At 66.2% G+C, this 113,470-nt stretch carries 103 protein-coding genes and 1 tRNA gene (2 of these 104 only partly in view); 57 read left to right on the top strand and 47 right to left on the bottom strand.

The features are described from left to right. From DACI_RS26265 to DACI_RS32860, 12 genes are all read right to left on the bottom strand, one after another. On the bottom strand, window positions 1-1,884 hold the 5' portion of the coding sequence (locus DACI_RS26265; protein WP_012206996.1) for a pilus assembly protein. Its footprint begins 1,665 nt before the window's first position; only the first 1,884 of its 3,549 coding nucleotides appear in the window; the start codon lies at window positions 1,882-1,884; its stop codon lies beyond the left edge, outside the window. Window positions 1,885-1,956: 72 nt separating this feature from the next. Then, window positions 1,957-2,691: a pilus assembly PilX family protein gene (locus DACI_RS26260; protein WP_012206995.1), complete on the bottom strand. Its 735-nt coding sequence runs from the start codon at window positions 2,689-2,691 to the stop codon at window positions 1,957-1,959. A 19-nt stretch (window positions 2,692-2,710) separates the two neighbouring features. Then, a complete protein-coding gene (locus tag DACI_RS26255) occupies window positions 2,711-3,625 on the bottom strand; it encodes a PilW family protein (protein WP_050771897.1) in 915 nt (304 codons plus the stop codon). Between the two features lie 20 nt (window positions 3,626-3,645). After that, window positions 3,646-4,335, bottom strand: coding sequence for a type IV pilus modification protein PilV (gene pilV / locus DACI_RS26250; RefSeq protein WP_043782677.1), 690 nt, complete (start codon window positions 4,333-4,335; stop codon window positions 3,646-3,648). Window positions 4,336-4,355: 20 nt separating this feature from the next. Then, a complete protein-coding gene (locus DACI_RS26245; protein WP_012206992.1) occupies window positions 4,356-4,922 on the bottom strand; it encodes a GspH/FimT family pseudopilin in 567 nt (188 codons plus the stop codon). Window positions 4,923-5,038: 116 nt separating this feature from the next. Next, window positions 5,039-5,458, bottom strand: a complete 420-nt coding sequence (locus tag DACI_RS26240) for a type IV pilin protein (RefSeq protein ID WP_080518225.1) — start codon at window positions 5,456-5,458, stop codon at window positions 5,039-5,041. Window positions 5,459-5,466: 8 nt separating this feature from the next. Next, the gene (locus tag DACI_RS26235; protein WP_225971003.1) at window positions 5,467-7,617 is read right to left on the bottom strand and encodes a pilus assembly protein; all 2,151 of its coding nucleotides are present in this window, start codon (window positions 7,615-7,617) and stop codon (window positions 5,467-5,469) included. A gap of 261 nt (window positions 7,618-7,878) precedes the next feature. Continuing rightward, window positions 7,879-8,643 (bottom strand): pilus assembly PilX family protein, encoded by a 765-nt coding sequence (locus DACI_RS26230; protein WP_012206989.1) that lies wholly within the window; start codon window positions 8,641-8,643, stop codon window positions 7,879-7,881. Continuing rightward, on the bottom strand, window positions 8,640-9,515 hold the full coding sequence (locus DACI_RS26225) for a PilW family protein (RefSeq protein WP_012206988.1): 876 nt from the start codon (window positions 9,513-9,515) through the stop codon (window positions 8,640-8,642). Before DACI_RS26225 ends, DACI_RS26230 begins: the two co-directional genes overlap by 4 nt. Continuing rightward, a complete protein-coding gene (gene pilV, locus DACI_RS26220; protein WP_012206987.1) occupies window positions 9,512-10,132 on the bottom strand; it encodes a type IV pilus modification protein PilV in 621 nt (206 codons plus the stop codon). Before pilV (DACI_RS26220) ends, DACI_RS26225 begins: the two co-directional genes overlap by 4 nt. Next, a complete protein-coding gene (locus DACI_RS26215; protein ID WP_012206986.1) occupies window positions 10,123-10,686 on the bottom strand; it encodes a GspH/FimT family pseudopilin in 564 nt (187 codons plus the stop codon). The genes pilV (DACI_RS26220) and DACI_RS26215 overlap by 10 nt, the downstream gene beginning before the upstream one ends. Window positions 10,687-10,935: 249 nt before the next feature. Then, the gene (locus DACI_RS32860; RefSeq protein WP_012206985.1) at window positions 10,936-11,250 is read right to left on the bottom strand and encodes a hypothetical protein; all 315 of its coding nucleotides are present in this window, start codon (window positions 11,248-11,250) and stop codon (window positions 10,936-10,938) included. Window positions 11,251-11,489: 239 nt separating this feature from the next. Between DACI_RS32860 and rpsO the strand changes: the two genes are divergently transcribed. The 27 genes from rpsO to DACI_RS26080 all read left to right on the top strand — a co-directional run bounded on the left by rpsO (window position 11,490) and on the right by DACI_RS26080 (window position 37,521). Next, window positions 11,490-11,756: a 30S ribosomal protein S15 gene (rpsO, locus tag DACI_RS26210; protein WP_012206984.1), complete on the top strand. Its 267-nt coding sequence runs from the start codon at window positions 11,490-11,492 to the stop codon at window positions 11,754-11,756. 207 nt (window positions 11,757-11,963) lie between these two features. Then, window positions 11,964-14,225 (top strand): polyribonucleotide nucleotidyltransferase, encoded by a 2,262-nt coding sequence (gene pnp / locus DACI_RS26205; protein ID WP_012206983.1) that lies wholly within the window; start codon window positions 11,964-11,966, stop codon window positions 14,223-14,225. A gap of 119 nt (window positions 14,226-14,344) precedes the next feature. Further along, complete coding sequence (locus DACI_RS26200) at window positions 14,345-15,346, top strand: NAD(P)H-quinone oxidoreductase (RefSeq protein ID WP_012206982.1); 1,002 nt, start codon at window positions 14,345-14,347, stop codon at window positions 15,344-15,346. A 2-nt stretch (window positions 15,347-15,348) separates the two neighbouring features. Continuing rightward, window positions 15,349-16,095, top strand: a complete 747-nt coding sequence (gene tpiA, locus DACI_RS26195; protein WP_012206981.1) for a triose-phosphate isomerase — start codon at window positions 15,349-15,351, stop codon at window positions 16,093-16,095. A gap of 58 nt (window positions 16,096-16,153) precedes the next feature. After that, window positions 16,154-16,546 carry a preprotein translocase subunit SecG gene (secG, locus tag DACI_RS26190; protein WP_012206980.1) on the top strand — a complete coding sequence of 131 codons (393 nt, stop codon included), beginning with the start codon at window positions 16,154-16,156 and terminating at the stop codon, window positions 16,544-16,546. A 117-nt stretch (window positions 16,547-16,663) separates the two neighbouring features. Beyond that, a tRNA-Leu gene (locus tag DACI_RS26185) sits at window positions 16,664-16,748 on the top strand. 73 nt (window positions 16,749-16,821) lie between these two features. Then, window positions 16,822-17,181: an NADH-quinone oxidoreductase subunit A gene (locus DACI_RS26180; RefSeq protein ID WP_012206979.1), complete on the top strand. Its 360-nt coding sequence runs from the start codon at window positions 16,822-16,824 to the stop codon at window positions 17,179-17,181. A gap of 23 nt (window positions 17,182-17,204) precedes the next feature. Next, window positions 17,205-17,684, top strand: coding sequence for a NuoB/complex I 20 kDa subunit family protein (locus DACI_RS26175; RefSeq protein WP_012206978.1), 480 nt, complete (start codon window positions 17,205-17,207; stop codon window positions 17,682-17,684). Between the two features lie 10 nt (window positions 17,685-17,694). Then, entirely contained in the window at window positions 17,695-18,303 is a 609-nt protein-coding gene (locus DACI_RS26170; protein WP_043783660.1) for an NADH-quinone oxidoreductase subunit C, read from the top strand. Between the two features lie 32 nt (window positions 18,304-18,335). Then, a complete protein-coding gene (locus DACI_RS26165; RefSeq protein ID WP_012206976.1) occupies window positions 18,336-19,589 on the top strand; it encodes an NADH-quinone oxidoreductase subunit D in 1,254 nt (417 codons plus the stop codon). Further along, a complete protein-coding gene (gene nuoE / locus DACI_RS26160; protein WP_012206975.1) occupies window positions 19,586-20,077 on the top strand; it encodes an NADH-quinone oxidoreductase subunit NuoE in 492 nt (163 codons plus the stop codon). Before DACI_RS26165 ends, nuoE begins: the two co-directional genes overlap by 4 nt. Beyond that, entirely contained in the window at window positions 20,074-21,432 is a 1,359-nt protein-coding gene (gene nuoF / locus DACI_RS26155; RefSeq protein WP_012206974.1) for an NADH-quinone oxidoreductase subunit NuoF, read from the top strand. Before nuoE ends, nuoF begins: the two co-directional genes overlap by 4 nt. Window positions 21,433-21,447: 15 nt before the next feature. Continuing rightward, entirely contained in the window at window positions 21,448-23,571 is a 2,124-nt protein-coding gene (gene nuoG / locus DACI_RS26150) for an NADH-quinone oxidoreductase subunit NuoG (protein WP_012206973.1), read from the top strand. After that, the gene (gene nuoH, locus DACI_RS26145) at window positions 23,568-24,644 is read left to right on the top strand and encodes an NADH-quinone oxidoreductase subunit NuoH (RefSeq protein ID WP_012206972.1); all 1,077 of its coding nucleotides are present in this window, start codon (window positions 23,568-23,570) and stop codon (window positions 24,642-24,644) included. Before nuoG ends, nuoH begins: the two co-directional genes overlap by 4 nt. An 11-nt stretch (window positions 24,645-24,655) precedes the next feature. Next, the gene (gene nuoI / locus DACI_RS26140; protein WP_012206971.1) at window positions 24,656-25,165 is read left to right on the top strand and encodes an NADH-quinone oxidoreductase subunit NuoI; all 510 of its coding nucleotides are present in this window, start codon (window positions 24,656-24,658) and stop codon (window positions 25,163-25,165) included. A gap of 34 nt (window positions 25,166-25,199) precedes the next feature. Next, a complete protein-coding gene (locus DACI_RS26135; RefSeq protein ID WP_012206970.1) occupies window positions 25,200-25,868 on the top strand; it encodes an NADH-quinone oxidoreductase subunit J in 669 nt (222 codons plus the stop codon). Continuing rightward, window positions 25,865-26,173, top strand: a complete 309-nt coding sequence (nuoK, locus tag DACI_RS26130; RefSeq protein WP_012206969.1) for an NADH-quinone oxidoreductase subunit NuoK — start codon at window positions 25,865-25,867, stop codon at window positions 26,171-26,173. Before DACI_RS26135 ends, nuoK begins: the two co-directional genes overlap by 4 nt. Window positions 26,174-26,202: 29 nt before the next feature. Beyond that, the gene (nuoL, locus tag DACI_RS26125; protein ID WP_012206968.1) at window positions 26,203-28,242 is read left to right on the top strand and encodes an NADH-quinone oxidoreductase subunit L; all 2,040 of its coding nucleotides are present in this window, start codon (window positions 26,203-26,205) and stop codon (window positions 28,240-28,242) included. Window positions 28,243-28,258: 16 nt separating this feature from the next. After that, entirely contained in the window at window positions 28,259-29,734 is a 1,476-nt protein-coding gene (locus DACI_RS26120) for an NADH-quinone oxidoreductase subunit M (RefSeq protein ID WP_012206967.1), read from the top strand. A 24-nt stretch (window positions 29,735-29,758) separates the two neighbouring features. Then, window positions 29,759-31,252 (top strand): NADH-quinone oxidoreductase subunit NuoN, encoded by a 1,494-nt coding sequence (nuoN, locus tag DACI_RS26115; RefSeq protein WP_012206966.1) that lies wholly within the window; start codon window positions 29,759-29,761, stop codon window positions 31,250-31,252. 55 nt (window positions 31,253-31,307) lie between these two features. After that, window positions 31,308-31,613 (top strand): DUF2818 family protein, encoded by a 306-nt coding sequence (locus tag DACI_RS26110; protein ID WP_012206965.1) that lies wholly within the window; start codon window positions 31,308-31,310, stop codon window positions 31,611-31,613. A 38-nt stretch (window positions 31,614-31,651) separates the two neighbouring features. After that, window positions 31,652-32,161, top strand: coding sequence for a DUF1178 family protein (locus DACI_RS26105; protein WP_012206964.1), 510 nt, complete (start codon window positions 31,652-31,654; stop codon window positions 32,159-32,161). A 613-nt stretch (window positions 32,162-32,774) separates the two neighbouring features. After that, window positions 32,775-33,545, top strand: a complete 771-nt coding sequence (locus DACI_RS26100; protein ID WP_012206963.1) for an ABC transporter ATP-binding protein — start codon at window positions 32,775-32,777, stop codon at window positions 33,543-33,545. A 1-nt stretch (window position 33,546) separates the two neighbouring features. Next, window positions 33,547-34,257, top strand: a complete 711-nt coding sequence (locus tag DACI_RS26095) for an ABC transporter ATP-binding protein (protein ID WP_012206962.1) — start codon at window positions 33,547-33,549, stop codon at window positions 34,255-34,257. Between the two features lie 99 nt (window positions 34,258-34,356). After that, window positions 34,357-35,553: an ABC transporter substrate-binding protein gene (locus DACI_RS26090; protein ID WP_012206961.1), complete on the top strand. Its 1,197-nt coding sequence runs from the start codon at window positions 34,357-34,359 to the stop codon at window positions 35,551-35,553. A 57-nt stretch (window positions 35,554-35,610) separates the two neighbouring features. Then, on the top strand, window positions 35,611-36,495 hold the full coding sequence (locus tag DACI_RS26085; protein WP_012206960.1) for a branched-chain amino acid ABC transporter permease: 885 nt from the start codon (window positions 35,611-35,613) through the stop codon (window positions 36,493-36,495). A gap of 27 nt (window positions 36,496-36,522) precedes the next feature. Next, entirely contained in the window at window positions 36,523-37,521 is a 999-nt protein-coding gene (locus tag DACI_RS26080) for a branched-chain amino acid ABC transporter permease (RefSeq protein WP_012206959.1), read from the top strand. A 72-nt stretch (window positions 37,522-37,593) separates the two neighbouring features. Here DACI_RS26080 and DACI_RS26075 read toward each other — a convergent pair whose 3' ends face one another. The 8 genes from DACI_RS26075 to DACI_RS26040 form a co-directional block, all read right to left on the bottom strand. Beyond that, entirely contained in the window at window positions 37,594-37,923 is a 330-nt protein-coding gene (locus DACI_RS26075) for a type II toxin-antitoxin system RelE/ParE family toxin (RefSeq protein WP_012206958.1), read from the bottom strand. Continuing rightward, window positions 37,920-38,153 (bottom strand): type II toxin-antitoxin system ParD family antitoxin, encoded by a 234-nt coding sequence (locus DACI_RS26070; RefSeq protein WP_012206957.1) that lies wholly within the window; start codon window positions 38,151-38,153, stop codon window positions 37,920-37,922. The genes DACI_RS26075 and DACI_RS26070 overlap by 4 nt, the downstream gene beginning before the upstream one ends. A 70-nt stretch (window positions 38,154-38,223) precedes the next feature. Further along, entirely contained in the window at window positions 38,224-39,348 is a 1,125-nt protein-coding gene (locus tag DACI_RS26065) for a lipocalin-like domain-containing protein (protein WP_012206956.1), read from the bottom strand. A 3-nt stretch (window positions 39,349-39,351) separates the two neighbouring features. Further along, window positions 39,352-40,419, bottom strand: coding sequence for a PLP-dependent cysteine synthase family protein (locus DACI_RS26060; RefSeq protein ID WP_012206955.1), 1,068 nt, complete (start codon window positions 40,417-40,419; stop codon window positions 39,352-39,354). Between the two features lie 16 nt (window positions 40,420-40,435). Beyond that, window positions 40,436-43,003 (bottom strand): FtsX-like permease family protein, encoded by a 2,568-nt coding sequence (locus tag DACI_RS26055; RefSeq protein ID WP_012206954.1) that lies wholly within the window; start codon window positions 43,001-43,003, stop codon window positions 40,436-40,438. Window positions 43,004-43,022: 19 nt separating this feature from the next. Then, window positions 43,023-43,739 (bottom strand): ABC transporter ATP-binding protein, encoded by a 717-nt coding sequence (locus DACI_RS26050; protein ID WP_012206953.1) that lies wholly within the window; start codon window positions 43,737-43,739, stop codon window positions 43,023-43,025. Window positions 43,740-43,755: 16 nt separating this feature from the next. Beyond that, the gene (gene miaA / locus DACI_RS26045) at window positions 43,756-44,745 is read right to left on the bottom strand and encodes a tRNA (adenosine(37)-N6)-dimethylallyltransferase MiaA (RefSeq protein WP_012206952.1); all 990 of its coding nucleotides are present in this window, start codon (window positions 44,743-44,745) and stop codon (window positions 43,756-43,758) included. A gap of 29 nt (window positions 44,746-44,774) precedes the next feature. After that, window positions 44,775-45,971, bottom strand: a complete 1,197-nt coding sequence (locus DACI_RS26040) for a multidrug effflux MFS transporter (RefSeq protein ID WP_043782666.1) — start codon at window positions 45,969-45,971, stop codon at window positions 44,775-44,777. A gap of 204 nt (window positions 45,972-46,175) precedes the next feature. Between DACI_RS26040 and DACI_RS26035 the strand changes: the two genes are divergently transcribed. Beyond that, a complete protein-coding gene (locus DACI_RS26035) occupies window positions 46,176-47,141 on the top strand; it encodes a sulfurtransferase (protein ID WP_012206950.1) in 966 nt (321 codons plus the stop codon). Window positions 47,142-47,315: 174 nt separating this feature from the next. Then, window positions 47,316-48,566 carry a YeeE/YedE family protein gene (locus DACI_RS26030; protein ID WP_012206949.1) on the top strand — a complete coding sequence of 417 codons (1,251 nt, stop codon included), beginning with the start codon at window positions 47,316-47,318 and terminating at the stop codon, window positions 48,564-48,566. 6 nt (window positions 48,567-48,572) lie between these two features. On the opposite strand, the gene DACI_RS26025 is transcribed toward DACI_RS26030, so the two are convergent. Further along, entirely contained in the window at window positions 48,573-50,243 is a 1,671-nt protein-coding gene (locus tag DACI_RS26025) for an ankyrin repeat domain-containing protein (protein ID WP_043782663.1), read from the bottom strand. Between the two features lie 311 nt (window positions 50,244-50,554). Between DACI_RS26025 and DACI_RS26020 the strand changes: the two genes are divergently transcribed. Then, window positions 50,555-51,994, top strand: a complete 1,440-nt coding sequence (locus DACI_RS26020) for an alpha/beta hydrolase family protein (protein WP_012206947.1) — start codon at window positions 50,555-50,557, stop codon at window positions 51,992-51,994. A gap of 27 nt (window positions 51,995-52,021) precedes the next feature. Here the strand turns inward: DACI_RS26020 and DACI_RS26015 are convergent, their stop codons facing one another. Beyond that, complete coding sequence (locus DACI_RS26015) at window positions 52,022-52,924, bottom strand: alpha/beta hydrolase (RefSeq protein WP_043782661.1); 903 nt, start codon at window positions 52,922-52,924, stop codon at window positions 52,022-52,024. Window positions 52,925-53,073: 149 nt separating this feature from the next. On the opposite strand from DACI_RS26015, the gene DACI_RS26010 reads away from it, so the two are divergent. Together DACI_RS26010 and DACI_RS26005 are read left to right on the top strand one after the other, a co-directional pair. Beyond that, window positions 53,074-53,946, top strand: coding sequence for a methylglyoxal synthase (locus tag DACI_RS26010; RefSeq protein WP_012206945.1), 873 nt, complete (start codon window positions 53,074-53,076; stop codon window positions 53,944-53,946). 109 nt (window positions 53,947-54,055) lie between these two features. Continuing rightward, window positions 54,056-55,384 carry a serine hydrolase domain-containing protein gene (locus DACI_RS26005; protein ID WP_012206944.1) on the top strand — a complete coding sequence of 443 codons (1,329 nt, stop codon included), beginning with the start codon at window positions 54,056-54,058 and terminating at the stop codon, window positions 55,382-55,384. Between the two features lie 196 nt (window positions 55,385-55,580). Here the strand turns inward: DACI_RS26005 and DACI_RS26000 are convergent, their stop codons facing one another. Continuing rightward, window positions 55,581-56,300, bottom strand: a complete 720-nt coding sequence (locus tag DACI_RS26000; protein WP_012206943.1) for a phospholipase D family protein — start codon at window positions 56,298-56,300, stop codon at window positions 55,581-55,583. A 335-nt stretch (window positions 56,301-56,635) separates the two neighbouring features. Between DACI_RS26000 and DACI_RS25995 the strand changes: the two genes are divergently transcribed. From DACI_RS25995 to DACI_RS25985, 3 genes are read left to right on the top strand one after another with little or no spacing between them, the layout of a single operon-like run. Then, window positions 56,636-59,080 (top strand): tellurite resistance TerB family protein, encoded by a 2,445-nt coding sequence (locus DACI_RS25995; protein ID WP_225971002.1) that lies wholly within the window; start codon window positions 56,636-56,638, stop codon window positions 59,078-59,080. Next, window positions 59,077-60,381, top strand: a complete 1,305-nt coding sequence (locus tag DACI_RS25990) for an ATP-binding protein (protein ID WP_012206941.1) — start codon at window positions 59,077-59,079, stop codon at window positions 60,379-60,381. The genes DACI_RS25995 and DACI_RS25990 overlap by 4 nt, the downstream gene beginning before the upstream one ends. A gap of 18 nt (window positions 60,382-60,399) precedes the next feature. Beyond that, entirely contained in the window at window positions 60,400-62,622 is a 2,223-nt protein-coding gene (locus DACI_RS25985) for a DEAD/DEAH box helicase (protein WP_012206940.1), read from the top strand. Window positions 62,623-62,698: 76 nt separating this feature from the next. Here the strand turns inward: DACI_RS25985 and gdhA are convergent, their stop codons facing one another. After that, window positions 62,699-64,042, bottom strand: coding sequence for an NADP-specific glutamate dehydrogenase (gdhA, locus tag DACI_RS25980; protein ID WP_012206939.1), 1,344 nt, complete (start codon window positions 64,040-64,042; stop codon window positions 62,699-62,701). Between the two features lie 352 nt (window positions 64,043-64,394). Next, window positions 64,395-65,309 (bottom strand): LysR family transcriptional regulator, encoded by a 915-nt coding sequence (locus tag DACI_RS25975; RefSeq protein ID WP_012206938.1) that lies wholly within the window; start codon window positions 65,307-65,309, stop codon window positions 64,395-64,397. A gap of 175 nt (window positions 65,310-65,484) precedes the next feature. Here DACI_RS25975 and DACI_RS25970 point away from each other — a divergent pair, with 175 nt between their 5' ends. The 4 genes from DACI_RS25970 (at window position 65,485) to DACI_RS25955 (ending at window position 72,591) form a co-directional block, all read left to right on the top strand. Beyond that, complete coding sequence (locus DACI_RS25970; protein WP_012206937.1) at window positions 65,485-66,345, top strand: alpha/beta hydrolase; 861 nt, start codon at window positions 65,485-65,487, stop codon at window positions 66,343-66,345. A 114-nt stretch (window positions 66,346-66,459) separates the two neighbouring features. Further along, window positions 66,460-67,743 carry an efflux RND transporter periplasmic adaptor subunit gene (locus DACI_RS25965; protein ID WP_012206936.1) on the top strand — a complete coding sequence of 428 codons (1,284 nt, stop codon included), beginning with the start codon at window positions 66,460-66,462 and terminating at the stop codon, window positions 67,741-67,743. 86 nt (window positions 67,744-67,829) lie between these two features. Continuing rightward, entirely contained in the window at window positions 67,830-71,081 is a 3,252-nt protein-coding gene (locus DACI_RS25960; protein ID WP_043782659.1) for an efflux RND transporter permease subunit, read from the top strand. A gap of 28 nt (window positions 71,082-71,109) precedes the next feature. Further along, complete coding sequence (locus tag DACI_RS25955) at window positions 71,110-72,591, top strand: efflux transporter outer membrane subunit (RefSeq protein ID WP_012206934.1); 1,482 nt, start codon at window positions 71,110-71,112, stop codon at window positions 72,589-72,591. A gap of 7 nt (window positions 72,592-72,598) precedes the next feature. Here DACI_RS25955 and DACI_RS25950 read toward each other — a convergent pair whose 3' ends face one another. Beyond that, the gene (locus DACI_RS25950; protein WP_043782653.1) at window positions 72,599-73,618 is read right to left on the bottom strand and encodes a LysR family transcriptional regulator; all 1,020 of its coding nucleotides are present in this window, start codon (window positions 73,616-73,618) and stop codon (window positions 72,599-72,601) included. Window positions 73,619-73,732: 114 nt separating this feature from the next. On the opposite strand from DACI_RS25950, the gene DACI_RS25945 reads away from it, so the two are divergent. Further along, the gene (locus DACI_RS25945) at window positions 73,733-74,956 is read left to right on the top strand and encodes a M20 aminoacylase family protein (RefSeq protein WP_012206932.1); all 1,224 of its coding nucleotides are present in this window, start codon (window positions 73,733-73,735) and stop codon (window positions 74,954-74,956) included. A 52-nt stretch (window positions 74,957-75,008) separates the two neighbouring features. Next, window positions 75,009-76,013 carry a Bug family tripartite tricarboxylate transporter substrate binding protein gene (locus DACI_RS25940; RefSeq protein ID WP_012206931.1) on the top strand — a complete coding sequence of 335 codons (1,005 nt, stop codon included), beginning with the start codon at window positions 75,009-75,011 and terminating at the stop codon, window positions 76,011-76,013. A gap of 25 nt (window positions 76,014-76,038) precedes the next feature. On the opposite strand, the gene mutL is transcribed toward DACI_RS25940, so the two are convergent. Both mutL and DACI_RS25930 read right to left on the bottom strand, forming a co-directional pair. Further along, window positions 76,039-78,063: a DNA mismatch repair endonuclease MutL gene (gene mutL / locus DACI_RS25935; RefSeq protein WP_012206930.1), complete on the bottom strand. Its 2,025-nt coding sequence runs from the start codon at window positions 78,061-78,063 to the stop codon at window positions 76,039-76,041. Between the two features lie 164 nt (window positions 78,064-78,227). Further along, window positions 78,228-78,518, bottom strand: coding sequence for a glycine zipper 2TM domain-containing protein (locus DACI_RS25930; RefSeq protein WP_013801089.1), 291 nt, complete (start codon window positions 78,516-78,518; stop codon window positions 78,228-78,230). Window positions 78,519-78,791: 273 nt separating this feature from the next. On the opposite strand from DACI_RS25930, the gene DACI_RS25925 reads away from it, so the two are divergent. Further along, entirely contained in the window at window positions 78,792-79,442 is a 651-nt protein-coding gene (locus DACI_RS25925) for a DedA family protein (protein ID WP_043782650.1), read from the top strand. Window positions 79,443-79,515: 73 nt separating this feature from the next. Here the strand turns inward: DACI_RS25925 and DACI_RS25920 are convergent, their stop codons facing one another. The 3 genes from DACI_RS25920 to tsaE all read right to left on the bottom strand — a co-directional run bounded on the left by DACI_RS25920 (window position 79,516) and on the right by tsaE (window position 81,971). Next, window positions 79,516-79,740 carry a glycine zipper domain-containing protein gene (locus DACI_RS25920; RefSeq protein WP_012206927.1) on the bottom strand — a complete coding sequence of 75 codons (225 nt, stop codon included), beginning with the start codon at window positions 79,738-79,740 and terminating at the stop codon, window positions 79,516-79,518. Window positions 79,741-79,956: 216 nt separating this feature from the next. After that, window positions 79,957-81,447, bottom strand: coding sequence for an N-acetylmuramoyl-L-alanine amidase (locus DACI_RS25915; RefSeq protein ID WP_012206926.1), 1,491 nt, complete (start codon window positions 81,445-81,447; stop codon window positions 79,957-79,959). Continuing rightward, entirely contained in the window at window positions 81,444-81,971 is a 528-nt protein-coding gene (gene tsaE / locus DACI_RS25910) for a tRNA (adenosine(37)-N6)-threonylcarbamoyltransferase complex ATPase subunit type 1 TsaE (protein WP_012206925.1), read from the bottom strand. The genes DACI_RS25915 and tsaE overlap by 4 nt, the downstream gene beginning before the upstream one ends. Window positions 81,972-81,983: 12 nt before the next feature. Here tsaE and queG point away from each other — a divergent pair, with 12 nt between their 5' ends. From queG to DACI_RS25895, 3 genes are all read left to right on the top strand, one after another. After that, window positions 81,984-83,039: a tRNA epoxyqueuosine(34) reductase QueG gene (gene queG, locus DACI_RS25905; protein ID WP_012206924.1), complete on the top strand. Its 1,056-nt coding sequence runs from the start codon at window positions 81,984-81,986 to the stop codon at window positions 83,037-83,039. A gap of 114 nt (window positions 83,040-83,153) precedes the next feature. Continuing rightward, a complete protein-coding gene (locus DACI_RS25900) occupies window positions 83,154-86,201 on the top strand; it encodes a diguanylate cyclase (RefSeq protein ID WP_012206923.1) in 3,048 nt (1,015 codons plus the stop codon). Between the two features lie 215 nt (window positions 86,202-86,416). Further along, window positions 86,417-87,463, top strand: a complete 1,047-nt coding sequence (locus tag DACI_RS25895) for a helix-turn-helix transcriptional regulator (protein ID WP_012206922.1) — start codon at window positions 86,417-86,419, stop codon at window positions 87,461-87,463. Here DACI_RS25895 and speB read toward each other — a convergent pair. Together speB and DACI_RS25885 are read right to left on the bottom strand one after the other, a co-directional pair. Further along, complete coding sequence (gene speB / locus DACI_RS25890) at window positions 87,460-88,530, bottom strand: agmatinase (RefSeq protein WP_012206921.1); 1,071 nt, start codon at window positions 88,528-88,530, stop codon at window positions 87,460-87,462. The two genes, DACI_RS25895 and speB, sit on opposite strands and share 4 nt — an antisense overlap. 24 nt (window positions 88,531-88,554) lie before the next feature. After that, complete coding sequence (locus DACI_RS25885; protein WP_012206920.1) at window positions 88,555-89,943, bottom strand: sodium:solute symporter; 1,389 nt, start codon at window positions 89,941-89,943, stop codon at window positions 88,555-88,557. 230 nt (window positions 89,944-90,173) lie between these two features. On the opposite strand from DACI_RS25885, the gene DACI_RS25880 reads away from it, so the two are divergent. Continuing rightward, entirely contained in the window at window positions 90,174-91,067 is an 894-nt protein-coding gene (locus DACI_RS25880; RefSeq protein ID WP_012206919.1) for a LysR family transcriptional regulator, read from the top strand. 29 nt (window positions 91,068-91,096) lie between these two features. On the opposite strand, the gene DACI_RS25875 is transcribed toward DACI_RS25880, so the two are convergent. Continuing rightward, a complete protein-coding gene (locus DACI_RS25875; protein WP_043782648.1) occupies window positions 91,097-92,005 on the bottom strand; it encodes an AEC family transporter in 909 nt (302 codons plus the stop codon). Between the two features lie 327 nt (window positions 92,006-92,332). Here DACI_RS25875 and DACI_RS25870 point away from each other — a divergent pair, with 327 nt between their 5' ends. The 3 genes from DACI_RS25870 (at window position 92,333) to DACI_RS25860 (ending at window position 95,485) form a co-directional block, all read left to right on the top strand. Then, a complete protein-coding gene (locus DACI_RS25870) occupies window positions 92,333-93,295 on the top strand; it encodes a tripartite tricarboxylate transporter substrate binding protein BugE (RefSeq protein ID WP_012206917.1) in 963 nt (320 codons plus the stop codon). Window positions 93,296-93,371: 76 nt separating this feature from the next. Beyond that, a complete protein-coding gene (gene xerD, locus DACI_RS25865) occupies window positions 93,372-94,355 on the top strand; it encodes a site-specific tyrosine recombinase XerD (RefSeq protein WP_012206916.1) in 984 nt (327 codons plus the stop codon). 131 nt (window positions 94,356-94,486) lie between these two features. Continuing rightward, window positions 94,487-95,485 (top strand): Bug family tripartite tricarboxylate transporter substrate binding protein, encoded by a 999-nt coding sequence (locus DACI_RS25860; protein WP_012206915.1) that lies wholly within the window; start codon window positions 94,487-94,489, stop codon window positions 95,483-95,485. Window positions 95,486-95,563: 78 nt separating this feature from the next. On the opposite strand, the gene DACI_RS25855 is transcribed toward DACI_RS25860, so the two are convergent. From DACI_RS25855 to DACI_RS25845, 3 genes are all read right to left on the bottom strand, one after another. Then, a complete protein-coding gene (locus DACI_RS25855) occupies window positions 95,564-96,853 on the bottom strand; it encodes an EAL and HDOD domain-containing protein (protein WP_012206914.1) in 1,290 nt (429 codons plus the stop codon). A gap of 58 nt (window positions 96,854-96,911) precedes the next feature. Further along, a complete protein-coding gene (locus tag DACI_RS25850) occupies window positions 96,912-98,189 on the bottom strand; it encodes an EAL and HDOD domain-containing protein (RefSeq protein ID WP_034396453.1) in 1,278 nt (425 codons plus the stop codon). A 188-nt stretch (window positions 98,190-98,377) separates the two neighbouring features. Then, window positions 98,378-99,184: a ferritin-like domain-containing protein gene (locus DACI_RS25845; RefSeq protein WP_012206912.1), complete on the bottom strand. Its 807-nt coding sequence runs from the start codon at window positions 99,182-99,184 to the stop codon at window positions 98,378-98,380. A 54-nt stretch (window positions 99,185-99,238) separates the two neighbouring features. Here DACI_RS25845 and DACI_RS25840 point away from each other — a divergent pair, with 54 nt between their 5' ends. Beyond that, on the top strand, window positions 99,239-99,763 hold the full coding sequence (locus tag DACI_RS25840; protein WP_012206911.1) for a gamma carbonic anhydrase family protein: 525 nt from the start codon (window positions 99,239-99,241) through the stop codon (window positions 99,761-99,763). Window positions 99,764-99,798: 35 nt separating this feature from the next. Beyond that, window positions 99,799-100,791, top strand: coding sequence for an Hsp33 family molecular chaperone HslO (gene hslO / locus DACI_RS25835; RefSeq protein WP_012206910.1), 993 nt, complete (start codon window positions 99,799-99,801; stop codon window positions 100,789-100,791). 12 nt (window positions 100,792-100,803) lie between these two features. Here the strand turns inward: hslO and DACI_RS25830 are convergent, their stop codons facing one another. The 6 genes from DACI_RS25830 to DACI_RS25805 all read right to left on the bottom strand — a co-directional run bounded on the left by DACI_RS25830 (window position 100,804) and on the right by DACI_RS25805 (window position 106,122). Beyond that, the gene (locus tag DACI_RS25830; RefSeq protein WP_012206909.1) at window positions 100,804-101,232 is read right to left on the bottom strand and encodes a hypothetical protein; all 429 of its coding nucleotides are present in this window, start codon (window positions 101,230-101,232) and stop codon (window positions 100,804-100,806) included. Window positions 101,233-101,407: 175 nt separating this feature from the next. Next, window positions 101,408-101,686 (bottom strand): cell division protein FtsB, encoded by a 279-nt coding sequence (gene ftsB, locus DACI_RS25825; RefSeq protein WP_012206908.1) that lies wholly within the window; start codon window positions 101,684-101,686, stop codon window positions 101,408-101,410. A 64-nt stretch (window positions 101,687-101,750) separates the two neighbouring features. Continuing rightward, on the bottom strand, window positions 101,751-103,037 hold the full coding sequence (gene eno / locus DACI_RS25820; protein ID WP_012206907.1) for a phosphopyruvate hydratase: 1,287 nt from the start codon (window positions 103,035-103,037) through the stop codon (window positions 101,751-101,753). A 234-nt stretch (window positions 103,038-103,271) separates the two neighbouring features. Next, window positions 103,272-103,562 (bottom strand): DUF1330 domain-containing protein, encoded by a 291-nt coding sequence (locus tag DACI_RS25815; protein ID WP_012206906.1) that lies wholly within the window; start codon window positions 103,560-103,562, stop codon window positions 103,272-103,274. A 3-nt stretch (window positions 103,563-103,565) separates the two neighbouring features. Then, window positions 103,566-104,423: a 3-deoxy-8-phosphooctulonate synthase gene (kdsA, locus tag DACI_RS25810; protein WP_012206905.1), complete on the bottom strand. Its 858-nt coding sequence runs from the start codon at window positions 104,421-104,423 to the stop codon at window positions 103,566-103,568. 40 nt (window positions 104,424-104,463) lie between these two features. Continuing rightward, on the bottom strand, window positions 104,464-106,122 hold the full coding sequence (locus DACI_RS25805; protein ID WP_012206904.1) for a CTP synthase: 1,659 nt from the start codon (window positions 106,120-106,122) through the stop codon (window positions 104,464-104,466). Between the two features lie 102 nt (window positions 106,123-106,224). Between DACI_RS25805 and coaBC the strand changes: the two genes are divergently transcribed. From coaBC to DACI_RS25785, 4 genes are all read left to right on the top strand, one after another. Next, window positions 106,225-107,448, top strand: coding sequence for a bifunctional phosphopantothenoylcysteine decarboxylase/phosphopantothenate--cysteine ligase CoaBC (gene coaBC, locus DACI_RS25800; protein WP_043782641.1), 1,224 nt, complete (start codon window positions 106,225-106,227; stop codon window positions 107,446-107,448). A 17-nt stretch (window positions 107,449-107,465) separates the two neighbouring features. Then, window positions 107,466-108,011: a hypothetical protein gene (locus DACI_RS25795; protein WP_012206902.1), complete on the top strand. Its 546-nt coding sequence runs from the start codon at window positions 107,466-107,468 to the stop codon at window positions 108,009-108,011. 70 nt (window positions 108,012-108,081) lie between these two features. Next, the gene (gene dut / locus DACI_RS25790) at window positions 108,082-108,531 is read left to right on the top strand and encodes a dUTP diphosphatase (protein ID WP_012206901.1); all 450 of its coding nucleotides are present in this window, start codon (window positions 108,082-108,084) and stop codon (window positions 108,529-108,531) included. A gap of 63 nt (window positions 108,532-108,594) precedes the next feature. After that, window positions 108,595-109,419, top strand: a complete 825-nt coding sequence (locus DACI_RS25785; RefSeq protein WP_012206900.1) for a hypothetical protein — start codon at window positions 108,595-108,597, stop codon at window positions 109,417-109,419. A gap of 46 nt (window positions 109,420-109,465) precedes the next feature. Here DACI_RS25785 and DACI_RS25780 read toward each other — a convergent pair whose 3' ends face one another. From DACI_RS25780 to DACI_RS25770, 3 genes are read right to left on the bottom strand one after another with little or no spacing between them, the layout of a single operon-like run. Beyond that, the gene (locus DACI_RS25780) at window positions 109,466-110,914 is read right to left on the bottom strand and encodes an ATP-binding protein (protein WP_012206899.1); all 1,449 of its coding nucleotides are present in this window, start codon (window positions 110,912-110,914) and stop codon (window positions 109,466-109,468) included. Further along, a complete protein-coding gene (locus tag DACI_RS25775; RefSeq protein WP_012206898.1) occupies window positions 110,911-111,582 on the bottom strand; it encodes a response regulator transcription factor in 672 nt (223 codons plus the stop codon). Before DACI_RS25775 ends, DACI_RS25780 begins: the two co-directional genes overlap by 4 nt. A 6-nt stretch (window positions 111,583-111,588) precedes the next feature. Beyond that, a complete protein-coding gene (locus tag DACI_RS25770; protein WP_012206897.1) occupies window positions 111,589-111,894 on the bottom strand; it encodes a PepSY domain-containing protein in 306 nt (101 codons plus the stop codon). A 256-nt stretch (window positions 111,895-112,150) separates the two neighbouring features. Here DACI_RS25770 and DACI_RS25765 point away from each other — a divergent pair, with 256 nt between their 5' ends. Together DACI_RS25765 and DACI_RS25760 are read left to right on the top strand one after the other, a co-directional pair. Next, window positions 112,151-112,531 carry a PepSY domain-containing protein gene (locus DACI_RS25765; RefSeq protein WP_043782637.1) on the top strand — a complete coding sequence of 127 codons (381 nt, stop codon included), beginning with the start codon at window positions 112,151-112,153 and terminating at the stop codon, window positions 112,529-112,531. A 145-nt stretch (window positions 112,532-112,676) separates the two neighbouring features. After that, window positions 112,677-113,249 carry a glycine zipper 2TM domain-containing protein gene (locus DACI_RS25760; protein WP_012206895.1) on the top strand — a complete coding sequence of 191 codons (573 nt, stop codon included), beginning with the start codon at window positions 112,677-112,679 and terminating at the stop codon, window positions 113,247-113,249. Between the two features lie 67 nt (window positions 113,250-113,316). On the opposite strand, the gene DACI_RS25755 is transcribed toward DACI_RS25760, so the two are convergent. Then, on the bottom strand, window positions 113,317-113,470 hold the end of the coding sequence (locus tag DACI_RS25755) for an FKBP-type peptidyl-prolyl cis-trans isomerase (RefSeq protein ID WP_012206894.1). 368 nt of this gene lie beyond the right edge of the window; the window shows 154 of its 522 coding nt (coding positions 369-522); the start codon falls outside the window, past its right edge; it ends in the stop codon at window positions 113,317-113,319.

Below are 113,470 nucleotides of genomic sequence, written 5' to 3'. Positions count from 1 at the left end.
ATCGTTGCCTCCGACATAGATCACGGCCGGACGGGAGCTTCCGCTCACGAAGCTCAGATAGCCCGGAAGGGCATAGTTGCTGGACGGCGTTCCGGTAAACCAGACGACAGAGTTGATGATGTCGCCCTGGCGGCTTTTGCGCTCGCGAAAAGGGCTGCTCGTCGTGTAGCCGCTGGTTTCAGAGCCCTCGTAGCGCCGATCACCACGGACATAGTTGAGAATATTCTCGCCTTTGGTCCCCGTCTTGGCGGTGACATCGTTGGAGTTCAGGCCGAGTGATGCCTTTTGCGCACTGCTGAGAAGGGAATCATCGGTGGCCCACTTGAATGGCACGCCACCCCTATATCTGTTGGAGTCCCATTTGTTGCTCCATGTGAGAATGAGGCGGGTATTGATATCTGAGATGGCATCGAGCTTGTCGGCCGTATTCTTTCCTCCCCAGCTTGCGGTCGAGACGGTCGTGCCGTCTTTCTGCACGGTTTCCGCCGTGACGAAGCCTTTCCAGTAATTCTGCGGCTCATAGGCGCCGGTGAACTTGCCGACGTCGTTGCGCGACGCATTGGAGCCGCTGGTGGCCGTGGATGTCAGGTCGGGGTCTGTCTGCGTGTTGATCTGACCGAAGATTTCTCGGAAGGCCTTTTCCAGGTCTTCCCCTTTCTCCACCGCATAGAAACGGCCGCGGCCGTTCAGGGCAGCGTGCCAGAGGTCCAGAGCATTGCGCGACTCTGTGCTGGCTGTCAGATTGGGCCAGGTGGTGCTCCCCTTGGCCAGATCCGGAAAACTGCCGTCATAGCCGAATGGCACCATCTGCGTCGGGCGTGTAATGGATGGATAGCTCCAATCGAACGCCATTTTGCTGAAGCCAATGGTGTAGGTGACCATGTGCGGCCAGGTGGCCGGGTTGTAGCGGGGGTTCCAGTAGCGATCCAGCGTGACGGAACTGCCGCTGTCGTTGGTGAATGTTTCCACGGACGGAGCCTTGCGGTAGTCCGCGGTCGGCTGCATGGTGCCCGTCAATCCCGTGGTCTGCATCGGGGTGGCCCAGCTATAGAAGGCCCAGTCGGCCAGGGTGGTGCCCGTGGATGTGTCGCGGTAAAGGGCGGACTTTTTCTGGTCGGCCGCGCCACTGCCGCCGTACACCATGTTGTCGCTGAGCGTCAGGTTGGTGGCATTGTCCCGTCGAGTGCTATCGGGGACACCCGTGGCGGTTCCGTTCCAGCGTCCGTCGGTCATCATGATGTGGTAATTGCGGCGGCAGGCAAGATAGGGAGCTCCCGTATTGCCTGGATCGCTGGCCCACGGGCTGTTCTTGCTGAGTCCGCGTCGCATGTAGCTGTCGGCCTGGCTGAACATCAGATGCGATGGAGTGCCACCGCCAGGATTCAGGTTGCTGATGAAGGAGATGAAGTTCGCACGATGCGTGCTTTGCAGCGGGCGCATGGAGTTCGTATTCATCTGGGCACTGTCCACATTGTCGGCATTGGACGAGTTGCCGTTGTTCCACATGCCTTGCCATGCCAGCCGGATTTTCTTGTCGGGCAGCAGCGTCGTATCACGGAAGATGCCGCCGGATCCGTTCTTTCCGACGAGTGCATACTTGAGGACGTTGACACGGCGGCTAGTCATCGGCCAGGTGCCATCCGAATTGGGCTCGGTCTGGCTGCTGGCGCCACTGGCGCTTTCCATATCGAGCCGAAAGTTCATGCTCCCTGAATCATCGATGGAAATGATGACGTTGGGAGCCACATACGGCTCCTTGGTGCCGGGGGGCGACTGTGCCAGGTCCAGGGCCCAAGCGCCTTGCGGAAGCAGGGCTGCCGCAGCGGCACAGGACAGCAGGGTGCGGGAGAACAGCTGATGAGGGATAGGGGGCTTGCGTTTCATGTCTGCGCCTCTTGATGTTTGTGCCGAGTGGTCGGATTCGCTTGCGGGTGCGGTGACTGGGCCGTGGGCCACCTAGTTCTTGCGCTTTTGCTGTGCATAGGTCTGCTGCAGAACCACCATGGTGTTGGGCTTGCGGCCATAGGCCAGGGCCGTGATGCGGTACACCACGTAGGGCTTCAGGTTGAGCGACAGCAGGTTGGTCGGGGTGTCTGCGATAAGTCCCATGTTCTTGGTGTTCAGGTAGGGCAGCACCTCGATCCAGTACCAGCCGCCGCGATCGGCCGCGCTGGTGTCGGCCAGGATGGGATTGGCGGGCTTGCTGGTGGAGCCCAGCGAGGCGCCTGTGTACTGGCCATATCGGGCCCCCACTCCTGCCGTGGTCAGCTGCGCCAGTGTGAGTCCCAGCCTTTCGTCGCTGTTATTCCAGAAGTCCTGTTTGTCGCCGCGCTTGCCGCAAAGGCCCTGTGAACAACCGGTACCCAAAGAGGACAATAGAGGGGCGATCTCCTGGGTTTCCAGCGGAATCTTGGCCGTGGTGCTGGTGCGGCACACATTGTCCTGACCCGTGCAGACAGTGCCGTCGGCCTTTTCGCCGCGAATGTCGAGTTCCGCATCCTGCAGCAGCGCCTGAGCGGCCTCATAGGCGCGCTGGTAGTCGGCATCATTTCCGACGACAAGCTCGTTGAACAGCGATGTGCGTGACGCCCAGAGCGCCAGCAGCATGGACAGCATGACGAAAATGATGACGACGAACAGCGCGACACCCCGCTGCTGCCGAGAGGCATGGTTGGCAGTCTTGCGATGCATTGCTGGCTTTCTCGTGAATTCAGAGCACGGAGCCGATCAGGCCCTGGCTGCGCAGTTGGAAGACATTGCGATAGGCAATGTGCATGCGCCGGTTGCGCTGGCCGGTGAGCGTGGTCATGTTGACGGATGTGCCGTCACAGCCGACATAGCTGCTGCCCGCCGGCAGATCGATGGGCTCATTGCCATAGAGGACCAGGCAGACTTCCACGCCCCGTACCTTGCTCCACTCCACTGTCGTCCAGGCATCGACGTTGGCCGATGGAACATACTGGATGCCCGGCGAGCCAGGCTTGGTGTTGTCCTGGATGAGATAGCGGACCTGGAAATCGGCCACGTTCTGTACCAAGGTCTGCGCGGCCGCGCCATTGCCACTGCATTGCAACTGGCTGCCGCTCAGCTGAAAGACGTTGTCTATGCGCTGGTCTGCACTGCTGTTGGCTGGCCCGCCCACGCAGTTGCGCGCCTGGGACTGCTCTGCGGCATCTGTGTAGACAAGTTCCTTGTAGCGGCGATAGCCGACGGTCAGGGTGGTGGGCGTGGCCGTTCCACTGACCGTATTGAGCGACGGGTCAAACTCCAGGCCGGAGTCGCTTTTAGCCGTTGTCTCGAACGCCACGGGTGTCGAGGTCACCAGGGCAGCCGCGGGCTTCTGGTTTCTGGGATCGAGGTTCAGGTACAGGGAGCCCGCCTGGCGCAGCTGAAGGCCGATGACGCGCATGGCATAGGCCGCTTGCTGCTGGATGCCGCTGGCGTCGCTGACCGTGCCGGACACGCCACGGGACACCATGAGCGCGGCCGTGGCCACGGCGACGACCAGCAGGCCGATGGCCACGCCCACCATCAGCTCAAGCAGGGTGAAGCCTTTCTGAGCCAGGGGACGGGCAAAGGCATGCCGGCGAGGCCGTATCGGCAGGTGCGGCAGGTTTGGTTTCATGATGCGGGGCGCTGCCATGATCAGAATCCTGGGCAGAAGTATTGGGGAATCGCTTCACCGCTGCCGAAGTAGGGCGCGCAACGTGCAGCCAGCGGAAGGTATTGGAGATGGCAGGTGTAGCCATCGGGGCAGGAGGTCGCTGTCGTGCCGCCTCCGCCTGAACTCAGCGTGCCATCGGCAGCCCGGACTTGCGTGGCATCGATGTTGTCCCTGTAGGCCTTTTGATTGGCCTGACTGCTGTCGGACAGGTCACGCTCGTTCTCGCGCCAGGCGACCATCACGCCGATCTGCCGGCGGTTGGCGCCGACTTCTTCACCCGGAGCAAGAAAGATGCTGGCCTGGCCCAGGGGCAGTGTGTTCTTGACCGTCTGCTTCCATACACCCAGGTCGTAGGCTGCCAAAAGCGTGCGGTTGCACGAGGCCGCCTGGCAATCGCCAGGGGCGGGCGTGGTGTTGAAATCGGCGACATAGGCGTCGGCATCCCTCAGCACGCTGGGGTTGACCTTCATGCGCTCGCCCAGATCCTCGATCAGGCGGATGGCTTGTGCGCGCCGGACCGTGGTCTGGGTATCCGTCAGCGTACGCATCTGCGTGCCCAGAATGCCCAGGATGCCCAGCGCCGCCACGACGATGGCGACCAGGGATTCGATCATCGTGAGGCCTCGTTGGTTGCGGCGCTCTGCCGGCTTGCTGCGTTGGAGTCTGTGCATGTTGCTTTCTCTAGAACGGTTCAGGAGCAGGATTCGCTGCCCTTCATCTGCACGATCCTTCCGCCCGTGCCTGTGCAAAGACGGACGGCGCTTCGGTCGCTGGCGATCTTGCCTTCGGGAACGAGCAGGAGATCCATGGCCGCTGCCGCGGTAACTCCTCCATGCGACAGCATGCCCCAGCGGTCCACGGCAATGGAGCCCGTGCTGTCGGCGAGGGTGATCTGGACGCGGCTCGGGGGCGCAGTCTGCTGCAGCACCGTGTTGCCGCTGGCCACTTGCCAGCCACACCCCCACTGGGTGTTTCCGGTGGCATTGGCGCAGCCATTGCCATTTGCGGCCTTGGCGATAGTGACGTTGCCGCCGCGCTTGAGGGCCTCGGAGCGGGCAAAATAAATCGTTGCCTGGAGATCCTCGGCAACCTGTCGCACGCGCCAGCGCTCCATCAATGGGGTGAAGCTGGGCGCTGCAAGGGCGGTGAGTATGGCCAGGATGGCGACCACCACCATCAGCTCAAGGGTGGTGAACCCTTTGCGGCGTCGGGCGGGTGCCTTGGCGTGTGTCAGCCGTTGTAGGTGCAATGCGTGCATGCGCAGATGCTAGGCATTGCACTCGCGGGCAGGTGAGCGAACCGGATGAATGGATGCGGCCGCTGGATGGATGGCGGGCCAGGGTTGTCGCAGGGGATTGTGGCTGGCCTGCGGCGCTATCGCGACCAGCATTCCGCCGCGCTGGTGCCGGTTGCGAGGTTCAGTGTCTCCCGCACACCCGTATGTGTCAGCGCGAAATCTCCACAGCGGTCCCCTATCTGTGAGCCTCGGCGCGTGGCGATCAGGGTATAGGCCTCGGTGGTGTTTCCTGAATCCAGGCTGATGGTGTAGCGCTTGCTGGAGTCGCGGGTCCAGGTCAGATCGACGGGGAGCGTGGTGGGGTAGACCCCGTTGGCCGTGGCTGCGCGCTCCAGCCATTGCTGGGCCTGCAGCAGGCCGGCGCGGGCATCGGCGCGGTGGACTCCGCGGATGTATTCGTTGTAGCTGGGCACGGCGACGGTGCCGAGGATGACTATGACGGCCACGACGATCATGAGTTCTATGAGTGTGAAGCCCGGGGGAGGAGGGTGGCGCATTGTGCGGCTCATTTCATTTGGCGCCAGCTGGGGCGCAGGGATTGCTCGGGCATGCGGGCGAGGACGTTGCGGCGGCCATCGGTGTCGTAGCCAATGGCGTGATGGCCTTTGTTGAGCAACGTCTGGGATCCCCCGGAGACGGTTGCGCGCGAGGCTTCCTGATCCGCCGTGTCGTAGACGCCGTCGCCGTTGCTGTCCATCAATGGAACACTGGGCCGCTTGCCATCCATGATGTTCATGAGCGTCAGAAATTGGCTTTCCTCGCTCACATTGCAGGCATCAGCGGGGCGGCTTATGGCTTCACCAGGACGCTTGGAGGATCTGGCGGGTATCTGGCTGTAGATCGCGAGGAGGTTGCTGCCGTCGTAGAAGCTCATCGGCTTGAGCAGGCGCTCACCTGACAGGGGAAGGTCCATGTACCAGCCTTTGTGCCGCGTCCAGTCGAGGTCGGTGGTGGAGTCCACTCGCCAGGTGCCATGGTCAATGGCCCCTTGCGTCTGATGGCTCACCGAGCGTTTGGCCAGCTCACCGATGCCGGATACGGGGGCTGGACGCTGCCCTGCAGGCAGCTTGCACTCAGAGTCCGGGTCCCCCGTGCAAGGCTGTATGCGGCCGTCCGCGAGCAGCTTGTAGCGGGTGTTGTCGAGGATGGAGTAGATGCTCTGAACCGCCGTGTTGCCAGTGTCCTGCTGGGTGATGTTGCGTCCTGTGCCGAATGCCACCAGCATGCCGCCCACAGTCACGCGTTCATTGCTTCCCGAGGGTTCTGTGGTGACGCTGTACCGGTCATTGGCGCGTACGGACACAGGGGCGGTAATGGGCTGGCGCAGTGCGCGAGAGTCCGTTGGCGAACTGCCACCCTTGGCGGTGTACAGCGGCCGGCCGTTGAAGGCCACGCCCCAAGCGGAGGAGGCATCGCTGGCGATGATGAATTTCCACAGATTGCCCTGGAGGTCGCCCGCATAGACCACATCGGGCCGGCCATCGCCATTGATGTCCACGAGGCGTGGTGCGGAGAGCCCATTGCTGGTGGTCTCCGGTGTGGTGCCGGTGGGGATGTCGCCTGTGGCCACGATGCGCAGCAGCTCCTGGTTGCCATCGAGGTACTGGATCAGCAGCACGGGCCGTTGGTTGGTGCTGTGGTAGCCGTTGCCCGTCACCAGAGCCCAGCGGTTGTTGTTCAACTGCGTGATCTGGATGCTGCGTTGCGGGTTGGCATCGTCCCGCACGGGGGCCGCAAGGATATGGCCCAGGTCCTTGTCTTCCTGGCAAGTGGTGCGCTGCCAGAGGTCGGCGGAGATGGCGCAGTCACCGGGATCGCTGTTGCGGGTCTGGGTGCGGTCCAGCAGGACCAGCGTGCCGGCGCCGTGTTCGTTGAAAGCCTCTGGGTGCGTGATGTCCAGCACAAAGTAGCCTTTGGCACCGGCGCCCGGCATGCCTGCCAGCACGGTGCGCCACTGCGGGGATGCATGGCTGCCTGAGTTGATGTCGCCGCTCATGGCAGAGCCGTCCACGAAGTAGCGGTGCCGGGTGTCGTAGTCGAGGTCGGAAAGGCGTGCCAGCCCCGAAATCACGCCACGGGGGATGTAGGCGATCTTCTCGCTGCCGTCAGTGGCAGAAAAGCCGTGCAGCATGCCGTCGTTGCCGCCCACGTAAATCATGGGCTGGCGCTTCTGCTGGGCGAGCGCATAGGCCGCGTAGCCCGGCAAAGGCGAGTTGTCCACGGGGCGGCCGGTGTGCCAGATCTGGGAGTTGACGATATCGCCCTGGCGCGAGCCGCGTTGGCGAAAAGGGTGGGCTGGGTCAGGGCGCAGCGGTTGTCCCGCAGCTTCCATGCGGCGGTCGCCACGTATGAAGTTGAACCTGTGCTTGCCCAGTTTGTCGGCCCTGCCTTCGGCATCGACGCCGAAAGACGCCTTCTGGGGGCGGTCCAGCTCATGCCATTGGAAAGACACGCCCCTTTGCAGTCTGTCACTCCAGGTCAGGATCAGGCGCTCATTGAGTACCTGTTGATCACTGAGTGCATCCAGGTGGTCAGCCGTGCTTTTGCCTTGCCAGCCGGCTGCTGCGGTGATGCTCCTGTCGGCTTGGACCGTTTCTGCGTTGATCCAGCCGCTCCAGGCGGCTTTGGCGCTGTAGCGGGCCGTGAATATGTCCACGCCTGCCTGTGCAATCACGCTGCCGTTGGAAGTGGCGGAGCTGCTGCGGCCCTTGGCATCGGCTGGCTGGCCTGTCGGGCAGTCTTCAATGGGCGTGGCAAATTCTTTGTCTTCTCTCTGTGCCAGGGAAACTGGCGTGCCTGCCTCAGAGAAACGTTGGGCCTGGCTGTTTTGCGCGGCCAGGAGTGCGGCGATCACTGCTGGCAGCAGGAGGGGGCGGAACCCAGGGTGAAAGAGGTAAGGCATGTCAGACGTTCTGAATCAGTCGCGGCGCTTCTGGCGGACATAGGTCTGTTGCAGCACTACCTGGGTGCCGCTCTTGCGGCCGTGAGCGATGGCTGTGATGCGATAGATCACCTGGGGCTGCATGTAGAGGGCCAGACGTGGAGAGTCGTTGGCTATGAGACCTGAGTTCCCTGCGCTGGCGTCATAGGGCAGGATCTCTATCCAGTACCAACCCCCTTTTCCTGTCTCACGGCTTGCCAGGATGGGATTGCTTTTGCCCTCAGAAATGGCGCCCGTGAACTGGCCGTAGCGTGCGGCTACATCGGGGGCGGTCATCTGGCTCAGCGTGATCCCTTTGGTCTCGTCCACGTTGTTCCAGAAGTCCTGAGGCCCTGTGCGCTTGGTGCACAGGGCGTCTCGGCAGCTTGTGGGGGTGGCTCGGTTCAGGTTGGCCAGCAGCAGACCTACCTGCTGGGTTTCCTGGGGAAACTGGGTGATGGTTGCAGCGTTGCGGCAGACGGATGGCTGGCTGCTGTTGGTGATGCAGGCGGCGCCGTTGGCCTGTTCGCCTCGAATGTCCAGTTCGGCATCCTGCAGCAATGCCTGTGCAGCTTCGAGGGCGCGTTGGTAGTCGGCATCGTTGCCCACGAACATTTCGTTGAACAGGGCGCTGCGCGATGCCCAAAGTGCCAGCAGCATGGAAAGCATGACCAGGGTGATCACGATGAACAGTGCGACGCCTTTCTGGCGCCGCGCGGCACAGGTGTGGGCATGCCGCATGCCTGCTGCTTTGGCGGTCATCCAGCCATCCCCTGGCTGCGCAACTGGTACACGCTGCGAAAGACCATGTGCAGGCGCCGGGTCCTGGGCGCCGGCAGCGTGATCATGTCGATGGATTCAGCTGTGCCGTCACTGCTTGCGCAATCGGTGTAGCGGCTGTCGGCGGGCATGTTGATGACTTCGATCCCGAAAAGCACCAGACAGACCTCCGCAGCAACTACGCGTGACCAGTCCTGGCCCACGGCGGCTGCGTTGACGTACTGCAGGCGTGCATCACCTTTCGGCAACTGGATCAGATAGCGCACCTGGAAGTTGGCGACGTTCTGGGCCAGTGGCTGGGCTCCCGCAGAGGGTGTTCCGGTGCAGCGCAGGGTGTTTTTGCGGGCGTCCAGCGCAAAGCGGCTCAGGATCAGGTTGTGGCTGTTGGCCTGGCCCAGGCAATTGCGCTGCAGTGAAGTTTCGATGGCCGAGCCGTGCAGCGGTTGCGTGTAGTTGCTGTAGCCCACGGTGAGCTTGTATTGAGCGCGGCCTGGCGCATCAAGGCCCAGGATGGTGTCGCGCGCAGGGTCGAAATCTTGTGCGCTCGCCTCGAATGCAACGGGGTCCGCCACGTCAACGGTGTCTGTTCCCTTTTTTGCAGACGAGAGAAGCAGCCGAAGAGACCCCGCCTGCCGGATCTGCCGGCCCATGACGCGGAAGAGATGGGATGCCTGCTGCTGCAGATGGCTGGCATCGCTGACGGTGCCGGAGACGGCGCGTGATGCCATGAGTGCGCCCAGGGCCACTGCGATGATCAACAGTCCCAGGAGAAGGCCCACCAGCAGTTCGACCAGACTCAGGCCGCGTTGACCAGGCTGCACCAGGGTTGCGTCGGCGATGCGGGTGTGCTTCATGGGCTTGCGCAGAAGAACTGGACTGCGTTGTTGGCAAGATATGGCGCGCAACGAGCGCTGAGCGCTATGTATTGCAGGTGGCAGGCTCTGCCGGTGGGGCAGGCCATGGCTTCGTCGCCGTGTGTGCCATCGCTATGGAGTCCGAGGGGTTTTTTGTCGCCGGCTTTGCTGGATTTCTCGTTTTCACGCCAGCTGATCACGATGCCCAGGTGGCGTCCGTTGCTGGTGTCGTCTGTTGCAGGGAAGACCTTGGCGGCTCCGCTTGGCAGCAGTTGATGAACGGAAGCCTTCCACAGCGCGAGGTTGTAGCTGGCCAGCGTTTCCGGGTCGCATGGTGTGGCGCTGCAGTCGGCGGTGGATTCAGGGGTGTGATCCCAATCGGATTCGTAGTTGCTCATCTGCCCGAGAGAATTGGGGTTGGCGTGGGTGCGCTCGCTGAAGTCTTCGATCAACCGGATGGCCTGAGCGCGGCGCACGCCGCTTTGGGTGTCGGCCAGGGTGCGCATCTGCAGGCTCAGGATTCCCAGAACACCCAGGGCCGTGACGACGGTGGCAACCAGGGTTTCGATCAGGGTGAAGCCTTTGGCGTGCCGAGCGTGGGTGCTTGTCAGGCGCATGGAATGCCCTCCCGGCCGACCACCCGGATACGTCCGCCGGACGAAACGCAGATGCCTTTCGCTGCAGCAGAGACGAGGCCGGCGGAAGACGGGGCGACGGCGAAGCCCATGGCGGTGAATCCACCCATTTGTCCCCATCGGTCCACACTGATGATGGCGGCGGATCTGGAGCGGATGACAAGGGTGCGTGCGGGAGTGTCGAAGCGCTGTAGTTCTTCCCGGGGATCCCAGCGCTTATTGCCATTGCGGTCAACGAACACCACCCAGCCGCAGCCCCAATCCGCGTGACGTGCAGCCAGAGTGCAGCCGTTGGTGCCTTGGGGTAGCTTCTGGATGAAGACGCCGCCCCCGCGCCGGACGGCTTCGGAGCGCGCGTATTGCAGCGTCGACTGCAGGCCCTCCACGGTCTGGCGAACGCGCCATCGCTCGATGATGAGGTGGAAGCTGGGGGCTGCCAGCGTGGTGAGCACGGCGAGGATGGCGACGACCACCATCAGCTCGATGGCCGTGAAGCCTTTTGCGCCCGGGTGGGCCTGAGACCAGGTCGATGACATGTCTTGAATCCCTCCCCGTCGATCTGCTTGCGAAGCGCTGGTTGTGTTTGCGTGCCGCTCAATCTATTGGGGTTGTTCGTACATGTCTTTCAGACAAATCTGTTTCTGTCCTCAACAATTAGGAGTCGTGCCGTTGGTGCAGGGTCATCCAGCATGACGATGCGTCAAAAAATCCAATGGTGACAAGGTATTGCCGGCTTTGCCGCTATCGAACTCCGGGGTAGGACTGTTTTTTGTTGGGGGGAACGCTCAGCGCCGCTGTCTGCCGGGTGGCGGCCGGGTATATCCGGCGCATGCCCCGGCGTTGTGCCGGCCCTGGCATTCGCGGTACAGCCGCTTGTCGCGTTGTTCGGGTGATTCCTCAGAACTGCTGCGCTGGGGTGGAACACGGACCCGCTGTCCGCCTTTTTTGCGCTTGGCGCCTTGCGCGGCCGATGTGTCGGAGCGGTGAGGGCTCGCCTGGGCCGGCAGGGCCAGGCATAGGGCTGCGACCAGGCTCAGCAGGGCGCATTGCTGCCGATGTGCGCGCCAGGTTGCAGCAGTGAATGTAAAACGCGTTGCCATGGTGTTGCCCTCCCGTGATGTATGAATGTCTGCAGGCTTCGCGGCATTCTGGGTGGGCTGTCGGCCTGCGCGGTGTGGGGCCACAAAGCATGTGTGGATGCTGGACAGGGCGCGCTTGTTATAATCCCAGGGTTTTGCATGGTGCAAGACGCACGTCGGGGCCTTTCCAGTCCCGGCGCAAGTAACCAAGGCTGCCTCCCTGCTTTTGTCTGTGAGGGGCCAATTTCAAAGGAAAAAAAATGATCGCATCTTCCGTGAAGGCTGAAGTCGTCAAGTCCAACGCACGCTCTGCCAACGATACTGGCAGCCCAGAAGTGCAAGTGGCCCTGCTGACCGCACGCATCAACGAGCTGACCCCTCACTTCAAGCAACACGCCAAGGACCACCACGGTCGTCGCGGCCTGCTGCGCATGGTGAGCCGTCGTCGCAAGCTGCTGGACTACCTCAAGTCCAAGGACGCTGATCGCTACACCGCACTGATCGCCAAGCTGGGCCTGCGCAAGTAAGCACGGTGGGAGATCAAAACGCCTGAGTTAGCCTGTCTAGCTCAGGCGTTTTTTACTTCGGAGAATGCAAGACAGAGCGAAGCTGTGTCATTCCAGTGCTGCTGATTTGATAGCAGTGAATCCAGCACTGGAATGGCATCGTGTTCTGAATTGCTCTCCATCATGGCCCGATGAGTGCATCGGTCCACCCATTCCAAAGGAGCAACAATGTCCATCTTCAACAAAGTCACCAAGACCTTCCAGTGGGGCCAGCACACGGTCACCATGGAAACCGGCGAGATCGCCCGCCAGGCTTCCGGCGCCGTGCTGGTCAACATCGATGACACCGTGGTGCTGGCCACCGTTGTGGCGTCCAAGCAGGCAAAGTCCGGCCAGGACTTCTTCCCGCTGACCGTCGATTACATCGAGAAGACCTACGCCGCAGGCAAGATCCCCGGCAGCTTCTTCAAGCGCGAAGCCAAGCCCAGCGAACTCGAAACCCTGACCAGCCGCCTGATCGACCGCCCGATCCGCCCGCTGTTCCCCGAAGGTTTCTACAACGACGTGCACGTGGTCATCCACACCGTGTCGCTGAACCCCGAAGTCGATGCCGACATCGCCGCCCTGATCGCCACCTCGGCTGCCCTGTCCGTGTCGGGCATTCCCTTCAATGGCCCCATCGGTGCCGCCCGCGTGGGCTTCATCAATGGCGAGTACGTGCTCAACCCCGGTCAGACCCAGCGCAAGGATTCGCAGATGGATCTGGTCGTGGCCGGTACCGAAGCCGCCGTGCTGATGGTGGAGTCCGAGGCGCAGCAACTGCCTGAAGACGTGATGCTGGGCGCCGTGGTCTTTGGCCACGAGCAAGGCCGCATCGCCATCGACGCCATCCACGAGCTGGTGCGCGAAGCCGGCAAGCCCGTCTGGGACTGGGTCGCTCCAGCCAAGGATGAAGAGCTGATCGCCAAGGTGGCGGCACTGGGCGACGAAGCCCTGCGCACGGCCTACCAGATCCGCAACAAGCAAAGCCGCACGCAAGCCTGCCGCGAAGCCTACGCCGCCGTGAAGGCCGGCCTGACGGCCCAGGGCGTGGAGTTCGACGGCGTCAAGGTCGAAGGCATGCTGTTCGACATCGAGGCACGCATCGTTCGCAGCCAGATCCTAGCCGGCGAGCCGCGCATCGACGGCCGCGACACGCGCACCGTGCGCCCCATCGAAATCCGCAACTCCGTGCTGCCCCGCACGCACGGCTCGGCCCTGTTCACGCGCGGCGAGACGCAGGCCCTGGTCGTGTCCACGCTGGGCACCGAGCGCGATGCACAACGCATCGACGCGCTGGCTGGCGAGTTCGAGGACCGCTTCCTGTTCCACTACAACATGCCTCCCTTTGCCACCGGCGAAGTGGGCCGCATGGGCTCGACCAAGCGTCGCGAAATCGGCCACGGCCGTCTGGCCAAGCGCGCCCTGGCGGCCTGCCTGCCCAGCAAGGAAGAATTCCCCTACACCATCCGCGTGGTGTCGGAAATCACCGAGTCCAACGGCTCCTCGTCCATGGCTTCGGTCTGCGGCGGCTGCCTGTCGATGATGGATGCAGGCGTTCCGATGAAGGCCCACGTGGCCGGCATCGCCATGGGCCTGATCAAGGAAGACAACCGCTTCGCCGTGCTGACCGACATCCTGGGCGATGAAGATCATCTGGGCGACATGGACTTCAAGGTGGCCGGCACCACCAGCGGCATCACTGCGCTGCAGATGGACATCAAGATCCAGGGCATCACCAAGGAAATCATGCAGGTCGCCCTGGCCCAGGCTAAGGAAGCGCGCATGCACATCCTGGGCAAGATGCAGGAAGCCATGGGCGAAGCCAAGGCCGAGATCTCGTCCTTCGCTCCCAAGCTGTACACGATGAAGATCAACCCCGAGAAGATCCGTGACGTGATCGGCAAGGGCGGCTCCACCATCCGTGCACTGACCGAAGAGACCGGCACGCAGATCGACATCGGCGAAGACGGCACCATCACCATTGCCTCCAGCGATGCCGCCAAGGCCGACGAAGCCAAGCGCCGCATCGAAGAGATCACGGCCGAAGTCGAAATCGGCAAGATCTACGAAGGCCCGGTCACCAAGATCCTGGACTTCGGTGCTCTCGTGAACCTGCTGCCCGGCAAGGACGGTCTGCTGCACATCAGCCAGATCGCCCACGAGCGCGTGGAGCGCGTCGCCGACTACCTGCAGGAAGGCCAGATCATCAAGGTCAAGGTCATGGAGACCGACGAAAAGGGTCGTGTCAAGCTGTCGCTGAAGGCGTTGACCGAGCGTCCTGCCGGCATGGAGCGCAGCGACCGCCCCGCGCCTGCCGAGCGTGAGTTCCGCCAGCCGCGTGAGCCCCGCCAGCAGCGCGAGTTCCGCGAGCCGCGTGAACCCCGCGAGCCCCGTGACGGCGGCCGTCCGGCTGCCGAGGGCGAGCAGCAACAGCAACAGCAGCAGTAATGCCCGGCAAGGCCATTGCCCAAAAGGGGGTGGCCTTGCAGGTGCATGTGGTGACTGGCAAAAAGCGCTGACCTGTTCAGCGCTTGTGGCATTTTTGACAGGGATTGCGAGGTCGAAAGATGGAAAAGCAAATCATGCGTGCCGTGGAGCTCACGGACTTTGGTGCTCCCGAGGTATTGCGCCTGGGCGAGCGCCCGCTGCCCGTTGCGGGTGCGCAGGAGTTGCTGATCCAGGTGTCGGCCAGTGGTGTCAATCGCCCTGATGTGTTGCAGCGCAAGGGGCACTACGCTCCGCCGCCTGGCGCCTCCGACCTGCCCGGGCTGGAAGTGGCTGGGGTGATCGTGTCGGGCGACGACGAAGCCATGCGGCTGGCGGGCCTGCGCGTGGGAGACCGCGTGTGCGCGCTGCTGGCCGGCGGTGGCTATGCGGAGTACTGTGTTGCGCCCGTGGCCCAGTGCCTGCCCATCCCGGCAGGGCTCAGCGAGGTGGAGGCTTCGGCATTGCCCGAGACCTTCTTCACCGTCTGGAGCAATGTGTTCGATCGCGGTGCCTTGCAGGCGGGTGAAACCCTGCTGGTGCAGGGTGGCAGCAGCGGCATCGGCGTGACGGCCATCCAGCTGGCCAAGGCGCGCGGCGCCACGGTCATCGTGACCGCTGGCTCCGATGCCAAGTGCGCCGACTGCCTCAAGCTGGGTGCCGACCATGCCATCAACTACCGTACCCAGGACTTTGCCGCGGAGGTGCAGCGCATCACCGAAGGCAGGGGGGTGGACGTGATCCTTGACATGGTGGCGGGTGGCTATGTGGCACGCGAAGTGCAAAGTCTGGCAGAGGATGGCCGCCTGGTCATCATTGCGGTGCAGGGTGGCATCAAGGCGGAGTTCGATGCGGGCCTGGTCCTGCGTCGCCGTCTGCTGGTGACGGGCTCCACACTGCGTCCGCGGCCTGTGGCTTTCAAGGCAGCCATCGCCCAGGCCCTGCGCCGCGAGGTCTGGCCGCTCATCGAGGCAGGCGGCATTCGTCCTGTGATCCATAGCACCTTTGCTGCCGCTGATGCCGACAAGGCGCACGCGCTGATGGAGTCGAGTCAGCACACCGGCAAAATCGTTTTGACGTGGTAACCATGAAGAAGAAACTCATCGTCGGCAACTGGAAGATGAATGGCGGCCTGGCTGCCAATGCCGTTTTGCTCAAGGCCCTCAAGGAGGGTCTGCCCGAGGGAGGCAATGCGGGCGTGGCTGTGGCCGTGCCTGCCGTCTATCTGGCCCAGGCCCAGGCCGAGCTTGAAGGCTCGGCCATCGGCGTGGCCGCGCAGGATGTGTCGCAGCATGAATCGGGTGCCTATACGGGCGAGCTGTCGGCCGCAATGCTTCGGGATTTTGGCGTGCGCTATACGCTGGTGGGGCACTCGGAGCGTCGCCAATACCATGGCGAAACCGATGCCGTGGTGGCGCTGAAGGCGCAGGCTGCGCTGGCCAAGGGCGTCACGCCCATCGTCTGTGTGGGTGAAACGCTGGCGGAGCGCGAGGCGGGGCAGACCGAAGAAGTGGTCAAGCGCCAACTGGCGGCCGTGATCCACCAGGTGGGTCAGTGCATCAATGAGCTGGTCGTGGCCTATGAGCCCGTCTGGGCCATCGGCACCGGCAGGACCGCCACGCCGGAGCAGGCCCAGCAGGTGCATGCCGTGCTGCGCGCCCAGCTGGCGGCTGCCAGCCAGCAGGCCGATCGCATCGCCTTGCTGTACGGCGGCAGCATGAATGCCTCCAATGCGGCCCAGCTGCTGGCCCAGGCCGACATTGATGGTGGCCTGGTGGGCGGAGCTTCGCTCAAGGCAGCCGATTTCCTGACCATCATCGCTGCGGCCCAGTAAGCCGGGGCGGTTTTTCCATTCGCTTTTTTAGCTCTCGCGTTACTAGCAGGTACAACCAATGAATGCATTCGCAAGCGTGATCCTCGCCGTTCAGATGCTGTCGGCTCTCGGCATGATCGGCCTGATCCTGATTCAACACGGCAAGGGTGCCGACATGGGCGCCTCGTTCGGCAGCGGCAGCTCCGGCAGCCTGTTCGGTGCCTCCGGCAGCGCCAACTTCCTGTCGCGCTCCACGGCAGGCCTGGCCACGGTGTTCTTCGTGGCCACGCTGGCGCTGGCCTATCTGAGCAATGCGCGTCCCGTCAGCTCGGGCAGCGTGCTGGAAGGTGCCGCACCCATCACGGCTCCGGCTCCTGCGGCCTCTGGCGCTGCTGGCGAAGTGCCTGCTCCTGCTGCAGGCCAGGCGCCTGCTGCCGGTGCTGAAGGCGCTGCCCAGATCCCCACGAAATAATTTCGAACAAAGTCCTCGGTCCTCCGGGTCCGAGGGTTTTTCAGAGTAGAATCTAGAGATTGTTCGGTAGGCGGAATCTTTGCAACGGAGATAAAGAGCCAGCCGAAATCAAGACTTGCCGTCGTGGTGAAATTGGTAGACACGCTATCTTGAGGGGGTAGTGGCGAAAGCTGTGCGAGTTCGAGTCTCGCCGACGGCACCAAGATATAACTAAGAGCCTGCCCTGCTGATCAGGCTGATCGGTGCGGGCATGCCTTTCAAGGTAGCCGCACACGATGAACATCGACCAGTATCTTCCCGTTCTCTTGTTCATTCTCGTCGGCATGGGTGTCGGCGTAGTCCCCCTGGTACTGGGGTATGTGCTGGGTCCGAACCGGCCCGACGCCGCCAAGAACTCCCCCTATGAATGTGGCTTCGAGGCCTTCGAAGACGCGCGCATGAAGTTCGATGTGCGCTACTACCTCGTCGCCATCCTGTTCATCCTGTTTGATTTGGAAATCGCCTTTCTGCTGCCCTGGGCCGTTGCGCTTCGGGACGTGGGTGGGGCTGGTTTCGCCGCTGTCCTTATTTTCCTGACCGTTCTCGTCGTGGGCTTTGTCTACGAATGGAAGAAGGGTGCGTTGGACTGGGACTGAAGCGGGTTCACTAAGGAAACACGATGATCGAAGGCGTGATGAAAGAAGGCTTCATCACCACGAGTTACGACTCTGTGGTGAATTGGGCCAAGACGGGCTCGCTGTGGCCCATGACATTTGGTCTGGCCTGCTGCGCGGTGGAGATGATGCACGCTGCGGCGGCGCGTTACGACATCGGTCGCTTTGGCTCGGAAGTCTTCCGTGCCAGCCCGCGGCAGTCGGACCTGATGATTGTGGCCGGCACCCTGTGCAACAAGATGGCGCCCGCCATGCGCAAGGTCTATGACCAGATGTCCGAGCCCCGCTGGGTCATCTCCATGGGCTCGTGCGCCAACGGCGGCGGCTACTACCACTACAGCTATTCCGTGGTGCGCGGCTGTGACCGCATCGTGCCGGTCGATGTCTATGTGCCTGGCTGCCCCCCCACGGCGGAAGCCCTGATCTACGGCATCATCCAGCTGCAGCAGAAGATCCGCCGCACCCATACCATCGCTCGCGTCTAAGGGCTAGATGATGACTGCTATTGCGATTCACCCCGAAGTGCTTCGGGATGTGGTGGCTGCTGCCTTGGGTGACAAGGCGCGCAGCGTGACCGTGGCCCTGGGCGAGGTGACGGTCGAAGTGTCCGCCGCCCAGTATCTGGAGGCCATGCAGGTTCTGCACACCGCCCCGGATTGCCGGTTCGAGGTCCTGGTGGACCTGTGCGGCGTGGACTACTCCACCTATGCAGAAGTCGGGCGTGAAGGCCCGCGCTTTGCCGTGGTATCCCACCTGCTGTCGATCAGCCTGAACCAGCGCCTGCGCGTTCGTGTCTTTTGCACCGACGACGATTTCCCGGTGGTGGCTTCCGTCACTTCCGTCTGGGCGGGTGCGAACTGGTTCGAGCGCGAGGCGTTCGACCTGTTCGGCATCGTCTTCGACGGCCATGACGACCTGCGCCGCATCCTGACCGACTACGGCTTCATCGGCCATCCCTTCCGCAAGGACTTCCCGCTGTCGGGCCATGTGGAAATGCGCTATGACCCCGAGCAACAGCGCGTGGTGTACCAGCCGGTCACCATCGAGCCCCGCGAGATCACGCCGCGGATCATCCGCGAAGACAACTACGGGGGCCTGCACTGAAGGCGCTCCAGGCGCCTTTTTGATGGACGACCATGGCTGAAATCAAGAACTATTCCCTGAACTTTGGTCCGCAGCACCCGGCAGCGCACGGCGTGCTGCGCCTGGTGCTGGAGCTCGACGGTGAAGTGGTGCAGCGCGCAGACCCGCACATCGGTCTGCTGCACCGTGCGACAGAAAAACTGGCAGAGAGCAAGACCTACATCCAGTCGCTGCCCTATATGGACCGGCTGGACTACGTGTCCATGATGTGCAACGAGCACGCCTACTGCCTGGCCATCGAGAAGCTGCTGGGCATCGAGGTGCCCATCCGCGCCCAGTACATCCGCGTGATGTATTCGGAGATCACCCGCATCATGAATCACCTGATGTGGCTGGGCTCCAGCGGCAACGATGCGGGTAGCTCCACGACGCTGATCTACACCTTCCGTGAGCGCGAAGACCTCATGGACATGTACGAGGCGGTTTCGGGCGCGCGCATGCACGCGGCCTACTTCCGTCCGGGCGGCGTCTACCGCGACCTGCCCGACACCATGCCTCAGTACAAGGCCAGCAAGGTGCGCAATGCGCGCTCTGTCGAGATCATGAACCGCAACCGCCATGGCTCGTTGCTGGACTTCATCGACGACTTCACGCAGCGCTTCCCCAAGTGCGCGGACGAGTACGAGACCCTGCTGACCGACAACCGCATCTGGAAGCAGCGCAACGTGGACATCGGCGTGGTGACGGCCGAGCGCGCCATGAACCTGGGCCTGACCGGCCCGATGCTGCGTGCCTCCGGCGTGGCCTGGGACATGCGCAAGTCGCAGCCCTATGAGGTCTATGACCGCATGGACTTCGACGTGCCCGTGGGCAAGACCGGCGACTGCTACGACCGCTACCTGGTGCGCGTGGCCGAAATGCGCCAGTCCAACCGCATCATCAAGCAGTGCGTGGACTGGCTGCGCGCCAACCCGGGCCCGGTGATCGTGGACAACCACAAGATTGCCCCGCCGCCGCGCGAAGGCATGAAGTCCAACATGGAAGAGCTGATCCACCACTTCAAGCTCTTCACCGAAGGTTTCCGCGTGCCCGAAGGCGAGGCTTACGCGGCCATCGAACACCCCAAGGGGGAGTTCGGCATCTACATCGTGAGCGATGGGGCCAACAAGCCCTACCGCCTGAAGATCCGTCCGCCGGGATTCGCCAATCTGTCCGCCATGGACGAACTGTGCCGAGGTCACATGCTGGCCGACGCCGTGATGGTGCTGAGTACCCTGGACATCGTGTTTGGAGACGTTGACCGATGATTACCGAAGCGACCAAGGAGCGCTTTGCGCGCGAGGTGGCCAAGTACCCGGCCGACCAGAAGCAGTCTGCTGTCATGGCCTGCCTGTCCATCGTGCAGCAGGAGCAGGGCTGGGTCAGCGCCGAGAGCGAGGCCGTGATTGCCGAGTTCCTGGGCATGGCCGAGATCGCGGTGCATGAAGTCACCACGTTCTACAACATGTACAACCAGCGCCCCACGGGCACGTACAAGCTGAACGTCTGCACCAACCTGCCTTGCCAGCTGCGCGACGGCTACAAGGCGCTGCACCATCTGGAATCCCGCCTGGGCATCAAGATGGGCGAGACCACGCCTGACGGCATGTTCACGCTGCAGCAGTCCGAGTGCCTGGGTGCCTGCGCGGATTCGCCGGTGATGCTGGTGAACGACCGCTGCATGTGCAGCTTCATGAGCAACGAAAAGCTCGACGAATTGATCGACGGCCTGCGTGCCGCGGAGGGCAAGGCATGAACGCCGCCGCACAATCGGTCCTGGCCAAGTTTGCCTCTTCGGGCAGCGAGACCTGCTTTCACGACCGCCACATCAATCCGCAGATCTACGCCGACCTGACCGGCGCCAACTGGTCCATCAAGGACTACGAGGCACGCGGCGGCTATCAGGCGCTGCGCAAGATCCTGGGCAAGGATGGCAGCGAAGGCCTGACCCAGGACCAGGTGATCGCCACCGTCAAGGAATCGGGCCTGCGCGGCCGCGGCGGTGCAGGTTTCCCCACGGGCCTGAAGTGGAGCTTCATGCCCCGCCAGTTCCCGGGCCAGAAGCACCTGGTCTGCAACTCGGACGAAGGCGAGCCTGGCACCTGCAAGGACCGCGACATCCTGGTGCACAACCCGCACATCGTGATCGAGGGCATGATCATCGCCGCCTACGCGATGGGCATCTCCCTGGGCTACAACTACATCCACGGCGAAATCTTCGAAGCCTATGAGCGCTTCGAGGCTGCGCTGGAGGAAGCCCGCGCCGCCGGCTACCTGGGTGACAACATCATGGGCAGCAGCTTCAGCTTCCAGCTGCACGCGCACCATGGCTTCGGCGCCTACATCTGCGGCGAAGAGACGGCGCTGCTGGAGTCGCTGGAAGGCAAGAAGGGCCAGCCGCGCTTCAAGCCGCCGTTCCCGGCCAGCTTCGGCCTGTACGGCAAGCCGACCACCATCAACAACACCGAAACCTTTGCGGCCGTTCCCTGGATCATCCGCAACGGCGGCGCTGCGTACCTGGAGTGCGGCAAGCCCAACAACGGCGGCACCAAGATCTTCTCGGTCAGCGGTGACGTCAACCTGCCCGGCAACTACGAAGTGCCGCTGGGCACGCCCTTCAGCAAGCTGCTGGAGCTGGCGGGCGGCGTGCGCACGGGCCGCAAGCTCAAGGCGGTGATCCCCGGTGGATCGTCCTCGCCCGTGCTGCCGGCTGACATCATCATGGAATGCACGATGGACTACGATTCCATCGCCAAGGCCGGCTCCATGCTGGGCTCGGGCGCCGTGATCGTGATGGACGACTCGCGCGACATGGTCGAGAGCCTGCTGCGCCTGTCCTACTTCTACCAGCACGAGTCCTGCGGCCAGTGCACCCCTTGCCGCGAAGGCACGGGCTGGCTGTGGCGCGTGGTCAACCGAATCGAGCACGGCGAAGGCCGTCCTGAAGACATCGAGCTGTTGGACTCGGTGTCCGTGAACATCATGGGGCGCACGATCTGTGCGCTGGGCGATGCGGCAGCGATGCCGGTGCGCGCCATGATCAAGCACTTCCGCCACGAGTTTGAAGCGAAGATCCAGAACGCTTCCAAGCAGACGGTCAACGCCGCCTGATCGCGAGAAAAGCATATGGTTGAAATTGAACTGGACGGAAAAAAGGTGGAGGTCGCCGAAGGCTGCATGGTCATGCATGCAGCCGAGAAGGCAGGCACCTACATCCCGCATTTCTGCTATCACAAGAAACTTTCCATCGCCGCCAACTGCCGCATGTGCCTGGTGGATGTGGAAAAAGCCCCCAAGCCCATGCCCGCCTGCGCCACGCCCGTGACGCAGGGCATGATCGTGCGCACCAAGAGCGAGAAGGCGATCAAGGCGCAGCAATCGGTGATGGAGTTCCTGCTCATCAATCACCCGCTGGACTGCCCGATCTGCGACCAGGGCGGCGAATGCCAGCTGCAGGATCTGGCCGTGGGCTACGGCAGCTCCGCCTCGCGCTACGAGGAAGAAAAGCGCGTGGTCTTCCACAAGGACGTGGGCCCGCTGATCTCCATGCAGGAGATGAGCCGTTGCATCCACTGCACCCGCTGCGTGCGCTTCGGACAGGAAGTGTCCGGCGTGATGGAGCTGGGCATGATCAACCGCGGCGAGCACTCCGAGATCACCACGGTGGTGGGCGATACGGTGGACTCCGAGCTGTCGGGCAACATGATCGACATCTGCCCCGTGGGCGCGTTGACCAGCAAGCCCTTCCGCTACAGCGCCCGCACCTGGGAGCTGTCGCGCCGCAAGTCGGTCTCGCCCCATGATTCCACGGGTGCCAACCTCATCGTCCAGGTCAAGAACCACAAGGTTCTGCGCGTCGTGCCCTTCGAGAACGAAGAGGTCAACGAGTGCTGGATCGCCGACCGCGACCGCTTCTCCTACGAGGCCTTGAACAGCGACGAGCGCCTGACCCGCCCCATGCTCAAGCAAGGCGGCGAGTGGAAGGAAGTCGATTGGCAGACCGCCCTCGAATACGTGGCCAACGGCCTGCGCCAGATCAAGAACGACCATGGCGCCTCCGCCATCGGTTCGCTGGTCAGCCCGCACAGCACGCTGGAAGAGCTGTACCTGGCCGGCAAGCTGGTGCGCGGCCTGGGCAGCGAGAACATCGACTACCGCCTGCGCAATGCCGAGTTCACCGCCGCCCAGGGCGTGCAGTGGCTGGGCACGCCCATCGCGTCGCTGTCCAAGCTGCAAGGCGTCCTGGTGCTGGGCTCCAACCTGCGCAAGGACCATCCGCTGTTCGCGCAGCGCATCCGCCAGGCTGCCAAGCAGGGCTGCGCCGTGCTCGCCATCAATGAGCGTGTCTACGACTGGGCCATGCCGGTGACGGCGTCCATCGTGGCCGCCCCGGACTGGGCCCAGGCGCTGGCCGATGTGGCCGCCGCCGTGGCGCAGGAAAAGGGCGTTGCCGCTCCCGTGGCCGCCGCCGACGTGCATGCCGAGGCCCAGGCCATCGCCGCCGCGCTGCTGCGCGGCGAGCGCAAGGCCATCTTGCTGGGCAATGCCGCTGCGCACCACGCACAGGCATCGACCCTGCTGTCTCTGGCCAACTGGATTGCCGAGCAGACCGGCGCCTCGGTCGGCTACCTGACCGAAGCCGCCAACACGGTGGGCGCACAGTGGGTGGGCGCACAGCCTGCCGCCTCGGGCCTGAACGCAGGCCAGATGCTGGCCGGCGGCCTCAAGGCCGTGCTGCTGCTGAACAACGAACCCGTGTTCGACTCCGCTGCCGGCGCCCGCGCCGCAGAGGCACTGGGCAAGGCCGAGATGGTCGTGACCCTGAGCCCCTTCAAGGCCAACATGGAATTCAGCGACGTGCTGCTGCCCATCGCCCCGTTCACGGAAACCTCGGGCAGCTTCGTCAACGCCGAAGGCCGCCTGCAGAGCTTCCACGCCGTGGTCAAACCGCTGGCCGAAGCCCGTCCGGGCTGGAAGGTGCTGCGCGTGCTGGCCAACCTGCTGGGCGTGCAGGGCGTGGACTACGAGACGTCGCAGGACGTGCTCGCAGCCGCCACGGCCTCTGCCACCAGCGTGCCGGCCAACCTGCTGGGCAACGGTGCGCCTGCCGTGAATTCCATCGCCAACGGTGCCGGCCATGCCGCGCCCGTGGTGGCCAGCATTTATCAGCTCGACAGCATCGTGCGCCGCGCGACATCGCTGCAACTGACGGCAGATGCACGTCAGGCTCGTGAGGGAGGCGCCGCATGATTGACGCACTCAAGACGGCCGGTGCCGGCCTGATCGCCGCACCCTGGTGGACCGACGTGGCCTGGCCCGTGCTCTGGATCCTGCTGGGCATCGTTGCCATCGTCGCCCCGCTGATGGGCGCCGTGGCCTACCTGACGCTGTGGGAACGCAAGCTGCTGGGCTTCATGCAGGTTCGCATGGGTCCCAACCGCGTGGGTCCCTTCGGTCTGCTGCAGCCTCTGGCCGACGGCCTGAAGCTGTTGACCAAGGAACTGATCCAGCCCACGGCTGCTGCCAAGGGCCTGTTCTACGTGGGCCCGGTGATGGCCATCATGCCCGCCCTGGCGGCATGGGTGGCGATCCCCTTCGGTCCCGACGTGGCCCTGGCCAACGTCAATGCCGGCCTGCTGCTGATCATGGCCATCACGTCCATCGAAGTCTATGGCGTGATCATTGCGGGCTGGGCCTCCAACTCCAAGTACGCCTTCCTGGGCGCGCTGCGCGCCTCGGCACAGATGGTCAGCTATGAAATCGCGCTGGGCTTCTGCTTCCTGGTGGTGATCATGGTCACGGGCAGCATGAATCTGACGCAGATCGTGCTGAGCCAGGGCCAGGGCCAATTCGCCAGCATGGGTGCCAGCGTCCTGTCGTGGAACTGGCTGCCGCTGCTGCCGATCTTCGTGGTCTACCTGATCTCGGCCGTGGCCGAGACCAACCGCCACCCCTTCGACGTGGTCGAAGGCGAAGCCGAAATCGTGGCCGGCCACATGGTCGAGTACTCGGGCATGGGCTTTGCCATCTTCTTCCTGGCCGAATACGCCAGCATGTGGCTGGTGTCCATCCTGGCCGTGGTGATGTTCCTGGGCGGCTGGCTGCCTCCGTTCGACTTCCTGTCGTTCATCCCCGGATGGATCTGGCTGGCGGCGAAGACTTTCCTGGTCGTGTCCATGTTCATCTGGATCCGTGCCACCTTCCCGCGCTTTCGCTATGACCAGATCATGCGTCTGGGCTGGAAGATCTTCATTCCCGTCACCCTGGTGTGGCTGGTCGTCGTGGGTGGCTGGATGCACTCGCCTTGGAACATCTGGAACTGAGCGGAGCAAGAATGTCTGCGGTTGCTGCTACCCCATTTTCGATCAAAGATTTCCTCAAGAGCTTCATGCTCTGGGAACTGGCCAAGGGCATGGCCCTGACTGGCCGCTACACCTTCCGCCGCAAGGTCACGGTGCAGTTCCCCGAGGAAAAGACACCCCTGTCGCCGCGTTTTCGCGGACTGCACGCCCTGCGCCGTTATGACAACGGCGAAGAGCGCTGCATTGCCTGCAAGCTGTGCGAGGCGGTGTGCCCGGCCATGGCCATCACCATCGAGTCCGATGTGCGTGACGACGGCTCGCGCCGCACCACGCGCTACGACATCGACCTGACCAAGTGCATCTTCTGCGGCTTCTGCGAGGAAAGCTGCCCGGTGGACTCGATCGTCGAGACGCATATCTTCGAATACCACGGAGAAAAGCGCGGCGACCTGTACTTCACCAAGGACATGCTGCTGGCCGTTGGCGATCGCTACGAACCCGAGATTGCCGCCGCCAAGGCTGCGGACGCCAAGTACCGCTGAAGCGGCTCCTTGATCACTTGAAAAGATTCGATCCATGGACGCCAAAACTGGTTTCTTCTATCTGTTCTCGGTCGTGCTGCTGTTTGCAGCCTTCCGGGTCGTCACGGCGCGCAACCCCGTGCATGCCGTGCTCAACCTGATCCTGGCCTTCTCGCAGGCTGCCGGCATCTGGCTTCTGCTCAAGGCCGAGTTCCTGGGCGTGACCCTGGTGCTGGTCTACCTGGGCGCCGTGATGGTGCTGTTCCTGTTCGTGGTGATGATGCTGGACATCCGCATCGACGCCGTGCGCCAGGGGTTCTGGAAGCATTTCCCCTTCGCTGCCCTGATCGGCGCACTGATTGCCTTTGAAATGGGCATGGTGCTGATGGGCGGCTTCAGCGGCGTCGAGGAGCCCAAGGCCATTGCGGCCACGGTCAACGCTGCCGGCCAGACCGTGCAGTACTCCAACACCCAGGCCCTGGGCAAGCTGCTGTACACCGAATACCTGTACCCCGTCGAGATCGCTGCCGTGATCCTGCTGGTGGCCATGATTGCCGCCATCGCCCTGACCCTGCGCAAGCGCAAGGACAGCAAGGCAGTGAACCCGGCCCAGCAGATCCGCGTGCGTGCAAAGGATCGCCTCGAGCTGGTCAAGGTGCCGGTCACCCAGGCGCCGCAGGCACCGGCCGCCGAGGCAACCCCCGCCGTGGAGACAAAAGCATGACGTTGACTTTGGGCCATTATTTGACGCTGGGCGCCATGCTGTTCGCGCTCTCCGTCGTTGGCATTTTTCTGAACCGCAAGAACCTGATCGTGCTGCTGATGGCCATCGAGCTGATGCTCCTGGCCGTCAACACCAACTTCGTGGCGTTCTCCAGCTATCTGGGTGACATGCACGGCCAGGTGTTCGTGTTCTTCATCCTGACAGTGGCAGCCGCCGAGTCGGCCATCGGTCTGGCGATCCTGGTGCTTCTGTTCCGCAACAAGACCAGCATCAATGCGGAAGATCTCAACTCCCTCAAGGGTTGAGTCCGCCGTAACTTGCAAGGTTCTTAAGAATGAGTCAAACACTCTCTGCATCCATGCTCCTGGCGGTGCCGCTGGCACCGCTGGCGGGCTCCGTGCTCGCGGGCATCTGGGGCACGGCCTTCGGCGGCAACAAGATCGGTCGCGGCGGCAGCCATACCCTCACCATCGCGGGCGTGCTGATCGCCTTCATCCTGTCGGCCATCACGTTCAACAGCGTGATCTTCGACGGCGCGCGTTTCGACCAGTCCATCTATACCTGGATGGAAATCGGCGGCCTGAAGATGGAGGTCGGTTTCCTGATCGACAGCATCACGGCCATGATGATGTGCGTGGTGACCTTCGTGTCGCTGATGGTGCACATCTACACCATCGGCTACATGCAGGAAGATGACGGCTACAACCGTTTCTTCTCCTACATCTCGCTGTTCACCTTCTCCATGTTGATGCTCGTCATGAGCAACAACCTGCTGCAGCTGTTCTTCGGCTGGGAAGCCGTGGGCCTGGTGTCCTATCTGCTGATCGGCTTCTACTACAACAAGCCCACGGCCATCTTCGCCAACATGAAGGCCTTCCTGGTCAACCGTGTGGGTGACTTCGGCTTCATCCTGGGCATCGGCCTGATCGCTGCCTACACCGGCACCATGAACTACGGCGAAATCTTCGCCAAGCTGCCCGAGATCCAGAACACCCTGCTGCCGGGCACCGGCTGGCTGCTGGTGACGGTGACGGCCATCTGCCTGTTCATCGGCGCCATGGGCAAGTCGGCACAGTTCCCGCTGCACGCCTGGCTGCCCGATTCGATGGAAGGCCCGACCCCCATCTCGGCACTGATCCACGCCGCCACCATGGTGACGGCCGGCATCTTCATGGTCTCGCGCATGTCGCCGCTGTACGAGCTGTCGGACACGGCACTGAGCTTCATCCTGGTGATCGGCTCCATCACGGCGCTGTTCATGGGCGTGCTGGGCATCATCCAGAACGACATCAAGCGCGTGATCGCGTACTCAACGCTGTCGCAGCTGGGCTACATGACCGTGGCCCTGGGCGCCTCCGCCTACTCGGTGGCCGTGTTCCACCTGATGACCCACGCCTTCTTCAAGGCCCTGCTGTTCCTTGGCGCCGGCTCGGTGATCATGGGCATGCACCACAACCAGGACATCCGCTGGATGGGCGGCGTGCGCAAGTACATGCCCATCACCTGGATCACCTTCCTGCTGGGCAACCTGGCCCTGATCGGTACGCCGTTCTTCTCGGGCTTCTACTCGAAGGACGCCATCATCGAAGCCGTGCACGCCACGAACCTGCCGGGCGCAGGCTTCGCGAACTTCGCGGTGCTGGCCGGCGTGTTCATCACGGCCTTCTACTCCTTCCGCCTGTACTTCATCGTCTTCCACGGCAAGGAGCGCTACGACCAGAACCCGGACGCGCACCACGATGACCACCACGGTCACGACGACCACCACGGCCATGGCCACGATGCCAAGCCGCACGAGTCGCCCCTGGTCGTGACCGGCCCGCTGATGCTGCTGGCCATCCCCTCGGTGGTGATCGGTGCCATCGCGCTGATGCCCATGCTGTTCGGTGACTTCTTCAAGGGCGTGATCCACGTCGATGGCGCAAAGCACGGCGCCATGGCCGAACTGGCCGAGAAGATCCACGGCTGGGTGCCCATGGCACTGCACGGCTTCACGGCCGCGCCGTTCTGGCTGGCACTGGCAGGCGTCGTCGTCTCCTACCTGTTCTACATGGTCAAGCCCGAAGTCCCTGCGGCCATCAAGTCGGCCATGCAGAAGATCGGTGTCTACCAGGCACTGGAAGGCAAGTACGGCGTGGACTGGGTCTACGAAAACATCTTCGCCCGTGGTGCTCGCGCCTTCGGCAGCTTCTTCTGGAAGGTCGGCGACCAGGCCATCATCGATGGCGCCATCGTCAACGGTTCGTGGAAGCTCATCGGCCGCATCGGCCAGTGGGTGCGCAAGCTGCAGTCGGGCTATCTCTATCACTACGCGTTGGTCATGCTGCTGGGCGTTTTCGCTCTCATGACGTATTTCGTGTGGCTCAACAAGTAGTAGAGGAAGAACAAAAATGCATTGGTTGAGTCTTTCAATCTGGGTGCCGATCGCATTCGGCGCCCTCCTGCTGGCCCTGGGCCGCGAGGACCAGGTCAAGGCAGTGCGCTGGCTGGCCCTGGTCGGCGCCCTGGCCGGCCTGGCGGTCACGCTGCCGCTGATCCAGCAGTTCGACAACAGCACGGCTGCGATGCAGTTCGTGGAGAAGGCGCTGTGGATCGAGCGCTTCAACATCTACTACCACCTGGGCGTGGATGGCATCTCGTTCTGGTTCGTGCCGCTGACGGCCTTCATCACCGTGATCGTCGTGATCGCGTCGTGGGAAAACATCACCGAGCGCGTGAACCAGTACATGGGCGCGTTCCTGATCCTGTCCGGCCTGATGGTCGGCGTGTTCAGCGCACTGGACGGCCTGCTGTTCTACGTGTTCTTCGAAGCCACGCTGATCCCGATGTACCTGATCATCGGTATCTGGGGCGGCCCCAACCGCATCTACGCGGCCTTCAAGTTCTTCCTGTACACGCTGATGGGTTCGCTGCTGACCCTGATCGCGATCATCTACCTGTACACCCAGTCCGGTGGCAGCTTCGAGATCCTCGACTGGCACAAGCTGCCGCTGTCCATGACGGCCCAGACGCTGATCTTCTTCGCCTTCTTCGCGGCCTTCGCCGTGAAGGTGCCGATGTGGCCGGTGCACACCTGGCTGCCCGACGTGCACGTGGAAGCGCCCACCGGCGGCTCCGCCGTGCTGGCCGCCATCATGCTGAAGCTCGGTGCCTACGGTTTCCTGCGCTTTTCCATGCCCATCGCCCCTGATGCATCGCACAAGTGGGCCTGGCTGGTCATCGCGCTGTCGCTGGTCGCCGTGATCTACGTGGGCGTGGTCGCCCTGGTGCAAAAGGACATGAAGAAGCTGGTGGCCTACTCGTCCGTGGCCCACATGGGCTTCGTGACCCTGGGCTTCTTCATCTTCAACCCGCTGGGCGTTGCCGGGGGCATCGTGCAGATGATTGCCCACGGCTTCGTGTCGGGCGCCATGTTCCTGTGCATCGGCGTGCTCTACGACCGCGTGCACTCGCGTGAAATCGCCTCCTACGGCGGCGTGGTCAACACCATGCCCAAGTTCGCGGCCTTCGCACTGCTGTTCGCCATGGCCAACTGCGGCCTGCCCGCAACGGCCGGCTTCGTGGGCGAGTGGATGGTGATCCTGGGTGCCGTCCAGTACAACTTCTGGATTGGCCTGGGCGCTGCCACTGCGCTGATCTTCGGCGCCGCCTACACCCTGTGGATGTACAAGCGCGTCTACCTGGGTCCGGTCACCAACGACAATGTGCGCGGCCTGACCGACATCGGCAACCGCGAGTTCCTGGTGCTGGGTCTGCTGGCCATCGCCGTGCTGTACATGGGTCTGTATCCCAAGCCCTTCACTGACGTGATGGATGTGTCCGTGGCCGAGCTGCTCAAGCATGTGGCCATGAGCAAGCTGCAGTGACCAGACTGAAACGAGAGAATCGAGATGATTGACAACATCAGCTGGCTGGCCATCTATCCGGAGATCCTTCTCCTGGTCATGGCCTGCGTGATCGCCCTGGTGGACCTGGGCGTCAAAAGCCCGCGCCGCACGGGCACCTATGTTCTGACGCTGCTGACCCTGGGCGTGGTGGCCGTGCTGCAAGGCATGTACGCCTCCAGTGGCAACACCTTCTATGGCTGGGGCAACATGGTTGTCTCCGACGCCATGGGCAACTGGCTCAAGTGCTTCGCCACCGTGGCCATGATGGTCACCCTGGTCTATGGCCGCCCCTACGCCGCCGACCGCGACATGCTGCGCGGCGGCGAGCTGTTCACGCTGGCCATGCTCGCGCTGCTGGGCATGTTCATCATGATCTCGGGCAACAACTTCCTGGTCATCTACCTGGGCCTGGAGCTGCTGACGCTGTCCAGCTACGCCCTGGTGGCCCTGCGCCGCGACCACACGGCGTCGGTCGAGGCCGCGATGAAGTACTTCGTGCTCGGCGCCATGGCCAGCGGCTTCCTGCTGTACGGCATGTCCATGCTCTACGGTGCGACCGGCTCGCTGGACATCGGCCAGGTCTTCAAGGCCATCAACTCGGGCGAGATCAAGCACCAGGTGCTGGTGTTCGGCCTGGTCTTCGTGGTCTCCGGCCTGGCCTTCAAGCTGGGCGTGGTTCCCTTCCACATGTGGGTGCCCGACGTCTACCAGGGCGCTCCCACGGCCATCACCACCATGATCGGTGGCGCGCCCAAGCTGGCCGCCTTCGCCATCGTCATCCGCCTGCTGGTGGACGGCCTGCTGCCGCTGGCCATCGACTGGCAGCAGATGCTGGCGGTGCTTGCCATCGCCTCGCTGCTGGTGGGCAACCTGGCCGGCCTGCAGCAGACCAACCTCAAGCGCATGCTGGCCTACTCGACCATCTCGCAGATGGGCTTCGTGCTGCTGGGCCTGATGTCGGGTGTGGTGGATGGCAAGGTCGATCCGGCCACCATCGAGAACGCCTACAGCTCGGCCATGTTCTACGTGGTGACCTACGTGCTGACCACGCTGGCCGCCTTCGGCGTGATCCAGCTGCTGGCCCGCGAAGGCTTCGAGAGCGAAGAGGTCGCCGACTTTGCCGGCCTCAACCAGCGCAGCCCGCTGTATGCCGGCGTGATGGCGATCTGCCTGTTCTCCATGGCCGGTATCCCTCCCCTGGTGGGCTTCTACGCCAAGCTGTCGGTGCTGCAGGCGCTCGTGGCATCGGGCCACAGCCTGTACATCGCGCTGGCCGTGTTTGCCGTGGTCATGTCGCTGATCGGCGCCTTCTACTACCTGCGCGTCGTCAAGGTCATGTACTTTGACGAACCCATCACCGCCACCAGCGTTTCCGCTTCGCTGGACGTGCGCGTGGTGCTGACCCTCAACGGCGCCCTGGTGCTGGGGCTGGGCCTTCTGCCGGGTGGCCTGATGGCCCTGTGCGCCGACGCCGTCGTGCGCGCCCTGGCTTCCTGATCCACTTTCCCGATGCGGGGCCCTGCACGCAGGGCTTCGCGGTGAGGACATCGGCTTGTCGCAAACCGCTTCGATCTGGCTCGTGATATTGGCTGCCCTTGTGGCAGCCAATTTGCCTTTCTTCAACGCCCGCTGGCTTCAGCTGGGGCCGCTGCGCGCCCAGCGCAAGCCGCTGGCAATGTGCCTGCTGGAGATGGTGCTGCTGTACTTCATCGTCGGCGGCGTGGCGCTGCTGCTGGAGCGCCGTGTGGGGCAGATCGCGCCCCAGGGCTGGGAGTTCTATGCCGTCACGGGAGCGTTGTTCCTGACGCTGGCCTTCCCCGGTTTCGTCTATCGTTTCCTGATTCACCGCCGCGGCTGAGGCTGCGGTGCCGGTTGTCTCATGGGTGGGGGTGCGTGATGAAAGTGCTCGACCTGCATTGCCCGCACGGCCATCTGTTCGAGGGCTGGTTCGCCTCGGAAGATGATTTCCAGGGCCAGCTGCAGCGCCAGCTGGTGCTGTGCCCCGTCTGCGGCCACAGCGACATCACCAAGCGACTGAGCGCCCCCCGCATCAATCTTGGCGCCAAGCCAGCAGCCACGCCCCCGACTGCGGCGGCTGAGCCTGCTGCAGCCGCCTCGGCTGCCAGTGCGGCAGCCGTTCCCTCACCGTCCATGCCGCCCCAGGCGCGCGAGCAGCTGCAGGCCATGCAGGCCGCCTGGCTGAAATGGTCGCGCCAGGTGGCGCAGCAGACCGAGGACGTGGGCGAGCGTTTTGTCGATGAAGCCCGCCGCATGCACTACGGCGAGACGGACGAGCGTGCCATCCGCGGCAAGGCCAGCCCCGAGCAGGCCATGCAATTGCTGGATGAAGGCATTGCCGTCCTTCCATTGGCCTTGCCCGAAGGCAGCAAGGAAACGCTGCAGTAAGTGGCGACTGGCACATGCTGTCTTGGTGACGACAATTGCACCCATTGCAATGGATCGGCAATTTCCAGGCCAGGCCTTTGCTTGTTGCTATTGATTGAGTAGCGCTAAAGCTGACTTTGTCGCCCTTTAATTGAGGAGGCGACAAACTCAAGCATATCCGCGGCTTTTCGCATAGTGACTGAGCAGGCCACAGGGAGATTGCCGACCTGGGTGTTTCCCGTAAGGCAGCGGACATTGGCCGCTGCCCTGTAAGTCGCAAAAAGGGTAGTTTGCTATCGCTTTGGAAGCGCTCTGGCGTTCCGTGCGGGCCGCGCCGGGCCGAGATGCTGGAGAACCCTAGGCCCTGCCCGTCGCCGCGGCACCTTACAGCCCCATGTGTGCTTGATTATTTCAAGTGTGAGTGGTTGCTTCTGCTGTTTGCGACGACCAGGCTTGATGCGCCATGCTGCGGTGCGGGGCAGGGCCTGTGCTTAGGAGCACCTACGTAGGCGTTTTCCCGCTGCGGTGCACAACGTCGGCAAGCCTACGATGCGTCCGACCCTGCACAACGCCCACCAGAGCCTCTGGTGACGCGTTGGCGGCTGGCAGCATCAACGGAGCAGGCGAAGCGCACATGAGCGACGTTATTCTCGAAACCCGGAACCTGACCAAAGAGTTCAAGGGATTTACGGCGGTGAGCAAGGTGGACCTTTCGGTACGCCGTGGCTCCATCCATGCCTTGATCGGCCCCAATGGCGCAGGCAAGACCACCTGCTTCAATCTGCTGACCAAGTTCCTGGAGCCCACCTCCGGCACCATCCGTTTCAATGGCGAGGACATCACGCGGGAAGCACCGGCGCAGATTGCGCGCCGTGGCGTGATCCGGTCCTTCCAGATCTCGGCCGTGTTCCCGCATTGCACGCTGCTGGAGAACGTGCGCATCGGCCTGCAGCGCAAGCTGGGCACGGAGTTCCATTTCTGGCGCAGCGAGAAGAGCCTGTCGCAGCTCGATGACCGCGCCATGCAGTTGCTGGCCGAAGTGGGCCTGCAGGACCTGGCCGACGAGGTCACGGTCAACCTGCCCTATGGCCGCAAGCGTGCGCTGGAGATTGCCACCACGCTGGCCATGGAGCCCGAGCTGATGCTGCTGGACGAACCCACGCAGGGCATGGGCCACGAAGACGTGGACCGCGTGACCCAGCTGATCAAGAAGGTCTCGGCCGGCCGCACGATTCTCATGGTGGAGCACAACATGAAGGTGATCTCCACCATTGCCGACCGCATCACGGTGCTGCAGCGCGGCGCCGTGCTGGCCGAGGGACCGTACGAGGAAGTTTCGCGCAACCCGCAAGTGATGGAAGCGTATATGGGCACCACCGACGGCCAGTTGCAGGGAGCGCATTGAGATGACTGCACCGGCATTGGAAATCAAGGGCCTGCAGGCCTGGTACGGCGAATCCCATGTGCTGCACGGCATGGACCTGGTGGTCCAGCCCGGTGAGGTGGTCACGCTGCTGGGGCGCAACGGCGCGGGCCGCACGTCCACGCTGCGCGCCATCATGGGTCTGACGGGCGCGCGCAAGGGCTCCATCCGGATCAACGGCGTGGAGGCCATCCACCTGCCCACGCACCGCATTGCCCACCTGGGCGTGGGCTACTGCCCTGAAGAGCGCGGCATCTTCTCCAGCCTCTCGTGCGAAGAGAACCTGATGCTGCCGCCGCCGCTCAAGACCGGCCAGCCGGGCATGAGCGTGGATGAGATCTACGCCATGTTCCCCAACCTGGCCGAGCGCCGCCACAGTCAGGGCACGCGCCTGTCGGGCGGCGAGCAGCAGATGCTTGCGGTGGCGCGCATCCTGCGCACGGGCGCGCGGCTGCTGCTGCTCGACGAAATCTCGGAAGGCCTGGCACCCGTCATCGTGCAGGCGCTGGCCCGCATGATCACCATGCTGCGCACCAAGGGCTACACCGTGGTGATGGTGGAGCAGAACTTCCACTTCGCGGCGCCGCTGGCCGACCGCTTCTACGTGGTTGAGCACGGCCATGTGGTCGAGCGTTTCGGCGCGTCCGAGCTGCAGGCCAAGATGCCCGTGCTCAACGAGCTGCTCGGAGTCTGACCCGGATATCCATCGTGGCCGGCGCCTGGGGCTCGCCGGCTGCATTCCTGCCATGGCCCTGTGACAAAAACCCAAGACATCAACGCGAAGGAGACACCAATGAAAGCAAAACTGACCGCACTGTCGTGCATGCTGGCTGCGGCCGGCCTGGCCAGCCCGCTTGCCATGGCACAGGAGAAGGTGAAGATCGGCTTCGTGACCGACATGTCCAGCCTGTATGCGGACGTGGAAGGCAAGAACGCCGTCACCGCCATGCAGATGGCCATCGATGACTTCGGCGGCAAGGTGCTGGGCCAGCCCATCGAGCTGCTGAGCGCCGACCACCAGAACAAGGCCGACATCGCCGCCTCCAAGGTGCGCGAGTGGGTGGACACGCAAGGTATCTCGCTGGTGTTCAGCGGCACCAACTCCGGCACGGCCCTGGCGGTGTCGCAGGTGGCCAATGAGAAAAAGCGTGTGCACTTCAACAGCGGCGCGGGTTCCTCGGCACTGACCAACGAGCAGTGCAACGCCTACACCGTGCACTACGCCTATGACACCGTTGCCCTGGCCAAGGGCACGGGTACGGCCGTGGTCGAGCGCGGCGGCAAGGACTGGTTCTTCCTGACGGCCGACTACGCCTTCGGCCACGCGCTGGAGAACGACACCACGGCCGTGATCAAGGCCAAGGGCGGCAAGGTGGTGGGCGGCGTCAAGCACCCGCTCAATGCCTCGGACTTCTCCTCCTTCCTGCTGCAGGCGCAGGCCTCCAAGGCCCAGATCCTGGGCCTGGCCAACGCCGGTGGCGACACCATCAACGCCATCAAGGCCGCCAAGGAATTCGGCATCAACAAGAGCATGAAGACCGTGGGCCTGCTGGTGTTCCTGACCGACATCCACAGCCTGGGCCTGAAGAACACCGAAGGCATGCAGTTCACCACCAGCTGGTACTGGGACCAGAACGATGCCACGCGCAAGTTCGGCGAGCGCTTCTTCGCCAAGACCAAGCGCATGCCCACCTCCATCCAGGCTGCCGACTACTCGGCCGTGACCAGCTACCTCAAGGCCGTGCAGGCCGTGAAGTCCACGGATGCCGACAAGGTCATGGCGTACCTCAAGAGCACGCCCATCGACGACTTCTACGGCAAGGGCTCGATCCGTCCCGATGGCACCTTCGCCCATGACATGTACCTGGTCGAGGTCAAGAAGCCCGCCGAGTCCAAGAAGCCCTGGGACTACCTGAAGGTCGTGGCCACGCTGCCCGCCGACCAGGTCTGGACCACCAAGGCCGAGACCAAGTGCGCGCTGTGGAAGTAACGCTGCGCCGCCACTGACCCCCAACCGCCACCCGGCCAACCACGACAGCTGCATCCCATGGAAATCTTTGGTGTTTCCCTGCCAGGCCTGATGAGCCAGCTCCTTCTGGGGCTGGTCAACGGCTCGTTCTACGCCATCCTCAGCCTGGGGCTGGCGGTGATCTTCGGCCTGCTCAACGTGATCAACTTCGCCCACGGCGCGTTGTTCATGCTGGGCGCCATGGTCACCTGGATGGCCATGAGCTACTTCAACATCAACTACTGGGTGATGCTGGTGCTGTCGCCGTTGCTGGTGGGCCTGCTGGGCGTGCTGATCGAGCGCTTCTTATTGCGCTGGATCTACAAGCTCGACCACCTCTACGGCCTGTTGTTGACCCTGGGCCTGTCGCTGCTGATCGAGGGCCTGTTCCGCTCGGTCTACGGCGTCTCGGGCCTGGGCTACGACACGCCCGAGCTGCTGGAAGGCGCGACCAACCTGGGCTTCATGATCCTGCCCAACTACCGCGCCTGGGTGGTGCTTGCCTCCATCGTGGTCTGCGTGGCCACCTGGTTCATGATCGAGAAGACGCGCATCGGCGCCTACCTGCGGGCCGGCACCGAGAACCCGCGCCTGGTCGAGGCCTTCGGCGTCAACGTGCCCGTGATGATCACGCTGACCTATGCCTTCGGCGCGGCGCTGGCGGCGTTTGCCGGCGTGCTGGCGGCGCCCGTCTACCAGGTCACGCCGCTGATGGGGCAGAACCTCATCATCGTGGTCTTCGCCGTGGTGGTGATCGGCGGCATGGGCTCCATCATGGGCTCCATCCTCACCGGCCTGGGCCTGGGCGTGATCGAGGGCCTGACCAAGGTCTTCTGGCCCGAGGCTTCGTCCACCGTGGTGTTCTTCATCATGGTCATCGTTTTGCTCATCCGCCCCGCCGGCCTGTTCGGCAAAGAGAAATAACAAGAACGAGGACAAGGGGCCGACCACATGAAATCCAAGACTCTCGTTCAACGCATCGCCCCCTGGGGCTATGGCCTGCTGCTGCTGGGCCTGCTGGCGGCGCCCATGCTGGGTGCCTACCCGGTGTTCGTGATGAAGCTCATGTGCTTCGCACTGTTCGCCTCGGCCTTCAACCTGCTGCTGGGCTACACGGGCCTGCTGTCCTTCGGCCACGCGGCCTTCCTGGGCGGCGCGGCCTATGTGACGGGCTACGCCATCAAGGGCTGGGGCTTCACGCCCGAGCTGGCCATGCTGGCCGGCACGGCCGGCGGCGCGCTGCTGGGGCTGATCTTCGGCTGGCTGGCCATCCGCCGCCAGGGCATTTATTTCTCGATGATCACGCTGGCGCTGGCCCAGATGCTGTTCTTCGTCTGCCTGCAGGCGCCCTTCACGGGCGGCGAGGACGGACTGCAGGGCGTACCGCGCGGCAAGCTGTTCGGCCTCATCGACCTGACCAGCGACCTGACCATGTACTACGTCACACTGGTCATCGTGGTCCTGGCCTTCCTGCTGATCGTGCGCACCATCCACTCGCCCTTCGGCCAGGTGCTCAAGGCCATCAAGGAGAACGAGCCGCGTGCGACCTCGCTGGGCTATGACGTGGCGCGCTTCAAGCTGCTGGCCTTCGTGATCTCGGCCGCGCTCACGGGCCTGGCCGGTTCGCTCAAGACCGTGGTGCTGGGCTTTGCCACGCTGTCGGATGTGCACTGGACCACCTCCGGCCACGTGATCCTGATGACGCTGATGGGCGGCCTGGGCACGCTGTCCGGACCCATCCTGGGCTCGGCCGTGGTGGTCATGCTGGAGAACAAGATCGGCGAGTTCGGCAGCTTCCTGCAGCGCCTCACGGGCGTGGAGTGGTTCTCCACGCTGGGCGAGTCGGTGACCATCGTCACCGGCCTGATCTTCGTGGTCTGCGTGCTGCTGTTCCGCAAGGGCATCATGGGCGAGCTGATCGCCTGGCTGCAGAAAAAGCGTACTCCTTGAGATCCTGAAGACCGCACCGAGCGGCGGGAAGGGCAGGCCACCAGGACCGCATCTGATCCTGGTGGCCTGCCCTTATCCGTTGTCGGGTTCCTGCATCCATGCCGGCAGGTCCCGCTGGCCGTGCAGCACACGCCATACATCGACGTGATGGGCGTGCTCCACATAGAACACCATGTACGGGTAGCGCGTCAGCGGCCAGGCGCGCAGGCCGGGCAGATGGAGTTCATGGGCATAGCGCAGCGAGCCTGTGGCGGGGTGGCGGCCTATGTGTGCGTAGGCCTTCTCCAGCGCGTCGATGAAGCCCAGGGCTGCGTTTGCTGCCTCCTCGCCCAGGTACCAGGCAAGTATCTCTTCGACGTCCCGGTTGGCCTGCTCGCGGGGGACGATGGCCTTGGCCTTCACCTCCTGGCCTTTGCCCGCTCACGCAGTCCATCGAAATAGCCCGCATCCACCGCGGCAGCCGGCGCCGAACCCGCTCCAGCCAACAGCAGGTTGCGCAGTTGCAGGCGCTCCTGATCCCTGCGGATCAGCTCGCGGACATACTCGCTGCTTGTGCCGTAGCCGCGCTGGCTGACCTGCTCATCCACAAATGACTTGAGGGTGTCAGGCAGGGAAATGTTCATGGTGCTCATGGCGCCAGTGTGGGTTGCTTGGCAAAATTTGGCAAGATTCCCATTCAGTCACTGCAGTTTGAAGAGGTTTTCATAGCTGCAGCGGCCGGGCGTAGCCCGTCATCTCCAGGTATCCCTGACCGGCTCGTGCCTCCTGGCCTGGGCCGGTGGGCTTTTGGAGGCTGCACAGGCCCTCCCAGTAGATGGCGCCGGTGGAGGCGCTGCTGTCCAGCTCCTGATCATCGACCAGGGCGTTCACGGTGAAGCGGCCAGCGGGCGTGTCCACCTGCCATTGCACGGGGTAGCGCGCGCCGCTGGCGGGGCTGCTCCAGTGGCGCCGTGGTGCGAACTGCACGGCATCGTGGGCGAAGATCTGTACCTTGCCATCGGCGCCGCGCAGCGAGCCTCCGGTCCACAGCGCGCTGCCATCCGCCCGTCGCACGCGAAAGGCCGTGAGCGCACCGCCGTCGAACAGGTTCATGCCTATCCAGTCCCATCCCACGGCCTCGGGGTGCATCAGGGCCTGGCTCCATTCATGGTCCAGCCAGGCGCGGTTGTCACCGGGTTCGCGCGCGGCTTCGATCTCCATGCGCTGGCCTGCCAGCTCCAGCGTGCCGCTCACCTGCAGTTGCGGGCGGCTGTAGTAGTAGCTGGCCTGCTCGGGTTCCGGCCCCTTGCGCGAGAGGCCGGCGCGGCCCTGCAGCAGCGGGTGCTCGCGGGTTTCGAAGCGCAGGTCCAGTGCGAATGCGGTGCTGCGTATGCGGGTGGTGTAGCGTTCGGCCTCGCCGTTACCGGTGCCTTCATCGGTGCGCTGCAGCGACCAGTCCTGCAGCCGCACGTCGGCATCGGTCTCGCTGGCCTGGGCAATGCCAAAGCCTGCGCGCGCGATGCGCTGGTCGTGGTGCAGGCGGGCGCCCTGCACATCGCACAGCGCCGCATGGGCAAACAGCAGCTGGCGCGCCGCAAAGGCCGAGCGCAGCTCCTGCGTGGCCTGCACGCGCGAGCGGAAGAAGGTGATCTGGAAACCCCAGGCCCGGCCCGCCGCGCGTGCCTGGCCGGTGATGTACCACCACTCGGTGCGCAGACCGGGGTGGCTGCCGTGGTCGCGCGGGAAGACCAGCGTGCGTGGCGGCAGTGCCTGGGCGGGCAGCCCTGCCGCCCCCAGGCCCAGGCCTGCAGCCAGGCCCAGCAGATGGCGGCGGGGCAGGGGCATCATGGATCAGCTTTGCAACTGCGCGATGCGCGCCTGGGCCGGCCCGCAGTCGCCGATGCGCTGCATCACCCAGTCCGCATCATGGTAGGTGGGCAGGTAGCGCTCGCCCGCATCGCACAGCAGCGAGAGGATGGAGCCCTGCTCGCCGCGCTGGCGCATCTCGCTGGCCAGCCTGAGCATGGCCACGTAGTTGGTGCCCGTGGACGGCCCCACGCGCCGGCCCAGCAGTGCGGACAGGCTGCGCATGGCGGCCAGGGAATCGCAGTCCGCCACCTCCTCCATGCGGTCCACCAGGGTGCGCACAAAGCTGGGCTCCACGCGCGGGCGGCCTATGCCCTCGATGCGCGAGCCCGGCGCGGTGAGGGTGGCGTCGCCCGTGCGGTGGTAGGCGGCGAACACCGAGCCCTCGGGGTCGGCCACGCAGATGCCCGTGGCATGGCGCTGGAAACGCACGTAGCGGCCAATGGTGGCGCTGGTGCCGCCCGTGCCCGCCCCCACCACGATCCAGCGCGGCACGGCATGGCGCTCGCGCCGCATCTGGGTGAACATGCTCTCCGCAATATTGTTGTTGCCACGCCAGTCGGTGGCGCGCTCGGCATAGGTGAACTGGTCCATGTAGTGGCCGCCGGTCTGCGCGGCCACGGCGCGTGCCTCGTCGTAGACCTGGCCTGCGCTGTCCACGAGATGGCAGCGGCCGCCGTAGAACTCGATCAGCGCAATCTTCTCGGCCGAGGTGCTACGCGGCATCACGGCCACGAAGGGCAGGCCCAGCAGGCGCGCGAAATACGCCTCGCTCACGGCCGTGGAGCCGCTCGATGCCTCGACGATGGTCGAGCCCTCATGCACCCAGCCATTGCACAGCGCATAGAGAAACAGCGAGCGCGCCAGCCGGTGCTTGAGGCTGCCCGTGGGGTGGGTGGATTCGTCCTTGAGGTAGAGGTCGATCCCCAGGTCGGCAAAGCCGGGCAGGGGCAGCGGGATCAGGTGCGTGTCGGCACTGCGCTGGTAATCGGCCTCGATGCGGTTGATGGCCTCGTGCAGCCAGGAAGAGGTGGTGTGCGGCATGGCGGCCATTGTCGCAGGCTGCCTCTTACCAATCCTCCTTGACCGCCAGCACTGCCTCGCGCCCTGCAGCTGCACGCCCGGCCAGCCAGGCCGTCAGCGTGCCTGCTGCGATCACGCTGGCAGCCAGCGCCAAAAGGCGGGGCCACGGCAGGGACAGCTCCATGGTCCAGTGAAAGCTTTGCGGATTCACCACGTGCACCAGGATTACCGCCACGCCCAGGCCCAGCAGGCTGCCGGCGATGGCGCCCGCCGTGGTCCAGGCCATGCCCTCGCCGGCCACCACGGCCAGGATGTCGCGCCGCGTCAGGCCCAGGTGGGCGAGCAGGCCGAATTCCTTGCGCCGTGCCAGCACCTGGGCGCTGAAGCTGGCGGCAATGCCGAACAGGCCGATGCCGATGGCCACGGCCTGCAGCCAGTAGGTCACGGCAAAGCTGCGGTCGAAGATGCGCATGGAGCGCTCGCGCAGCGCGCCGCTGCTGGCGAACTCCAGTGCCTGCGCGGCGCCCGGCCCGGTCAGCAGCGACTGGATGCGCGCCTGAAGCTGTTGCGCCGTGGCCGTGTCGTCGCCGTCCGGCCAGATGGCGATTTCGGTGGGGCCTGCCGTGGTGGCGCTGCCGTCGGCGAGCCGTTGGTAGTCCTCCCAGTCCATGGCGATGGCGCCGAACTGGCGCACATAGTCGCGCCAGATGCCGGCCACAAACACGCGGGAATTTCCGGACGGCAGGGCCTGGGCCAGCAGCGGCCACTCCTGGCCCGGCCGCACGCCATAGAGTTGGGCCACGGCTTCACTGACATAGACGGGCGTGCTGCCAGCGGGTGCTTGCACGGGGCCTTGTATCCACGGCAACTGCTGGCCCTGGGGGCCATGCAGCGGACGCAGCAGCAGGCTGACGGCGGGGCGATCCGGGCTGAGCCACAGGCTGGTGCCGCGCATGGGCTGGGCGCGCTGCACGCCAGGCAGGGCGGCAATGCGCGCGGCCAGATCGGCGGGCAGGGGCGCGGCATCGGCACGGCCTGCGCTGCCGGCGGTGCGCAGGTACAGCGGGGCGGGCAGCACGGCGTCCAGCCAGGCGATCATGCTGTCCCTGAAGCTGGCCACCATCACGGTCAGCGCCACGGCCAGGCTCAGGCTGGCCACCACGCCGCCCACGGCCACCGTGGTGCTGCGGCGCATGCGCCGCGCACGCTCCACGGGCAGCAGGGCCAGCGGCTGGCGCAGCAGCGATTGCGGCACCAGGCGCAACAGCTGGCCCAACAGCCAGGGCAGGGCGGCCATGCCGCCCAGCAGCAGCAGGGCCACGGCGGCATAGGCGGCAAGGGGAATGCCGGCCACGGGCGGCACAAAGGCCAGGGCCACGCTGGCTGCCATCAGCAGCAGGGCCGGCAGGCCACGCGCCGCGCGCTCAGAGCCGGCGCACTGGCCCTTGAGCGTGGCGGCGGGCGGCAACTCCATGGCCTGGCGCGCCGGCCACCAGCCGCCAGCCACGGTGGCGGCCACGCCCAGCAGGCCAAAGGTCAGCGCGGCGCCGGCGCTCCACTGCAGTGCAGGCTGCACGCCGGCAAAGTAGCCGCCGCCCAGGTCACCGCCCAGCAGGTGCAGGGCCAGCCAGGCCAGGCCCGCGCCCAGCGCAATGCCGGCCGCGCTGCCCACCATGCCCAGCAGCAGCGATTCCAGCAGCACCAGGCCCAGGCGCTGGCGCGGCGTCAATCCCAGCACGGCCAGCAGGGCGAACTGCGGCGCGCGCTGGGCCACGCTGAGCGCCAGCACCGAGAACACCAGGAACGCCCCCGTGAACAGCGCCACCAGGGCCAGCACCGTGAGGTTGACGCGGTAGGCGCGCGACATCTCGGCAATGCGCTGCTGGTCGTCGCCGGGGCGGCTGGCCAGGGCCTGGGCGGGCCAGTCGGGCAGGCGGCGCAGCTCGGCCAGCAGGGACTCGCGCGTGGCGCCTTCGGCCAGCAGCACATCAATGCGGTCCACCTGGCCCCAGCGCTGCAGGCTGTCCTGCAGCGCGCCGATGTCCATCACGGCCAGCGGCGGGCCGGATGCGGCCACCGTGCCCGCGATGCGCAGGGTCTGCGCGCGCCCGCCCAGTTGCCATGGCAGGAGCGTGTGCCGCGCCTGCTCCGGCGTCAGGCCCAGGGCTTCGAGTGCCGTTGCATTGAGGAAGACCGCATCGGGCGCGAACAGGTCCAGCCGCCCGCCGCCATCGAACAGCCGGGGCATGAGCGCAGGCGCCACGGGCGCCAGCCGCAGCGCATCGCCGCCCAGCACGCGCAACTGCACCGGCGTGGCGGTGCCGGCCAGGGCCGTGGCTTCGATCCAGGGGGCGGCCAGGCTGACCTGGGGCTGCTGCGCAACACGGCCATACAGCGATTCGGGCAGGCCGCCCTGCATGGCACGCAACTCCAGGTCCGGCTGGCCGCTGACCGTGCGCACGGCGCGCGAGAACTCATCGAGCGCGGACTGGTTGATCACATGCACGGCAAAGCCCAGGGCCACGCCCAGCATGATGGCCACCAGGGCGGTGGCCGTGCGCCAGGGATGCTGGCGCAGCTCCTGCCAGGAAAAGGTGCGAAGCAGGGCGAGCATGGGGGGATGGTCTCTGGCGCTAGGCGGGCTGCATGCCCTGTGCGGTCAGGCGCAGCACGCGGTCGGCACGGCGCGCGGCCTCGATGGAGTGCGTGACCAGCACCAGGGCGGCCTGGTGTTCCCGGGTCTGCTGCAGCAGCAGTTCCATGACCTGTGCGGCCGTGCCGGGGTCCAGGTTGCCGGTGGGCTCGTCGGCCAGCAGCAGGGCCGGGCCGTGGACCAGGGCGCGTGCAATGGCCACGCGCTGCAGCTGACCGCCGCTGAGCTGCCAGGGCAGGCGCTGCTCCAGCCCCTGCAGCCCGACGGCCTGCAGCAGTTGCTGCACGCGCTGGCGGCCCGCTGCATTCAGCCGCTGCAGCAGCATCAGCGGCAGGGCCACGTTGTGCCAGACATCCAGATGGGGCAGCACATGGAAGGCCTGAAACACGAAGCCCACATGGCTGCGCCGCCACAGCGCACGGCCGGTTTCATCCAGGGCCGACAGGTCCTGGCCTTCGTGCAGCACGCGGCCCTGCTGCCACTCATCGAGCCCGGCCAGGCAGTTGAGAAAGGTGGACTTGCCCACGCCCGAGTCACCCACGATGGCCACGAACTCGCCGCGCGCCACGCTGCAGTCCACGTTCTCGAAGACGGCGGTTTCCGTGCCGCCGTCGTTGCGGTAGCGCCGCGCCAGGCCCTGGACCTGAAGCAGCGGCGGCTGAGTCAGTGGCGTGTTGTCCCGGGGCGCGGCAGTCATGAAGGCGGTTTCCTGTTCAGCCGTTGCGGGCCTGGGTTGCTGCAGCCACCACGGCCATCGCAGCCTGCAGCAGTTGCTGCTGGGCATCGGGCGTATCGCAGGCAATGGCATGGCGGGCGGGCATGCTGCGCAGCCAGGTGATCTGGCGCTTGGCCAGCTGGCGCGTGGCGGCAATGCCGCGTTCGCGCAGCGAGTTCATGGAGTACAGGCCGTCCAGCGATTCCCAGGCCTGGCGGTAGCCCACGCAGCGGATGGAGGGCAGGTCCAGGTGCAGGTCGCCGCGCGCGCGCAGCTGCAGCACCTCGTCGATGAAGCCGGCGTCCAGCATGGCGTCGAACCGCTGGGCGATGCGCGCATGCAGCCAGGCGCGGTCCTGCGGCTCCAGCGAGAAGAAGCCGCCGGGGCTGACCAGGCCCTGTTCGGCATTCTTGCCACTGCGCGTATGAAAGCTGGACAGCGGCTTGCCCGACACGTGCCAGACCTCCAGCGCGCGCTGTATGCGCTGGCTGTCGGCCGGCGCCAGGCGTGCGGCCGTGGCGGGATCGACCTGGGCCAGCAGCGCATGCATGGCGGGCCAGCCGATCTGCGCGGCCTGGGCGTCCAGCCGCTCGCGCACGGCGGGGTCGGCGGCCGGCATGTCGTCAATGCCATCCTGCAGGGCCTTGAAATACAGCATGGTGCCGCCCACCAGCAGCGGCAGGGCGCCGCGCGCGCGGATCTCGGCCGCCAGGCGCTGCGTGTCCTGCACGAACTCGGCCGCGCTGTAGGCCTGCAGCGGGTCGCGGATATCGATCAGGTGATGGGGGCAGGCAGCCAGTTCTTCGGGCGTGGGCTTGGCCGTGCCGATGTCCATGCCGCGATAGACCAGGGCCGAGTCCACGCTGATGATTTCTGCGGCCTGGCCGCGTTCGGCCAGCAGCCTGGCCAGGGCCAGGGCGGCAGCGGTCTTGCCGGAAGCGGTGGGGCCGGCGATGGCCAGGCAGGGGAGCGGGGAAGCGGTGGACATTCGAGAAACGGGAACGCAGGAAAGTGGAATCAGCGGTGGCCATCGGCCCGGCCATGGCGGCGCACCAGCCCCCAGGCGACCAGGGCCGTGCACACGCCCCAGAACCAGATGCCGAAGGCCATGGGCCGGGTGGACTGGCCGTCCAGGTGCAGGCCCAGCCAGTGTCCCATGGCAAAGGCGATGAGCATCATGGTGAAGCCGTTCAGCGCCGAGGCCGTGCCCGCCGACTGCGGGAAGGGCGCGATGGCATTGCTCTGGCCGCAGGGCATGTGCACGCCATGGGCGATCTGGAAGATATAGAAGGGCAGGGCATAGGCCCAGAGGCTGCGCGCATCGGCCAGCGCCGCAATGCCGATGGCCGTGGCCGACAGCAGGCTGGCCAGCCCGGCAATCTGCACGGCGCGCCGCACATCCATGCGCTGCAGCAGCCAGCGGCACAGGAAGGTGCCCGCGATGTAGCACAGCGCATTGCTGCCCATCAGCAGGCCGTAGCCCGTGCGGCTTACGCCCAGCACATGGATATAGGTGAAGGAAGATGCGGCCAGGTTGGTGAACAGGGCCGCATAGGTGCAGCAGGTCAGCAACTGGTAGGACTGGAATCCCGGGTGGCGCACGATGGTGATCCAGTTGCGCGCCAGGGCCAGCGGCTGCAGCGCCGTGGGATTGGTGCGGGCCAGTGTCTCCGTGAAGCGCAGGGCCACCAGCAGCAGGGCCAGCGCACCCATCACCGCCTGGGCCAGCATGGTCGAGCGCCAGCCCATCGAATCCACCAGCAGGCTGCCGCTGACGGGGCTCAGGAAGGCGATCACGCCCAGCCCGGTCAGCGCCTTGGACATGACCTGGGCGCCCAGGTGCGGCGCGAACAGGTCGCGCACCATGGCGCGTGCACACATCACGCCCGCGCCCAGCGATGCCCCCTGCAGCGCGCGCCAGGCGATCAGCGATTCCATGGTCTCGGCGCTGGCGCTGCCCAGCGCGGCCAGCACGTAGATGGACATGCCCGCCAGCAGGATGGGCCGGCGCCCGAAGCGGTCGGACAGCGGCCCCCAGGCCAGTTGCGAGCAGCCGAAGGCCAGCAGGAACGCAGTCAGCGTGAGCTGCACCTGGGACACCTGGGTGGAGAAGGCCGCCTGTATCGACGGCAGGGCCGGCAGGTACAGGTCGGTGGCCAGCGGCTGCAGTCCCAGCAGCAGGCCGAGCAGGACGACGACCAGGACGGGGGACATGGCCGGCTGCGCTTGCGCGGCGGCGGGAGACAGGGGCGCTGACATAGGCGACCGAGGGTAGCAGAGAACAAGGGGTGTCGCTGTCCATGTTCGGGCGGTGCATATCCATCTGCGGATTGCGCAGTTGGGAACCGGCCGGGCCCTGCCTACATTGCATTGCAGAGGAATCAACCCGATCAATGCAACTGTGAACAAAGGACCGCAATGGCAACGCTGACCGCTTTCTCCTCCCTTCCCGCCGCGCTGCGCCAGGGGGCGTGCACCCTGCTGTGGGGCGTGGCCCTGGTCGGTGGGGCGGCCCATGCCAATGCGCCTGTGCCCGAAGGCCCGCTGGTCAGCACCGAATGGCTGGCGGCCAACCTCAACCGCGCCGATGTGCGCATCGTCGAGGTCAGCGTCAACCCCGGCCTGTACGAACGCTCCCATGTGCCGGGCGCCGTCAACTTCTCTTGGCACAACGACCTCAATGACAAGGTGCGCCGCGACATCGTGGGCAAGGAGCAGTTCGAGAAGCTGCTGTCCCAGGCCGGCGTGAAGGAAGGCAACACGGTCGTACTGTACGGCGATACCAACAACTGGTTCGCGGCCTGGGGGGCCTGGGTCTTCGACATCTATGGCGTGCAGAACGTCAAGCTGCTGGACGGCGGCCGCAAGAAGTGGGAGGCCGAGAACCGCCCCCTCAACAACCGCGCCCCGGAATATGCGGCCACCACCTACCGCGTGGGCAAGGTCAACACCGCGCTGCGCGCGCGCCTGACCGATGCGCTGGCCTCGGCCGAAGGGCGCAGCGACGCCAGGCTCGTCGACATCCGCTCGGCCGACGAATACCAGGGCAAGGTCTTCGCCCCAGCCGGCGTGCCGGAGCTGGCCATCCGCGCCGGCCACATCCCCGGCGCCGTCAACGTGCCCTGGGGGCAGGCCGTGCGCGAGGACGGCAGCTTCAAGTCCGCCGAAGAGCTCAAGAAGCTCTACGCGGGCGTGGGCATCGACGGCAGCAAGCCCGTCATCACCTACTGCCGCATCGGCGAGCGCTCCAGCCACACCTGGTTTGCGCTGTCCAAGATCCTGGGCTACCAGGTGCGCAACTACGACGGCTCGTGGACCGAATACGGCAACTCCGTGGGTGTGCCGATCAACAACCCGGCCGGCACGGTCTGGGCCGCGAAATGATCCTGCAGTCGATCAACCTGTCTTGAAGGCGGGGGCCGGGCGAGGGGTGTCGGTGCTCTTGGTTTGACGGATCAGGGGTGGTGACGAGTGGCTTTGGCAAAAGCTCGGCTCCTTTGGGGCCCGCAGACTGCGGGCCCCTTTTTTTATGCGTGGATGGCAACAAAGGGGGCAGGAATGACAAGCGTGACCGGTGAGCACACGCAGAACGTGAATGGCAGGCACAGGGCAAGGGACTGGACCAGATGGCTGCCCTTGGCTGCCGTGCTGGCCGCAGCCTGGCCTGTGGCGGCGCAGCTGCAGCTGCAAGGCGGCGGGCGCACCCTGGTCTTTGCGCTGGCGCTGGGCCTGCTGCTGGGGCTGGTGCTGCAGCGCTCGCGCTTTTGCTTTTACTGCCATGCGCGCGACTGGTTCGAGTTCGGCGATCCGCGCGGCGTGCTCTCCATCCTGCTGGCGCTGGCCGTGGGATCGGCGGGCATGACCGTGGTGCTGGGCAGCTGGGTGGCCGTGCCCCAGCCGGGTCAGTTGCCGCCCGACATGCACGTAGGTCCCGTGAGCTGGGTGCTGGTCCTTGCGGGCCTGGCCTTTGGAGCGGGCATGTCGGTCTCGGGCTCGTGCATCAGCGCCCACTGGTACCGGCTGGGCGAGGGCTCGCCCGTGGCGCCTTTTGCCCTGGTCGGCACGGGCCTGGGCTTCGTGCTGGGGTTTCGCAGCTGGAACCCGCTTTACAGCCTGGCCATTGCCGATGCACCCGTCATCTGGCTGCCGGCGCATCTGGGCTATGGCGGCGCGCTGGCGCTGCAACTGGCCGTGCTGGGCCTGCTGGCGGCCTGGGTCTGGCGCATTCATGGACGCTCGGGCCGCGCACAGCCCCGGCCTGCGGCAGAACCGGCGCAGCCACCGGCCCTGCGCCAGCTGTGGCTGTCACTGTGGCAAGGCCGCTGGAACGCCGCGCTGGGCGGCCTGGCCGTGGGCCTGATTGCGGCCGCCGCCATCGTGCGCATGCGGCCGCTGGGCGTGACCACCACGCTGGGCAGCACCGTGCGCGGCTGGGCCCAGGCGGGCGGCTGGGTGCCCGAGCGCCTGCACGGCCTCGACACCCTGGGCGGATGCGCCACGGCCGTACTCAACAGCCTGCTCACGCCCCATGCCGTGCTGCTGCTGGGCCTGGTGGCCGGTGCCTGGGGCGCTGCCGTGGCCAGCCGCCAGTGGACGCCGCGCCGCCCCACCTGGCGCGATGCGGCTCGCGGCCTGGCCGGTGGCGCCTTGCTGGGCTGGGGCGCCATGACAGGGCTGGGCTGCACCATTGGCACGCTGCTGTCGGGCAGCATGGCGGGCGCGCTGTCGGGCTGGGTCTTTGGCGCGGCCATGTTCACGGCGCTGTGGGCGGGTTTCGTGCTGCGGCGCTGGCAGGCCAGCCGGGACTGAGGGCTTTCAGCCGGCAGCCACCCCCAGCAGCAGATCCGCGATCTCCTCCGGATACCGCTGCCGGCTTCCGTCGATGAGTACGCAGCCGGGCGCCTCGGGGTCGGGCCTTGCCAGGGGCATGCCGTGGTCGATGAGGGCCTGGGCGCAGCCCAGCCAGTCGCCGCCGCCGGGTTCCGTGGATTCGGGCCGGTTCAGCGATGCCCAGCACAGGGTGCCTGCGCAGTTGTCGCCATAGGCGTGGCGTTCGGTCCACTGTGCGCCGTGCTCCAGCAGGAAGCGCGCCATGGCGGCATCGCCACGGAACACGGCCTGGTTCAGTGCGGATGCATCCCAGTCGCCGCCGCGCGCGGCGATGGGCCAGCCCAGTTCCACCATGCAGCGCACGGCGTCCATGCAGCCCAGGGCCGCCAGTTCGGGCAGCATGCGCAGTTGTTCGGGCGCCAGGCCCTGGAGCAGCCCGGGGTGGGCTGCTGCAAGACGGCGGGCCTGTGCTGCGTCGCCCACGGCGCAGGCGGCCAGGAGTTGCTCCTGCGGCGTGGTGGGCTCGCTGCCCGCCGCCTGTTCCAGCAGTGCGGCCACATTGGCCAGGCCAAAGCGCCGCGCCAGTGCAGCGGCACGTAGGCCCTGCGGCGTGCGCACCGACGGATCGGCGCCGGCATCCAGCAGCGCCTGCACATGGGCGGGCGAGCGGCGCCGGCGGATGGCCCACAGCAGCGGGCGGCCCCATTCGCCCTGGCCGTTGTCCTCGTTCGGATCGGCGCCGTGGTCCAGCAGCAGGCGCAGGGCCTGCACATCGTCCAGGTCCAGCACGCGGAACAGGGCATTGCTGCCGTCCACGCGTGCGCCGGCTTGCAGCAGCAGCCGCGTGCATTCGCGGCTGGCGGGCGTGCCTTCCAGCGAGTGGTAGAGCGATTCGCCGTCGTTGGGGTTGGCGCCGGCCTGTAGCAGCATCTGCGTCAGTTGCGCATCATGGTTCTGGCCTGCTGCGCCATAGAGGGCCGACAGCCGCTCGGTATCGGAGGGGGACTGCAGCGAGGCGGGTGGCCAGCGGTTGCCTATGGTCTGCAGCGGGTCGGCGCCCGCGTCCAGCAGCCAGCGCGCGCATGCGTGCAGGTGCTCGGTGAATTCGGGCAGGCGCAGCAGGCAGGAATGGGTGACGGCCATCAGCGGCGGCAGCGCCAACGGCCCGCCTGCACGGCGCAGCCAGCCGGGGTCGTTGCGCCCGGCCTCGCGCAGCACGGCCAGATTGCCGGTGGCGCAGGCTACCCAGGGATCACTGCCATCACTGCCCGCCAGTTCCGGCCGCTCGTCCAGCAGGCGCCGGGCCAGCGCGGGCTGCGCGCGGTGCGTGCCGCCCGCCACATCGCCGGCATAGACCAGGGCCAGCCAGTGCAGCCGGGATTTCTCGGGGTCCGCCGCCAGGCGCTGGCATGCCTCGACGTAGCCTGACAGCTCGCTCCATGAAGCGAAACCGTGCTCGCGCGCCACGCAGGACTGGGCGTCGTGCAGCCGCAGGTCCTTGGCGGCCAGTGCCTCATCGGCAAGGCCTTTGGCCGCTGGCAGGTGGGAGCGCAATTGCTCCATGGCCTGGGCCGAGCCTGCGCGATAGGCGGCCAGCAGTTGCTTGGCCTGTTTCTTGAGATGGCCCATGTCGGGCCGGGCGGGGATGCGTTTCACAGGGATACCTCCGTGCACGAAGGCCAATGACCTGCAGCTTGGCGCACAAAGGCATGTGGCAAGAGAAAAACGCCGAGAGGCGCATACAGGTGGGTTCAACCCTTCCCGCAGGTCCGGGTGCGGCCTGCACCGCAAGCGCGGATGTTAGCGCAAGGCGACAGTCATCTGGGTGACAGCCGGCAGCCCCTGCTTGCGGGTTCCTACCCGCATGGCGGGCCAGTTGTCTGGCATAGGCTGCGTCGGCAATCCCGCTTGAACCTGATTTTTTGCGCGCGTTTCCCTCAACACCTTCATCCCAAGGAGACAGTCTTATGCGAGCCCTGCGTTGGAATCGTTGGAAGTATCTCGGTCTGCTGGCGGCCACGGGCCTTGCGGCCTGCGGCGGGGGGGACGGTGATGCGCCCGAGGAGACGCGGGCACAGGACAGCCGCAGCTTTGCGCCGGCCAATCCTTCGGCCACCAGCTTCGATGCGCTGGCCGCCGCTTCGGGCGATGTGGTCGACAACGCCAGCACCAGCCGCTGGGCCGGTGTGCTGGAAGGCGCGGCCTACCGCATCGAGGTGCCGGCCAACTGGAATGGCCGCCTGGTGATGTATGCCCACGGCTATGCGGGCGAGGGCAGTGCGCTCAACGTCACCAATCCGTCCATACGCCGGTACCTGATCCAGAACGGCTATGCCTGGGCGGCGTCCAGCTACAGCAAGAACTACTACGACGTGCGCGCCGGCGTGGAGGACACGAATGCGCTGGCGCTGGCCTTCAACCGCCTGGCCGCATCCCACGGCCGGCCGCTGGCTCAGCCGCAGCGCCTGTACATCACCGGCCATTCCATGGGCGGCCATGTCACGGCGGCGGCCATCGAGGCAGAGGCCCAGGCCACCGCGAGGAACAAGGTGCGCTACCAGGGCGCCGTGCCCATGTGCGGCGTGACGGGAGATACCGAACTGTTCGACTACTTCGCCGCGGCCCAGGTCACCGCGCAGGCCATGGCCGGCGTGGCCCAGCGTCCCGTCACCGAGTGGGCCGCCATCCAGGGCCAGGTGACCTCGGCCCTGTTCACCACCTTTCCGTCGGCTCCCACCGCGACGGGGCGCGCCTATCTGTCGGTCATCCAGAACCTCACGGGTGGCCCGCGCCCGCTGTTCGATCTGGGCGTGGCCGTGGGCGGCTCGTTCGCGCCGGTCTGGGGCGTGTTCGGCAGCGACGGCTCGGTCAACGGCATCCTGAATCGCAACGTGGCCGATACCAACCGCTTCACCTACCGCATCGACGGGGATGCCGCGGCCTCGGCCGCGCTCAATGCCGCCGCGCAAAAGCGCACGGCCGCTCCCGATGCCAACCGGCCGCGCCGCGACGGCCTGCGCTGGATTCCCGTGACTTCCGGCGATATCAACATTCCCGTGGTGACCCTGCATACGCTGGGCGATCTGTATGTGCCCTTCAGCATGGAGCAGATCTACCAGCGCCGCGTGGCCGACAAGGGCCGGAGCCAGTGGCTGGTGCAGCGCGCCATCCGCGGCGCATCGCACTGCGACTTCACCGTGGCCGAACAGGTGGAAGCCTTCGATGCCATGGTGCAGTGGGAGCAGGGCGGTGCCAAGCCGGGCGGTGACGATGTGCAGACGGCCGCCACGGTGGCCGCGCCCACCTATGGCTGCCGCTACACGCGCAACACGCTGGGCCCGGATGACAGCACCACCACGCGGCAGTTGCGCGCCGTGATCTCGCAGAACGCGGCAAGCTGCCCGTAGCGCGGAAGGCGGCGCAGGCTGCGCCGCTCAGCGCGGGCTTGCTGGCGCGGTGGGCGCCTGTGCGAGCAGGCGCAGCCCGAACAGCTCGTCCAGCGCCTGCCGGTATTGCTCCATGGCGCGCGACTGGGTGTTGTGGTGGTTGCCGCCTTCGATGAGCACGAAGCGCTTGGGCTCGCTGGCAGCGTCGAACAGCTGGCGGCCCAGCGTGGCGGGGATCAGCGGATCGGCGCTGCCGTGCACGACCAGCAGCGGCGAGCCTATGCCGGCTACCTTGTCGATGGAGGCAAAGCGCTGGGTGATCAGCGGCCCCACGGGCAGCCAGCCCCAGCGGAAGCTGCGGACCACGTCGGGAATGCTGGTGAAGGTCGCCTCGACCATGACGCCGGCCTCATCCTGAACGCTGCGCGCCAGGTCGATGGCGATGGCGCCGCCCAGCGAATGGCCGAAGATGAAGCGCGGCCGGTCCGGAGCGTGCCGGCCCAGCCAGTCCCAGCCTGCGCGAGCGTCCTCGGCGGCCGATTCCTCGGACGGCAGGCCGGCGCTGCTCTTGCCAAAGCCCCGGTAGTCGATGGCCAGCACCGAAAAGCCCAGTTCGTGCAGCCGCCGGATGCGCGGCGAGGAGCCGGCCACGTTCCAGCGCGCGCCATGCAGGTACAGCAGCACGGGTGCGTTGCCGGCCGTGGCCGGCTGGGGCAGCCACAGCGCATGCAGGCGGGCGCCGTCCTGCGCTGGCATGTCGATCCAGACGTCTTCCATGCCGGCCGTGTTGGCGCCGGGCCAGCTGCGGTCGCTGGGCTGGAAGATCCATTCGCGCTGCTTGGTGTCCAGCACGGAGCAGCCGCTGGCTGCCAGCAGCGCGGCCACGCCCAGCGCTGCCGTGATCCGGTGCAGGCGCCTTCGGGGCCACAGAAAGGGAAGCATTGAGGGCATGACGCAACAATGGATGCACGGGCCGGCCAAAAGTTCAGCGCCGCTGCCCTGCGGGCCGGCGCTGTCATGGATTGGCGCTATTCTTGCCGCTGGTTCGCGGGCCGACAAGGCGATGCGGACCTCTCCCCACTGTTGATGAGTGAACCTGTATGCCGATACGCCTGGGCCTGGCCGCCAACCGAATCCACCACCAAACCGAGGATGCCGCACTGTTCGGCTGGCTGCGCGCCTGCGAGTCCGGCATTCGCGAGCTGCAGCTGGGCCTGCATGCCGTGGGCCGTACCTTCGACGCCATCCAGGCCGCCGGCATGCTGGCGTCCTACCGGGGCCTGCGCCGCTATCCCTATGGCCGCGAAGGCGGGCTGATGAAGCTGGTGGCCGAGGTGGTGGGCGTGGAAGGCGACGAGCGCACGATTGACGGCGCCATTTATCTGACCGACCCGGTCGATCCGTCCTCCATCTTCCCCGAGGCCGTGGCGCTCAAGCGCCAATGCGTCATCCACGGCAAGCCCTTCCTGTCCACCGTGGCCTCGGCGCGCGACTGGATCGAGATGGAGCGCATCCATGCCGGCCTTCCCAGGGATGCCGGCGCGCAGCGCTTCCATGACTATGCGCAGCAGACGCTGGCGCTGATCGCCCACGATGCGCTCAAGCCCACCATGCTGGATTTCGCGGCGCGCAACTTCGAGCTGCTGTCGCGCTTTGGCCGGCGCGTGGGCACGGGCACCACGGGCCAGCGGCTCAACGAAATGGCCTGGAGCCGTGGCTGGCCCGAGGACCGGCCCTGGGTGGACCGCTACAACAGCGGCCCGCTGGGCGGCGATGCGCAGATCGCCGACCTGGTGCTGGACCGCCGCTGCCAGCGCGTGATCTTCTTCGAGGACCCGCATGTGGCGCGCCAGCACGAGGCCGACATCCAGCTGCTGGAGCGCGCCGTGACCACGGTGACGCACGACACGGTCTGCACCACTTCTCCGGCCGTGGCGCAGCGCTGGTGCGATGCGGCCTTGATGCGCCGCTGAAACCTTCGTCGCGCAGACGACAGCCTTGCGGCCTGCGGGCGGGCGAACACCCGTGACCGGCCGAGGGCTTTCTGCAAGACTGGCCGTTTCCAAAACCAAGGAGACAACGATGGTCAGTCCGCTCTTTCGGCGTTCCCGGCATGCCATGGCCCTGCTGGCCCTGCTGGCGCTACTGCCCGGCTGGGGGGCGGCCCAGGCACAGGCCCCCGCAGCGCCCGCGCTGCCGCCGCCCGACAGCGTGCGCCTGGAGCAACTGGGGCTGATGCAGGGCTTTCCTCCGGCCGCAGACAAGCGTGTGGATGTGTCCAACGGCTACCGCTATCCGCAACTGCGCTGGGTGGTGCAGCACCTGCGCGAAATCCAGCCCACGCAGAACATCCGTCGCGGCGCGGCGGCGCCCTCGGCTCTGCCCGAAGCGCCCATGGCCCTGGGCGGCCTGCGCTTTGACGACGACAAGGGCCAGCCCGTCACCGTGGACCAATGGCTGGACCGCACCTATACCGACGCCATCGTGGTGCTGCACAAGGGGCGGGTGGTCTTCGAGCGCTACCAGAACCAGGCCAGCTCGCCGCACCTGCTGTTCTCGGTCACCAAATCGTTCACCGGCCTGATGGCCGCGCAACTGGCCCACGAGGGGCGCATCGACCCCCAGGCGCTGGTGACGAAGTACGTGCCTGAGCTGGAAGGCTCGGCCTGGGGCGACATGACGGTGCGCCAGGTCATGGACATGACGGGCGCCGTGCGCTTTCGCGAGGACTACACCGACCCCAAGACCGAGATCTTCGGCTACTCCTGGGCCTCGGGCATGCTGCCGCGTCCGCCCGGCTACGCGGGGCCGACCAATGTGTACGACTTCCTCAAGACGCTGCCCAAGGAAGGCACGCATGGCGAGGGCTTTGTCTACCGCACCGTGCATTCCGAGGTGCTGGGCTGGATCGTCTCGCGCGTCACGGGCCGGCGCTGGAGCGATCTCATGAGCGAGAACATCTGGCAGAAGCTGGGCATGCAGGAAGACGCCTATGTGATGGTGGACAGCACCGGCACGCCGCTGCAGGGCGCGGGCCTGAACGCCACGGCGCGTGATCTGGCGCGCGTGGGCGAGATGCTGCGCCTGGGCGGCAGCTTCAACGGCCACAAGATCTTCGACAAGGCGGTGCTGGACGACATTGCGCGCGGCGGCGACCGCGAGCAGTTCAAGTTCCGCGGCATCCAGACCGCGCGGCCCGGCTACAGCTACCGCAACCAGTGGTGGGTGCTGCACAACGCCGATGGCGCCTACGAGGCCGCCGGCATACACGGCCAGTTCATCCACGTGAACCCGGCCGCGCAGATGGTGGTAGTCAAGCTGTCATCGCACCCGGTGGCGGGCGCGGCCTTCACGCATGCGCTGACGCTCAAGGCCTGGGCGGCGCTGGCCGATGCGGTGCGCGATAAATAAGGTCTTGCAATGAAAAGTGACCCTCACGCTACCCTTGCTGCGCAAGGTTCGCTGCCGCCTGAGGGGTCTTGTTTCATCTCACCGCCGCCAGACCGCCGACGATGCATTGCCTGCAATCGGCCAGTCGCAGGAGTTCAGAGAGCCAGGGTTGTCCGCTCAGACCGGCAGGTGCGACAACCCGGCACTTGCCGGGGATTCAGCTGAGATTGATGTCCTCAGGCCAGAGAAAGTAGGGGCCAAATCGGGACTTGGGAACAAACTCAAGGCCGGCCTGCGTTCCCGCTGCCGTCAGGACGTGGCGGTCGCCGTCAAGCGCAAGGTAGCCCATAGTTGTCGCGCGTTCGAGCAACTGGGCCGTCTTCCAGCCACGCTTGTGTGCGATCTTCGAGGAAGTGAGCTTTCCACCCGTTGCGGGCTCCCCATCCGCCGCATCCGTCGAACCCTCAACCGAAGTCTGGTTCGGGTTTGATACGCGCTCCATCGAAATACGAACCTCATCGCTGATGCGGATGATGCGCTGGGCCTCGTCGTAAGCGTCTCTGTAGAGCTGCGCATCCTCGGCACGTTCAATCAGGATGCCCATCTCGTTATTGTTCACCTGGCTGAACTCGTACAGGTTCAGGCTCGTGATGATGCACATGGTCTCGCTAAGGTAGCACTTGGCATGCAGGTTCTTGCAAAAGCTGGTTCGGACAAAGGTCAGGCCGCGAAGCCATTCGATTTCCTGTGGCTGCAATTCGCTCTTGCCATAGACGATCCTTACATCGATCTTTAAGCGGTTCTTGTCCGCCAGCAGTTCCTTCATGCGGTCGTTCAGTTTCAGGAACGGGCTGATCAGGATCAGGCGATCGGTGGCTCCCTTGATCAGTTCTTCAAGAAAGTAGTTTGTCGCACTGGTGTTCAGGAATTTTGTCATCGGCGGTCAGAATCCTTCAGGTCATTGGGCTACATTCTGCAACACTGAATGCCGGCGGTTGAGCATGCGATCCAATGGCCGGCGCCGTGTCCTCTGCTTGGCATGGCATAGCTGCATGCCCTGCAGCGGCTTGCGGACTGCGCTACGTAGGGCTGTATTGAGAGTTTCTGTGACCGGCCGTGCAATTGGGGCGACTACGGCGCCGACTGGATAACACGTCATTCAAAGCCCCTCGTGTTCTCGCATTGAGGGCAACGGGTCTTTCGCTTTCTCTCCGGCAATGCCTCGCCATATGTGGCGTGCGGATACTCAAGGCTGAACCGATTTCGGTTGCCATGCACAATGCTGTAACAATTGTTTGCCGGGGAAGGAGTGAACAAGCTATGGCCAGGCGAAAGAAATCAGGAGCGGGAGGGGGCATCGGTGCAGTCGTCGTGGGGCTGCTGGTGGTGTTGGCCGCCATTCCGCGCGAGGTTTGGATCGGGGTTGGGGTGTTCGCCGCCATCGGCGTCGGTATCTATCTCTATCTCAAGTCCAAAGGCGGTGCGCATGAGGTACCTCAGGAAGCTGCGCGTCCTGCTCGCACTGACCCGCTTCCCGAGAGGCGCGCACCGGTTGCGCCTAGCCCGGCGGTCAGTTCGCGCGCGGCAAGCCGACTCCTTGAGGATGAACAACCTGTACCGGTTGCGGTCAGTCCAGTGCCTGCCACGCCGTCGTTTCGCATCCCGGCAGCGCCCAACCGCTTCGGTCCTGGTGCCTGGATTCCTGCAGGAGAGGCGGTTGAGGTCGGGGGCGTCTCAATTACCGGTGGCCTCGTTTACATCGGCACGTCGCTGCCTATTCCCACGGGTGGCAATGATCCGAGCCTCATCGATCCGTCGAAATCCGTCGCGTCCAAGGGCGACTACACAGAGCGGCAGATGGGCTACTGGCCGAGTTACTCGGAAATTTCGCCTTCCGCCCGGCGCGCCTATCTGAATTGGCTGGCAGGCGGAAGGCAGGATCCCGAGGCCGATGTGGGATATGTCTTCATCTTCTTCTACGGGTTGGAGCGCCGCGCCATTCTGGATGCCTCGAAGGACGAGGGGGCCAAGGCCGATTGGCCCGTGATTGCGTCGGAGCTGCGCCGGCTATTGGACATCTATGGCGACAAGTCGGGTTCATTCCGAAGCTACGCGGGTTCGCTGCTCGATTGGATCTCTTTGGCAGAGCACCCCGAGAAGGCCTATCTCAAGCCCATCCCGAGTTTTCCCAAGACCTACGAACTGCCGCTCTACATCCGTGTCGCCCTCGGCCAGGCGGCGGTCGATGGCATGCCTGTGCCTGCGCAACTGGCACTGGCCTGGGCCAAGCTGGATCCGACCAACTACCTGCGAACACCGGCAACGCGTTGCGCGGAGGAGTTCGACAAGCTCTTCGTATCCAGATACCGCGAGACGTTTGGAGAGGGCTTGGTTCTTCCCAGGAACAAGACCAAGATCAAGCTGGTTCACCGACCGGCCTCCGCCGGATTTCGCGGGTACAAGGATTTGAGCCTGTCTTTTGGGGACACGCCCGACGTCACCGTGCTTACTGCACCCATCAACAAGCTGCGCCAGGTTGTCGAGGAGGCCACGAAAGAGCTGGAGCCGTTCAGCCGCTATGTGGGGCGGAATCCGGATGGCAGGCATGCGCTGGAGGGGCTGCTGCAATTGCCTGCCACGCTGTGGCCCGAAAGTGCCCAGAAGGCCTTGCATGGCCTGAAGGTGCGTATGGGTGAGGGGATGATTGCCATGTCGTTCCAGGAACTGCTTGGCAGTCTGGATGCCAAAACGACCCTGACGCGGGACCGGACGCTGGCGCTGGCGCGAGCGCTCGAATCCTTGAACATCGGCATCGAGCCCGATGTCCTGGCTGGAGCCAAGCTGCCCAAGCCCCACGAGAAGGTCGTGCTGTTCTCCGTGCCACCAGGAGAGGTCGCCAGCCGCTCCACACCGGCTTACCAAGCCGCCATACTGACTTTGGACTTGGCATCGGCCGTTGCTGCCGCCGATGGCGAGTTCAGTGCCCAGGAAATGGGGCATCTCCGGGCACAGGTGCAGTCCTGGGCGCATCTCACTCCGAACCATATCCGTAGGCTTCTGGCACACCTGCGCCTGCTGATGGCGGCGCCAGCATCGCTGACCGCTCTGCGCAAGAAGTTGGAACCGCTGGATATTGGCGCCAAGGAGACTATTGCTGCCTTCATGGCCACGGTCGCACAGTCCGATGGAGAAGTCTCGCCGACGGAAGTGAAGATGCTGGAGAAGGTCTACAAGGCCCTTGGCGTCGAGTCCAAGAAGGTGTTTTCCGACGTGCATGCCGCAGCTGCAGGTGCGAAACCAACGGCGACGGTTGCCGTGGAGTTGGAGGAAGCCGGATTCAAGCTTGATCCCGCGCGCATTGCTGCTCTACAGAAGGATACCGAAGCCGTATCGGCTCTGCTGTCGGGAATCTTCAAGGAAGAAAATCCACCCGAGACGGTATTCGTCGAACCCGAGCCTGAAGGCGATGCTGGGGCGACATCACCGGGACTGCTCGGCCTGGACGAAGCGCACAGCGCGCTCGCACGCCTGCTGCTGTCGCGGCCGGTGTGGACAAAGGATGAACTCGACGATGCCGCTGCAGATCTGGACCTGATGCTCGACGGTGCCATCGAAGCCCTCAACGAGGCGGCCTTCGATCTGCACGACATACCGTTTACAGAGGGCGAGGAGGTCGTGACCGTGAACCCTGAACTGTTGGAGAAGTTGGAAGCATGAATGCACCGATCCGCCCTAGAGACCGCGACGCGGTCCTCCAATCGTTGCGCGCAGGTGTCGTGCCCCGCAGCGGACAGCACCTGATCCAGGTCGGCCGTGTCCGGGAAATCGAGACGCTGGTGGCCGACATCGCCCGCATCGCCGATGGGGGCTCGGCATTCCGTGTCGTCATTGGCGAGTACGGCGCGGGCAAGACCTTCTTCCTGAACCTGGTGCGTGCCGTGGCGCTGGAGAAGAAGCTCGTGGTGGCCACGGCTGATCTGAACCCGGACCGGCGTCTTCACGCCAGCGGTGGCCAGGCCCGCTCGCTCTATGCCGAACTCATGCGCAACCTGTCGACCCGAACGAAGCCGGATGGGGGTGCGCTTGCGGGCATCGTCGAGAAATTCATCGCCACGGCCAAGACGCACGCCAAGGCGTCCGGCCAATCGACCGAGGCGGTCTTGCGCCAGCAGCTCGACCAACTAACCGAGCTGGTGAACGGCTACGACTTCGCGGACGTCATTGCGGCTTACTGTCGTGGCCATGAGGAGGGCAACGAGAAGCTCAAGTCCGATGCCATCCGATGGCTGCGGGGGGAGTTCGCCACCAAGACCGATGCGAGGCAGGCGCTCGGCGTACGAAGCATCGTCGACGATTCCGAGGTCTATGACCAACTCAAGCTTATGGCGCGCTTCGTGCGGCTGGCCGGTTTCGCGGGCCTGCTGGTTGGTTTGGATGAACTGGTCAATCTCTACAAGCTGGCCAACACGCAGGCCCGCAATGCGAACTACGAACAGATCCTGCGCATCCTCAACGACTCGCTACAGGGCACGGCCGTGGGCCTTGGATTTGTTCTGGGCGGAACGCCGGAGTTTCTGCTGGATACCCGGCGCGGACTCTATAGCTATCCCGCCTTGCAGAGTCGGCTTGCGCAGAACACCTTTGCCTCAGATGGCCTGGTCGACTTCAGCGGACCGGTGGTGCGCCTGTCGAGTCTCACGCCTGAGGATTTCTACGTCCTGTTGCAGAAGATTCGCTCAGTCTACGCCCTCGGCGACGCTGACAAGTTTCTCGTCCCGGACCAAGGCATCTTCAGCTTCATGGAGCACTGCTCCAAACGCATCGGCGACACGTATTTCCGAACGCCGCGTACGACCATCACGGCCTTCATCAACATGCTGGCCGTGTTGGATCAGAACCCGGGGGCTGCATGGCAGAGCCTGCTGGGCGGCATAGAGGTCGCCCCGGACACTGGCGGGGTGACTGATGAGCAGGTCGAGGTGGACGATGGCGATGAATTCGCCTCGTTCAAGATGTGACGGTCTCGGCCTGAGCACATGTCTGGCGACAGCGCTTCCTTCTTCCTGCTCGATGAGCGCATCCAGCGCTTCCTATGGGCCGAAGGCTGGGAGTCGCTGAGAGATGCCCAGGAGGCGGCCATTCCGCTCATCGTCAAGGCGGACCGGGACGTCATCGTGGCAGCCGCCACGGCCGCCGGCAAGACGGAGGCGGCATTTCTGCCGGCGCTGACGAAGCTGCTTCAGACGGAGTCACAGGGGCTCATCGTCTATGTCAGTCCGCTCAAGGCGCTCATCAATGACCAGTTCGGTCGCCTCGACCGGCTGTGCGAGCAACTGGAAATTCCGGTGTGGCCCTGGCATGGCGACATCTCTTCCTCGGCCAAGGCACGATTCCTGACGAAGCGGCAAGGGGTCTTGCTCATCACGCCGGAATCTCTTGAGGCAACGTTATGCCATCGAGGCACGTCGATCGGTGCGGTGTTCGATCAGCTGACGTTCTTCATCGTCGACGAGCTTCACGCCTTCATCGGATCAGAGCGCGGAAAACAGCTTCAATCCCTGATGCATCGCATTGAGCGGGTCATCGGTCGCCAAGTGCCGCGTGTCGGCCTTTCCGCGACCTTGGGTGACATGCGCCTGGCCGCCGATTTTCTGCGTCCTGGACAAGGGACGTCGGTTGCCCTGGTGGAGTCGAAGTCCTCGCACAGTGAGCTGAGAGTTCTGGTCAAAGGTTACGAGGAGCCCTTGGTCTTGCGCAATGAAGATGGTGGCGAAGAGCCGGAACCCGTCACACCGGCGAAGATTGCCCTGCATCTGTTCCGGGGCTTGCGCGGCACGAACAATCTGGTCTTCCCGAACTCGCGGCGTGAAGTCGAACGCTACACGTACCTTCTCAACCGACTTTGCGAGCAGGAGAAGGTGCCCAATGAGTTCTGGCCGCACCACGGCAGTCTGTCGAAGGAGATCCGCTCGGACACCGAGGCTGCCCTGAAACAGAAGGAATTTCCCGCGACCGCCCTCTGTACCAACACGCTGGAGTTGGGCATCGACATTGGCTCCGTCAAGAGCGTGGCCCAGATCGGCCCGCCACCGTCGGTGGCCAGCTTGCGACAGCGCCTGGGGCGGTCTGGTCGCCGAAAGGGCGAGCCGGCCATCTTGCGAGGCTACAGCGTGGAGAACGCCCTTGGAGGGAAACCCTCGCTCGCCGACGAACTCCGTCTGGAGACGGTGAAGGTGACGGCGATGATCTCACTGCTGCTGGAAGGTTGGTTCGAACCGCCCATGGCGCATGGCGTTCACCTATCGACACTGGTTCAGCAGATGCTGTCCTATGTGGCGCAGAGCGGAGGGGCATCCATCGGGCAACTCCATACGATGTTCTGTACTTCCGGCGCCCCTTTCACTGGGTTGAACAAAGGCGAGTTTGCCGAACTCGTTCGCCATCTCGGCCAAAAGGAATTGCTGATGCAGGAGTCCAGCGGTCTTTTGCTGCATGGTCGCATCGGTGAGAAGTTCGTCAACCACTACACCTTCTATGCTGCGTTTGCAGCAGACGAGGAGTTTCGTATCGTCTGCAGCGGTAAAACGCTCGGCACTTTGCCGGTATCGCTGATGCTCAGCGTTGGCCAGCGCATCCTGTTCGCCGGCAGGACCTGGCTGGTAGAAGACATCGACGAGGAGCAGAAGACCATATTTGTCGTCCGCTCCGGTGGCGGAGCGCCGCCGTTGTTCTCAGGTGGGGCAGGGCGTACCCACACACGTGTTCACCAGCGAATGCACCAATTGTTCGAGTCCTCCGATATACCGCCGTTCCTGGATGAAGTGGCCAGGCGGTTTTTGGTGGAAGGCAGGGCGAACTACTCTGAACGAAATCTGGCGAATGACTTCATGGTGGACCAGGGCCGCGAAGTGGTGCTGCTGACCTGGCTCGGGGATGCCGCCAACGAAGCGCTGGCCTGCCTGCTTCGCCGCAGAGGCTACTCGGCCAATGCGGCCGGCCCAGGCATCGAAGTCATCAAAGGAGATTTGGGTATCGAGGGGATCATCGATGCCCTCATCGATACGGCAGTGGATGAGCCTCCACCGCTCGACATGCTTCTGGCCGATGTCCGCAACCTGCAGCGCGAGAAATGGGACTGGGCTTTGCCTGATGGACTTTTGCGCAAGGCGTATGCAAGTCTGTACCTGAACCTTGAAGAGGCATTGTCCTGGGCGCAATCGCTTGCCAGCGATCACTCAGCCCATGGCAGAAAGGCGTAGAAAGCGGAAGGCACCAACAAAAAAGCCCATGCAGCAGGCTGCATGGGCTTTCGTCAGGGATGGGGAGCGCTGATGCTCAGATCACGCCCTGGGCCAGCATGGCGTCGGCCACCTTGACGAAGCCGGCGATGTTGGCGCCGTCGATGTAGCTGACCGTGCCGTCCTCGCGCTTGCCGTACTTCAGGCAGGCGGCGTGGATGCCTTGCATGATCTGCAGCAGGCGGGCATCGACTTCCTCGGCGGGCCAGGACAGGCGGGCCGCGTTCTGGCTCATCTCCAGGCCCGAGGTGGCCACGCCACCGGCGTTGCTGGCCTTGCCCGGGGCGTACAGCACGCCGGCCTTCTCGAAGGCCTTGGCGGCTTCGATGGTCGAGGGCATGTTGGCGCCTTCGGCCACGCAGACCACGCCGTTGACGATCAGCACCTTGGCGTCTTCCTCGGTCAGTTCGTTCTGCGTGGCGCAGGGCAGGGCCACGTCCACCTTCAGGTGCCACGGCGTCTTGCCGCGCAGGAATTCGGCGCCCACCAGCTTGGCGTACTCGTCCACGCGGCCGTAGCGGTGGTTCTTCACGTCCATCAGGATGGCCAGCTTCTCGGTGGTGAAGCCGTCCTGGTCATACACGGTGCCCGAGGAGTCGGAGACCGACACCACCTTGGCGCCCAACTGCAGGGCCTTCTCCACGGCGTACTGGGCCACGTTGCCCGAGCCGGAGACGGAGACGGTCTTGCCTGCGAAGGACTGGCCGCGCGTGGCCAGCATTTCCTGGGCGAAGTAGACGGTGCCGTAGCCGGTGGCTTCGGGGCGGATCAGCGAGCCGCCGAAGGACAGGCCCTTGCCCGTGAACACGCTGGCGGCGCTGTTGGACAGCTTCTTGTACATGCCGGCCATGAAGCCCACTTCGCGGCCGCCCACGCCGATGTCGCCTGCCGGCACGTCGGTGTCCGGGCCCACGTGGCGGAACAGCTCGGTGACGAAGGCCTGGCAAAAGCGCATGACTTCAGCGGGGCTCTTGCCCTTGGGATCGAAGTCCGAGCCGCCCTTGCCGCCGCCCATGGGCAGCGTGGTCAGCGCGTTCTTGAAGGTCTGCTCGAAGGCCAGGAACTTGAGCACGGACAGCGTGACCGAGGGGTGGAAACGCAGGCCGCCCTTGTAGGGGCCGATGGCCATGCTGTGCTGGATGCGGAAGCCGCGGTTGACCTGCACCTGGCCCTTGTCGTCGGTCCAGCTCACGCGGAACATGACCACGCGCTCGGGCTCGACCAGACGCTCCAGCAGTCCGTGCTCGGCGTACTTGGGGTTCTTCTCGATGAAGGGCCACAGGCTTTCCATCACTTCGGTGACGGCTTGCAGGAATTCGGGCTGGCCGGGGTTGCGTTGCGCCACTTCTTCAAGGAATTGGCCGACGGACTCGTACTTCATGGAAAAACCTCTGACTAAAAAACGGCTGCGGGAAGGGGTGAGTGCAAACCAAAATTATGCCAAAAAGTTATGCCGTCATGCATCGTTTTGGTGAACGGTGCCCGTGCTTGGTGCCTGAATGCCGTTTTTCGGTGCATTTCCCAAGAGGTGCTGGCGGTATTTGGTGCATGGGCAGGGCCTGCGCGCCGCAGTGAGCGCACAGGCCGCGGCCAGGATCAGCCGTATCCGGTGGCGTGCATGGTCATGGCGAATGGGAATGGCGGGCGCCATGCCAGCTGACATGAAGAGTGGCTAGGAAGGCCTTGCAGCCGGACGGGGCTTGGGCCCGCCCGGCCATCCCATCGCCTGCCTTTCAGCTGCGCTGCAGCTGGGGATGGCGCGCGAACAGGTCGGCCGCCCAGTCCACGAAGGCCCGCACCTTGGCGCTGAGGTGGCGGTTGGGCGGATAGACCACGTGAATGGGCAGCGGCGGCTGGGTCCATTCCGGCAGCACCTCGACCAGTTCGCCGCTGTCGATCAGCGGCTGGGCAAAGGCCGTGACCAGTTGCGCGATGCCAAAGCCCGCCAGCACGGCGGCCGTGTAGGCATTGCTGTCGTTGGCCGCGATGCGGTAGTTGCCTGCCACCTCGATGGATTCATCGCCCCGCTGGAATTCCAGCGGGTACATGCGCCGCGTATGGCCCGAGAAGAAGGCGACGATCTGGTGCTTCGTATCCAGTTCGGACGGATGCTGGGGCACGCCGTGGCGTGCCAGGTAGGCGGGCGAGGCCACGGTGACCCAGTTCATGGAGCCGATGCGCCGCGCCACCAGGGACTGGTCGCTGAGCTCGCCCCCGCGGATCACGCAGTCCACGTTGTCGCTGATCAGGTCCACCAGGCGGTCGCCCACGCCCAGGTCGATCTGTATGTCGGGGTAGCGTTCGCAGAATTCGGTCAGCGCCGGAATGATGATCAGCCGGGCCATGGAGCTGCCCACGTCCAGCCGCAGCCGCCCGCTGGGCGCGGTCTGGGTGTTGACCATGCTGGCTTCGAGATCGTCGAAGTCGTTGAGCAGGCGTGCCGCGCGTTCGTAGTAGGCCGCGCCATCGGGCGTGACGGTGACGCGCCGCGTCGTGCGGTTGAGCAGCTTGACGCGCACGCGCGCCTCCAGCGCCTGTATCTGTTTGGTGACCGTGCCCTTGGGCAGGTCGAGCGAATCGGCGGCGCGGGTGAAGTTGCCGGCTTCCACCACGCGAACGAAGACACGCATGGCCTGGATCTGGTCCATGGAAAGTTGCTCCTGCAGCGCCCGGCAAGGGAATGCCGGCTCGGCGGAATTCTCACATGCGCGGTATCGGGCGATTGTTCGTGAAACGGAAACAGAGCGATGGCTGCGTTGCTATTTCAGACATGGCCGGCGCCGCCTATATTCCAACCATCGACCATTGCCGCAGGTTCGCGCCATGTCCACTTCCCCGTCGCTTCCGAACGGCCCCGCCGCCGGGGCGCAGATTGCCGAAACAGAATTCTCCATCGAGCTGCCCGAGCACGGCACCGTGGCTGCGCGCGCCTATGGTCAGCGCAGGCCCGGCACGGTCTCGCCGCTGGTGCTGCATTTCCATGGCGGCACCTTTGTCTGCGGCACGCTGGACAACGGGCGCTACATCGGCCGGCTGCTGGCCGAGGCGGGCGCCGTCGTGGTGTCGCTGGCCTACCCGCTGGCGCCCGAGCATCCGTTTCCCCAGCCCATCGAGGTGGGCTACGCCGTGCTGCAGTGGCTGTACAAGCACCGCGTGAAGATGGCGGGCAAGGGCGCGCCGCTGTTCCTTGCGGGTGAAGAAGCCGGCGGCAACCTGGCCGCCGCCGTGGCCGTGATCTCGCGCGACCGGGGCCATCCGCCGCTGGCGGGCCAGATCCTGGTGTCGCCCATGCTCGATCCCTGCACCGGCACCGCCTCGCAGCGCGAGGCCACACCCGAAGCCGGCGAATGCCGCTGGGCCACGGGCTGGCGCGAGTACCTGAGCTGCCCCAAGGACGCCATGCACCCCTATGCCGTACCCGGCAGCTCGCTGCGCCTGGCCCAGTTGCCGCCGGCCCTGGTGCTGGTGGGCGGTGACGACCCGCTGCGCGACGAGGCCCAGGCCTATGCGGCCCGCCTGCGCGCGGCCGGCGTGACAGCCAGCAGCCATGTGCTGCCCAGCGCGTCGAACTGGCCGCAGGCCCTGTCCGAGGCCGAGGCCTGTACGGCCTGCAGCGCCGCCGTGTTCCAGCATGTGCATGACTTCTTCGAGGCCACCATGAACAAGCCCGCAGCACCGGGCTAGGCCCCGCGCCGCCGCAGCCGGCGACATCTGCTGCCCCGTTTTCCCCTTCCGCCTTCCCGGCGCGTTCAGGCGCCGGGCGGGCATCGTGTTCCCTGAATTTCGCAAAAAAATACCATGTCCACCGAATCCACCTCATCCTCTTCTTCCCCTTCTTTCGCTTCGGCCCCGCGCAAGGGCTGGAGGCTGCCTGCCGCCGCTGCGGCCATCCTCGCCGTCAGCGCCGGCCTGTTCGGCCTGCATGGCTTCGATGCCAAGGCTGATGACGCGCCCGCCAGCGCCCAGCCCGCCGCCACGCCCGTGTCGGTGGCCACGGTCGCCGAAAGCGAGGTCACCGCCTGGGACGAGTTCTCGGGCCGCCTTGAAGCCGTGGAGCGCGTGGACATCCGCTCGCGCGTGGCTGGCGCCGTGCAGGCCGTGCACTTTCGCGAGGGCGCGCTGGTCAAGCAGGGCGATCTGCTGATCACCATCGACCCCGCACCGTATGCGGCCGAGGTCGAGCGGGCCGAAGCCCAGGTGGCCTCGGCCCAGGCACGCCAGTCCTATGCACGCAGCGAGCAGGAGCGCGCACGCCGCCTGTGGGACGAGCGGGCGATTGCCCAGCGCGAGCTGGACGAGCGCATCAACGCGGGCAGCGAGGCCGAGGCCAATCTGCGCGCGGCCCAGGCGTCCCTGCAATCGGCGCGGCTGAACCTGGGCTACACCCAGGTGCGCGCCCCCGTGTCGGGCCGCATCGGCAAGCGCGAGATCACCGTGGGCAACCTGGTGGCCGCAGGCCCGGGCGCGCCGGTGCTGACCACGCTGGTCTCGGTCAGCCCCATCTATGCGAGCTTCGATGCCGATGAGCAGGTCATCACGCGCGCGCTCAAGGAGCTCGGCGGCGGCGCGGGCAACCGCGCCAGGATCGACAGCATTCCCGTGCAGATGGGCACGGCCACGGCCGGCAGCACGCCCTTCGAGGGCCGGCTGCAGCTGATCGACAACCAGGTCGATGCCCGAAGCGGCACGGTGCGCGTGCGCGCCGCCTTCGACAACAAGGACGGCGCCCTCATGCCCGGCCAGTTCGCCCGCATCCGCATGGGCCAGGCGCGCGACAGCAGCATGCTGCTGGTCAGCGAGCGCGCCATCGGCACGGACCAGAGCAAGAAGTACGTGATGGTGGTGGGCGACGACAACAAGGCCGTCTACCGCGAGGTGGCCCTGGGCGCCTCGGTCAACGGCCTGCGCAACGTGACCCAGGGCCTGCAGCCCGGCGAGCGCGTGGTGGTCAACGGCCTGCAGCACATCCGCCCCGGCGCCCTGGTCGCGCCCAAGGAGGTGTCCATGGATGCGCGGGCCGATGCCCGCCAGCCGGGCACCCGGCAGGCAGCCGAACAAGTGGCTGACGCAACCAAGTCCTGATCTAGCCGCACACCTTTCCTGCCTCTGAAATGCCGCCTGACCGCAGGCGGCATGGGCCGCGCTTTGCCGTGGCGGAGCCAAACACCATGAACCTATCCAAATTCTTCATTGACCGGCCGATCTTCGCAGGCGTGCTTTCGCTGCTGATGCTGATCGCCGGCCTGATCGCCATGGGCGGGCTGCCGATCTCGGAATACCCCGAGGTCGCGCCGCCGTCCGTGGTGGTGCGCGCCCAGTATCCGGGCGCCAATCCCAAGGTGATCGCCGAGACCGTGGCCACGCCGCTGGAAGAGCAGATCAACGGCGTCGAAGGCATGCTCTACATGGGCAGCCAGGCCACCAGCGACGGCGTGATGACGCTGACCGTCACTTTCCGCCTGGGCACCGACCCCGACAAGGCGCAGCAGATGGTGCAAAACCGCGTCTCGCAGGCCGAGCCGCGCCTGCCGGAAGAGGTGCGCCGCCTGGGCATCACCACGGTCAAGAGCGCACCCGACCTGACCATGGTGGTGCACCTGGTCTCGCCCAACCAGCGCTATGACATCAACTACCTGCGCAACTACGCAGTGCTGAACGTGAAGGACCCGCTGGCGCGCATCGAGGGCGTGGGCCAGATCCAGATCTTCGGCGGCGGCGACTACGCCATGCGCGTGTGGCTGGACCCGCAGAAGGTGGCGCAGCGCGGCCTGTCGGCCAGCGATGTGGTGGCCGCCATCCGCGGCCAGAACGTGCAGGCTGCGGCCGGCGTGGTCGGCGCCTCGCCGGGGCTGCCGGGCGTGGACATGCAACTGTCCATCAACGCCCAGGGCCGCCTGCAAAGCGAGGAGGACTTCGGCGACATCATCGTCAAGAGCGGCGCCGATGGCGCCGTGACCCGCCTGCGCGACATCGGCCGCCTGGAGATGGGCGCGGCCGACTATTCGCTGCGCTCGCTGCTGAACAACGACCCGGCCGTGGGCATGGGCGTGTTCCAGGCGCCGGGCTCCAATGCGCTGGAAATCTCGGCCAACGTGCGCAAGACCATGGAGGCCCTGAACAAGAACATGCCCGAGGGCCTGGAGTACCGCATCGCCTACGACCCCACGCAGTTCGTGCGCGCCTCCATCGAATCGGTGGTGCACACGCTGCTGGAGGCCATCGTGCTCGTGGTGCTGGTGGTGATCCTGTTCCTGCAGACCTGGCGCGCCTCCATCATCCCGCTGCTGGCCGTGCCGGTGTCGGTGATCGGCACCTTCGCCGTGCTGCATCTGCTGGGTTTTTCCATCAACGCGCTGAGCCTGTTCGGCCTGGTGCTGGCCATCGGCATCGTGGTGGATGACGCCATCGTCGTGGTCGAGAACGTGGAGCGCAACATCGAGGCCGGTCTCACGCCGCGCAACGCCACCTACCGCGCCATGCGCGAAGTGTCCGGGCCCATCATCGCCATCGCCCTGGTGCTGGTGGCGGTGTTCGTGCCGCTGGCCTTCATCAGCGGCCTCACGGGCCAGTTCTACAAGCAGTTCGCGGTGACGATCGCCATCTCCACGGTGATCTCGGCCATCAACTCGCTGACGCTGTCGCCCGCGCTGGCGGCCCTGCTGCTGCGCGGCCACGATGCGCCCAAGGACGCGCTGACGCGCGGCATGGACCGGGCCTTCGGCTGGCTGTTCCGCGGCTTCAACCGCATGTTCCACCGGGGCTCCGAGGCCTACAGCGGCGGCGTGGGCCGCGTGATCTCCCGCAAGGCCCTGATGCTGGCCATCTACCTGGCGCTGATCGCCGTGACCTTCGGCCTGTTCAAGGCCGTGCCTTCGGGCTTCGTGCCCGCGCAGGACAAGCAGTACCTGATCGGCTTTGCCCAGTTGCCCGACGGCGCCACGCTGGACCGCACGGACGAGGTGATCCGCCGCATGGGCGAGATCATGAAGGACAACCCCAACGTGGAGGACACCATCGCCTTCCCGGGCCTGTCCATCAACGGCTTCACCAACAGCTCCAACTCGGGCATCGTCTTCGCCACGCTCAAGCCCTTCGACGAGCGCAAGCGCGCCGACCAGAGCGGCGGCGCCGTGGCCGGCCAGCTCAACCAGGCCTTCGCAGGCATCCAGGACGCCTTCATCGTCATGTTCCCGCCGCCACCCGTGGCGGGCCTGGGCACGACGGGCGGCTTCAAGCTGCAGCTGGAAGACCGCGCCTCCCTGGGCTATGACCAGATGGACGCGGCCGTGAAGGCTTTCATGGCCAAGGCCTACCAGACGCCCGAGCTGACCGGCATGTTCACCAGCTGGCAGGTCAACGTGCCCCAGCTGTATGCCGACATCGACCGCACCAAGGCGCGCCAGCTCGGCGTGCCGGTGACGGACATCTTCGACACCATGCAGATCTACCTGGGCAGCCTGTATGCGAACGACTTCAACAAGTTCGGCCGCACCTACAGCGTCCGCGTCCAGGCCGACGCGCCCTACCGCGCGCGTGCCGAGGACGTGGGCATGCTCAAAGTGCGCTCCAGCTCGGGCGAGATGATTCCGCTGTCGGCGCTGATGAAGGTGGACTCCAGCTTCGGCCCCGAGCGCGCCATGCGCTACAACGGCTACCTCACGGCCGACATCAACGGCGGTGCCGCACCGGGCTTCTCTTCGGGCCAGGCGCAGGACGCCATCAAGCGCATCGCGGCCGAGACCCTGCCCAAGGGCATCGACTTCGAATGGACCGACCTGACCTATCAGGAAATCCTGGCCGGCAATTCGGCGGTGATCGTGTTCCCGCTGGCCCTGCTGCTGGTCTTCCTGGTGCTGGCCGCGCAGTACGAGAGCCTGACCCTGCCGATTGCCATCATCCTGATCGTGCCCATGGGCCTGTTGGCGGCCATGACCGGCGTCTGGCTGTCGGGCGGCGACAGCAATGTCTTCACGCAGATCGGGCTCATCGTGCTGGTGGGGCTGAGTGCGAAGAACGCCATCCTGATCGTGGAGTTCGCGCGGGAGCTGGAGTTCGAGGGCCGCACGCCCATACAGGCCGCCATCGAGGCCAGCCGGCTGCGCCTGCGCCCCATCCTGATGACCTCGCTGGCCTTCGTCATGGGCGTGCTGCCCCTGGTGCTGTCCACGGGCGCGGGCTCGGAAATGCGCCGTGCCATGGGCGTGGCCGTGTTCTCGGGAATGATCGGGGTGACGGCCTTCGGCCTGTTCCTGACGCCCGTGTTCTACGTGCTGATGCGCCGCCTGGCAGGCAACCGGCCGCTCAAGCAGCATGGTCCCGAGATGGAGCAAGAGGCCCCTGCACACGCACCCGCCCACGGCCATGCCTTGGGTGGCGGCGCGCTGCCCATGCCCTCTGCTGCGCGTGGCGAGCATGAATGAGCCCACACCACAAGAACAGGAACCGATCATGAAGATCCCATCGCTTTCGAAACTGTCCAGGCGTCTGCTGCCCCTGGTGGCGGCGCTGGCCCTGGCCGGCTGCGCCAGCGTGTCCCAGAGCCTGCCAGAGCTGCCGGCCGCCCCCGCCTTCAAGGAGCAGGGCGCCGCGCCGCAGGCGGGCTGGACCCAGGCCCTGCCTGCCGAAGCCCAGGCACGCGGCCAATGGTGGCTGGCCTTTGCCGACCCGGCGCTGGACGCGCTGGTGGACAAGGCCACGCTGGACAACCAGAGCATCCAGGCCGCGGCCGCACGCCTGGCCGAGGCCCGCGCCCTGGCGCGCAGCGCCAATGCCGAGCGCCTGCCCCAACTGGGCCTGGGCGCAGGGGCCACGCGCGGCGCGGGGCTGGACAAGGCCTCGGGCACGCGGCCTGCCACCCTGGTCAATGCGGGGCTGAACCTGTCCTATGAGGTCGATCTGTTCGGCCGCATTTCCCAGGCGGCCGACGCATCGCGGCTGGACGCCGAGGGCCGCGAGGCCCTGCTGCAAAGCACGCGGCTGGCCGTGCAGGCCGAGGTCGCGCAGACCTATCTGCAGCTGCGCGCACTGGACGCCGAGCGCGCCCTGATGCGCGAGACCGTGGAGGCCTACCGCGACACGCTGCGCCTGTCGGAGCGAAGGCTGCAGGCCGGCGACATTGCCGAGCTGGACGTGGCGCGCATCCAGGCCGAGCTGTCGGCCACCGAATCGGACGCGCTGGCGCTGGACCGCCAGCGCGCCCAGGTCGAGCATGCGCTGGCCGTGCTTGTGGGCGACTCGGCCTCGCGCTTCGGCCTGGGCGAAGGCGCCTGGACCACGGCTCTGCCTTCCATCCCAGCCGGCGTGCCGGCCACGGTGCTCATGCGCCGGCCCGACATCTCGGCTGCGCAGCGCGCCGTGTTCGCCGCGCAGTCGCGCGTGGGCGTGGCGAAGACGGCATGGTTCCCCAGCATCTCGCTGACCGGCGCGGCCGGCCACGCCTCGCCCGAAGTCGGTGACCTGTTCAAGTGGTCCATGCGCTCCTGGGGCGTGGGCGCCTTGCTGTCGCTGCCGCTGTTCGACGGCGGCCGGCGCGAGGCCGGCGTGCAGGCCGCAGGTGCGCAGCTCGACGCCGCGCTGGCCGCCTACCGCCAGCAGGCGCTGGTGGCCTTCCAGGAGGTGGAGGACCAGCTGTCATCCATCCGCATCCTGCAGGAGCAGTCCACCGTGCAGGGCCAGGCCGTGGTGGCCGCCAAGCGTGCCACCAGCCTTTCGGACACGCGCTACCGCAATGGCTACGTCAGCCAGCTGGACCTGCTGGATGCCCGCCGCAGCGAACTGCGCAACCGCCGCCAGGCGCTGCAGGTGAAGTCCGCGCAGTACCAGGCCGCCGTGGGCCTGATCCGCGCGCTGGGCGGGGGCTGGGATGTTCCGGCTGACGCGCCGGCCGGCGAATCGGCGAACGTGCCGGTGGCCCAGGCCGCGCTGCGCTGAGCCGCCCTCAAGCCAGCACGTCAATGGAGCGGAACACGCGCTGCAGCACCGGGTCCGGGCTGTGGCGGCAGGCGTGGACCTGCTCCATGAGGTGGTGCACGAAGCGCTCGGCCACCCAGGGCAGGGGGCCGTGGCCGCGCTGGACCACGCCCACCGTGTGGGGCTCGAACTGCTCGCGCAGGGACAGCGGCACCAGGGTGCCCTGGGGCACGCCCGACTCGATCAGCGGCCAGGGGCACAACGAGAGCATGTCGCTGTGCACGATCAGGTGCAGCAGCAGCGATGCCGAATGCACCAGGTGGATGTGGCCCACGGGCACGGGCAGGCCGTGGCGCAGGAACAGGCGCCGCACCAGGTCGTCTTCTTCAGGCGGCGTGTAGTTGAGCAGCCAGTCGCAGTCCATCAGCTCGGCCAGCGAACGGGCGCCTGCCAGCGGATGGCCGGTGCGGGCCACGACGGTGGCGTCATAGCGGAACAGCGGTGTGCCATGCAGGTCGCCGCCCGAGGGGCCCGAAGGCACGCGGCCAATCAGCAGGTCCAGCGTGCCTTCGCGCAGGCGCGGATGGGCCACGGCCGACAGGCCCTCGAACAGTTCCAGCCGTACCTGGGGCAGTTCGGCGCGGAAGGCGCGCAGCACATGGGGCAGCAGGCTCTGGCCCACCCAGGGCGTCACGCCTACGGACAGGCGCGCCACGGCGCAGGTGTCGCGCAGGCGGGCCATTTCATCCTCGGCCTGGGCCATCTGCCCGGTGATCAGCTGGGCGTGGCGCAGCAGCGTGCGCCCGGCCGGCGTGAGGACGATGCCGCTGCTCTGGCGCTCGAACAGCGCAAGGCGGTGGCCTTCCTCCAGCTCGCGCAGGGCCTGGGTGATGGCCGACTGCGTGATGCCCAGCGCGCGTGACGCGGCGCGCACGCTGCCACAGCCGGCCACGGCGACGAGGTAGCGCATCTGGTGCAGCTTCATGGCGGGACCGGCATCGGGGTGGGGCTGGGAATGCATGGGCCGATCTTGCAGGTTTCGTGCCATGTGTGCCATGCCTGTGATTGGCGCGTGCAGGTGTTCAGGGGATGACAGGCAATGCCTGGCAGGGCAGGCGCTGGCGGTCTTCCGCCCGCTGCCCACGCTTCCTAGACTGCGGGCATGAACATTGAACCGCCCGTTTCCACCATGGCTGAAGCCGCCGATCCGGTGCTGCCCGGCATACGCGCCACGCAGGCCGAGATGGTGGCCCTGCGCCATCACCTGCATGCCCATCCCGAGCTGGCCTTCGAGGAGTTCGCCACCAGCGACTTGGTGGCCGAGCGCCTGGCCTCCTGGGGCTACGAAGTGCACCGGGGCCTGGGAGGCACGGGCGTGGTCGGCACGCTGCGGGTCGGAGCAGGCACGCGGCGCCTGGGCCTGCGCGCCGACATGGACGCGCTGCCCATCCACGAGCAGACCGGCCTGCCCTATGCCAGCCGCCACGCGGGCCGCATGCATGCCTGCGGGCATGACGGCCATACCGCCATCCTGCTGGCCGCCGCGCGCGAGCTGGCCCAGGCGCGCGGCTTCGACGGCACGCTGCACCTGATCTTCCAGCCGGCCGAGGAGGGCCTGGGCGGGGGCCGCAAGATGGTGGAGGATGGCCTGTTCGATCTTTTCCCCTGCGATGCCATCTTTGCGCTGCACAACATGCCGGGCTTTGCAGAGGGGCAGTTCGGCTTTCGCGAGGGCTCGTTCATGGCTTCGTCGGACACGGTGATCATCACCGTGCGCGGCAAGGGCGGCCATGGCTCGGCGCCCCACCTGTCGGCCGACCCGGTGGTGGCGGCGGCCCACCTGGTGCTGGCGCTGCAGACCGTGGTCTCGCGCAATGTCGATCCCCGCGACATGGCCGTGGTCAGCGTGGGCGCCATCCATGGCGGCGATGCGCCCAACGTGATCCCCGGCGAGGTGGAGCTGCGCCTGTCCGTGCGCGCCTACCGGCCCGAGGTGCGTGCCCTGCTGCGCGAACGCATCACCGCCCTGGCCCATGCCCAGGCCGCCACGCTGGGGGCCGAGGCCGTGGTGGACTACCGCTGGCGCTATCCGGCCCTGGTCAACGACGCGGCCAGCACGGTCTTCGCCCGCGAGGTGGCGCGCGACTGGCTGGGCGAGCAGGCGCTGATCCCCGACCTGCAGCCGCTGACGGGCAGCGAGGACTTCTCCTTCATGCTCGAACAATGCCCTGGCAGCTATCTGATCGTGGGCAACGGCGTGGGCGACACGCATGGCACGGGCGGCTGCATGGTCCACAACCCCGGCTACGACTTCAACGACCGCATCCTGCCGCTGGCCGCCACCTACTGGGTGAAGCTGGCCCGGCGCTTTCTGTCCGCCGCCTGAGGCGCCGCGCCCGCACCGGATTCCTTTGACGACTTCACCTGCGATTGCCACCATGCGCACTGCATCTCCTCTCTCCTCCGAGGCCCGCCAGGTCCTGAGCCGCCGCAGCCTTCTGGGCGCCGCCGCGCTGGGGCTGGCCTTGCCGGCCGCTGCCCAGGGCAGCTTTCCTGCCAAGCCCTTGAAGCTGGTCGTCGGATACCCGGCCGGTGGTTCGGTGGACCTGGCCGCCCGCGTGGTGGGCGATGCGCTGGCCGCGCGTCTGCACGGCACGGTGGTGGTGGACAACGTGGGCGGGGCGGCGGGTGCCATTGCGGCCCAGCGCGTGGCCTCCGCACCGGCCGATGGCTACACGCTGCTGGTGGGGGCCAGCAACGAACTGGTGGCCACGCGCATCGTCAACCCCGCGCAGCGCTACGACGGCCGCCGCGATTTCACGCCGCTGGGCCTGGTGGCCACCAGCCCGCTGATCCTGGCTGCACGCCCGGGCCTGGGCATGAAGACCCTGGCCGACTTGCTGGAGCTGGCGCGCCGCCAGCCCGGCAAGCTCAGCTACGGCAGCTCGGGCGTGGGATCGACCCTGCATTTCGCGGGAGAGCTGTTCAAGCAGCGCGCGGGTGTTTCCATCACCCATGTGCCCTACCGCGGCGTGGCGCCGTTGACCAGCGACCTGGCGGGCGGCAGCCTGGACCTGGCCATGCTCTCGCCCACGGCGGCGCAACCGTTTCTGCAGAGCGGGCGCATCGTGCCGCTGGCGGTCACCAGCGCGCAGCGCCTGTCCGCCTTGCCCCAGGTTCCGGCCATGGCCGAGCTGGCGCCGCTGCGCGGTTATGAATTGGTGGGCTGGTTTGCGCTGATGGCGCCGCGCGGACTGCCCGCCGCCACCGCGCAGCGCATCACGGCGGCCCTGCAGGAGGCGCTGGCCGAGCCCGCCGTGCGCAAGCGCCTGGAAGATGCAGGCATGGTGCCCGCCTCGGGCCGCGAGGACCTGGCGCGCCTGATCGCCGAGGAAGACCGCAAGTACGACCAGTTGGCGGCCTTTGCGAACATGCGCGACTGACGACGCTGACGGCGGCCGCGCAGGTTCAGCGACCGCGCAGGAACAGCGCGTCCAATTCCTTCATGCTCATCTGCCGCCAGGTGGGGCGGCCGTGGTTGCATTGGTCGGAGCGCTCGGTGACTTCCATCTGGCGCAGCAGGGCGTTCATCTCGTCCAGCGTCAGGCGGCGGTTGGCGCGCACGGCGCCGTGGCAGGCCATGGTGGCCAGGATCTCATTGCGCGCGCGCTGCACCACGGTGCTGGCGTCGTGCTGGGCCAGCTCGGCCAGCACGCTGCGCGCCAGCTCCACGGCATCGCCCTGGGCCAGGGTGGCGGGCACGGCACGCACGGCCAGCGTCTTGGGCGAGAAGGGGGAAACCTCCATGCCCAGGGCCTGCAGCGTGTCGCCATGGGCCTCGGCCGTGGCCACTTCCTCGGGCGTGGCGGCGAAGGTGGCGGGAATCAGCAGCGGCTGGCTGGGGATCTGCTCTGCCGCGTTGACGGCATTCTTGAGCTGCTCGTAGACGATGCGCTCGTGCGCCGCATGCATGTCCACCACCACCATGCCCTGGGCGTTCTCGGCCAGGATGTAGACGCCGTGGATCTGGGCGACGGCGCGGCCCAGGGGCCAGATGGTTTCTTCGGCAGCGGCAGGGGTGTCCGCTGCCGGGGGCGTGAAGTTCGCAGGTGAAGGTTCGGAGACGGTGACTGGCCGGGGCTGTGCGGCGGGTGCGTAGCTGGCGGGCACATCGCCGGCAGGCCATTGCACGCCGGGCGTGTCCACCGCGACTTCGGCGGCACCGGCAGTCTGCATGGCCGTCTGGGCAGGAAGTGCCACGGGGGCCGGCGCGGCTTCGCGCATGGGTGCCCACAGGCCCGCCATGTTGCTGACCTTGTGGCCGCCCTGTTCATCGCCAAAGCTCATGCGCGCCTGGGGCCAGGCGGGAGCCGCCACCTTGGGCGCGGTGGCCGGTGCGGCGGGGGCCAGCTCCGGGGTGCGGGCGGCTTCCTCGGCGGCAGCGGCGGCTGCGGCGGCCGCGCGCGGGGCGGCCAGCGCATTCTCTATGGCGTGGCGCACGGCCTGGTGCACCTCGCGGCTGTCGCGAAAGCGCACCTCGATCTTGGTGGGGTGCACGTTCACGTCCACGCGCGCAGGGTCGATCTCCACATACAGCGCATAGACAGGCTGCTTGTGGCCGTGCAGCACATCCTCGTAGGCGCTGCGCGAGGCGTGTGTCAGCACCTTGTCGCGCACGAAGCGGCCATTGACGTAGCAGAACTGGTGGTCGGGCCGGGAGCGCGCCGCATCGGGAATGCCCGCGCGGCCCGTGACGTGGACGGCGCCCGACCAGTGCTCCACCGTCACGGAGTTCTGCACGAAGGCGTCGCCCAGCACATCGCCCAGGCGGCGCGCAAGGGCTTCATCCGACATGCTGCCTGCGGCACGCCACTGCTCGACCAGCTTGCCTTCGTGCCAGATGGCAAAGCCCACGTCGGGCCGGGCCAGCGCATGGCGGCGCACGGACTCGATGCAGTGGGCCAGCTCCGTGGCGTCGCTCTTGAGGAATTTGCGGCGGGCCGGGGTGGAGAAGAACAGCTCCTTGACCTCGACCGTCGTGCCCTGGTTGCGGGCGGCGGGGCGCAGCTCGCCGCTGCGCGCATCGAGCAGATAGGCCGAGTCCTGGCCCGCAGGGCGCGAGAGGATGGACGCCTCGGACACCGAGCAGATGGCCGCCAGCGCCTCGCCGCGAAAGCCCATGGTGGCCACGGTCTCCAGGTCGTGCAGATCGGTGATCTTGCTGGTGGCATGGCGGCGCAATGCCACGGGCAGCTCATCGCGCGGGATGCCGCCGCCGTCGTCCTCCACCGAGATCAGCCGCACGCCGCCGGCCAGCAGCCGCACGTTGATCTGGCGGGCGCCCGCATCCAGGGCGTTGTCCACGAGTTCGCGCACCACCGAGGCAGGGCGCTCGACGACTTCGCCGGCCGCGATCTGGCTGATCAGCTCGTCGGGCAGGTCGCGGATGGGGCGGCGGGGGAGGGTGTCGGAGGAGGGGATGGATGCGTTCACGCGGCAATTCTAGGGGCTCGCATCCACCGCTTGCGGGCTGTGGGAATGGGGTGTGCGGCGCCGGCGCCCGCAAAAAAAAGGAGCCGCGAAAGCGGCTCCAAGAGGCGTCCCCGGCAACAAAGGCCGGAGCCGGGGGCACTCTTTGAATGAGGGTGGCTGCAGGGTCAGCGGCGGCGGCCTGCGCGGTCGCTGTTGCTGCCCATCTGGTTGCCGACCAGCGCACCGGCCGCGGCGCCGCCCACGGTGCCCAGCGTGGTGCCGAACAGCGCGCTGCCCAGCACGCCCCCGGCCACGGCGCCCACGCCCGTGCCCAGTTGCGCATTGTTGGGGCGGTGGGCGCAGCCGCCCATCGCGAGCGCGCCGGTCAGCAGGGCGGCGATGGCCAGGGTGCGGCCCATCGTGGAGCCGGACTGGCGTTCGGACTTGTGCGCGAAAGTGCGAAGGGTCTTGTTCATGGCTTGCTTCCTTGTGTCTTGTCGATGGTGGTGAGGCCGGGCCGGCATTGCCGACGGCATGGAAGCACTTTGCCTGCAAAAAGCTGACGCACTCATGAGTTTTTCGTAGAGTTTTATCAAGTTGTGTAACAAAATAAGCTTGATTTCAAGCATTTGTAGATTCCTGCAAGCGCCGGTGTGTGCGATGGCGTGACCGGCTCCGGCTCGGCCGTGGGGGCATGTCGGCGAAGTACAGTACGGGCCGGTGCGGCGCCCGCCGCGGAGGACTCTCTTTTGGAAATCATTCAGTTCCTGATCGACTTCATCCTGCACATCGACAAGCATCTGGAGGCCTTTGTCGTGGCCTATGGACCCTGGGTGTATGCGCTGCTGTTTCTCATCGTTTTCGTGGAGACGGGCGTGGTGGTCATGCCCTTTCTGCCCGGCGACTCGCTGCTGTTCATCGTCGGCGCGCTGTGCGGCGTGGGGCTCATGGACTATTCGATCGCCTGCACCGTGCTGCTGGTGGCGGCCGTGCTGGGCGACCAGTGCAACTACACCATCGGCCGCTACATAGGGCCCAAGGTGTTCCAGTGGGAGGACTCGCGCTGGTTCAACCGCCGCGCCTTCGACCAGGCCCACGCGTTCTACGAGCGCTATGGCGGCATCACCATCGTGCTGGCCCGCTTCATGCCGTTCATCCGCACCTTTGCGCCCTTCGTGGCCGGGGTGGCCGCGATGAACCGGGGCAAGTTCACTGCCTTCAATGTGGGCGGCGCGATTGTCTGGGTGTTCGGCATCAGCGCAGCCGGCTATTTCTTCGGCAACCTGCCCTGGGTGCGCGAGAACCTGGAGAAGATCATCTGGGGCCTGATCCTGGTGCCGGGCCTGATCGCCATCTTTGGCGCCTGGCGCGCGGGGCGCGCGCCCAAGACCGCCGCCTGAGCTTTCAGCGCACAGCAAAAACCCCTTGCACCGTCATGGCGCAAGGGGTTTTTTCATGGAGCGGGAGTGGGGATCAGCGGCGGTCGTTGCGCTTGCCCACCTCGTTACCGATCAGTGCACCGGCGGCTGCACCGCCCACGGTGCCCAGCGTGCTGCCGAACAGGGCATCCCCCACGACACCACCGGCCACGGCGCCTACGCCGGTACCGATCTGTGCACTGCTGGGATTGGTGGAACAGCCGGCAGAGAACAGGGCAATGGCTGCTGCGGCGGCAATGGAATAAAGGCGTGTCTTCATGTTCATCTCCTGTGGCGGCCTGCCTTGTCGCCGTGAGTGGCGTATGGCGCAAGCACTGTGTGGAACATGTTTGCATGCTCTCATTCAGGGCCTGCCGCAGCGGTAGGAGATCTGCCCGAGCTGCCGCCGGGCGGCTCGGAAGTGTCGCGTCTTTGCCGTCCGACAGCGGCTGCGGGCGGCGTCGCCCGTGCCCTGCACCCATGCCTTTTGGCTCTGTCAGACGGAGCGGCTGCGTGCCAGCGGCGGGTTGTGCGCGAAGTAGTTGCGGATGCCGCGCATCAGCGCGTCGGCCAGTTGCACCTGGTAGGCGCTGCTGCGCAGCCGGGCCTCTTCCTCGGGGTTGCTGATGAAGGCGGTTTCCACCAGCACGCTGGGAATGTCGGGCGCCTTGAGCACGGCAAACCCGGCCTGCTCCACGCGCGGCTTGTGCAGCTTGGCCATGTTGCCGATCTCGCCCAGCAGGGCGCCGCCGAGCTTGAGGCTGTCCTTGATCTGGGCCGTGGTGCTCATGTCCAGCAGCATGCGCTGCACATGCTGGTCCTGCGAACCGATGTTCAGGCCACCGACGATGTCGGACTGGTTTTCCTTGTTGGCCAGCCAGCGCGCGGCCGTGCTGGAGGCGCCCTTGTCGCTGAGCGCAAAGACGCTGGCACCACGCGCGGCCGGCGTGGTGAAGGCGTCGGCGTGGATGCTGATGAACAGGTCGGCCTGCACGCGCCGGGCCTTTTCCACGCGCGTGGCCAGGGGCACGAAGAAGTCGGCATCGCGCGTCATGAAGGCGCGCATGGGGCTGCCGCCGATGCGGGTGTCGTTGATGCGGTCGCGCAGCAGGTGGGCGATCTTGAGCACCACGTCCTTTTCGCGCGTGCCGCTGGGGCCGGTGGCGCCGGGGTCCTCGCCGCCGTGGCCGGGGTCCAGCGCCACGATGATGATGCGGTCGGTCTGGCGCGAGGTGGCGATGTTGGGCGCGGCAATGGGGGCAGGCGCCGGAACGGGCGCAGGCGCGGCAGGGCGAGGCGCCGGGGCCGGAGCGGCAGGGGAAGGTGCCTGTGCCACCACGGCGGGCGGTGCAGGCGTCTTGCCGCCGGAGCCGCTGCTGTGCTGGGCGATCAGGTCCCCCAACGGGTCGGGGGCTGGCGCCGTGGGGCCTGAGGGCCGGGGCAGCGGTGGTGGAGGCGGCGGTGCCGATGCGACAGCGGTATCGTCGCCGGAGGCATCGCGCAGGCGCTCGCTGATCAGCGCCTCCAGCGGGTCCACGGCCTTGGCGGGGTACAGGTCGAACACCAGCCTGTGCTTGTAGGCCGCCACGGGCTGCAGCGTGAAGACCTGGGGCTTGGCGGGCTGCTTGAGATCGATCACCAGGCGCACCACGCTGGGCGAGTTCTGGCCCACGCGGATGGAGGCGATGTTGGGATCGTCGGAGCGGACCTTGGCCACCAGTTCACGCAGCGCGGGATTGAGGTCGATGCCCTCGATGTCCACGGCCAGCCGCGGGGGCTGGTCCACGAAGAACTGCTTGGCAGCCAGCGGCCGGTCGGACTCAATGGTCACGCGCGTGTATTCGGGCGCGGGCCAGACGCGCACGGCCACGATGGTGGCGCCGTGCGCGATGTGCTGGCGGCCCAGCAGCAGCACGATGGAGCCCGCCTGCAAAAGATTGCGGCGCGACAGGCCGGACGGATAGGAGGAGGAGTTGGCGTCGCTCATGCCTTGAGTGCTTGGATCACGGCGCGTCCGACGGGCGTGCCGGCGAGCAAGGTCACCTGGCGCTGCGTCTCGTCGATTGCTTCGATATGAATAGCTATATCTGCCGCAGGCGTAAGCGCTGCGGCCTTTTCGGGCCATTCTGCCAGCTTGAGACCGGGGCTGGCGAAAATATCGCGAAATCCTGCATCCTCCCACTCGCGCGGATCATCGAAGCGGTAGAAGTCGAAGTGCCAGATGGCCAGGTCCGGCGCCTCATGCGGCTCCACCACGGCATAGGTGGGGCTTTTGATGCGGCCCTGCACGCCCAGTGCGCGCAGCCAGTGCCGCACCAGCGTGGTCTTGCCTGCGCCCAGGTCGCCGTGCAGCGTGACGTAGGCGTTGCGCAGCGCGGGATGGTCTGCAAGCTGCTGCGCAAACCGCTGCGTGTCTTTCTCGCTGCCCCATATCCAGCGACGGCCCGCAGTTTCCGCATCCTGCGGCTGGGCGCTTTCTACAATCGAGGGAGTATGTTGTGCAGCAGTCAATTGGTTCCTTTGATGCAAGGCTGGGCCCGCGAGCTGGGATTTTCCCAAATTGGCGTGGCCGGCGTGGATTTGTCTTCTGCGGAGCCGGGTTTGATGCAGTGGCTGGCCCAAGGGTTCCATGGCGAGATGGACTATATGCAGGCCCACGGCCTGCGCCGCGCCCGGCCTGCCGAGCTGGTGCCGGGCACGGTCAGCGTGATCACGGCGCGCATGGACTACCTGCCGCGCGACACGCCAGCCGATGCGCCGGGCGCCTGGCAAGCGGTGGAGTGGGCGCGGCTGCAGCGGCCCGACGAGGGCATTGTCTCCGTCTATGCCCGGGGGCGCGACTATCACAAGGTGCTGCGCAACCGGCTGCAGAAGCTGGCCGAGCGCATTGCACAGGAAGTCGGCCCCTTCGGGCACCGCGCCTTCACCGATTCCGCGCCCGTGCTGGAGGCCGAGCTGGCCCGGCGCAGCGGCCAGGGCTGGCGCGGCAAGCACACGCTGGTGCTCAATCGCGAAGCGGGCTCCATGTTCTTCCTGGGCGAGATCTATGTGGACCTTGCGCTGGAGCCCACGGCGCCGGTGACCGCGCACTGCGGCAGCTGCGCGGCCTGCATCACGGCCTGTCCCACGGGCGCCATCGTGGCGCCGCACCGGGTGGACGCGCGGCGCTGCATCTCCTATCTGACCATCGAGCATGCGGGCGCCATTCCCGAGGAGCTGCGGCCGCTGATGGCCAACCGCATCTATGGCTGCGACGACTGCCAGCTGGCCTGTCCCTGGAACAAGTTCGCCCAGCCCAGCCGCCTGCCCGACTTCGATGCGCGCGAGGCCCTGTCCGGCGGGCAGCTGGTGCACTTCTTTGCCTGGGACGAGCCGACCTTTCTGCGCCTGACCGAAGGCAGCCCCATCCGGCGCATAGGCCATGCGCGCTGGCTGCGCAATGTGGCCGTGGCGCTGGGCAATGCCTGGCGTGAAACCGGCAACGCGGCATTGCAGCAGGCGCTGGCCAGCCGCGCCGAACATCCGGACGCCCTGGTGCGCGAGCACGTGGCCTGGGCGCTGTCGCAAAGATCGGATTGAGCTGATAAGACCAGGGCACTTGTGTGTGAAACAATTGTTGCGCTCTGTCGGAGTGCCCCCGGCGGCCTGTTGCGGGCCACTGCCCTTGAAGGCGCGGGGCCTGTGTGACTCAACATGATGTTTGATATGCGCGCAAAGCCTCCCCGCAGCCTGTCCCGCCTGCTGAACGCAGAACCGCTGACCCAGACCACGGTGGCCGTCTGGGTGGGCCTGTGCTGCGTGCTGCTGGCCACGGTGGCGTACTGGACGGTGCTGGTGGACAGCCACCGCACGCAGCGCAGCTTTACCGAGTCCCAGTCGTGGCTGCGGGTGGGGCAAATGTCGCATGCGGTATCGGTGCAGGTGCAGACCCTGCTCTCCGGCCTGGACTACACCATGCGCGGCCTGGAGTCCGACTTTGCCGATGGCGATGTCGACGGGTTCCGGCGTGCCGTGCAGACCACGTTCGACGCCTACCCGGCCGGCACCTTCCTGCAGATCGCCGTGGCCGACGAGAAAGGGGACATCGTGTACTCCAATCTCCAGCAGGATGCGGAGACGCGGGCTGCCAAGGTCTCCATCCGGGACCGCGAGCATTTCCAGGTGCATGCCAACCGCGAGAACATGGGCATGTTCATCGGCCGCCCCGTGCAGGGGCGTGTCTCCCACAAATGGACCATACAGCTGAGCCGCGCGCTGTACCGCCAGGGGCAGTTCTCGGGCGTGCTGGTGCTGTCGCTGTCGCCTGAATACATTTCGCGCTATTTCCAGTCCATCTTCGATGGCGCCAACGACGTCATCCTGCTGCTGCGCACCGATGGCGCCTACCTGGCGCGCTCGCAGGGGCAGGAGCAGGTGATGGGCCGCTCGGTCTCCGATGTGCGCGTGGCGCTGTTCGCCCCGGCCCTGGAGCGCGGCACCTACGAGGCCGATTCGTCCGTCGATGGCGTTCAGCGCATGTATGCCTGGAGCCGGGTGGAGGGCTATCCGCTGATCGTCAGTGCAGGGCTGGACAAGAAAGCCATCTTCGAGCCGCTGGAGGCATCGCTGGAGCGCGGCCTGCTGCGCAACGGCATAGGCACGGCCGTGCTGCTGCTGGGCATGCTGCTGACGCTGTGGCTGGCGCGCCAGCGCCAGCTCAGCGAGCGCATGCGTCTGCAGGGTGAGCGACGCTTCGCGCGGCTGGCGCAGGAGGTGCCGGGCGGGCTGTTCCAGTTCCGCATAGGCGCGGATGGACAGTTCCGGTTCCCTTTCACCAGCCCCGGATTCTTCGAACTGCATGGCGCCAAGGCCGATGCCGCCAGGTTTGCCGACCATGAACTGCTCAAGCGGGTCCACCCCGAGGATCTGCCGGCCCTGGCGGCCTCGGTGCAGGCCAGCGTGGGCAGCAAGGGTGTCTGGGAGCACAAGTACCGCGTCTACGGCCCTGCAGGCGAGCTGCGCTGGCTGCATGGTCACGCCCGGCCGCAGCAGGAGGAAGACGGCTCCCTGCTGTGGCATGGCTATGTGCACGATGTGACGCAGGACCAGGCCATGCAGGAATCCATACGCCACAGCGAGGAACGCCTGCGCCTGACCGTGGGCGCCGTGCGCGACGGCCTGTGGCAGTGGGACTGCCGCAGCGGCCATGTGGAATGGGATGCCCGCTGCTACCAGATGCTGGGCTTCGAGGCCGCGCAGTTCCCCATGACCTATGACGCCTTCTGCGCCATGGTCCATCCCTCGGACAGGGCGCGGATGCTGGCGCGGCTGCAGCGCCATGCCGAGGCCGGGGCCGACTTCCGCGTGGAGATGCGGCTGCGCAGCTCGGCCGACAGCTGGCTGTGGGTGGAGTCGCGCGGCGAAATCACCCAGCGCGATGCCGACGGCAAGCCCGTGCGCATGCTGGGGACGCACACCGACATACAGCAGCGCGTGGAGCAGTCCCGGCTCATCAAGGCCTTGCTGGACCGGGGAAGCGCCCTGATCGTCATGGCCGGTCCCCAGCGCGAAATCCTCTATGCCAACGAGCGCGCGGTGCAGACCTTCGAGATCGAGACAGACCGGCTGCCCGGCGGCGTGAACTTTCGCGCCCTGCATGTCAGCGACGAGAGCTTCGAGCGCTTCGGCCAGCTCTACGGACAGCTCAACGCACGCGGCACGGTACGCACGGAATGGATTTTGCGCATGCCGTCGGGCTCGGGCCACTGGTTCGACATGCAGGGCTCGCTGCTGGACCCCGACGAGGACGACGGCCGCGTCATCTGGACCATGATCGATACCGACGCGCGCCGGCGCGCCGAGACCGCGTTGGCCGAGACCCAGCACCGGCTGGAGGCCATCATCGACCGCTTTCCCGCAGGCATTCTGGTCACCGACGCCCAGGGCCGCCAGGTGCTGGCCGCCAACCGCATGCTGGCGGCCGCGCTGCGGCTGGACATGGCGCCTGCCGCCCTGGTGGGGCTGGGCATGCCGGCGCTGATCCAGCTGCTGCCGCCTTCGGTGGCTGGCGTGCTCAGCGCCGGGCCCGTGGCTGGCCGTTCCCTGCACGCGCTGCCCGACGACCACTATGTGGAGATCGAGGGCATGCAGCTGCGCGACGGTGACCGCTCCATCGGCCACTGCTGGGTCTTCCACGATGCGACGGAGCGGCAGCAGCGCGAATCCCAGCTGGAGACCCTGGCGCTGACCGACGCGCTGACCGGCATTCCCAACCGCCGCGCCTTCATGGAGCGGCTGACGATGGAGCTGGACCATCTGCGCAGCGGACTGGTGGCGCACTCCACGCTGATCATGCTGGACATAGACCACTTCAAGCAGGTGAACGACGGCTACGGCCACGCGGTGGGCGATATCGTGCTCAAGGAGCTGCTGGCCTCGGTGGCGCAGGAAATGCGCAAGGAAGACATGGTGGGCCGGCTGGGCGGCGAGGAGTTTGCCGTGCTGCTGTCCGACACCGATGCCGAGGTGGGCCTGCGCCGCGCCGAAAGCCTGCGCGAAACCGTTGCCGCGCGCGCCATCGATGCGGGCCTGGCCGGCGACCTGCACATCACCATCAGCCTGGGCGTGTACGAGCTGCAGCGCAGCGATGCCTCGGCCCAGGGCTGCCTGGAGCGTGCCGACGCCGCGCTGTACTACTCCAAGCGCAACGGCCGCAACCAGTCCACGCTGTGGAGCGAGCGGCTGCCTGCCATCGCGCGCTGATCCGGGCTGGTGCGGCGCACAGGCCTAGGAATTCACCCCGGTGAATTTTCAGAATCATCCAATGGCCTGATCGGGCCGCAATCCCGAAAATCCTGGGTTCATGCTGTCGCGTGGACCTGCCGCCTCTTGCCTGGCCCCAACACTCGGGTGCGGCCGACTCTCCGTGCAACCCATCACAAAAAGAGGCTGCGCGCCGAGCGCAGGGCGAGGAATGTATGACGTACAACCGCTGGTCCACGGTGCATATCGCGCCGCTTTCGCGAGCGCAGTTCTGGAGCGATGCCAGCCGCGAGGCGCAGATGCCGCACACGCCCCTGGTTGCGCAGCCCGAGCGCTTCGAGGCCGTGCTGACATCGCGCGGCGTGGGCGCGGTGGTGCTCAACCGCATTCAGATGGCGGCCGAACATGGCATGGAGCGCCTGCATGCCGATGGCCAGCGCGCAGGCCCGCCCTGCCTGCTGTGCGTGCTCTATGCCAAAGGTGGAGCCCAGGTATTCGCACCGGATGCACCTGACGTGCCTGACCTGTCGGACGTGCCGGATGCCTCGGCGTCATCCGGGCAGCCGGGCATGGCGGTTGCGGGCAGGAGGCTGCAGGCGCAACCCGGCCAGCTGTTCCTGCTGGATGAGCGGCGCGGCTACCGCATCTGGCAGAAAGAGGCCGTGGACCTGGTGGTGCTGGCCGTGCCGCTGGCACTGATCGATTCGCGTGGCGGCCTGGCTTCGCAACTGCTGGCACGCAGCCTGCCCGACTGTGCATCGCTTCAACTGCTGGTCCAGCAGATGCAATTGCTGGCCGCGTGGCAGGACCCCTTGCCCGAGGCAGAATCCGCCAGGCTGTCCGACTTGGTCATCAACACCGTGAAGACCGTGCTGCAGGCCAGCGCCGACATGGCGACGGCCCGACCCGGCGCGCCCATGCACGTGCTGTTGCGCAGGGTGCGCCAGCTCATTGCCCGCCAGTACCCGGACCCGGCGTTGGGGCCCGAGCGCGTGGCGTCCAGGCTGGGGCTGTCCGTGCGCTCGCTGCAATCCCAGTTGTCGCGCGAAGGCACCAGCCTCAGCGCCGAACTCATGGCCTATCGCCTGGAACGCGCCCATGCGCTGCTGCGTGGCACGGAGCCGGGAACGCTGGGCATCGCGGAGATCTCGCAGCACTGCGGTTTCAGCTCACCCGCGCATTTTTCCCGGCGGTTCAGGGCACGCTACGGCAGCACGCCGCTGGGGCTGCTGCGGGATGCGGAGGGCGGGGAGGGGGCCTAGGCAGGCTGGGCGGCGCCACTCCCGGCGTGGCGTGCGCAGATCAGGCCGAGGATTTCGAACATCATCTGCGCGCCCGCATGGGCGGTGTTGGTGGTGGCGTCGTAGGCGGGCGACACCTCCACCACATCGCCGCCCACGATGTGGATGCCGGCCAGGCCGCGCACCATGGCCTGTGCCTCGCGCACGGTGATTCCACCGACCTCGGGCGTGCCCGTGCCGGGCGCAAAGGCCGGGTCCAGGCAGTCGATGTCGAAGGAGACGTAGACGGGCGTATCGCCCACCACCTCGCGTGCGCGGGCAATGACGCCGTCCACGCCCAGCGCGGGAAGCTCCTCTGCGTGGATCACGGTCATGCCCGACTCATAGGAAAACTCCCAGAGATATTCGGCCGCGCCGCGTATGCCGATCTGAATGGTCCGCGTGGGGTCGAGCACGCCGTCCAGCACGGCCTGGCGAAACGGGCCGCCGTGGTGGAAGCGGCTGCCGTCGAAGGGGCCCCCGGTGTCGCAGTGGGCGTCGAAATGCACCAGGGCCAGTGGCCGCTCGCGGCCCAGTGCGCGCAGTATGGGCAGGGTGATGGAGTGGTCTCCGCCCGCAGACAGCGGAATCACGCCGGCCGCATGGATCTTCGCGAAGATCGACTCTATGTCGCGGTGCGACTGCTCCAGGCTGTAGCGGCTGGACAGCGGCACGTCGCCGATGTCCGCCACGCGCAGCTCGCGTGTGGGAGCGGATCGAAGCACATGGTTGTAGGGGCCCACGCGTTCGATGGAACGCAGGGCCCGGGGGCCGAAGCGGCAGCCGCTGCGGTTGCTGATGCCCAGGTCCATGGGCACGCCGATCAGCGCGGCCTGGAGGTCGCCGAAATCCGGGCGGCTCCAGTCCATGGGACGCATGGGCGCGTCCAGCAGCGTGGGCATGCCTGCGTAGGGCGCGTTGCGCGTGCCGCTGGCGTCGATGATGTGGGCGGCCACGGCGCGGAAATGCGGGTCGTGGATCACGGACTCGTTGGCGCCGCCGAAGCGTGCGCGCAGCGCCTGCAGCCTGTCTGGTGTGAAAAGCGTCATGTCGTCTCCGATTCAGTGCCGGGTTCAGGATTGAATGCCCGACAGCGAGCGCTGCTGCGTGCGCTGCGCCAGGCTGATGAGGATGAAGCTGGCCGTGCTCACGGCCAGGCTGGCATAGATGGGCGTGTTGGCGGCCAGGCCGTCCCTGACCATGAAGGCGACGGCCGTGGTGCAGCCCAGCAGCATGCTGGCGATGGCGCCCGCGGTGGTGGCCCGGCGCCAGTAGATGGCGCCGATCAGCGGCACCAGCATGCCGCCCACCAGCAGGTTGTAGGCGGTGGTCAGGGCATTGAGCACATCGTCCACCACCAGGGCGATGCCGAGCACGGCCAGCCCCACCAGCAGCGTCAGCAGCCGGTGCCAGCGCACATCGACCAGCGGCCGGCCGCCCCGCAGCAGGGGCACGAGGTCCTCGGCCAGCACGGTGGAGCCGGCCAGCATGGCGGCGCTGGCGGTGGACATCATGGCCGCCAGTGCGGCAGCGATCACCAGGCCGCGGATGCCGTCCGGCAGGCTGGCCTGCACGATGGCGGCAAAGGCATTGTTGGCGTTGTCCAGGTCCGGCAGCAGCACGCGCGCTGTCATGCCCACCAGGGCGCCGACCAGTCCGTAGACCACGCAGTAAACGCCGGCGAGGCTGCCTGCCACGGCGGCCACCCGTTCGCTGCGGGCCGTGAACACGCGCTGCCACACGTCCTGGCCGATCATGATTCCGAAGAAATAGATGACGAAGTAGGTGGCGATGGTGTCCCAGCCGATGTGGGTGACATCGAAGCTGGACGCAGGCAGTTGTGCAACCAGCTGGTCCCAGCCGCCCACGCGGTACAGGCAGATGGGCAGCAGGATCAGCATCAGGCCCGCGGTCTTGATCACGAACTGCACGATGTCCGTCAGCGTCAGCGACCACATGCCGCCCACGGCCGAGTAGATGACCACGACGCCCCCGCCCACCAGGATGGAGATCCACAGCGGCAGGTCGAACAGCACCTGCATCACGGTGCCGATGGCGATCACCGACGTGGCCGCCAGCATCAGCGAGTAGGCCAGCATCACCAGGGCGCTGGCCTGCTTGGTGCGGGCGCTGTAGCGCCGCTCCAGCACCTGGGTCACGGTGCAGATGCGCAGCCTGAGCAGGGGCTTGGCCAGGAACAGGTTGAGCACCAGCAGGCCCGCGCCCAGCGCCGCGCAAAGCCAGAATCCGGAGATGCCGTACACATAGCCCAGCCGCACCGTGCCCACGGTGCTGGCGCCGCCTATCACCGTGGCGGCCATGGTGCCCATGTACAGGCCCGGCCCGAGGTTGCGGCCGGCCACGAGAAAGTCCTCCTGCGTCTTCGCGCGGCGCATGCCGTACCAGCCCAGCAGCAGCATGGCTGCCGCGTAGATCACCACGACCGAGATATCGAGCAACATGGTTTGTCTCCCTTTTGTTGCGGCCCTGTTGGCAGGGGCCTCTTGAAACAGCGGTATCCATGGAAGTGAATTCCCCGGCCCGCCCCTCTTGTTCTGTATTGCAGTCCCTCTTTGTTCAATCCAGATGTGCTGCAACAGCCGTGGATGCTAGACAGCAGCCCGGATTGCATCCATTTCAAGTTCCATTTACAAACATCGATAAGAATCGATCTTTCCCGAGTGAAAACCCCATGCTCCATACCGTTTCAGATCTGGACCTGCGGCTGCTGCGCGTGTTTCTGGCCATCGTTGACGCGGGCGGCGTGTCGGCGGCGCAGGCCAGCCTTGGCGTAGGGCAGTCCACGCTCAGCAGTCAGCTGTCCACACTGGAGACGCGGCTGGGTTTCAGTTTGTGCGAACGCGGGCGCGGCGGCTTTCGCCTGACGGCCAAGGGCCGGCGCTTCGTCGATATGGCTCGCACGGCCCTGCAGGGACTGGAAGGCTTCAGTGCGCAGGCGCGCAACATGCACCGGCAGCTGGTCGGCAGTCTGGCCATCGGCCTGATCGGCAATGCACCCATGGAATACAACGCGCTGATGGGGCGGGCCATACAGCGCTTTCGCCAGCGCGACGAGGCCGTGCGCCTGTCGGTGCTGGTGCGCGGGCCGCGCGAGCTGGAAGAGATGCTGCTGCGCGATGAGCTCCAGGTCGCCGTGGGCTATTTCCTGCACCGCGCGCCAGCGCTGGAATACACGCTGCTGTTCAGCGAAAGGCAGGTGGCCTATTGCAGCGCCAGCCATCCATTTGCCGCACGCGCGGGCCGCATCGGCGCGCAGGAGGCGGGCGAGGCCGACTGGACCTGGCGCACCTATCCACTGCCGCAGGCACCGCTGACGGGGCGCCCGCGCCATGTCACTTCAGAGGCAGACAACATGGAGGCGGCTGCCATCCTCATCCTGTCAGGCGCCCACCTGGGCTACCTGCCAGAGCACTACGCGGCGCCCTATGTGGCTGCCGGCCTGCTGCATGCGCTGGACGAATCCCTCTTCAGCTATGACGTGGACATCACCATGGTGGCCAAGAAGCGCGCACGCCAGGACGACATCACGGCCGCCTTCACGGACGACATGCGTGCCGTGCTGTAGGGGCGCCGCGGCACCGCGGCACCGCGGCATCAGTACTGCAGCAGGCTCAGCGCAAAGGGCAGGCTGAGCACGCCCAGCAGCGTGGACAGCGTGACCAGCCCCGCCACATATGAGCCGTTGTAGCCCATGCGCGCGGCCAGCACATAGCACGACGATGCGGTGGGCAGGGCAGAGAAGGCCATGAGGATCAGCGCCTGCGCACCGCTCAGGCCAAACGCCCGCACCATGGCATAGGCGATCAGCGGCTGCACCAGATGCCGCACGGCCAGCAGGCACACGGCCAGCAGCTTGCCGGCGGCCAGCGCGCCGAACTGCATGCCGGCGCCGGCCGACATCAGGCCCAGCGCGATGGAGGCTGCGCCTATGCGGGAGATCGACGGCTCGATCAGCGCCGGCAGCTTCAACCCCAGCGCGCTGAACACCAGGCCCGACAGCGTGCCCACGATCAGCGGATTGCGCACCAGCTGCCCCAGGAAGTGCTGGTTGCTGCCGCGCGCCATGGGCCAGACGGCCGCGATATTGCACAGCGGCACGCTCACGCCGATCAGCACCGAGATGAACAGCAGGCCCTCGGGGCCGGCCAGCCGGCTGGCCAGCGCCAGGCCGATGAAGGAGTTGAAGCGAAACGCCACCTGCACGGCGCCGGCATGCTCGCGTGTGTCGATCCGGCCGCGCAGGCCCGGCCACCAGGGCAGGCTGTAGGCCAGGCCGATGCCGACCAGGGCCGCGCACACGCCAGCGGCCAGCAAGTGGGAGGTGGCACCCCAGTCCACCGGGCTCTTGACGATGGAGTGGAACAGCAGCACGGGGAACAGCAGGTAGTACACCAGCGCCTCCACTGCCTGCCAGACCGTGCGGTTGAGCTGTGTGAAGCGGCACAGCACGTAGCCAAGCACGATGAGCGAAAAATCGGGGAAGAGCAGCACGGCGTAGTTCACGGGGGCAGAGCATAAGCGCAACCCCGCAGTCGCCGCGTCTCCCGAGAAACCATGGCGCGAGGCTAGGGGTAAACACCGGGAAATCAGTGCTGCGACAAACTGTGACAACCGGGCCCCGGGCCTTAGCATCGCTGGGGTCCACACAGCCGATCCGAAAGCGCAGGTCCTGACGACCGTCAAGCGCGCAGCGGGCTCCAGGCCCCACCATGGCTGTTCCGTGGCAGCGTTTGCGAGCCTTCGTTTCGCAGACCATCCATCCGCAGGCACGGCCTTGCGGATGTCCATGAAACCTTCTTCGTCAACACGACCCCCAAAAGGAGATCTTGTATGAATCGTCGCAGCTGGATGGGCCTGACCCTGGTCCTCGCAAGCACCGGAGCCCTGGCCCAGGCCTATCCCACCAAGCCGATCAAGCTGGTGGTGCCCTTCGCCCCCGGTGGCACGACCGACATCATCGCCCGCGTGATCGCCGAACCCCTGACCAAGGAACTGGGCCAGCCCGTGGTGGTGGACAACCGCGGCGGCGGCGGCGGCGTCATCGGCGCCATGGAAACCGCGCGCTCGCAGCCCGATGGCTACAGCCTGGGCATCGCCACGGTCTCGACCACGGCGACCAACCCCGCGATCAACCCCAAGATCTCGTACAACACACTGACGGACTTCACGCCCATCATCAACGTGGCGGCCACGCCCAACGTGATTGCGGTGAACCCCAAGTTCCCCGCCAAGGACTACAAGAGCTTCGAGGCCGAACTCAAGAAGTCCCAGGGCAAGTACTCCTATGCCTCCTCGGGCACGGGCGGCATCCAGCACATGCTGATGGAGCTGTACAAGAGCCTGACCAACACCTTCGTCACCCACATCCCCTACCGCGGTGCGGGCCCGGCGCTCAACGACGTGGTGGCGGGCCAGGTGCCCATGGTGCTGGACAACCTGCCCTCGGCCCTGCCGTTCATCAAGGACAACCGCCTGGTGCCCATCGTGGTGGCCGCGCCCCAGCGCCTGGCCGTGCTGCCCAATGTGCCCACCTTCAAGGAAGTGGGCCTGGAGCCGGTGAACCGCATGGCCTACTACGGCATCCTGGGCCCCAAGAACATGCCCAAGGACGTGGTGGACAAGATCAACGCCGCCGTGCGCAAGGTGCTGCAGGACCCGGCCGTGCGCAAGCGCATCGAGGACACGGGCTCCCTGGTCATCGGCAACTCGCCTGAAGAGTTCGCCAAGCAGATCAAGGACGAGTACGAGACGTACAAGAAGGTGGTTGCTCAGCAAAAACTCACGCTGGAGTAAGCACCGCCTTGAGCGGTTGGCTCAGAACCCGAGGCTCCTTGCGGACCTCGGGTTTTTTCGTTGTAGGCTTGATGGGATGTCCCAAGTGCCTGTTGCTTCCATCGCTTCCCCATCGGCTGCCGAAGCCGAATCTGCTGCCGATCCTGCATCCTGGCCGGCGCCGCTGCCGGCCAGCCTGGATGCGCTGGACCTGTTCATGGATGCGCTGCTGCTGGAGGACGGGCTGTCGCGCAATACGCTGGCGGCCTATCGCCGGGATCTGACGGCCTGGGGGCGGTGGCTGGCGCACCAGCAGCCGCCGCTGGCGCTGGATGCTGCGGGCGAGCTGGAGCTGCAGGGCTATTTCGCGGTGCGGGTGGAGCAGACCAAGGCCAGTTCTTCCAACCGGCGGCTGACGGTGCTGCGCCGCTACTACCACTGGGCGCTGCGCGAGCAGCGCATTGCCGCCGATCCCACGGCACGCATGCTGGCGGCCCGGCAGCCGCCGCGCGTGCCGCATACGCTGACGCAGGCGCAGGTGGAGGCACTGCTCAGGGCGCCCGATGTCGATACGCCGCTGGGCCTGCGTGACCGCGCCATGCTGGAGCTGATGTATGCCAGCGGCCTGCGCGTGAGCGAGCTGGTGGATCTGCCCTTGCATGGCATCGATCTGCGCTCGGGCGTGTTGCGCGTGACGGGCAAGGGGCAAAAGGAAAGGCTGGTGCCCTTCGGCCAGGAGGCGCACTGGTGGCTGGAGCGCTATCTGGCCACGGCGCGCGGTGCCATCCTGGGCGGGCAGCGCAGCGATGCGGTCTTCGTGACCCAGCGCGGGGCTGCGATGAGCCGCGTGATGTTCTGGGTCATCGTCAAGCGCTGCGCGCAGGTTGCGGGTGTCACGGCACCGCTGTCGCCGCACACGCTGCGCCATGCCTTCGCCACCCACCTGCTCAACCATGGCGCAGACCTGCGCGTGGTGCAGATGCTGCTGGGCCATGCCGACATCTCCACCACCACCATCTACACCCATGTGGCGCGCGAGCGGCTCAAGGCATTGCACGCTTTGCACCATCCGCGTGGTTGATTGGATGTGGAGGGTTCGCCGGTTTGGGTGTTTCTGCCGTTGAAATCGTCGAAGTGGCAAAGCCTGTCCCGGGGATATGCGCTTTGCAGAACAATCACCGCCGTGTTCGATGTGTTTCTGCGGAGTTTTCGATGACTGATTTCCTGCGCCGGCATGTGCTGGTGACTTCCATGCTGGCGGCGACGGTCGCTGCTGCGGCCTTGCCGATGTCCGCGTCGGCCGCCGATGCCGCCTGGCCCAGCCGACCCATCCGCGTGGTGGTTTCCTATCCGGCCGGTGGCGTCAGCGACGTGGTGGCGCGCGCCCTGGGCGAGAAGCTGGCAGCCCGCCTGGGCCAGCCCGTGGTGGTGGACAACAAGGCCGGCGCCGGCGGCGCCATCGGCCTGGACCTGGTGGCCAAGGCCGCACCTGATGGCTATACGCTGGGCTTTTCCTCCATCAGCCCGCTGACGCTGAGCCCGCACCTGGGCAAGCCGCTGTTCGATCCGCAGCGCGATCTCGTGCCCGTGACCAGCGTGATGTATTCGCCCGTGCTGCTGCTGGGCACGGCGCGCTCCACGGCGACCGACTTCAAGGCACTGGTGGCGCAGGCCAAGGCCCAGCCCGGCGAAGTCCGCTGGGCCACGGCAGGCCTGGCATCGCTGGGCCACATCATGCTCGAGCAGATCATGTGCGCCTCGCAGGCCAAGATCACGCACATCCCCTACAAGGGCGGCGGCCAGCAGCTCAATGATGGCCTGAGCGCCCAGTTCGAGGTGCTCTCCACCAACGCCGGGCCGGCCGTGCTGCAGCACATCAAGGCGGGCAAGTTCAAGGCCCTGGCCGTGGGCGCCCCCCAGCGCCTGGAGTCGCTGCCCGGCGTGCCCACGCTGGCCGAGCTGGGCTACAAGAGCGCCAACATGACCTCGGTGTTCGGCATCTTCGCGCCCGCAGGAACGCCTGCGCCCGTGCTGCAAAGGCTCAATGCCGAGATCAACCAGGTGCTGACCCAGCCCGACATGCGAGCCAAGCTGGAGGCCACCGACAACGTGGCCACGGGCGGCAAGGCCGAGGATTTCGCGCGCCAGATCGAGGCCGAGTCCCAGTCCAACGCGCGCATCATCCAGGCTGCAGGCATCAAGCTGAACTGATACCGCTGCGGCGCGTGGCATGCAAAAAGGGCTTGCGGCTTCACGGCCGCAAGCCCTTTGCCATGATGGCTGGCCCGTTCAGACCGTGGCGTCGTCCGCCGTGAGGTTGTCGGCCCAGGCCAGGGCCTGCAGGTGCGCCCAGTTGACCTGGTGGTTGGACAGCTGCAAGGCGTTGGCGGCGCGCGCAAAGCCTTCGTCGTCGCCGCTTTCGCAGGCGCGCGTCAGCTCCAGGAAGGGCGCGAACACGCCCTTGTTGTGCACCAGCGCATCGATCACGGGCTGGGGCAGGGCGATGGATTCCAGCGCCTTTTCCATGGGCTGGCCCAGCATCACGTCCAGCAGCGAGAACACGCCCACCACGAAGGCGTTGTCGCATTCCTCGGGCGAGAGCAGCTCGGCCGTCAGCAGCTCCATCAGGCGTCCGCGCACCACGGCGGTCTGGCCCACGGCCGGCGGCGTGCCGCCCGCGCGCGAGGTGGTCAAAAGCAGGGCCGCCCAGCGGAACAGCTTCTTGAGGCCCAGGATCATCACCGCGTGGCGGAACGAGGTGATCTCGCAGGACAGGCCGAAGCCCGAGGAGTTGATGAAGCGCAGCAGGTTGAAGGACAGCGTGGGGTCCTTCTTGAGCAGGGCCTCGATCTCGTCCGTGCTGGCCTGCTGGCGCACCAGGTTGATCAGCTGGATGATGGTGGCCTGCGTGGGGCGGATGGTGCGCGCCTGCACCAGCTGCGGCTGGGCGAACCAGAAGCCCTGGAACAGCCGCACGCCCAGGTCGCGCATGCGCTCGAACTGCTCGGAGGTCTCGACCTTCTCGGCCACGATCTGGGCATTGGTATGGGCGCGCGCGAAATTCACCAGGGTCTCGGCATCGGCCAGCGCAAAGGTCTGCATGTCCAGCTTGATGAATGCGGCCGCAGGCAGCCAGCTGGCATAGGCGCGGCGCAGCAGGTGCTGGTTGAAGGCCAGGCGGAAGCCGCGCTGGCGCAGGGCCTGGAAGGTGGGCAGGCGCTCTTCGATATCGGCTGTGGTGGCGTTCTCGCCCAGCGTGGTCACTTCCAGCACCACCTTGTCGGGGTGGATCAGTTCCAGGTGGCCGCCGGCCAGGCTGTCATGCGTGCAGTTGATGAAGACCGTCTTCTTGCCCACCAGCGCCTCGGCTCCCGCATACGACAGTGCGTTGAACAGCAGGGCGGCATCGGAGGCCGCCGTGTGCGCATGCTGGGCTGTGGAGCGATCGAAGAGTTCATAGCCGAAGACATCGCGCGCCTCGTTGACGATGGCCTGGCGCGCAATGACGGCCACCTGTCCGTCCTCCACTCCCTCTGGCAGGGGTGGTGGCGGAGCGGAGGAGTTGTCGTTGGTAGTCATTTGGAAGCTGAGAAAGATGAAGGAGCGGCGGCGTTGAGTTGCGTGCGATAGCTCATGACTATAGCGAGCTGTCTGCCAGTTGATCGGTCCAGGCCAGGGCCTGCAGATGGGCCCAGTTGATCTGTTGGCTGCTCAGGCGCAGTGCGTCTGCGCTGCGGTTGAAGGCTGCGTCGTCGCTGGCTTCGCAGGCCTGGGCCAGGATCAGCAGCTCGCCCAGCACGCCTTCATGGCGCAGCACGGCGGCGGAGACGGCATCGGGCACGGGGATCAGGCTCATGGCCACGTCCTGCGGCAGGTCCAGCATGCTGCCCAGCAGCGAGAAGATGCCGACGACGAAGGCCTGGTCGGAGTCTTCCTCGCTCAGCGATTCCTGGGCCAGCAGCTCCATCAGCCGCCCGCGGATCACGGCGGTCTGGCCGATGGCCGGCGGCGGGCCGCCGTTGCGCGATGCGGTCAGCAGCATGGCCGCCCAGCGGAACAGCTTCTTGAGGCCCATGAGCATCACGGCCTGGCGGAAGGAGGTGATCTCGCGTTGCACGCCAAAACCCACGGAATTGATCAGGCGCATCAGGTTGAAGGCCAGGCCTGCATCCTTCTTGAGCACATCCTCGATGGCATCGGTGCTGGCCTGCTGGCGCACCAGATTCAGCAGCTGGACGATGCTTTGCTGCGAGGGCGACAGCAGCTTGGTGCGCACCACCGTGGGCCGCGCAAACCAGAAGCCCTGGAACAGCTGTATGCCCAGGCGGCCCACCTGCTCATGCTGCTGGGCGCTTTCCACCTTCTCGGCGATCAGCTCGGCGCGCGTGTGGCGGCCAGCGAAGTTGACCAGCACGGCCAACTGGTCAGGGGCCAGCACGGACAGGTCGAACTTGATGTAGTCGGCCAGGGGCAGCCAGGCCGCATAGGCGGACTCCAGCACCGTGTGATTGAAGGCCAGGTTGAAGCCGCGCGCGCGCAGATTGCTGAGGATGGGCAGGCGGGCCTGCACCTCTTGTTGTGCGGCCAGGCCCAGCGGCGGGATCTCCAGCACCACCTTGTCGGGGTTGAGCAGCTCCAGATGTCCGCCGGCCAGGCTTTCATGCGTGCAGTTGACGAACATCAACTTGGTGCCGACCAGGTCCTCTTCGCCGGCATGCGACAGGGCCGTGAATACCAGGGACACGTCCGAGGCCGCCGTATGGTCCGGGTAGGCGCGCGAACGGTTGAAAAGCTCATAGCCGATGATCTGCTGCACCCCGTTGACGATGGCCTGGCGCGCGATCATTCCCCGGTCTGTGGACGCGGGGCTGGCCGCAGGGGCATCGTTGAAGAGATGGACAGGCAATTCGGTCATGGAGTGTTCGGTCGAAGAGGCACGGTAAGCAGCAGATCTGATTGTAGGAATGTTCTGAATAAATATGCCGACAGGCAGTGTCTGCTGGGACAAGTCCGATTGCGGAGTCGGACCCATCCTAGTTTGTAAACCATTGTGCGGCCATGCGGACGGGACGGGCCCGTCCGCGCGGCTGCGGCAGTCTTTCTTCAGACCTGCTGCAGCCAGGCCAGTTCGGTATCGGTGAAGCCAGCGGCGCGGCGCGCGCGCTCGTTGAAGGGCGGGCGCAGGCGCGGCGCCTCGTAGCGCTGCGTCAGGTGCTGGTAGTGCGCCTCCGGCTCCAGGCCTTCACGCTCGCACAGCCAGCGGTACCAGTGGTTGCCTATGGCCACGTGGCCCACTTCCTCGCGCAGGATGATGTCGAGGATGTCCACGGCCGCCAGCGCATCGGGCGCGCGCGTGTTGCGCAGCTTGTTCTGGATCTGGGGCGTGGCGTCCAGGCCCCGTGCCTCCAGCGTGCGTGGCACCAGGGCCATGCGGGCCACCACGTCATGCGCGGTCTTCTCGCACATGGTCCACAGGCCCTGGTGGGCCGGGAAATCGCCATAGTCGTGGCCCAGGTGCGCGCGCAGATGCTCGCGTAGCAGGCGAAAGTGCTTGGCCTCCTCGGCGGCCACCTGCAGCCAGTCCAGGTAGTACTGCTGCGGCATGCCGTCAAAGCGCCAGACGGCATCCAGCGCCAGATTGATGGCGTTGAACTCGATGTGGGCAATGGCGTGGATCAGCACGGCCCGGCCTTCGAGCGTGGCCGGCGAGCGCCTTGCAACGGCAGTGTGGTGGCGCAGCTCGGGCCGCAGCGGGCGGCCGGGCAGGTCCGGTGCGGGATCGGGCAGGGCCGGTGCCTGCGCTGCTATTGAATAAAGCGCCTGCCGTGCATACATGTCCAACGCGGCGGCGGCCTTTTCTTCGGGGTCCGGGAGGCACAAAACCTCAAGGGCGCGGTGACGTAACTCCATCCCTACAATTCTAGGTTTCCTGCCATCACCAATAATTGACGGAGACAAAGACCCATGGCGATTTATGAACTGGATGGAGTGGCCCCTGAAGTGGCAGCATCGGCCTGGGTGGCCGACAGCGCCGAGGTCATGGGCAATGTGCAGCTGGCCGAAGACGCCAGCATCTGGTTCGGCGCCGTGCTGCGCGGCGACTGCGAGAGCATTTCCATCGGCGAGGGAAGCAACATCCAGGACGCCAGCGTGCTGCATGCCGACCTGGGCAAGCCGCTGGTCGTGGGGCGCCATGTGACCGTGGGCCACCAGGTCATGCTGCATGGCTGCACCATCGGCGACGAGTCGCTGATCGGCATCGGTGCCGTGGTGCTCAACGGCGCGAAGATCGGCAGGAACTGCCTGGTCGGCGCAGGCGCCCTCATCACCGAGGGCAAGGAGTTTCCCGATGGCTCGATGATCATCGGCAGCCCGGCCAAGGCCGTGCGCCAATTGACGCCCGAGCAGATCGAAGGCTTGCGCCGCAGCGCCCAACACTATGTCGATAATGCGCGCCGGTTCAAGACCGGGCTGCGCAAGCTGGGCTGAGCGAGGCCCGGCACTTTTTTACGGAATCCATCAGCGTGTCTGAACTGCATAAATTCATCTTCGAAGGCCTGCCCGTGCGCGGCTCCATCGTCCGCCTCACCGACGCCTGGCAGGAAATCCTGCAACGCCGCGCGGGCAACGGAGAGACCGGCGCCTACCCCGCTGCCGTGCGCGAACTGCTGGGCGAAATGGCGGCTGCCGGCGTGCTCATGCAGTCCAACATCAAGTTCAACGGCGCCCTGGTCTTCCAGGTCATGGGCGACGGCCCGGTCAAGCTGGCCGTGGCCGAGGTGCAGTCCGACTTCGGCCTGCGCGCCACCGCCACCCTGATCGGGGAAGCGCCCGAAGGCGCCACGCTGGAGCAACTGCTCAATGTGAATGGTGGTGGCCGTTGCGCCATCACGCTGGACCCCAAGGGACGCCAGCCGGGCCAGCAGCCCTACCAGGGCGTGGTGCCGCTGCAGGATGCGCAAGGCCGCAGGTTCTCCAAGGTGTCCGATGCACTGCAGCACTACATGCTGCAGTCCGAGCAGCTGGACACCGTGCTGGTGCTGGCCGCCAATGACCAGTTGGCTGCCGGCCTGCTGATCCAGCGCATGCCGGTCAAGGGCGAGGCCAACCTGGCCTCCGCCACCGAAAGCGAGCAATCGGGCCAGGACGCCATCGGCCTGAACGAGGACTACAACCGCATCGCCACGCTGGCCGCCAGCCTGACGCGCGACGAACTGCTCACGCTGGATGTGGAAACCATCCTGCGGCGCCTGTTCTGGGAAGAGAAGCTGATGCGCTTCGTCCCCCAGCAGGACGAAGAGCGCCCGCGCTTTGCCTGCACCTGCAGCCGTGAGCGCGTGGGGGCCATGCTGGTCTCGCTGGGCATTGAAGAGGTGGACAGCATCCTGGAGGAGCGCGGCAATATCGAGGTGGGCTGCGACTTCTGCGGCAAGCAGTACGAGTTCGATCCCATCGATGCCGCCCAGCTGTTCACCGAGGCCGGCAAGCAGCCGCCGACCTCGACGAACGTGCAGTAAATACGCTCGGAGTCAGTCGCGCCCGCTGCGCAGCGCGTCGAACAGTCGCCGCTCGCAGTCCGGGTCGCTGCATTGCTCGCAGCCGTAGGGGCGAAGGCGCGCGCTGCGTTGCACGGGGCTTGCGGGCAGCCAGGACCAGTCCATTTGCGGAGCCTTGAGCCTGAGCGACTCGGCCAGCTGTTGCCATTGCCGGGCGGTATTGCCATAGAGCACCACGTAGCCGCGCGACTGGCTTTGCAATTGGTCACGCCAATGCTGGAGTTGGGCGGCAGGGCCATTGCTCACCCCTTCGTGCTCGGTGACGGGGGCTCTCCAATCCAGTCCCAGCAGGTAGACGGCCCCATGTTCCGGCAGAGACTGCCCCGGCTCGGCCGCCAGGCATTGCCAGTCAGCAGGAGATGCTCCGTGGTGCCGCCAGGCCTGGCGCAGTGCATGGGCCATGGAAAGCGCGAGCGCGGGCGGCGATCCCAGAAGAATCACCGGGGGCGGGGGCAAGCGGTCTGTGTCCAAGTACCTGTCTCGGCTTGCGCGCAGGCCCGGTTAAGGGGCGCAGGCGCCTTGTTGCAAAAGCACAAGGCCGGCATGAAGCCGGCCTTGGTGCAGGAAATCCCAACCTTCAGCGCCGCACGATCTGCACGAAGATCTCGTTGGGCTTGACCATGCCCAGCTCGCTGCGGGCCTTTTCCTCGACCATGGCCAGGCCGTCCTTGAGGTCGTTGACCTCGGAGGCCAGGCGGTCGTTCTCGGCCTTTTCCAGGGCATTGGCCACGTTCTGGTCGTGGATCTGCTGCTGCAGTTCCTTGACGTAGGCCACGCTGCCATGGCCCAGCCACAACTGCGCGTGCACGGCGGCGAGCAGGGCGAGCAGGACAAGGGGGACGACGCGGTTGACCATGGCAGCAAATGTTGCGGAAAGGAAAAAGGCTTGCAGGCCGGATGGCTTGCAAGCCTAACGCTTTTCAGCGCAGGTTGTAGAAAGCCTCGCGGCCGGGGTAGTGGGCGATGTCACCCAGGTCTTCCTCGATGCGCAGCAGCTGGTTGTACTTGGCGATGCGGTCCGAACGGCTCAGCGAGCCGGTCTTGATCTGGCCCGCATTGGTGCCCACGGAGATGTCGGCAATCGTCGAATCCTCGGTTTCACCGGAGCGGTGCGAGATCACGGCCGTGTAGCCCGCGCGCTTGGCCATTTCGATGGCGGCGAAGGTTTCGGTCAGCGTGCCGATCTGGTTGATCTTGATCAGGATGGAGTTGGCGATCTTCTTGTCGATGCCTTCCTTCAGGATCTTGGTGTTGGTGACGAACAGGTCGTCGCCCACCAGCTGGACCTTGGCGGCCAGGCGGTCGGTCAGGATCTTCCAGCCATCCCAGTCGCCTTCGGCCATGCCGTCCTCGATGGAGATGATGGGGTACTTGTCGCACCAGCCGGCCAGCATGTCGGTCCACTGGGTGGCGGTCAGCGTCAGGTTGCCTTCACCGGCCAGCACGTACATGCCGTCCTTGTAGAACTCGCTGGCGGCGCAGTCCAGGCCCAGGGCGATCTGTTCGCCGGCCTTGTAGCCTGCGTTTTCGATGGCCTGCAGGATCAGCTGGATGGCGGCTTCGTGGTTTTCCACGGAAGGCGCAAAACCGCCTTCGTCGCCCACGGCCGTGCTCATGCCCTTGTCGTGGATGATCTTCTTGAGCGCGTGGAAGACTTCGGCGCCCCAGCGCACGGCTTCGCGGAACGACGGCGCGCCCACGGGGATGATCATGAATTCCTGCAGGTCCAGGCTGTTGTTGGCGTGCGCGCCGCCGTTGATGACGTTCATCATCGGCACGGGCAGCTGCATGCCGCCCATGCCGCCCAGGTAGCGGTACAGCGGCAGGCCGGCCTCTTCGGCTGCGGCGCGGGCCACGGCCATGGAGACGGCCAGCATGGCGTTGGCGCCCAGGCGGCCCTTGTTGTCGGTGCCGTCCAGGTCGATCAGGGTCTTGTCCAGGAAGGCCTGCTCGGAGGCGTCCAGGCCCAGCACGGCTTCGGAGATCTCGGTGTTGATGTGCTCGACGGCCTTGAGCACGCCCTTGCCCAGGTAGCGGCTCTTGTCGCCGTCACGCAGCTCGATGGCTTCGCGCGAGCCGGTGGACGCGCCCGAAGGCACGGCGGCGCGGCCCATCACGCCCGATTCCAGCAGCACGTCGCACTCGACGGTGGGGTTGCCGCGGCTGTCCAGCACTTCGCGGCCTACGATGTCAACGATTGCACTCATGGCATTTCCTTTGCGGTTTTTGAAATCGGTGTGCAGGCGGGTTCCGGTGAGGTTGCGCCCTGGTGCTTGCCGGGCAAGCGGTATGGGTGGTCGGTGGCGTGGCAGGCTGCCGTGCCACCGGGCACAGCCATGCTCCGCGGCGCAGTATCTGCGATCGGGCGGCGGCTATTGTGCACAAATTGGTTGTATGGCTTTGTATGCGCTGCGCTCTTGACGAGCCGGGGTGGCTGGCCGTCAGACGCCTTCCACGCAGACCATGCGCATGATGGATGCGCCTTCACGCGCCTCGCGGGCACGCAGGTACTCGGGCGTGTCGTAGAAGGCCCGGGCTGCCTCGAAGCTGGGGAACTTGAGGATCACGGTGCGGCCGGGGTTCCAGTCGCCTTCGAGCACTTCGACCTTGCCGCCGCGCACGCAGACTTCGGCGCCATGCACGCGCATGGCCTCGGTGCTCCACTTGCGGTATTCCTCGTACTGCTCGGGCTTGGTGACGGTGACGGACGCAATGATGTAGCCGCTGGCCATGGGTCAGACTCCAAAGTCGTTTTCGAGGAAGCCGTTCTTCTTGGTCACGTCGTCGAGCGCGACCAGGGTTTCGAGCAGGGCCTTCATGTGCTTGAGCGGCACGGCGTTGGGGCCGTCGCTGAGAGCGCAGGGAGGATTGGGATGGGTTTCCATGAACAGGCCCGCCACGCCCACGGCCACGGCCGCACGCGAGAGCACGGGCACCATCTCGCGCATGCCGCCGCTGCTGGTGCCGTTGCCGCCGGGCAGCTGCACGCTGTGCGTGGCGTCGAAGACGACGGGCGCGCCGGTCTCGCGCATGATGGACAGGCTGCGCATGTCCGAGACCAGGTTGTTGTAGCCGAAGCTGGCGCCGCGCTCGCAGGCCATGAAGCTGTCCTCGGGCAGGCCGGCTTCCTTTGCAGCCGCACGGGCCTTGTCGATGACATTCTTCATGTCATGCGGGGCCAGGAACTGGCCCTTCTTGATGTTCACCGGCCGGCCCGACTGGGCCACGGCGCGGATGAAGTCGGTCTGGCGGCACAGGAAGGCCGGCGTCTGCAGCACGTCCACGACCTGGGACACGGCCGGGATTTCGGACTCGGTGTGGACGTCGGTCAGGATGGGGACCTGCAGGTCCTTCTTCACCTTGGCCAGGATCTCCAGGCCCTTGTCCATGCCCGGGCCGCGAAAGCTGGCGCCCGAGCTGCGGTTGGCCTTGTCGTAGCTGCTCTTGAAGATGAAGTGGATGCCCAGGGCCGCCGTGATTTCCTTGAGATGCCCCGCCACGTCCATCTGCAGCTGTTCGGACTCGACGACGCAGGGGCCTGCAATGAGAAAGAAGCGCCGGTCGAGGCCGACATCGAAGCCGCAGAGTTTCATGGTGAGGATTCCTTGGGAAATGGTGGGCGGCGGTGCAGAGTCAGGGCTTGCGCGGCGCCTTCTGGCGTTCGATCGCAGCCTTCACGAAGGCGTTGAATAGCGGGTGGCCGCTCCACGGCGTGGACTTGAACTCGGGGTGGAACTGCACGCCGATGTACCAGGGGTGAACTTCCTTGGGCAGCTCGACGATCTCGGTCAGCTGCTCGCGCTGCGTCAGCGCCGAGATCACCAGGCCCGCTTCGCGCAGCTGGTCCAGATACTGGACGTTGGCTTCATAGCGGTGGCGGTGGCGCTCGGTGACCACATCACCGTAGATGCTGTGGGCCAGCGTGCCGGCCTGCACGTCGGAGGACTGCGCGCCCAGGCGCATGGTGCCGCCCAGGTCGGAGTTCTCGTCGCGGGTCTTGACCGTGCCGTCGGCATCCTTCCACTCGGTGATCAGGGCGATCACGGGGTTGGCGGACTTGGGGTCGAACTCGGTGGAGTTGGCGCCTTCGAGGCCGGCAACATGGCGGGCATATTCGATGGTGGCCACCTGCATGCCCAGGCAGATGCCCAGGTAGGGCACCTTGTTCTCGCGGGCATAGCGGGCCGTGGAGATCTTGCCTTCCACGCCGCGCGAGCCGAAGCCGCCGGGCACGAGGATGGCGTCGTACTGCGAGAGCTTGTCACGCGCATTGGCGTCGCTGATGGTCTCGGAGTCCACATGGGTGATCTTCACTGCCACATGGCTTTGCATGCCGGCGTGCTTGAGCGCCTCGTTGACGGACTTGTAGGCGTCCGACAGCTCGACGTACTTGCCGACCATGGCGATCTTGACCTCGCCCTGCGGGTGCTCGGTCTCGTGGACCAGGTCGTCCCAGCGCTTGAGGTTGGTGGGCGGCGTGTTCAGGCGCAGCTTGTCGCAGATCAGGCCGTCCAGGCCCTGCTCGTGCAGCATGCGGGGCACCTTGTAGATGGTGTCCACGTCCCACATGGAGATCACGCCCCACTCGGGAACGTTGGTGAACAGCGAGATCTTTTCCTTCTCCTCTTCCGGCACCTGGTGCTGCGCGCGGCACAGCAGGGCGTCGGGCTGGATGCCGATCTCGCGCAGCTTCTGCACGGTGTGCTGCGTGGGCTTGGTCTTGAGCTCGCCGGCCGTGGCAATCCAGGGCAGGTAGGTCAGGTGCACGAAGGCCGTGTTGTTGGGGCCCTGCTTGAGGGCCAGCTGGCGAACGGCTTCGAGGAAGGGCAGGGACTCGATATCGCCCACCGTGCCGCCGACTTCGCAGATGGCGACATCGACAGCGTCAGGCGTGCCCAGGCCGGCGCCGCGCTTGATGTACTCCTGGATTTCGTTGGTCACGTGCGGGATCACCTGCACGGTCTTGCCCAGGTAGTCGCCGCGGCGCTCCTTTTCCAGAACGCTCTGGTAGATGCGGCCGGTGGTGAAGTTGTTGGACTGCTTCATGCGCGTTTCGATGAAACGCTCGTAGTGGCCAAGGTCCAGATCGGTCTCGGCGCCATCATCGGTCACGAACACTTCACCGTGCTGGAAGGGCGACATGGTGCCCGGGTCCACGTTGATGTAGGGATCCAGCTTGATGAGGGTGACTTTGAGGCCGCGCGATTCGAGGATCGCAGCAAGGGAGGCTGAGGCGATTCCCTTGCCCAGGGAAGACACCACACCGCCTGTGACGAAGACAAATTTGGTCATGTCTTTTATTGGTGGTGGTAAAGCAGGATTATAGATGCGCCGCCGAATTCGCCGCGCCGCGCGGGGCTGCTCGGATGCTCCGGCTCTGCTAAATTGCGCGCCATGACTGAAGTGTTCGCAGGTAAACATCTGGTGCTCGGCCTTTCCGGAGGCGTGGCTTGTTACAAATCTGCCCAGCTGGTGCGCCTGCTGGTGCAGGCCGGGGCCACCGTGCAGGTGGTGATGACCGAGGCGGCAGAGCAGTTCATCACGCCGGTGACCATGCAGGCGCTGTCGGGCCGTCCGGTCTATGGTTCGCAGTGGGACGCGCGCGAGCCCAACAACATGCCCCACATCAACCTCAGTCGCGAGGCCGATGCCATGCTGATCGCGCCTTGCAGCGCCGACTTCATCGCACGCCTGGTGCAGGGCCGCTCCGATGAGCTGCTGAGCCTGATGTGCCTGGCGCGCCCCATGGACCGCGTGCCCCTGTTGCTGGCGCCTGCCATGAACCGCGAGATGTGGGCGCACCCGGCCACGCAGCGCAACCTGGCGCAGGTGGCGGCCGACGGTGCGCTGGTGCTGGGCGTGGGAACGGGCGACCAGGCCTGTGGCGAGGTGGGCGACGGCCGCATGCTGGAGCCCGAGGAAATCATGGAGGAGCTGGCTGCCTTCTTCACGCCCAAGCTGCTGCAGGGCCGCCAGGTGCTGGTCACGGCGGGCCCGACCTTCGAGGCCATCGACCCCGTGCGCGGCATCACCAACCATTCCAGCGGAAAGATGGGCTTTGCCATTGCGCGCGCCGCCCGCGAGGCGGGCGCCCAGGTGACCCTGGTGGCCGGGCCCGTGCACCTGCGCACGCCGCGCGGCGTGCAGCGCATCGACGTGCAATCGGCGCAGCAGATGTTTGACGCCGTGCACCAGCAATTGCCGCAAGCCGGTGTGTTCATCGCCACGGCGGCCGTGGCCGACTGGCGCCCGGCCAAGGCGTCAGACCAGAAGATCAAGAAGGACGGCTCGGGCCAGACCCCCACGCTGACCTTCGTCGAGAACCCCGACATCCTGGCGGCCGCCGCGCAGTCCGAGCCCGCACGCAGCGGCCGGCTGTACTGCGTGGGCTTCGCCGCCGAAAGCCATGACCTGCTGCAGCACGCCAGCGCCAAGCGCCTGCGCAAGCAGGTGCCGCTGCTGGTGGGCAATATCGGTCCCGCAACCTTTGGGCGGGATGACAATGCCCTGCTGCTGATCGACGAGGCTGGCACCCAGGAGCTGCCGCACGCCTCCAAGTCCCTGCTGGCGCGCCAGCTGGTGGCCGAGATCGCCCGGCGCCTGCCGCCCGTCCGTTGACACCACCGAAGGCCCGCATGTCACAGAACACCTACGAAGGCCCCCGCCACGGCGACTATGTGCGCTATGTGGACGAGCTGCTGCGCGCCAGCCCCCTGTACCGCTCTGCAGCGCACGGCTGGATGGCGCAGGGACGCAGCGATTTCACCGATGCGGTGGCCACGCCGGGCGCGCAGTCCCAGTCCGTGGTCGAGCGCGTGCGCGAGCAGGTGCAGGCTGCGGCCGAGAAGGCGCGCATCGCCGCGCAGCAGGCTTCGATGCCTGCCCTGCCGGGGCGCCAGCCATCTGCAGGCGACAGGCATGGCGACAGGAACGGCGATAGAAATGGTGGCAGGGCCGATCGCGGCCGGCAGGCGGCGCGGGCTCAGCAAGCCCAGGCGTCCTCCGCCGCCAAGGCTGTCAAGAAGACGGTCTTCACGATAGGTCCGGGGCAGTTGCTGGGTATCGTGATCGGCCTGATCCTGGCCGTGGTGATTCCGGGCATCGGCCCTTTCATCCTGCTGCTCACCATCATCAATGCCATCGTCAAAGGCTTTCGCAGCGGGCTCAAGTCGTCCGGGTGACGGCGCGGGGCACAATGCGCGCTTTGCTTTTCAAGAGAGCCTGCCGTGAGGCGCTCCCCAGATTGTTTCCATGAACGTTGATATCAAGATCCTTGACGCGCGCCTGCGCGAGAACATGCCCGCCTACGCCACGCCGGGAAGCGCGGGCCTGGACCTGCGCGCCTGCATCGATGCGCCTTTGATGCTGGAGCCCGGCCAATGGCAACTGGTGCCCACGGGCATGGCCATGTACCTCAAGGACCCCGGCTACGCGGCCATGATCCTGCCGCGCTCGGGCATGGGCCACAAGCACGGCATCGTGCTGGGCAACCTGGTCGGCCTGATCGACAGCGACTACCAGGGCCAGCTCATGGTCAGCGCCTGGAACCGCTCGACCACGGCCTTCACGCTGCAGCCCATGGACCGTCTGGCCCAGCTGATCATCGTGCCCGTGGTGCAGCCCAGCTTCAATGTGGTCGAGGAGTTCGAGTCGACTTCCGAGCGCGGCGCGGGCGGCTACGGCTCCACCGGCAAGCAATAAGGCTTTCCGCCAGACATCGCCCGCAGCTGCGCTGCCAGGGTATCGCTCCAGGGAGGAATCCGCATGGCCAGGCCATCCCGGCGCACGCGCCACCGCTCATCCGCGTCATGGACGCGCGTGATGCTGACGCAGGAAGACCGCATGCGCCGCCGCCTGCAGCAGCGCCACTGGCTGCGCCTGCATGCGGCACTGACAGGCGGGTTGAGCCTGGCTGGCATGTCGCTGTTGAGCCTGGGCCTGCTGCACGCGGGCATGCACAGCATGGCGCTGCGCTATGGCGTGGCCCTGGCCTGTGGCTATCTGCTGTACCTGCTGCTGCTGCGCCTGTGGGCCGAATGCATGCTGCGCCGCGACTGGGAGGTGTCCGATGTTCCCGATGTGACGCCCGGCGGCAGTGGCTCTTCACCGGCCCGCACGCCGGAGGCTGGCGGATTCGACAGCGGGCAGGGCGGCTCGTATGGCGGCGGTGGCTCCGGCGGCAGCTGGGATGACGGCGGCGCGCTGTCCGAGGCCGCTTCCTCGGCGTCGCAAGGCTTTGATATGCCGGGCATCGATGGGCTGGACGAAGGCGCCGTCGTCCTGGTCCCCGTGCTGCTGGTGTTTGCGGCGCTGCTGGTCGCGGTCACGGGGGCAGGGTCGCTGCTGTGGCTGGTCTTTGGGGCCGACCTGTTCCTGGCCGTGGCGGTGGAGGTGGCCTTTGCGCTGCTGATGGCGCGCACGCTCTACGTGGTGGAGCGCGAGGGCTGGCTGCTGGCCGCGCTGCGCCTGAGCTGGAAGCCGGTGCTGGGCGCACTGGTGGCCGCCGTGGCGCTTGGCGCGCTGGCCGACTGGCTGTTTCCCCAGGCAGACACCCTGGTGCAGGTGCTGCGCACGCTGAGAGGGCATTGAAAGGCCCCTGAGAGGGCACAGAGCCGCTGCTGCGCGGCTCCTGCCGTCACGCCTGTCTTTTTGCCCCCGGCAGGCGCAGCTGCATGCGCAGGCCGCCCAGCGGCGAGCGGCTGGCCGCGATGCTGCCGCCATAGGTCTGCACCAGGTCACGCACGATATCCAGGCCCAGGCCCGCGCCGGGCCTGCGTTCGTCCAGGCGCTCGCCGCGCTCGAAGATGCGGCCAAGGTCGGCGTCTTCGATGCCGGGGCCGTCATCGTCCACCGTCAGCAGCAATGGGCCGCCGGCCTGATCGTGCTCCAGGCCCTGGACTTCCAGGCTCACGGCCTGGGCTGCCCACTTGCCGGCGTTGTCCAGCAGGTTGCCCAGGATTTCCATCAGGTCCTGGCCATCGCCCAGAAAGTCCCAAGGCTGCACATCGCCCTTCAGCGCGAAGCGGATGCCGCGGCCGGCGTGCAGCCGCTCCATGGTGCGCACCAGCGAGGCCAGCGGCGGCTCCAGCGGCGTGCGCAGGCCCGTGGCCTGGCGGGCCGCAGCGCGGGCGCGTGCCAGATGGTGGTCCACCTGGCGGCTGGCGCTGGCGACCTGCTCGCGGACCAGTTCGGCCAGCGCCCCGCCTTCCTGCGCGGCGGCATTGCCGAGGATGGACAGCGGCGTGTTCACCGCATGGGCCAGGTTGCCGGCCTGCGTGCGCGCGCGCTGCACCATGTCGGCGTTCACATCCAGCACATGGTTGAATTCCTGCACCAGGGGGCGCAGTTCCTGCGGAAACCGGCCTTCGAGGCGCGGCGTTGCCCCCTTGCGCACGTCGGACAGGCCCTTGCGCAGCAGTTGCAGCGGCCGCAGCGCCAGGCGCAGCTGCAGCACCACGGCCAGCACCAGCCCGGCCGCCAGCGTGCCCAGTGCGGCGATCAGCATGGTGGTGAAGCGCTGCATGGGCTCGGCCAGCAGGGCGCTGTCGGCCGCAACGATCAGGCGCAGCGGCGGCGCATCGGCCTCGGGCAATTGCAGGGGGCGTGCCACGGCCACGAGCTGGTGGCCCTGGCCATCGGGCAGCATGCCGGTGTTCAGCGCCGTGTCCTCGTGGTGCTCATCCGGGCGGCCGGCATCGGCGCGGAACTGGTGCCAGTCCAGCGTCTGGTCCCACAGCGAACGAGAGCGCAGCAAGCCGGCCTTCTCGGGCGGACCCGCGCCATCGCTCACCTGGTCGATCTGCCAGTACAGGCCCGACAGCGGCTGCGCCAGGCGCGGGTCGCCCACGGCCAGCCCGACCTCGATGCGCCCTCCGGGCAGGCTGTTGACGGCTGCGCTGAGCTGGTCGAGCTGCAGCACCAGCTGCGCCTGCAACTGCTGCGCGATGTGGTCGCGGAACAGGCCGCGCAGCCCCCAGCCGGCCAGCAGCACGGCCGCCAGCACCCAGGCCAGCGTGCCGGCCAGCAGGCGCAGGCGCAGCGAATCACCGAGCCGGGATACCTGTCTTTCCTGTGGCGCGTTCATGCAGCGGGCGCGCCTTCCACCAGCCGGTAGCCCAGGCCGCGCACGGTCTCTATGCTGCCGGCCGGCAGCTTCTTGCGCAGGCGGCCGACGAAGACCTCGATGGTGTTGGAGTCGCGGTCGCTGTCCTGCGGGTAGATGTGTTCGGACAGTTCGGTGCGCGATATCACCTGCCCCACGCGCTGCATCAGCAGGGCCAGCACCTTGAATTCATGGCTGGTCAGCGTGAGCGGCTGGCCGGCGACGCTCACGCGGGCATGGCGCGAGTCCAGCACGATGGGGCCGCATTGCCACTGGGCGCTGGCGTGCGGGCTGAGCCGGCGCAGCAGGGCGCGCAGGCGGGCCATCAGCTCTTCCATGTGGAAGGGCTTGGCCAGATAGTCGTCGGCGCCGGCATCCATGCCGGCCACCTTCTCATGCCAGGCGCCGCGCGCCGTGAGGATCATCACCGGCATGACCCGGCCCTGCGCGCGCCAGGCGCGCAGCACGGTGAGCCCGTCGCGCACGGGCAGGCCCAGGTCCAGCACGGCGGCGTCGAATTCCTCGACCTCGCCCAGGTACTGGGCCGTTGCGCCGTCCGCGGCCGTCTCCACCGTATGGCCTGCCTGCTGCAAGGCCTGTACCAGTTGCCCGCAGAGCGTGGGCTCGTCTTCCACCACGAGGATTCGCATCTGCGTCTAGTCCTTGCGCTTGAAGCTCAGCACCTTGCCATCGCGTGCATCGATCTTGAGCTTGGCCACGCGGCCGCCCGATTGCAGCAGCCGGATCTCGTAGATGAAGCGGCCGTCGTCATGCTCGAACTCGACCTTGATGACCTGGCCCTGGTAGTCGCGCTCGACCTGGTCGAGCACGGTGCGCAGCGGCAGCACGCGGCCTTGCTGCAGGGCCTGGCGAGCGAGTTCATGGTCGCTGTCGCCGGCATCCGAGGGTGTGGTCCAGGAGGCCAGGGCCGCCGCCATCAGCAGCAGTGCGGCCAGCAGCATCCAGGACCTGCGAGGAATGGAGAAGGATGGAGTGGGCATGGAAAACTTTATAGCCCAGCGTGGATGAACCTCGGATGAACGGCTGCTTCAGCTTGCGTTCATGGCCTGCATCGAACAATGGCAGCACGCCGTCGCAATCCAACGGAAACGAAGGCGCAGCAGCCGGCAGATGCGGCCTTTTCAAATGCATCGCCAGCCCAATCGCCGACCCAATCGCCGGCCCAGTCGCCGACCTTCACATGCCAAGGAGAACCTCATGCCTTCCATCCGACAACTGATTTCCCGCGCTGCACGCCATGGCCTGACGGGCCTGGGCATTGTGCTGATCGCCACTGCCGGGCTGGCCGCCCAGGTGCAGGCCCAGGCAGCCGCCACGGGCGGGCCTTCCGTGACCGTACAGGCCGGCGAGGCCGTGGCCACCACGGTGGCCTCCGTGCGCGGCGCCTTCCAGGGGCCGGGGCTGAGCATCCGCGAAATCTTCGAGCGCATGGAAGTCCTGGGCTACCGCGACCTGCGCGAGATCGAGTGGGAGGACGGCCTCTACCAGGTCAAGGGCCAGACCGGCGATGGACGCCCTGTGAAGCTCTACGTCGATGGCAACAACGGCAACGTGCTCAGCATCCGCGCTCGCAATTGAGGCCGGGCGGGCAGGCTGATTTTTGTCAGCAAGTGTTCTGTCCGGTCGGCAGGCATGCGGCCTGGGACGTTGAAGCGGTATGCAGCCGCTGGCCGGTCCGGTGGCTGCCCTTGATCGATCCACGGACAGTACACAGGAGATTCTCATGCCTTCCATTCATCGCTTGAGCGCCATGGGCGCCGGCTGCATTGCCGCGCTGATGCTCAGCGCCTGCGCGGGCTACCCCCAGCAGGGTGGATACCCGGGTGGCGGCTACCCTGCCGGCGGCTATCCAGCCGGGGGCTATCCGACCAGCGGCTACCCCAGCGGTGGCTATCCCGGCGGCGGCCAGCCCGGCACGGCCTACCCGGGCGGCGGTGGCTATGTGCAGCAGGGGCGCGTGACCAATGTGCAACTGGTGCAGATCCAGCAGCCCAGCGGCATTGGCGGCTCGGGCATAGGCGCAGGGGCCGTGGTGGGCGGCGTGGTCGGCGGGGTGCTGGGCCGCCAGGTGGGCAAGGGCAGTGGGCGCGACATCGCCACCATTGCGGGCGTGGTGGGCGGTGCCATGGCGGGCAATGCCATCGAGAAGAACACCGGCCCTGGCGACCTGCGCGATGTCTACCGCGTCACCGTGCAGTTGAACGACGGCAGCACGCGCGTGTTCGACTACCAGAACAATCCGCAGCTGCGCATAGGCGAGAGCGTGCGCGTGGACAACAACCAGCTGATTCGCTGAGTACCAGGCTCGCTCCATGCAAAAGGGCTCCCCGCAGGGAGCCCTTTGCCATTTCAGCGCGGCAATTTCAGTGCAGCGTGTCGTTGCCCGGCGCCATGGGCTGGATGCGGAAGAAGCCGGTACCGGCCGAGCCGCGGCCGATTTCCTCCTCGGTGGCTTCGCGCACGCCTTCGACCTTCAGGTGCAGGCGCAGCGCAATGCCGGCCAGCGGGTGGTTGCCG

This window comes from Delftia acidovorans SPH-1, from assembly GCF_000018665.1.
Lineage (GTDB): Bacteria > Pseudomonadota > Gammaproteobacteria > Burkholderiales > Burkholderiaceae_C > Comamonas > Comamonas acidovorans.
This window is presented reverse-complemented; position numbering and strand designations above follow the sequence as displayed.

Excerpts from the sequence above, each read along its gene's own strand:
- gdhA (WP_012206939.1), bottom strand. The coding sequence starts at position 64,042 with ATGAAGTACGAGTCCGTCGGCCAATTCCTTGAAGAAGTGGCGCAACGC.
- DACI_RS26050 (WP_012206953.1), bottom strand. The coding sequence starts at position 43,739 with ATGACTGCCGCGCCCCGGGACAACACGCCACTGACTCAGCCGCCGCTG.
- DACI_RS26095 (WP_012206962.1), top strand. The coding sequence starts at position 33,547 with ATGACTGCACCGGCATTGGAAATCAAGGGCCTGCAGGCCTGGTACGGC.
- coaBC (WP_043782641.1), top strand. The coding sequence starts at position 106,225 with ATGACTGAAGTGTTCGCAGGTAAACATCTGGTGCTCGGCCTTTCCGGA.
- speB (WP_012206921.1), bottom strand. The coding sequence starts at position 88,530 with ATGACGCTTTTCACACCAGACAGGCTGCAGGCGCTGCGCGCACGCTTC.
- DACI_RS25850 (WP_034396453.1), bottom strand. The coding sequence starts at position 98,189 with ATGACCGAATTGCCTGTCCATCTCTTCAACGATGCCCCTGCGGCCAGC.
- DACI_RS25900 (WP_012206923.1), top strand. The coding sequence starts at position 83,154 with ATGATGTTTGATATGCGCGCAAAGCCTCCCCGCAGCCTGTCCCGCCTG.
- DACI_RS26180 (WP_012206979.1), top strand. The coding sequence starts at position 16,822 with ATGAACATCGACCAGTATCTTCCCGTTCTCTTGTTCATTCTCGTCGGC.
- DACI_RS25915 (WP_012206926.1), bottom strand. The coding sequence starts at position 81,447 with ATGAGCGACGCCAACTCCTCCTCCTATCCGTCCGGCCTGTCGCGCCGC.
- DACI_RS25840 (WP_012206911.1), top strand. The coding sequence starts at position 99,239 with ATGGCGATTTATGAACTGGATGGAGTGGCCCCTGAAGTGGCAGCATCG.
- DACI_RS25885 (WP_012206920.1), bottom strand. The coding sequence starts at position 89,943 with ATGTTGCTCGATATCTCGGTCGTGGTGATCTACGCGGCAGCCATGCTG.
- DACI_RS26240 (WP_080518225.1), bottom strand. The coding sequence starts at position 5,458 with ATGCGCCACCCTCCTCCCCCGGGCTTCACACTCATAGAACTCATGATC.
- DACI_RS25780 (WP_012206899.1), bottom strand. The coding sequence starts at position 110,914 with ATGAACGCGCCACAGGAAAGACAGGTATCCCGGCTCGGTGATTCGCTG.
- DACI_RS25770 (WP_012206897.1), bottom strand. The coding sequence starts at position 111,894 with ATGCTGCTGGCCGCACTGCTGCTGATGGCGGCGGCCCTGGCCTCCTGG.
- DACI_RS26090 (WP_012206961.1), top strand. The coding sequence starts at position 34,357 with ATGAAAGCAAAACTGACCGCACTGTCGTGCATGCTGGCTGCGGCCGGC.
- DACI_RS25960 (WP_043782659.1), top strand. The coding sequence starts at position 67,830 with ATGAACCTATCCAAATTCTTCATTGACCGGCCGATCTTCGCAGGCGTG.
- DACI_RS26260 (WP_012206995.1), bottom strand. The coding sequence starts at position 2,691 with ATGCATCGCAAGACTGCCAACCATGCCTCTCGGCAGCAGCGGGGTGTC.
- DACI_RS25815 (WP_012206906.1), bottom strand. The coding sequence starts at position 103,562 with ATGGCCAGCGGCTACATCATTGCGTCCGTCACCGTCACCAAGCCCGAG.
- pnp (WP_012206983.1), top strand. The coding sequence starts at position 11,964 with ATGTCCATCTTCAACAAAGTCACCAAGACCTTCCAGTGGGGCCAGCAC.
- DACI_RS25870 (WP_012206917.1), top strand. The coding sequence starts at position 92,333 with ATGAATCGTCGCAGCTGGATGGGCCTGACCCTGGTCCTCGCAAGCACC.
- xerD (WP_012206916.1), top strand. The coding sequence starts at position 93,372 with ATGTCCCAAGTGCCTGTTGCTTCCATCGCTTCCCCATCGGCTGCCGAA.
- DACI_RS26135 (WP_012206970.1), top strand. The coding sequence starts at position 25,200 with ATGGACGCCAAAACTGGTTTCTTCTATCTGTTCTCGGTCGTGCTGCTG.
- DACI_RS25965 (WP_012206936.1), top strand. The coding sequence starts at position 66,460 with ATGTCCACCGAATCCACCTCATCCTCTTCTTCCCCTTCTTTCGCTTCG.
- DACI_RS26070 (WP_012206957.1), bottom strand. The coding sequence starts at position 38,153 with ATGAGCACCATGAACATTTCCCTGCCTGACACCCTCAAGTCATTTGTG.
- DACI_RS26085 (WP_012206960.1), top strand. The coding sequence starts at position 35,611 with ATGGAAATCTTTGGTGTTTCCCTGCCAGGCCTGATGAGCCAGCTCCTT.
- DACI_RS26020 (WP_012206947.1), top strand. The coding sequence starts at position 50,555 with ATGCGAGCCCTGCGTTGGAATCGTTGGAAGTATCTCGGTCTGCTGGCG.
- DACI_RS32860 (WP_012206985.1), bottom strand. The coding sequence starts at position 11,250 with ATGGCAACGCGTTTTACATTCACTGCTGCAACCTGGCGCGCACATCGG.
- DACI_RS26010 (WP_012206945.1), top strand. The coding sequence starts at position 53,074 with ATGCCGATACGCCTGGGCCTGGCCGCCAACCGAATCCACCACCAAACC.
- DACI_RS25970 (WP_012206937.1), top strand. The coding sequence starts at position 65,485 with ATGTCCACTTCCCCGTCGCTTCCGAACGGCCCCGCCGCCGGGGCGCAG.
- DACI_RS26230 (WP_012206989.1), bottom strand. The coding sequence starts at position 8,643 with ATGACCGCCAAAGCAGCAGGCATGCGGCATGCCCACACCTGTGCCGCG.
- DACI_RS25830 (WP_012206909.1), bottom strand. The coding sequence starts at position 101,232 with ATGGCCCATGCACTGCGCCAGGCCTGGCGGCACCACGGAGCATCTCCT.
- DACI_RS25945 (WP_012206932.1), top strand. The coding sequence starts at position 73,733 with ATGAACATTGAACCGCCCGTTTCCACCATGGCTGAAGCCGCCGATCCG.
- DACI_RS25880 (WP_012206919.1), top strand. The coding sequence starts at position 90,174 with ATGCTCCATACCGTTTCAGATCTGGACCTGCGGCTGCTGCGCGTGTTT.
- DACI_RS26030 (WP_012206949.1), top strand. The coding sequence starts at position 47,316 with ATGACAAGCGTGACCGGTGAGCACACGCAGAACGTGAATGGCAGGCAC.
- nuoN (WP_012206966.1), top strand. The coding sequence starts at position 29,759 with ATGATTGACAACATCAGCTGGCTGGCCATCTATCCGGAGATCCTTCTC.
- DACI_RS25930 (WP_013801089.1), bottom strand. The coding sequence starts at position 78,518 with ATGAACAAGACCCTTCGCACTTTCGCGCACAAGTCCGAACGCCAGTCC.
- DACI_RS26035 (WP_012206950.1), top strand. The coding sequence starts at position 46,176 with ATGGCAACGCTGACCGCTTTCTCCTCCCTTCCCGCCGCGCTGCGCCAG.
- DACI_RS26000 (WP_012206943.1), bottom strand. The coding sequence starts at position 56,300 with ATGACAAAATTCCTGAACACCAGTGCGACAAACTACTTTCTTGAAGAA.
- DACI_RS26080 (WP_012206959.1), top strand. The coding sequence starts at position 36,523 with ATGAAATCCAAGACTCTCGTTCAACGCATCGCCCCCTGGGGCTATGGC.
- nuoF (WP_012206974.1), top strand. The coding sequence starts at position 20,074 with ATGAACGCCGCCGCACAATCGGTCCTGGCCAAGTTTGCCTCTTCGGGC.
- DACI_RS26100 (WP_012206963.1), top strand. The coding sequence starts at position 32,775 with ATGAGCGACGTTATTCTCGAAACCCGGAACCTGACCAAAGAGTTCAAG.
- tpiA (WP_012206981.1), top strand. The coding sequence starts at position 15,349 with ATGAAGAAGAAACTCATCGTCGGCAACTGGAAGATGAATGGCGGCCTG.
- pilV (WP_012206987.1), bottom strand. The coding sequence starts at position 10,132 with ATGCGCCTGACAAGCACCCACGCTCGGCACGCCAAAGGCTTCACCCTG.
- pilV (WP_043782677.1), bottom strand. The coding sequence starts at position 4,335 with ATGCACAGACTCCAACGCAGCAAGCCGGCAGAGCGCCGCAACCAACGA.
- miaA (WP_012206952.1), bottom strand. The coding sequence starts at position 44,745 with ATGTCCACCGCTTCCCCGCTCCCCTGCCTGGCCATCGCCGGCCCCACC.
- DACI_RS26170 (WP_043783660.1), top strand. The coding sequence starts at position 17,695 with ATGACTGCTATTGCGATTCACCCCGAAGTGCTTCGGGATGTGGTGGCT.
- queG (WP_012206924.1), top strand. The coding sequence starts at position 81,984 with ATGCAAGGCTGGGCCCGCGAGCTGGGATTTTCCCAAATTGGCGTGGCC.
- DACI_RS25990 (WP_012206941.1), top strand. The coding sequence starts at position 59,077 with ATGAATGCACCGATCCGCCCTAGAGACCGCGACGCGGTCCTCCAATCG.
- eno (WP_012206907.1), bottom strand. The coding sequence starts at position 103,037 with ATGAGTGCAATCGTTGACATCGTAGGCCGCGAAGTGCTGGACAGCCGC.
- kdsA (WP_012206905.1), bottom strand. The coding sequence starts at position 104,423 with ATGAAACTCTGCGGCTTCGATGTCGGCCTCGACCGGCGCTTCTTTCTC.
- DACI_RS26005 (WP_012206944.1), top strand. The coding sequence starts at position 54,056 with ATGGTCAGTCCGCTCTTTCGGCGTTCCCGGCATGCCATGGCCCTGCTG.
- DACI_RS26225 (WP_012206988.1), bottom strand. The coding sequence starts at position 9,515 with ATGAAGCACACCCGCATCGCCGACGCAACCCTGGTGCAGCCTGGTCAA.
- DACI_RS26255 (WP_050771897.1), bottom strand. The coding sequence starts at position 3,625 with ATGAAACCAAACCTGCCGCACCTGCCGATACGGCCTCGCCGGCATGCC.
- DACI_RS25950 (WP_043782653.1), bottom strand. The coding sequence starts at position 73,618 with ATGGCACGAAACCTGCAAGATCGGCCCATGCATTCCCAGCCCCACCCC.
- DACI_RS26120 (WP_012206967.1), top strand. The coding sequence starts at position 28,259 with ATGCATTGGTTGAGTCTTTCAATCTGGGTGCCGATCGCATTCGGCGCC.
- DACI_RS25805 (WP_012206904.1), bottom strand. The coding sequence starts at position 106,122 with ATGACCAAATTTGTCTTCGTCACAGGCGGTGTGGTGTCTTCCCTGGGC.
- DACI_RS26175 (WP_012206978.1), top strand. The coding sequence starts at position 17,205 with ATGATCGAAGGCGTGATGAAAGAAGGCTTCATCACCACGAGTTACGAC.
- DACI_RS25995 (WP_225971002.1), top strand. The coding sequence starts at position 56,636 with ATGCACAATGCTGTAACAATTGTTTGCCGGGGAAGGAGTGAACAAGCT.
- DACI_RS26200 (WP_012206982.1), top strand. The coding sequence starts at position 14,345 with ATGGAAAAGCAAATCATGCGTGCCGTGGAGCTCACGGACTTTGGTGCT.
- nuoH (WP_012206972.1), top strand. The coding sequence starts at position 23,568 with ATGATTGACGCACTCAAGACGGCCGGTGCCGGCCTGATCGCCGCACCC.
- secG (WP_012206980.1), top strand. The coding sequence starts at position 16,154 with ATGAATGCATTCGCAAGCGTGATCCTCGCCGTTCAGATGCTGTCGGCT.
- DACI_RS26040 (WP_043782666.1), bottom strand. The coding sequence starts at position 45,971 with ATGTCCCCCGTCCTGGTCGTCGTCCTGCTCGGCCTGCTGCTGGGACTG.
- DACI_RS26215 (WP_012206986.1), bottom strand. The coding sequence starts at position 10,686 with ATGTCATCGACCTGGTCTCAGGCCCACCCGGGCGCAAAAGGCTTCACG.
- nuoL (WP_012206968.1), top strand. The coding sequence starts at position 26,203 with ATGAGTCAAACACTCTCTGCATCCATGCTCCTGGCGGTGCCGCTGGCA.
- dut (WP_012206901.1), top strand. The coding sequence starts at position 108,082 with ATGAACGTTGATATCAAGATCCTTGACGCGCGCCTGCGCGAGAACATG.
- ftsB (WP_012206908.1), bottom strand. The coding sequence starts at position 101,686 with ATGGTCAACCGCGTCGTCCCCCTTGTCCTGCTCGCCCTGCTCGCCGCC.
- DACI_RS26055 (WP_012206954.1), bottom strand. The coding sequence starts at position 43,003 with ATGCTCGCCCTGCTTCGCACCTTTTCCTGGCAGGAGCTGCGCCAGCAT.
- DACI_RS25845 (WP_012206912.1), bottom strand. The coding sequence starts at position 99,184 with ATGGAGTTACGTCACCGCGCCCTTGAGGTTTTGTGCCTCCCGGACCCC.
- DACI_RS25795 (WP_012206902.1), top strand. The coding sequence starts at position 107,466 with ATGTCACAGAACACCTACGAAGGCCCCCGCCACGGCGACTATGTGCGC.
- DACI_RS25920 (WP_012206927.1), bottom strand. The coding sequence starts at position 79,740 with ATGAAGACACGCCTTTATTCCATTGCCGCCGCAGCAGCCATTGCCCTG.
- DACI_RS26065 (WP_012206956.1), bottom strand. The coding sequence starts at position 39,348 with ATGATGCCCCTGCCCCGCCGCCATCTGCTGGGCCTGGCTGCAGGCCTG.
- rpsO (WP_012206984.1), top strand. The coding sequence starts at position 11,490 with ATGATCGCATCTTCCGTGAAGGCTGAAGTCGTCAAGTCCAACGCACGC.
- DACI_RS25940 (WP_012206931.1), top strand. The coding sequence starts at position 75,009 with ATGCGCACTGCATCTCCTCTCTCCTCCGAGGCCCGCCAGGTCCTGAGC.
- DACI_RS26245 (WP_012206992.1), bottom strand. The coding sequence starts at position 4,922 with ATGCACGCATTGCACCTACAACGGCTGACACACGCCAAGGCACCCGCC.
- DACI_RS25895 (WP_012206922.1), top strand. The coding sequence starts at position 86,417 with ATGACGTACAACCGCTGGTCCACGGTGCATATCGCGCCGCTTTCGCGA.
- DACI_RS25975 (WP_012206938.1), bottom strand. The coding sequence starts at position 65,309 with ATGGACCAGATCCAGGCCATGCGTGTCTTCGTTCGCGTGGTGGAAGCC.
- DACI_RS26165 (WP_012206976.1), top strand. The coding sequence starts at position 18,336 with ATGGCTGAAATCAAGAACTATTCCCTGAACTTTGGTCCGCAGCACCCG.
- nuoI (WP_012206971.1), top strand. The coding sequence starts at position 24,656 with ATGTCTGCGGTTGCTGCTACCCCATTTTCGATCAAAGATTTCCTCAAG.
- DACI_RS26015 (WP_043782661.1), bottom strand. The coding sequence starts at position 52,924 with ATGCCCTCAATGCTTCCCTTTCTGTGGCCCCGAAGGCGCCTGCACCGG.
- DACI_RS26060 (WP_012206955.1), bottom strand. The coding sequence starts at position 40,419 with ATGGCCGCCATGCCGCACACCACCTCTTCCTGGCTGCACGAGGCCATC.
- DACI_RS25855 (WP_012206914.1), bottom strand. The coding sequence starts at position 96,853 with ATGACTACCAACGACAACTCCTCCGCTCCGCCACCACCCCTGCCAGAG.
- DACI_RS25785 (WP_012206900.1), top strand. The coding sequence starts at position 108,595 with ATGGCCAGGCCATCCCGGCGCACGCGCCACCGCTCATCCGCGTCATGG.
- nuoG (WP_012206973.1), top strand. The coding sequence starts at position 21,448 with ATGGTTGAAATTGAACTGGACGGAAAAAAGGTGGAGGTCGCCGAAGGC.
- DACI_RS25760 (WP_012206895.1), top strand. The coding sequence starts at position 112,677 with ATGCCTTCCATTCATCGCTTGAGCGCCATGGGCGCCGGCTGCATTGCC.
- DACI_RS26105 (WP_012206964.1), top strand. The coding sequence starts at position 31,652 with ATGAAAGTGCTCGACCTGCATTGCCCGCACGGCCATCTGTTCGAGGGC.
- DACI_RS25860 (WP_012206915.1), top strand. The coding sequence starts at position 94,487 with ATGACTGATTTCCTGCGCCGGCATGTGCTGGTGACTTCCATGCTGGCG.
- DACI_RS25985 (WP_012206940.1), top strand. The coding sequence starts at position 60,400 with ATGTCTGGCGACAGCGCTTCCTTCTTCCTGCTCGATGAGCGCATCCAG.
- DACI_RS25765 (WP_043782637.1), top strand. The coding sequence starts at position 112,151 with ATGCCTTCCATCCGACAACTGATTTCCCGCGCTGCACGCCATGGCCTG.
- nuoK (WP_012206969.1), top strand. The coding sequence starts at position 25,865 with ATGACGTTGACTTTGGGCCATTATTTGACGCTGGGCGCCATGCTGTTC.
- DACI_RS25775 (WP_012206898.1), bottom strand. The coding sequence starts at position 111,582 with ATGCGAATCCTCGTGGTGGAAGACGAGCCCACGCTCTGCGGGCAACTG.
- nuoE (WP_012206975.1), top strand. The coding sequence starts at position 19,586 with ATGATTACCGAAGCGACCAAGGAGCGCTTTGCGCGCGAGGTGGCCAAG.
- DACI_RS25955 (WP_012206934.1), top strand. The coding sequence starts at position 71,110 with ATGAAGATCCCATCGCTTTCGAAACTGTCCAGGCGTCTGCTGCCCCTG.